A 113,090-nucleotide genomic window follows, 5' to 3' on the forward strand; every position below is an offset into this window, starting at 1 on the left:
ATATCAGTCCATGCCATTGGTCACACCATCTTCTCGCAAGGACGGCGTGAATCACAACATACTGGTATCGCTCAACAACTTTCGGATCGGGCTCTTAGACATCTGAGATCCCCTCGATCAGGCAGAAGCCCCAGCCTGATCGAGAGGATTTATATCGCAATTAAAGCTGGTAGAAAGTGTCAAATCCCACCAGATCGGCCTTTCTTACTTCCCCTGTACGCTCGTCACCTCAACCGGGAGGCCGAGCTTGTCGAGCTGCGGCTTTATCTTGGTCGCGTCGCCCACGACGACCCAAGTCAGCTTGGCGGGATCGAGCGCGCTGCGGGCGGCCTTGTCGAGTTCGGCGGCGGTCAGCGTGGGATAGCGCACGGCGAGGCGCGTGTAGTAGTCGTCCGGGCGCTGGAACTGGACGATCTTGACCAGGCCATCGAGCACGGCAGACGAAGTTTCGAATGCGCCCGGCAGTTCGCGCGCGGCGCCCTGCGTGGCCCAGCCCAGTTCATCGGGGGCAACGCCCTTGTCTTTGAGGAACGCAGTCATGTCGCCATGCATCGCCGCGATCGCGGGGCCGGTCTGGTCGGTCTGGACCGGCGCGACGAGGCGATAGATCACGCGATCCTGGCGGTCGCTCACCGCGCTGCCCACGCCATAGCTCCAGCCCTTGCTTTCGCGCACGTCCATGTTGAGGCGCGAGAGGAAGCTGCCGCCCAGCACTTCGTTGGCGGTGCGCAGCGGCACAAGATCGTCGCGGCCGGTGGCGGCAAGAACTTCGCCGGCCATGATCATCGACTGTGGCGAGGCCGGGCGATCGACCAGCAGGATGCGCGGGCTGGCTGCGGGAATCGTGGCCGACAGGTTCTTGACCGGGGCAGCGCTCGCCGGTTCGGCCCAGCTGCCAAAGCTGCGTTCCAGCAGCGGCTTGACCGCGGCCAGCGTGGTATCGCCGACCACGAAGATCGTCGCCTTGGACGGGCGCAGCCAGGCCTGGTGGAACGCAGCCAGATCTGCCGGAGTCAGGCGCTTGACCACGGCGGGATCGCCGGTGCCGGTGGGCGGCGTGCCATAGGGGTGCTGCGACCCATAGAGCGCGGGATAGAGCACGCGCGAGGCCATCGCCGAGGGATCGCGCAGTTCGGCATCGATCGCGGCGAGCTGCTGGGCGCGCACGCGGTCCAGGTCATCGCTCTTGAGCGCGGGATTGCGGATATAGTCAGCCAGCAGGGCCAGTGAGCCAGCGAGGTTGGGCGCCACGGCATCGAGCTGGAACGCCGTGCTGTCGGGCAGGGCGGCGTTGCTGATGTTGGCGCCCAGGTTTTCGCGGGCACGGGCAAAGGCGGCGGCATCCAGGGTCTTGGTGCCCTGGTCCATCATCTTGAGCAGCATGGCCTGCGTGCCCAGCGCCTGGCGCGGATCGGCGGCAAAGCCGGCGTCGAACGCCACCTGCACCGAAACGACAGGCACGGCGGCGCGGCGGGCAAAGACCACCTTCACCCCGTTGGACAGCGTTGCCCGCTCGATCTGCGGGAACTGCAGCGCGGCCAGGTTGCCGATAGGCGGCAGTTCGCTGCGATCGGGGCCGGCGGCAGCGGCCGGCACGGCCGGCTGCGGCGCCGGGTCTTGGCCGGGCTGGTGCCAATAGGCGGGATGGGCAGCGCTACCGTGGCCCCCACCGACCTTGGTATCGTTGTTGGCCCAGCCGCCGTGGGATTCGCCGCCCTCGGTGCGGGTGCCCGGCTCGACCGTCAGGGCAAAGACCGGGCGCGTCAGCCACTTTTGCAGCGCGTCACGCACCTGCGCCGGCGTGAGCGCGGCCATGGCCGCCAGTTCCTTGCGATAGTGGTTGGCATCGCCGTTGTAGAGCAGACCTTCGGCCAGCGTCGGTGCCTTGCCGCCAAAGCCGCCGACCGATTCCAGCTTGCGGATCTGGTCGCTGGCGGTGACGGTGGCGGCGCGGGCGAGTTCGTCGGCCGTCGGGCCTTCGGTCACCAGGCGCTTGATCTGCGCGTCGAGCGCGGCACCCACGGCGGCGGCATTCTGGCCCGGCTTCACATCAGCCTGAACCACGAACTGCCCGGCCTGGGCATAGATTTCAGCATTGGCGCCGGCCGCAACGGCCAGTTGCTGGCCACGCACCAGGTTGTCGTCGAGCCGCGAAGAAGCAAGCCCGCCCAGGATCACTGCACCGATCTGCAACGGCAGGTAATCGGGGTTGTCATAGCCCGGGATCGCCCACATGCGGTAGATGCGGGTGGTGGCCACTTCATCCTTGATCGTCTTGGCAACCGGCGCGGGCAGGGTCGGCACCGGGGCCGATACCGGCTGCACCTTGGGCCCGGCGGGAATGGCGCCGAACCACTTGGCGACCTTGGCCTTGGCCGTAGCGAGATCGACATCGCCTGCCAGCACCAGCACGGCGTTGTTGGGGCCATAGTGATCGGTGAACCACGCTTTCACATCGGCCAAGCTGGCGCTGTCGAGATCGGCCATCGAGCCGATCGTGCTGTGATGATAGGGGTGGCCAACGGGATAGAGGTTTTCGAGCTGCTCGTATTCCACCAGGCCATAGGGCTGGTTGTCGCCCTGGCGCTTTTCGTTCTGCACCACGCTGCGCTGGTTATCGAGCGTTTCCTGCGTCACCGCACCCAGCAGATAGCCCATGCGATCGGATTCCAGCATGAGGAAGCGATCGAGCGCGGCCGTGGGCACGGTTTCGAAATAGTTGGTGCGATCGAACCAGGTCGTGCCGTTGTAATCGGTGGCGCCGGCATTCTGCAGCGGGGTGAAGAAATCGCCCTTGTTGTGTTCCGACCCGTTGAACATCAGGTGTTCGAACAGGTGGGCAAAGCCGGTCTTGCCCTTGGGCTCGTTCTTGGAACCCACGCCATACCACACCGACACGGCCACGACTGGCGCCTTGCGATCGGTGTGGACCAGCACGCGCAGACCGTTGGGCAGGGTGAACTGCTCGTAGGGAATGTTCACTGCCGAAACCAGGTTGGCCAGCGGCGCCGGGGCGGGCACTGCCGGGGCCGATGCCGTTGCGGCAAGCACGGGCGAAGGCGCGGCCGAGGCGATCGCCAGGGCCAGGAGAGAGGCGTTGAGGAAGCGCTGCATGGAGGGGGGCTTGTCCTGTCTCGAAAAGTCTCTGTGGCGATGTGTAAGGGCATGTTCGGCGGAGTCAAAGCTGAACCATCGTGAGGACTTGCCACGCGACATTGGTTTTGATTGCAACCGGTGGCGCAAAATTTGATCCACGTCCTTGTGTTGCTCAAAAGCAACACTACCTTGTGGCGGTCAGGAGAGCGAGAGACCGTTATGAACCTCGAAAAATTCACCGATCGCGCCAAGGGTTTCCTTCAGGCGGCCCAGACCCTGGCGATCCGCCTGAGCCATCAGCGCATCACCCCCGAGCACGTGCTCAAGGTGTTGCTGGAAGACCCGGAAGGCATGGCCAGCGGGCTGATCCAGCGGGCCGGCGGCAACCCCGCCGTGGCCCAGGCCGAAGTGGACAAGGCGCTGGGCAAATTGCCGGCGGTCTCGGGTTCGGGCGCGCAGAATTCGCCCGGGCTCGACAATGATACCGTGCGCCTGCTCGACCAGGCCGAACAGGTTGCCGCCAAGAGCGGGGACAGCTTTGTCACCGTGGAACGCATGCTGCTGGCGCTGACGCTGGCCGGCACCACGGCGGCTGGCCAGGCCCTGAAGGCGGCGGGCCTTTCGCCCCAGGCGCTGGAAGCGGCGATCACTGCGCTGCGCGGCGGGCGCACGGCCGACAGCGCCGGCGCCGAAAACGCCTATGACGCGATGAAGAAATATGCCCGCGATCTGACCGCCGCCGCGCGCGAGGGTAAGCTTGATCCGGTGATCGGTCGCGACGAGGAAATCCGCCGCACCGTGCAGATCCTGGCGCGCCGCACCAAGAACAACCCGGCGCTGATCGGCGAACCCGGCGTGGGCAAGACGGCGATTGCCGAAGGCCTGGCGCTGCGCATCGCCAATGGCGACGTGCCCGACAGCCTCAAGCATCGCCGCCTGATGGCGCTCGACATGGGCAGCCTGATTGCCGGCGCGAAGTATCGCGGTGAGTTCGAGGAGCGGCTCAAGGCCGTGCTTGACGAGGTGAAGGGCGCCGAGGGCGAGATCATCCTGTTCATCGACGAGATGCATACCCTGATCGGCGCGGGCAAGACGGAAGGCGCGATGGACGCGTCCAACCTCTTGAAGCCGGCGCTGGCGCGGGGCGAGTTGCACTGCATCGGCGCCACCACGCTGGATGAATACCAGAAGTACGTGGAAAAGGACCCGGCCCTGCAACGCCGGTTCCAGCCCGTGTTCGTGGGCGAGCCGACGGTGGAGGACACCATCTCGATCCTGCGCGGGATCAAGGAAAAGTACGAGGTGCACCATGGCGTGCGCATCGCCGATGCCGCGATCGTGGCGGCCGCGACACTGTCCAACCGCTATATCGCCGACCGCTTCCTGCCCGACAAGGCAATCGACCTGATGGACGAGGCCGCCAGTCGCATCCGCATGGAGGTGGAAAGCAAGCCCGAGGAGATCGAGAACCTGGATCGTCGCATCATCCAGCTCAAGATCGAGGAAATGGCCCTGGCTAAGGAAACCGACCAGGCCAGCCGTGATCGGCTGGATACCCTGCGCGAAGACCTGGCCAACCTGGAACAGCAATCGGCCGAGCTGACCACGCGCTGGCAGAACGAGCGCGACAAGATCCATGCCGAAGGCAAGATCAAGGAGCAGCTCGACAGCGCGCGCGTGGAACTGGAGCAGGCGCAGCGCGTGGGCGATCTGGCGAAGGCCGGGGAGCTGGCCTATGGCCGCATCCCCGAGCTGGAGCGCCAGCTGGCCGATGCGCAAGGCGCCAGCAAGAATGCCCTGCTGCGCGAGGAAGTGACGGCCGAAGATATCGCTGGTGTCGTCAGCCGCTGGACCGGGGTGCCGGTCGACCGGATGATGGAAGGCGAGCGGGAAAAGCTGCTCAACATGGAAGACGTGCTCGGCAAGCGGGTAATCGGCCAGCGCGACGCGGTGGTGGCCGTGTCCAAGGCGGTGCGCCGCGCGCGGGCCGGGTTGCAAGACCCCAACCGTCCGCTCGGCAGCTTCCTGTTCCTGGGCCCCACGGGCGTGGGCAAGACCGAACTGACCAAGGCGCTGGCGGGTTTCCTGTTTGATGATGACAGTGCGATGGTGCGCATCGACATGTCGGAGTTCATGGAAAAGCATGCCGTCAGCCGTCTGATCGGCGCGCCTCCGGGCTATGTCGGCTATGACGAAGGCGGCGTGCTGACCGAGGCGGTGCGGCGCCGGCCCTATCAGGTCGTCCTGTTCGACGAGGTGGAAAAGGCTCATCAGGACGTGTTCAACGTGCTGTTGCAGGTGCTCGATGATGGGCGCCTGACCGACGGCCAGGGCCGCGTGGTGGATTTCACCAACACGCTGATCATCCTGACCTCCAACCTGGGCAGCCAGTACCTGGCCAACCTGGGCGAGGGCGAAGATGCCGCCAGCGTGGAGCCGCAGGTGATGGATGTGGTGCGCGCGCACTTCCGGCCGGAATTCCTCAACCGGCTGGATGAAATCATCCTGTTCCACCGCCTGGGCCAGGAACACATGGCCCCGATCGTGGACATCCAGGTGGCACGCGTGGCCAAGCTGCTCAAGGATCGCAAGATCACGCTGGACCTCACCGAGGCGGCCAAGCGCTGGCTGGGCCGGGTGGGCTATGATCCGGTCTATGGCGCGCGGCCATTGAAGCGGGCCGTGCAGCGCTATCTGCAAGACCCGCTGGCGGAGCGGCTGCTGGCAGGCCAAGTGCCCGACGGCAGCACGGTGACGATCGATGAAGGCGACGGCGCGCTGGCGTTCCACGTCAGCTGAGCCGCGCAGGCCATTGCGGAAAGGGAAGGGGAGCGCATGTCGCTCCCTTTTCTGCATCGGCGGGCCGGCAGCCCGCGGGCGTCAGACCAGGCCGAGCTTGGCCAGTTCGCCGGCGATCGCGGCGGGCAGCACGTCACCGGCTTCCCCATGGCCAAGATCGGCCGGGGCATCGGCTGCTTCCAGATAGCGCCAGCCCTGGTGGGCGCGGCGCGGCATCGGCACCACGTCGATCAGGCGGGTGGAGACCAGGATATTGGTGCGTCCGCCCTCGGCCTCTTCAAAACCCAAGATTTCGCTGCGCGCGACCAGCTGGTGCTTGAGAATCCAATACAGCGAGCCGCCGATCATTTCGGCATGGCGGCGCGGGCAGTTGCGCGTGGTCAGGCGGGCGACGCCATCGGCACCGTGGCGCCGGCCGGTGGAAAACCATTCGTGGACTTCCGCCAGCGACTGCGCGCCATAGGCCACTTTGGTCATGTTGAGCGGCATTGCAGGTGTTCTTTCAATCCGAATCAGGCGGCAAGCCCGGTGACGACAGCCAGCCCCAGGAACGAGAAGAACCCCATGACATCGGTGGCCATCGTCACGAATACGGCCGAAGAGACAGCCGGATCCACCCGCAGGCGATCGAGGCTGACCGGAACGAGGATTCCAGCCAGGCCCGCCACCAGGTTGTTGATCACCATGGCCGCGCCGATCACCGCGCCCAGGTGCGGGTTGCCAAAGATCAGCGTGGTGCCCACCCCGATCAGCACGCCCAGCGAGAGCCCGTTGGCCAGCGCGATGCGCAATTCGCGCAGGATCATGCGCACGGTGTTGGAACTCGTCAGCTGGTTGGTGGCAATCGCGCGCACCACCACTGCCAGCGTCTGGGTGCCGGCATTGCCGCCCATGCCCGAAACGATCGGCATCAGCACGGCGAGCAGGGCAAAGCGCGCGATGGCGCCCTGGAACAGGCCGACCACCGAGGCGGCAATGATCGCCGTGCCCAGGTTCACCACCAGCCACGACAGGCGCGTGCGCACGGTCAGGCCGATCGGCTCGTTGATGTCGCCATCGCCCGCGCCCGACAGGCGCAGGATGTCCTCGCTCGCCTCTTCCTGGATAATGTGGACCACGTCGTCCACCGTGATCTGGCCGACCAGCCGGCCACTGTCATCCACCACGGCGGCAGAAATCAGCGCGTACTTCTGAAAGCGGAGCGCGACCTCTTCCTGGTCCATGGTGACGGGAATCAGCGTCTGGTCGCGCTTCATCACATCGGCCAGGGGCACGCTGCGCGGTGCGCGCAGCAGCCAGGAAAGCATGCAGGTGCCAACCGGGCGATGCTTTACGTCGACGATGAACACTTCCCAGAATTCGGTGGCAAGGTCATCGTCGTCGCGGCGCAGGTAATCGATCAGGTCGCCCACGGTCAGGTGTTCGGGCACCGCGATCACGTCGCGGCTCATCAGGCGGCCGGCGGATTCTTCGGGGTAGGACAGCGCGCTTTCGATCGCGGCGCGGTCTTCCGGCTCCATTTCTGCCAGGACGGCGGCCTGGTCTTCCTCGTCGAGGTCTTCGATCAGGGCGACGGCGTCGTCCGTCTCCATCTGCTCGGCGAGGTCGGCAACCTCTTCGGGTTCGAGCTGATCGACCAGGTCATCGCGCACCCAGTCGTTCAACTCGGCGAGCACGTCTGAGCCGAGCAGGTCGTTGATCGCGCGGGCCAGCGGCGCACGGTATTCCTGGCCGATCAGCTCGAACAGGTCGGCGATGTCGGCCGGGTGGAGCGGCTCGACCAGGTTATAGACCGCTTCCTGGTTTTCCGCGTCCAGCGCCTCGGTCACCCGGCGCAGGAACGAGGGGCGCAGCGTGTTGTCTTCCTCGTCCAGTTCCTGCGAATTGCGCGCAGGTTCGGGCGCCGCCACCGTCATGGTGTCAGTGTCCACGCCGTCGTCCATCCGCAGGTCGTGTTCATGGGGCGCGCCTTGTTCCATCAAGGCGGGGATAGGCGATCATCCGGCAAATGCAATGGTGCACTGCAGCGTGACTTTGTCCGAAGATTGCCTATATCGACGACATTCTTTGCCAAGGAAGAGTGGTCGATGTCTGAAGAAAAACTGGTCCTGTCGCTGGATTCGGGCGATGTGGTGATCAAGCTGCGTCCCGACCTGGCCCCCGGCCACGTGGAACGGATCAAGGAACTGGCTTCCGAAGGGTTCTATGACGGGGTGAAGTTCCACCGCGTGATCCCCGGTTTCATGGCGCAGGGCGGCTGCCCGCAGGGCACCGGCATGGGTGGTTCGAGCAAGCCCGACCTCAAGGCCGAATTCAACGATCAGCCGCACGTGCGCGGCGTGTGCTCGATGGCCCGCACCAGCTATCCGCACTCGGCCAACAGCCAGTTCTTCATCTGCTTTGATGATGCGCGTTTCCTCGATCGCCAGTACACCGTGTGGGGCGAAGTGGAGAGCGGCATGGAACTGATCGACGCGCTGCCCAAGGGCGAGCCGCCGGCAAACCCGGGCGTGATCCGCAAGGCGACCGTGCAGGCGGCCTGATTACGACTGGCTGATCGGGTCGCTGTCTCGCTATCGAGACAAAACCTGTATCATATCAGGGAAAAGGCGGGGCTGGTCCCCGCCTTTTTTGCTGTAGGACAAGGCGCATCGGCTTAGGGGCAGGGTAGATCGAACCCGAGAGGAGCCCCCCATGAACGCCCCCGTTTCGTCACCGTCCGTGTCTCCTGCGCGGATTGCCCATCCCGATTATCGCGCCAAGCTGATGAGCGCAGACGATGCCGCCAGCCTGATTGGCCCCGGCGCCGTGGTGGGGATGAGCGGGTTTACCGGGGCAGGCTATCCCAAGGCGGTGCCCCAGGCGCTGGCGCGGCGGATGGAGGTGGCCCACGCCGCCGGCAATCCCTATGCCATCAAGGTGTGGACCGGCGCATCGACCGGCCCCGAACTCGACGGCGCGCTGGCGCGGGCCAAGGGCATCGATTTCCGCCTGCCTTACAACTCCGATCCCCTGGTGCGCGAGCAGATCAATGCCGGCACGGTGCAGTATTTCGACATGCACCTCAGCCAGGTGGCGCCCATGGCGTGGCAGGGCTTTCTCGGCCCGCTCGACGTGGCGCTGGTCGAGGTTTCGGCGATCCTGCCCGATGGCAGCGTGGTGCCGTCCTCGTCTGTGGGCAACAACAAGACCTGGCTCGATCGCGCCGGCAAGATCATCCTGGAAGTCAATTCCTGGCAGCATGAAGCGCTGCACGGCATGCACGATATCTATTATGGCACCGCGCTGCCGCCGCATCGCCGGCCGATCCCGCTGGTCCATCCCAACGATCGCATCGGCCAGCCCACCTTCCGCATCGATCCGGCCAAGGTGGTTGCGGTGGTGGCCACCGACACGCCCGACCGCAACGCCCCGTTCAAGGCGCCCGACGATGCCGCCCGCGCCATTGCCGGGCACCTGCTGCAGTTCTTTGGCCATGAAGTGAAAATGGGCCGGTTGCCGGCTTCGCTGCTGCCGATCCAGTCGGGCGTGGGCAATATCGCCAATGCCGTGCTCAACGGCTTGATGGACAGCCCGTTCGAGCCGATGACGGCCTATACCGAAGTTCTGCAGGACGGCATGCTCGATCTGCTGGCGGCGGGCAAGCTGGCGATGGCCTCGGCCACGGCGTTTTCCCTCAGCCCCGACGCGGCAGAAGCGCTGAACGGCGAAATGCACCGCTATCGCGATCGTATCGTGCTGCGCCCGCAGGAAATTTCCAATCATCCCGAACTCGTGCGGCGTCTGGGCTGCCTGGCGATGAACGGCATGATCGAGGCCGATCTCTATGGCAACGTCAATTCCACCCACCTGATGGGCTCGCGCATCCAGAACGGCATCGGCGGCTCGGGCGATTTTGCCCGCAATGCCTATATCTCGATCTTCATGGCGCCCTCGCTGGCCAAGGGCGGGGCGATTTCCACGATCGTGCCCCAGGTCAGCCATGTCGACCATATCGATCAGGACGTGCAGGTGATCGTCACCGACCAGGGCCTGGCCGATCTGCGCGGCCTTTCGCCCAAGCAGCGGGCCGAACAGGTCATCGCTAACTGCGTGCACCCGATCTATCGCGACCAGTTGAGCGACTACTATGCCCGCGCCCTGCGCGATTCCTATGGCAAGCATTCGCCCTCGCTGCTCGACGAGGCGCTTTCCTGGCATCAGCGCTTTGTGCAGACGGGCACCATGCGGGCGGGGTAATCAAGGGCCCCTCCACCACCGCTCCGCGGCGGTTCCCCTCCCCATCGGTGATGAGGAGGACCTAGGATCCTCCCCATCACCGATGGGGAGGTGGCGGCCGGAGGCCGACGGAGGGGCTGCCTCTACAAGCCCGCCTTCAGCATCCAGTCGTGGAACAGGCGCACCGGCCGCGATTGCAGGGCGCGGGGGCGGCAGACGAACCAATAGGAATAGGGGCTGTCCACTTCGATGTCATAGACGCGCGCCAGCCGGGGATCGTGGCTGCGGCTGAAATGGTCATCGTGCATGATGGCAATGCCCAGACCCTGCGCGGCGGCTTCCAGAATCAGCTGGCCGGAATCGAAATGGTCGATCGCGGCTGGCTCCAGCGCTTCCAGGTGTAGCGTGCGCTTCCAGGCTTCAAAGCTGGCGGGCAGATCGTTGTGAACCAGGAACGTCTGCTTGGCGAGCTTGGCCATGTCGGGCCGGTTGCCCAGCTCTTCGGCCAACTGCTTGCTGGCAATGGCATAGACCCGGTTGTGATCGAGCCGCACGGCATGCAGCGCGGCGTCCGGCCCTTCCGACAGGATAATCGCCGCATCGATCGTGTCACCCAGCTTGGTTTCCGCAGCGGTCGAGCTGTCGATATCGATATGCAACTGCGGGTGCAGCTTGCGCAGTTCGCCCAGGCGCGGGAACAGGCGCTGGCTGCCGAACAGCGGCAGCACGCCCAGGCGCAGGCGCATGACCTTGCCGGTATCGATCATGCGGTCGATCCGGTCGGCCATCTCGTCGATCAACGGGGCCACCGCATCATACAGCGTCTGGCCGTCCTCGGTCAGCTTGAGGGCCTGGTGCTTGCGCTCGAACAGCGGCTTGCCGACGAACTCTTCCAGCGCCGCCAGCCGGCGCGACAGGGCCGAAGGGCTGAGTGCCAGTTCGGCCGCCGCCGTCTTGGCCGAGCCGGCGCGCACCACGCGAATGAAAGCTTCCAGCGAGCGCAGTGGTGGCAGGCGGCGGATCATCAGGCGTCTTCTTCTTCGGCAAGGGCGGTGGAGGGGGCATGCAGGCGCAGGCGCGTGAGGCGGCGTTCGTCGCCACCGGTCACTTCCAGGCGCCAGCCGGATTCGTGTTCCAGCACCCGGCCGACTGGTGGCACTTCGCCAGCCAGGACCACGGCCAGGCCGCCCAGGGTGTCGACGTCTTCCTCCACCTCGGCCAGGCGCGGATCGATGATGCGGGCGACGTGTTCCAGTTCGGCGCGGGCATCGGCATCCCAGGTATCGGGATCGAGGCGGTTGAGCAGCACTTCGGGGGCATCATCGTGCTCGTCTTCCACGTCCCCTACGATTTCCTCGACCAGATCCTCGAACGTGATGATCCCGTCGGTGCCGGAATATTCGTCCACCACCACGGCCAGGTGGGTGCGGCTGCCGCGCATGTCGGCCAGAACATCGATCGCGCCGCGCGCCTGGGGCACGAACAGTGGCTGGCGCAGCAGCACGGTCCAGTCATCAGGCGCGGGCGCACCTTTAAGCGCCATGTCCGCCAGGAACGGGAACACGTCCTTGATGTGCATCATGCCCTGCACTTCATCGAGCGATTCGCCATAGACCGGCAGGCGGCTGTGGCCATGCTCGGCAAAGGCGGCAACCACCTCGGCAAACGTGGAGGAGGCGGGGATGGCAATGATCTGGCCACGCGGGATGGCCACGTCATCGGCATCGCGCTCGCTGAAATGGAGCAGGTTCTTGAGCATCTGGCGTTCCACCGGCACCAGGTCGCCATCGGCGCCCAGATCATGGCCGGGTTCATGCTCGTGCTCTTCGATCGCTTCCTCGATCTGCGCCCGTAGAGACTGGTCATGGTCAGGCCCCTTGAAAAAGGCCTTTATCACGCGCCAAAGCGCCCCATTACTGTCGCCTTCGCCCGAGCGATTTTCACCGCCGGACCCATTGCCCTCGGGCACTGACCTTGCTCCTTAGCTGTTACTGTCGATATTCATGCATATGGGTCGGCCAGGCCCAGCAAGGCAAGCGCCTTCCGCTCCAGGTCTTCCATTTCCTCGGCCTGGGCTTCGCCCTCCTCGTGGTCATAGCCGGCCAGATGCAGCAGGCCGTGGATCACCAGGTGGGTGGCGTGGTTTTCTACCGAGATGCCCTTTTCCGCGGCTTCGCGGGCACAGACGCCCTGCGCCAGGATCAGGTCGCCCAGCATGCCCGGCGCGCCCTCGTCGGCTGCGGCGCGCAGCACGTCTTCGCGGGCAAGCATCGGGAAAGACAGCACATTGGTGGGCTTGTCCTTGGCCCGCCACTGCTTGTTGAGGGCGTGCACCTCGTCATCGTCGGCCAGGACCAGGCTGACCAGCAGATTGGGATGCGCAAGTTCAGTGGCAACCTGCGCGGCTGCCTCGGCGGCGCGGTTGGCCAGTGCCTCCCAATCGGTGGTATCTCCCCAGATGGGATCGATGTCGATTTCCAGAATCGGCGCGGTCATGCGGGGGCCTGTGCAATTGGGGGACGAATCGCTTTGGCATGGCGACGCGGGCCGCGCCACCCGCCATGTGCAAAAAATGCAAGGTCAGGGTCAGTGCAAGGTTTCCACTACCCCCCGACTCCCTCCTCTAAAGAGGATGGGGAGGATGAAACAAAACCCCCTCCTTTTCAGAGGAGGGGGTCGGGGGTGGTGGAGGCACCGTGCAAGGTCAGGCCTCGTTCCCTTCATAGGCTTCAACGATACGGCCCACGATGGGATGGCGCACCACGTCGGCGCGGCTGAAATGCACCACGCCGATGCCGTCCACGCCTTCCAGCCGGCCGACTGCGTCTGCCAGGCCACTGGCAGCCACGCCGCCGGGAAGGTCAACCTGCTTGGGATCGCCGCACACCACCATGCGGCTGTTCTGGCCAAAGCGGGTGAGGAACATCTTCATCTGCGCCGGCGTGGTGTTCTGCGCTTCGTCGAGGATGACAAAGGCATCGGCCAGGGTGCGCCCGCGCATGAAAGCGATCGGGGCGATCTCGATTTCGCCACTGGCGATGCGCCGCTCCACCTGTTCGGGCGGCATGCAGTCATAGAGCGCATCGTAAAGCGGGCGCAGATAGGGATCGACCTTTTCCTTCATGTCGCCAGGCAGGAAGCCCAGGCGCTCGCCAGCTTCCACCGCCGGGCGCGACAGGATCAGCCGCTGAACCGAACCGGTCATCAGCTGGGCCACGGCTTGGGCCACGGCAAGATAGGTCTTGCCGGTACCCGCCGGCCCCAGGGCAAAGATCACGTCGTTCTGCACCAGCGCCTGCATATAGGCGATCTGCGTGGCCGAACGCGGCACGATGGTCTTGCGGCGGGTGCGGATCATGATCGGCGGAGCATTGCCCGGCGTTCCGGTGATGATCCCTTCGAGCGTGGGTTCCGCGCTCATCGCGATAAGCGATTCCAGGGCGCCGCTGTCGATCTCGTGCCCGGTATTGAGGCGCTGGTACAGGCCCTTGAGCACGTCACGGGCGCGGGCCACGGCGTCTTCGGGTCCTTCGATCAAGACCTTGTTGCCGCGTGCGGAAATGAACACGCCGAGGCGGTTTTCGATCTGCACCAGGTTGGTGTCGAACTGTCCGAACAGCGCGCCCAGCATCGTCTGCTCTTCAAATTCCACTTCCACGCGGGCGCGACGGGGTTGGTCGGGCCGCGGCCCGGTCCTGACCCCGCCATCGCCCTGTATTCCGGCACGGTGTCCGGGGCGGTCGAAGGTCATGTCGCGATGTGCCTCGTCGTGGGCACGGGGGAATTTGCGAGCCATGGGATGGGGTTTTCGCGCTCCTTTCATCGAACCACTTTATCCAAGTGTAAGGCGTGATTGCCCTTGTGCAAGGGAGACTGGCGGCAAAATGCACAACGCAGGTAACAATTGCGCGACACTTTGCTGCCGGGGCACGACAAACCTGAGCGGTTTCTTGCAACGTGCTTCGGCAGGCATTCAGCCGGGCAGGGCCATAACCGTTTCATGGCCGAACGAGACCCCCGGGCAAAACGCTCAGGTCCGGCCGGAACAAGGAGTTACCCCCATGCGCAAGTTCGTCCTCGCCCTCGTTGCTGCCGCCCTGGTTGCCCCCGTCATGGCGCCGGCCATTGCCAATGCCCAGCCGGTCAACACCCCGGCCGTGGCCGCCGCCCGCCACGAAGTGCGCCGCGACCGTGCCGAAGTGCGCCATGATCGCCGCGAAGTGGCCGTGGCCCGCGCCCATGGCAACGAACGCGCGGTGCGCATCGCCAAGCACGAACTGCGCCACGACCGCCGTGACATGCGCCACGATCGCAAGGTGATGCATCACAAGATCCGCCACGCCTATCGCCATCACCACGGCTAAGGTCAGGCGCCCAAACGAAAAGGCCCCCGTCGCGTGGATCGCGGCGGGGGCTCTTTTTGTGATTGCGTGATTTAGGCGGCCGGATCAGGCGACCAACTGGCCAGCGAGCGAATTGGGCCCGGCCTGCACCAGGTCTACCGTCACCAGATCGCCGATCGCCACATCGCCGGTGAAGTGCACCGATTGCAGCCAGGGCGATTTGCCCAGCCATTGGCCGGCAAGGCGCCCGCGCCGTTCGACCAGCACCTCGCAACGCCGGCCCACGCTGGCCTGGTTGAACGCCGTGGCATCGCGCGCCAGCGCAGCCTGCAGCCGCTTGAGCCGCTCGTCCATCACCGCCGGCGCGATCTGATCGTCCATCGTGGCCGCTGGCGTACCGGGGCGGGGCGAATACTTGAAGCTGAACGCCTGGGCATGGCGCACCGCGCCCACCAGATCGAGCGTGTCCTGGAATTCGGCCTCGGTCTCTCCGGGAAAACCGACGATGAAATCGCCCGACAGCGCGATATCGGGCCGGGCGGCACGCACGCGATCGAGAATCTTGAGATAGCTTTCCACCGTGTGGCTGCGGTTCATCGCCTTGAGCACGCGGTCGTTGCCGGCCTGCACGGGCAGGTGCAGGAACGGCATCAGCTTGTCGATCTCGCCATGGGCGGCGATAAGCCCATCGCTCATGTCGTTGGGATGGCTGGTGGTATAACGGATGCGCGCCAGATCTGGCTCTGCCGCCAGCACGCGGATCAGGCCATCGAGGCCGATGGCGCGGCCCTTGGCGTCCTGGCCGGTCCAGGCATTCACGTTCTGCCCCAGCAGGGTGATTTCGCGCGCGCCGCCGGCAACCAGCAGCTTGGCCTCTTCCACCAGATCGGCAAACGGGCGAGAGATTTCCGCGCCACGCGTATAGGGCACCACGCAATAGGTGCAGAACTTGTCGCACCCTTCCTGCACCGTCAGGAACGCGCTGGGGCCCGACCGGCGGCGCTTGGGCAGCGCGGCAAACTTGGCTTCGGCCGGCATGTCAGTCTCGGTGCCGCGCTTTCCGGCGGCGGCGTCGGCCACCATTTCGGGCAGGCGGTGATAGGCTTGCGGCCCGACCACGACCTTGACCGACGGCGCGCGCGCCATGATTTCCTCGCCCTCGGCCTGGGCCACGCAACCGGCCACCGCGATCAGCGGCGTGGTGCCATCGGCACGGCGCAGGCGGCCAATATCGGAATAGACCTTTTCCGTGGCCTTTTCGCGGATATGGCAGGTGTTGAGCACGACCAGATCGGCGCCATCGCGCTCGTCGGTGGCGGTCATGCCTTGGGCGGCAAGCAGCTCGGCCATGCGCTCGCCGTCATAGACGTTCATCTGGCAGCCGAAGCTCTTGACGTGAAACGTCCGGGGGGGATTCTCTGCGGGCATAAGCCGCGCCCCATAAGGCAATCGGGCGCGGATGGAAACCGCCTTGCGCAGCGCCACCGCCCAGGAAAAGGCCCGCCGCGCAAGGCATGCGCGGCGGGCCTTGGCATGGCAGGCAGCGTTGGTTCAGGCCAGGATCTGGCTCAGGAACCACACGCGCTGCTGGGCCTGGTCGGTCCAGTCATCGGCCGCGCCTTCGGTGGCGTTGTCGCCGGCTTCGGTTGCCGCGGCCTTCACCTTGCGGATGGTTTCGACCAGCGCGGCATTGTCGTCGCGCAGGGCCTTGACCATGTCCATCGCATCAACCTTGGCGCGGTCATCATCCTTTACGCTGGCCTTGGCGCCGATCGCGCCGATCGAGGTGAGCGTGGCGCCGCCGTTCTTGCGCACGCGCTCGGCCACGATGTCGGTCAGTGCGAAAAGCTCGGTGGCCTGCTCGTCAAACAGCAGGTGCAGATCGCGGAACTGCGGGCCGGCCACGTGCCAGTGATAGTTCTTGGTCTTGATATAGAGCGCGAAATAATCCGCGAGCAGCCCGTTCAGGCTATCGATCAGCGCCTTGTTTGCGTTGTCGCCCGGCATGGTAAACCCCTTTCCTTTGCTTGGCTTTGCGCTTTCATACGCCACAACGGCGCCAAAGTTTCACGCAAATGGTGGTTTGAATAAATCGGTTTTGTCGATCAATCGGCAGGCTTTGGCGCCAGCCGCAAGACAAGCGCGCCGCCGAGGGCGGACAGCAGCGATCCGCCCAGGATGCCGATCTTGGCCTGCTCGACCAGATCGGGCTGCGCTGGAAACGCCAGCGCGGCAATGAACAGGCTCATGGTAAAGCCGATACCGCACAGCAGCGCCATGCCCCACAGATGCATCAGCCGCGCGCCGGCCGGCCGTGGCGCCAGGCCCAGCCGTTCGGCACCCAGAACCGCGCCCAGCACGCCGGCCTGCTTGCCTACGACGAGCCCGGCCGCGATTGCCAGGGGCAGCGGCGCCAGGATGCCGGCCAGGCCCGTGGCGCGCAGATCGACCCCGGCATTGGCCAGGCCGAACAGCGGGACGATCACGAAGCCATTGATCGGCACAAGCAGATGTTCCAGGCGCAGCAGCGGGCTGTTACCCCGGGCATCGAGCTTCATCGGCACGGTCAGCGCCGCCAGCACCCCTGCCACGGTGGCGTGGACGCCCGATTGCAGCACGCATGCCCAGAGGGCCACGGCAAAGACCGCATAGGTCGACGCCCGAGTCGCACCGGCGCGGTTGATGAGAATCATCGCGCCAAACACGGCGGCCGCCGCCGCCAGCCAGGCCCAGGCCACCCCGCTGGTGTAAAAAATGGCGATCACCACCACCGCGCCAAGGTCATCGACCACGGCCACGGTCAACAGGAACAACCTGATCGACCGGGGGGCACGGCGCCCGATCAGGGCCAGCACACCCATGGCAAAGGCGATGTCGGTGGCGGCGGGAATGGCCCACCCGCGATGCAGCATGGGAAAATCACGGCTGACGGCCAGGAACACCAGCGCGGGCAGCGCCATGCCTGCCAGCGCTGCCAGCACCGGCAGCCGCCGCCGCCGTGCATCGGCCAGTGAGCCGCTGATGATTTCGCGTTTGATCTCAAGCCCCACGACAAAGAAGAACACGGCCATCAGGCCGTCGTTGATCCAGGCATGCAGGCTGTCGAGTTGGGGCGCCACGATCACCGGAAGGACATGATGCAGTGCGGCATGATAGGCATGGTGCAAGGGCGAATTGGCCAGTGCGATGGCCAGCGCCGCGCAGACCAGCAGCAGCACGCCCGGCGCTGCTTCGTGGCGCATCAATCGGCGCAATGTCGATTGCGGCTGATGAGGGGACACGCGCATTTCCGCCATATTCGATTCATTCCTGAAGGTTGCAAGCGTTGCCACGCGCCACGGCCAGCCGTAATTTGCCTGTGGGGGTGTTTGCCGTCAAACGGGGGTGAGGGCAAATTGGGAATGATGTCGCTGTCCACAGTCTGGCTGTGGCTGGCCATGTTGCAGCGCGAACTTCTGCTTTTCGCTGCAACATGCCTGGCCGTGGGTGCCTGCCAAGAACGGCGGCTGGACGGACTGTGGGCCTGGCTCCGGATCACGGGCCGGGCTTGCACACTGCATCTGGCTTCGGGCTTTGCCGCGACTGCCGATTGGCCCGCGCGCGTCGACCGTGGTGCGGGTGGTCAGCCGGGTGCGGCAGCGGTGCTGGTGCCGGTCTGGTCGGAAGCGCCGGTTGTGGCCGCCGTGATCGAGCATTGCCTGGCGGCTTGGCCAAATGCGGACCTGCGGCTCTATGTCGGCTGCCATCGCAACGATCCCGCCACGCTGGCGGCGGTCATGCGCTGCGCCACCGATCCGCGCCTGCGCATCGTGGTGCATGATCGCGACGGTCCGACGACCAAGGCCGATTGCCTCAATCGGCTTTATCTTGCGTTGCAGGCCGATGAGGCGCGCAGCGGCAGGATCGTGCGAAGCGTAATCGTGCACGATGCCTCGAAACCGCGCGACGACGAATATGGTCAACCGCCGCTTCCGGCGTTGTGGGCATAGCTTTCGCATGTAGTGCCGATCGCCCTTTTGCTGCCGCGGCGCAGCCGTGCGGGGCAACCGTGGCATTGCGGAATTGGCCTGCGCCGCCTAGGACAAGTGGCGATGGATGTGTACCTTCCCATCGCCAATCTGGCGGTCAACGGCTTGGTGATCGTGGGGCTTGGCGCCTTGACCGGGCTCTTGTCTGGTATGTTCGGCGTGGGTGGTGGTTTTCTCACTACTCCGTTGCTGATCTTCTATGGCGTGCCGCCGACGGTGGCCGCCGCATCGGCCGCGAGCCAGGTGACCGGGGCCAGCGTTTCGGGCGCATTTGCCCACGCTCGGCGCGGCGGCATCGATTATCACATGGGCGCGGTGCTGGTCGCCGGCGGCGTGCTGGGCACCGGGGTGGGGGCACTGCTGTTCCGCCTGCTCCAGGCGCTGGGCCAGATCGATACGGTGATCAACATCCTCTATGTCGTGCTGCTGGGCGGCATCGGCGGGCTGATGGCGCATGAAAGTATCACGGCCCTGCGCGCACAGCGGCTTGGCCTCGCCCAGCCGGCGCGGCGCCGCCGCCACCATCCCTTGGTGGCCAGCCTGCCACTGCGCTGGCGGTTCTATCGCTCGGGCCTTTATATCTCGCCACTGGCGCCGCTCTTGCTGGGCATGGCCACCGGCATCCTGACCATGCTGATGGGCATCGGCGGCGGGTTCATCCTGGTGCCGGCAATGCTCTATATCCTGGGCATGAGCACCAACGTCGTGGTGGGCACCTCGCTGTTCCAGATCCTGTTCGTGACGATGGCGACAACCATGATGCACGCGCTGACCACGCATGCGGTGGATATCGTGCTGGCCGGGCTGTTGCTGGTGGGATCGGTCTCGGGCGCACAGATCGGCGCGCAGTTTGCACAAAAGGCCAAGCCTGAGCAGTTGCGCCTGATCCTGGCGGTGATCGTGCTGGGCGTGGCACTGCGCATGGCGCTTGGCCTGGGCTATCGACCCGACGAGATTTTCACCGTGGTGCCGCTATGACGCCGCGCTGGGTGCTGGCGCTGCTGGCGCCGGTGGCCATTCTGCTCGGCGGGGCGCGCGCGCCGATCCTGGTGCCCGAAATATCGCAGCATCGGGTGGAAGTGCGCCAGGGCTTTACCGGGGCGGACCTCTTGCTGTTTGGCGCAATCCTCGATCCGGGTGGCACCCGCGCCGCGCAGGATTACGATATCGTCGTCGTGCTCAAAGGCCCGGTGCAATCCATCGTGCTGCGGGAAAAGCGCAAGGTGGCGGGCATCTGGGTGAATGCCGCCAGCAGCGAGTTGCGCTCTGCGCCCAGTTTCTTTGCCATCGCCTCGTCCCGCCCGGTGCGCGAGATCGTGGATGAAAAGACCGCAGCGATCTATGAACTCGGTCTCGATCGCCTGCAGCTTTCCCCGATCGGGGCGATCGACCCGGCGCGGCAACGGCACTTTGCCGATGGCCTGGTGGATCTGATGCAGCGGCAGGGTCTTTATCGCGAAGACGGCCACGGCGTGACGATCAGTGGGCAGGTGCTGTATCAGGCGCGCATCACGCTGCCTTCGCAAGTGCGCACCGGCACCTATACCGCCGAAACCTTTGCCATCCGCCAGGGCCGCGTGATCACCTCGGCGGTCACGCGGGTTGACGTGTCGAAGCAGGGTTTCGAACGCTTCGTGGCCGACCAGGCCGATGGCAACGGCCTGCTCTATGGCCTGTTTGCCGTGCTGGTATCGGTGGGCATGGGCTGGATCGCCGGGCGCCTGTTTGCGCTGGTGTGATGTGGGGCACTGCTTAGCCCAAAATTAACCCTGCCAGTTCTAGCGTTTGGCGCGACAACGGGCTGGGGCAAGAACAGGCATGACGGACATGAGCAGGCAGGTATTCATTTCGGCAGACCCTGCCCGGCCTGGAGACCTTGCCCCGCACGGGCCGATGCCGGCTGCTGCCGCTTTGCCCGATATTGTCCTTGAACCGCGCGATCTGCCGCCGTCCGATTGCGCGCTCAGCCCAATCGGAGTGGTGGTGGATGTGGCAGGATCGGGCAGCGGCATCGCGCTCGATCTGCATCGCCTGGAAGACTGCATGGACGATGCCGACCCTACCGTGGCGCTATCGGGCCAGGTGGGCAGCCAGATCAAGGTGCGCGTGGGGCGCGGCTGGCTGCTCGGCTCGGTGCGCAACCAGCGCCGCGATGGCAAGGTGGATGGTGGCGCGCTGGCCCAGCTCGATTTCCTGGGGGAGGGCGAGGAAGACCCCGCCACCGGCCGCATCTTCGGCTTTCGCCGCGGCGTTACCCGGTTTCCCGTGCCCGGCGCGCTGGTCTATCCGGCGACCAGCGCCGATCTGCGCCAGATCTATGCAAGCGACGGCCGCGCGCATGTGACCGTGGGCACGGTGTTTCCCACCCAGGATATCCGCGCCGGCCTCTATATCGATCCGCTGCTGGGCAAGCATTTCGCGCTGCTGGGATCGACCGGCACCGGCAAATCGACCGCCGCTGCGCTGATCCTGCACCGCATCTGCGACATGGCGCCCGAAGGCCATATCGTGATGATCGACCCGCATGGCGAATATCTTTCGGCGTTTCGCAACACCGGGCAACTGTTCGACGTGTCGAACCTGCAGATGCCCTATTGGCTGATGAACTTTGAAGAACACTGCGAGGTGTTCCTCACCGCTACCGGGGCAGAACGCCAGATCGACGCCGATATCCTGGCCAAGTGCCTGCTGATGGCGCGGCAGAAGAACCGCCTGGCCGAACAGGTGGGCCGCATCACCCAGGATTCGCCGATCCCCTACCTGCTGTCTGACCTGTGCAACATCTTGCAGAACGAGATGGGCAAGCTCGACAAGGGGCACAGCTCGATCCCCTACATGCGGGTGAAGAGCAAGATCGAGGAAATCCGCAACGATCCGCGCTATCAGTTCATGTTCTCGGGCATGCTAGTCAGCGATACGATGGCCGAATTCGTCGGGCGGCTGTTCCGCCTTCCAGCCCATGGCAAGCCGATCTCGATCATCGACGTGTCGGGCGTGCCGTCCGAAATCACGTCCACCGTGGTCGCCGTGCTCAGCCGCCTGGTGTTCGACTATGCCATCTGGTCGCGCCAGGAAACCACGCGGCCGATCCTGCTAGTGTGCGAAGAAGCGCACCGGTATGTGCCCAACGAGCGCAATTCCAACGGATCGTCGGTCGGGCGCATCCTGTCGCGCATCGCCAAGGAAGGTCGCAAGTATGGTGTGTCGCTCGGCCTGATCACCCAGCGCCCGTCTGACCTTGCCGAAGGCGTGCTGTCGCAATGCGGCACGATCATTTCGATGCGCCTCAACAACGATCGCGACCAGCAGTTCGTTCGCGCGGCCATGCCCGAAGGCGCGCGCGGCTTCCTCGATTCGATCCCTGCGCTGCGCAACCGCGAATGCATCATCTGCGGCGAAGGCGTGGCGATTCCCATCCGCGTGGCGTTTGACGACCTGGACGAAGCGCGGCGCCCGGCATCGGCCGATCCCTCGTTCAGCCAGCTATGGGGCAAGAGCGGCGGTGAAACGGAAAGCGTCGCGCGCACCGTCCACCGCTGGCGCGCGCAAAGCCGGTTTTGAGGGGCAGCGCTTGCCTGCGGGGGGGCTTCGACAGGCTCAGCCCGAACGGAATTCCGAGGAATTGTTACCGTACCCCGTTCGCCCTGAGCTTGTCGAAGGGCGCTGGCGCAACCGCTCAATCCGCCTTCAGCGCGTCCTCAAGCCAGTGCGGAGGATGGGCGATGGCCTCCACCCGCAGATGATCCACCGCCAGGCCAAGGTCGGGATAGGCCACGCGTTGGCGGGCCGGGTCTGACTGGGCGAGGGGAACGACCGCGAGGCGGCGGTTGACCTTTTGCCGCCAGTTCATCCGCGCGGTGTTTTCCTGGCCAACATAACAGCCCTTGGTAAAGCTCACGCCCTTGAGTTCGGCCGCATTGGTTTCCAGCCACAGCGTCTGGTCGCTGCCCAGTTCGGCCTGTCCTTCGGGCACGCCCAGCTTGAGGCGGTGTTCGCGCCATTGCGCATCGACCGCCACGTCATCGTCGGACACAGCGGCGATCCAGCGCTGGCCCAGCGCGGCAAGGCGCGGATCGGCGGCGCCGCCATCGCCCATGTGGCCTTCCCAATAAACGCCAAGTTCGGGCGCAATGGCGATCGCGATCTTGCGGCGCAGGCGATAGAGCGAGAGGCGCTTGACCAAGGCCTCGGCCACGGCAGCCTCGCAATCGATCAGCAGCGCGTCCTTGCCATCGGGCCAGACCAGGAAATCGAACAGCGCCTTGCCTTGCGGGGTCAGCAGCCCGGCCCAGACCGGCAGCGGCCCTTGCACGTCGTTGGTGACAAGGCCCTGGAGGAACGCGGCGACATCCTCTCCCGGTGCAGTGGGGGATAGCCGGATCAGGGCGCGATCGAACAGGCGGGGATTGCTCATGGGTGACAGATAGGAGCGCTTGGGCTTAAGGGGAAGCCATGAGCACGCAAACGACTCTCACGATCCGCCGCCCGGATGACTGGCACGTTCACCTGCGCGACGGCGCCATGCTGGAAGGCGTGGCGCCCTATACCGCGCGCCAGTTTGCCCGCGCCATCGTGATGCCCAACCTGTCTCCGCCGATGACCGACGTGGCCGGCGTTGCCGCCTATCGCGACCGTATCCTGGCGGCCTTGCCGGCGGGCAGCGATTTCACCCCGCTGATGACGCTTTACCTGACCGACCACACCGATCCTGACGAGGTCGAGCGTGGCCACAGCGCCGGCGTGTTCACTGCGGCCAAGCTCTATCCTGCCCATGCCACCACGGGTTCGGCCCATGGCGTGACCAGCGTGGCGACAATCTATCCCGTGCTCGAACGCATGCAGAAGATTGGCATGCCGCTGTTGATCCATGGCGAGGTGACTGATTCCCACGTCGACATCTTCGATCGCGAGGCGGTGTTCATCGAGCGCACGCTGGGCCGCCTGGTGGCCGATTTCCCGGCGCTGAAAATCGTGTTCGAACACATCACCACGCAAGAAGCCGCGCAGTTCGTGGAAAGCGCCGGGCCGAACGTGGGCGCAACGATCACGCCGCAGCACCTTCACATCAACCGCAACGCCATGCTGGTGGGCGGGATGCGCCCGCATGCCTATTGCCTGCCGGTGGCCAAGCGCGAAAAGCACCGCCTGGCGCTGCGCAAGCTCGCCACCTCGGGCCATGATCGCGTGTTCCTGGGCACCGATACCGCGCCCCATGCCCGGCATCTCAAGGAAAGCGCCTGCGGCTGCGCCGGGCTGTTCAACGCGCCCTATGCGCTGGAAAGCTACATCGCCGTGTTCGATGAAGAGGGCGCGCTCGACAAGTTCGAGGCCTTTGCCAGCGAAAACGGCCCGCGCTTCTATGGCCTGCCGCTCAACGAGGGCACGGTGACCCTGGAAAAGACCGGCGTTACCGTGCCGGCCGAAATCGCGGCGGGTGGCACGGTGCTGGTGCCGTTCCACGCCGATGAAACCCTGGCCTGGCGCCTGGTCTGAGGTTTTTGGCGAGAGATCGCTTCCAGACGCGCGATTTGTTCGCACAATAGCGAGACCCCGGATCAAGCCCGGCGTGACGTCAGATAGTTAAATTATTTATGATTTCGTCACCCCGGACTTGATCCGGGGTCCCGCTTACTGTTGCAATTCCCGCTGATCATTTGGCGCCTTGCCGCCGGCGCAGCAGGTCATAGCTGAACAAGGCAATCGCCGCCCAGATCAGCATGAAACACGTCACCCGCGCCGGATCGAGCGGCTCGCCATAAAGCAATGCGCCGAGCACGAAGAGGATGGTCGGCGCGATGAACTGGGCGAAGCCCAGCGTCGAAAGATCGAGCTTGCGCGCGGCGACGGCAAACAGCAGCAGCGGCACGGCCGTGACCACGCCCGATCCGGCCAGCAGCCAAGGCACCACACCCCCCTGCGACAGGCCCGAGCCAGCCGGGCCAGACGCAGCATGGAGCACGGCGAGCAGCGCCGGCACGAACAGCACCGCGGTTTCCACCGTCAGGCCGATGACCGAAGGCACGACCACGAACTTGCGCACCAGGCCATAGAGGGCAAAGCTGCCGGCCATCGCCATGGCCACGCCCAGCATCGACAGTGCGCCGGCCATCAGCACGGCAATGCCACCGGCAGCCAGCGCCACGGCCGCCCATTGCAGGCGGTTCAAGCGCTCGTGCAGGAAAAGCACCCCAATCAGCACATTGAGCAGCGGGTTGATGTAATAGCCCAGGCTTGCCGCCAGCACCTGGTGCGTTTCGATCGCCACCAGATACATCAGCCAGTTGCAGCCGATCGCCGCCGCGCTCAGCACCAGCCGGCCAAGCACCGCGGGGGTGGTGAGTGCAGCGCGCAGGGCGGGGCCTTGGCCGCTGAACCAGACCACGGCAAGGCATACCGGCAAGGTGAACACCACGCGCCAACTCACCAGCTCGATCGCCGGAACGCCGAGCAGCGGATGGAAATAGATCGGGAAGAATCCCCAGATCACATAGGCCAGCACGGCCGCGCCCAGGCCGCCCGCGGCCTTGGACGTGCCGGGGTTGTTCAGGTTGCTCGCTGTTGCGCTGTCTATCCTCTCGCTCATGGCCGGGCCTGTGGCAGGCACATCGCCTTGCGCCAAGGCCCTTTCCCGCGCGGCGTGCGGGCCGGTCCGAACTTTTTTCGTTTCTGACCAATTCTGACAGTCGCGTTGCATGTCGTTCAGCTTGAAGGCTGTAAACATGAACCAACACGACGGATCAGGAGACCGAACATGATCGCACTTCGCAAGACTATGCTGGGCCTGGCCGCAACGGCCGCTCTGGCTTCCGGCATCGCCCCGGCTTCGGCGACGATTGAAGTTGCCCCCCAGCCCACGCTGGTTGCCCCGGTGGCCCACGATGGCTGGGACCAGGGTTGGAACCACAACCGTGGCGGCTGGCGTGATCGTGACGATTGGCGCGGTGGCTATGGCCGTGGCGGCAACGACTATCGCGGCTATGACCGCCAGGATTATCGCGGCAACGATCGTGGCTATTATGGCGACGCTGCCTATCGCGGCCAGAGCTGGCGCGGCAACGACGGCCGCTATTACTGCCGCCGCAACGACGGCACCACCGGCCTGCTGGTGGGTGGCGTGGCCGGCGCGCTGATCGGCCGGGGCATTGCCGGCAACGGTGATCGCACGCTTGGCGCCCTGCTGGGTGCAGCCGGTGGCGCGCTGCTGGGCAAGTCGATCGACCAGAGCAACGCCCGCTGCCGCTAAAGCGAACAGCCTAGATCCTGCCCGACCGGAGGGACCAGTCGGGGATCGGGCGGGACCGGGGCCTGCATGCGTGGTGGCGTGCAGGCCCCCTTTTGCGTCTGGTTTTGCCGGGCCGTTAACGCACCGCTAACCACGGCCGGTTCAGGAATGGCCATGGCCAAGCCTTTTGCCTCATGCCTTTTTGCGCTGCTTGCCAGTCTGGCCGTGACGGCCTGCGCGCAGGATGATGCGCCCAAGCGCAAGGCTGATCACGATCCCGCAATGAGCGCCGCGCTTGAGGGGCAATTGCTGGTTGATCCCGATCTGTCGCAGCAGAATATGCGCAATGCGGCCGTGGTGCCGGGTGGCCCGGTCGATCCCGCCACGCCGCCACCCGATTCGCCCTAGCCAGACAGCCCGATACCGATCGAGGCGCGCGGCTGTTCCATTTCGGCCGAGGCGACGGGATAGGCGCAAAAATCCGCCGCATAGAACGCGCCGGGCCGCTGGTTGCCGGAAAGGCCCACTCCGCCCAGGGGCGCTGCGGGTGAGACGCCGTTGGTCGGCCGGTTCCAGTTGACCGCGCCGGCCCGCACATTGGCCCAGAACCGGTTGTAATCCTGCGGGGTGCCGCCGATCAGTGCGGCGCACAGACCAAAGCGCGTGGCGTTCGCCTCGGCCAGGGCCTGGTCGAAATCATCCACCTTGATCACCTGCAGGATCGGGCCGAACAGCTCCACATCGGGGCGCTGGGCCATGGCAGTCACATCGATCATCGCCGGGGCCAGGAACGGCAGGTCGCCGCGCGGCCGGGTGAGATGGCGGATCGGGCGCCCGCCGTGCGACAGCAGATAGACAAAGCTTTCGGTCAGGCCATCGGCGGCGGCATTGTCGATCACCGGGCCCATGAAAGGCGCGGGATCGTCCAGCGGCGCGCCCACGATCAGGCGATCGGCCAGGGCCTTTACCTCGCCAACCACGGCATCATAGAGATCGGCCTTGACGATCAGCCGGCGCGCGGCGGTGGCACGCTGCCCGGCGGTGGTAAACGCCGATTGCACCACCAGCGCTGCCGCATCGGCGATCTTGGGTGTGTCCCACACCACGATCGGGTTATTGCCGCCCAGGTCCAGCGCCACGATCTTGCCCGGCTGCGCCGCCAGGCGGCGGTTGAGCGTAAGGCCAGTGTGGCTCGATCCGGTGAACAGCACGCCATCGACGCCTTCGTGGGTGGCCAGCGCCTTGCCTTCCTCGGCCGCGCCCACCAGCATCTGCGCGAGGGCGGCCGGCACCCCGGCGCGGTGCAGGCACTGGATCAGGGCCTGGCCCGTGGCCGGTGCCTTTTCCGATGGCTTGAACACCACGGCATTGCCGGCGATCAGCGCGGGAATGATATGCCCCACCGGTGCCTGGGCCGGCAGGTTGAACGGGCCGATCACGGCCATCACGCCGTGTGGCTTGTGGCGCAGCGCCGCCGTGCCCTGCAGCGCGCTGTCGAGCCGGCGTTGCGCTGTGCGTTCGGCATAGCTGCGCACCGCGATTTCCACCTTGGTCAGCACGGTATCGACCTCGCCCTTGGCTTCCCACAGGGGCTTGCCGGTTTCGCGGGCGATCAGCGTGGCAAGGCTTTCGGCATCCTTGCGCACTTCGTTGGCAAAGCGGCGCATCAGTTCGATGCGGGTGGACAGCGGCTGCGCTGCCCAGGCCGGCCACGCGCGCCGCGCACGCGCCACCGCCGCATCGACATCGCCCACGGCGCCGCGCCAGAGTTCAGCGCCGGTGGCCGGCTCTGTGGAAATGATCTCTCCGGCTGCCACGGGGTGGGCGTCGATCCTTTGGGTGAGGCTTGCTGTCACAGGGCGGGATAAACCAAAAGCGTTACGAATGGGTCAGCGATCGGCCCAGCAGCCTGTCGCATTGCTTAATGACCGTGGCCGGCCGGGACCGGCGGCTGGCCGAGTGCCTCGCCCAGGCGACGGATGGCCGCGATCTTGGCATCGAGCGCGCTCCAGTCATCGTGTTCGGCGATCGGCGCCCAGATGCTTTCCACTTCGTCGATCAGCAGGCTGGGCGGGGCCTCTTCCTGCCACAGCGGATGGTCGCTGCCGATCGGGGCATAGCCCGCCAGTTCGGGCAAAGCATCGGCGCCGCGCCCGCCGCGATGGGTGTGGAAAAATGCGTCCGGTCCGGTCCCGCTGGCGCGCATCGCCGCCTCGCAGGCCGCGATCAGGGCGCTATCGCGTTCCAGCCCTTGCGATACCACGCCCAGGCGCCAGCACCAGCGGCGCGCCATGGCGGCCTGGTAGAGCGGGCCAAAGCGTTCGAGCGCGGCGATCAGCGGCGGCGCTTCTTCCACCAGGCGCAGCGCCACGGCCAACTGGCCGCAGTTCCAGCCGATCACCTCGGGCTGGCGGCCAAAGGCATAGCGGCCGGCCTCGTCGAAATAGGCCGCGACAAACCCTGCGTCCCAGCGCGGTAACCAGCGCCATGGGCCATAGTCAAAGCTTTCACCCGTCACGTTCATGTTGTCGGTGTTGAGCACGCCGTGGACAAAGCCCGCGACCATATAGCTGGCGGCCATATCGGCCATGCGCGCCACCACCTGGTGCAGCAGCGTCGCCGCCGGGCTGGACCCGGCCGGCGCCGCATCGGGCGCACCGGGAAACTGCGCCAGGCAATAGGCGATCAATTCGTGCATCTCGGCCGGCTTGTCGAGCGCGAGCAGGCGCTGGAACGTGCCGATGCGGATGTGTCCATGGCTGAGCCGCACCAGCACCGCCGAGCGGGTGGGCGAGGGCTCATCGCCGCGCCACAGATTTTCGCCGGTTTCGATCACCGAAAAGGTGCGGCTGGTGTTGACGCCCAGCGCTTCGAGCAGCTCGGTCGCGAGGATTTCGCGCACCGCGCCTTTGAGTGTCAGGCGCCCGTCGCCCCGCCGGCTCCACGGCGTCTGCCCCGAACCCTTGGTGCCCAGGTCGAGCAGGCGGCCCGCGCCATCGCGCAACTGGGCAAAGGTAAAGCCGCGCCCATCGCCCAGGTCGGGATTGTACACCCCGAACTGGTGCCCGTGATAGCGCAGCGCGAGTGGCCCGGGCAGATTGCCGGGTAGAGGCACGAAGCGGCCGAAGTGGGCGAGCCACTCGTCATCGCTAAGGCCATCAAGCCCCACCTGCGCGGCGGCGCGATCATTGCGCCAGCGCAGCACGGTCTGCGGAAAATCGGCCGCCGCCACGCTATCGCCCAGCCAGGGCGCCAGCGCCGCCAATTGCGGATCGGGGCGATAGGGAATGGCTTGACCCGGCAGCGGGCGATCCGACACGGCTTGCGGGACAGGCTCCATTCTTCCATTAGTGGGGTGCTTGCACGCCACAGGCAAGGCGCCTTGTGGCTTAACAGTGATACAAGACACGGGAAAACGCGTTTGCCCATCGCCACATTCGAGATTCGCAGTTGGGCCAGCACCGATGGTTTGCGCCTGGCCTATCGCGCCTATCCCGGCGATGCGACGCGTCTTCCGGTGATCTGCTTGCCCGGCCTGACGCGCAATGGCCGTGATTTCGAGGATTTGGCCCCGCATATCGCCGCCAGTGGCCGCTGCGTGCTGTGCCCCGATCTGCGCGGGCGGGGGGAAAGCGACTATGCCCGCGATCCGATGACCTATCAGCCGCCGGTCTATGCCCAGGATCTGGCGGGCCTGCTCGCCGCCGAAAAGATCACCCGCTTCATCGCGATCGGCACGTCGCTCGGCGGCATTCTTACCATGGCGCTGGCGGCCGGCCAGCCCGGCCTGGTGGCGGGCGCGGTGCTCAACGATATCGGCCCGGTGATCGATCCGGCCGGCCTGGCGCGGATCACCGACTATGTCGGCCAGGGGCGCAGCTATCTCACCTGGATGCACGCCGCACGCGGCCTGCGCGAGACGATGGGCGATATCTATCCCGATTTCAGCATCGAAGACTGGTTGCGCCTGGCCAAGCGGCTAATGGCACTGGGTACGGGCGGGCGCATCGCCTTTGACTATGACATGAAGATCGCCGCCCCGATCGAGGCGGCAGAGCAGGCGCGCGACGATGCCGCGGCCAAGGCCAAGGCAGAAGGCACCGCGCCGCCGCCCGAGGCCGATCTGTGGCCGCTGTTCGCCGCGTTGACGCCAGTGCCGCTGGTGGTGATCCATGGCGCCACCTCGGACATTCTCTCGGCCGATACCGCCGCCGCGATGGCGCAGCGCCATCCCGATTGCACGCTGGTGACCCTGCCGCGCGTGGGCCATGCCCCGACGCTAGACGAACCCGAGGCACGTGCGGCGATCGATGCGCTGCTGGCCCGGCTGGACTGACGGCATTTGGCGCAGGAACCCTGACCATGGATCGCCAAGCTGGCCCGGCCCGCCGCCTGCATGTGCTGCACCTGCATTCCACGTTCGATGCCGGGGGCAAGGAGCGCCGCAGCGTGGCGCTGATGAACCGCTTCGGCAATGCGCTCGATCATTCGGTCGTCTCGGCGCAGCCTGGCGCGCTGGGCGCGCGCAGCCTCTTGGCGCGCGGGCTTTCGGTGCATTTTCCGCTGGGTTTTCCCCCTCTGGTGGGCAAGCTTGGCGTGCGACGCCTGCAGACCCTGGCGCGCGGCATGCAGGGGTTTGACCTGATCTGCACCTACAACTGGGGGGCGATGGATGCGGTCATGGCGCACGCGCTGTTCGCCCCGCTCTATGGCCTGGCGCCGCTGGTCCACCATGAAGACGGCTTCAATGCCGACGAGGCAGAGCGGCTCAATCCCCGGCGCAACTGGTTCCGGCGCGTGGCCCTGGCCCGGGCCAGCGCACTGGTCGTGCCCTCCCGCCGGTTGGAGGCCGTGGCCCGCGATGCCTGGCACCAGCCGGCCAGCAAGGTCCACCGCATTGCCAATGGCATCGACACCGCCGCCTATGCCCGCAAGGCGCGCCCCGACGCGCTGCCGCGGGTGATCAAGCGGCCGGGGGAAAAGTGGGTGGGCACGCTCGCCGGCCTGCGCCCGGTCAAGAACCTGCCCCGCCTGGTGCGCGCCTTTCGCGCGCTGCCTGAAGAATGGCACCTGGTGATCCTGGGTGAAGGGCCAGAGCGCGAGGCGATCCTGACCCAGGCGATGGATCTCAACATCGGCCACCGCGTGCATCTGCCCGGCCATGTTCCCGATCCGGCGCTGGCGGTGGGGCTGTTCGATTTCTTTGCGCTGTCGAGCGATAGCGAGCAATTCCCGCTGTCGGTGGTGGAGGCGATGGCCGCAGGCCTCGCCGTGGCGAGCCCGGCCGTGGGCGACGTGGCCGAGATCGTTGCCGCTGACAATGCGCGGTTCATCGCGCCGGTCGGTGATGAAGCCGCGCTGGCCCAGGCGATGCTGGACCTGGCGACGGACGAGCTGGCGCGCCGCCGCGCCGGGGCGGCCAACCGCGTTCTGGCCACGCGCGAGTATGATGAAAGCGTGATGGCCGGCCACTATGCCCGCGTCTATGCCGATGCGCTGGGACTGGCCCAATTCCCGTGAAGCATCGTTCGTTGTCGCGATGTTGCAGGCGGTTGCTCGCTTAACCATCGGTTCAGCGGGGGACAGCCAGCATCATAGGCGTTGAAAAGGTGGCTCCATCCGCTAAACACCGCGCCCATTCCGTGCAATTTTTGCCTATCCCTTGCTCTCAATCGCCGAAAGCTTAGCCTTGGCCCTTAGACCGAACCGTCCGCAAAACCCGTCCGATCCGCGTGCCGTTGCGCGCGCCGCCGAAGGCAATGTCTTCGCCCGCGAAGTGGACGATGCCCTGCGCCAGGATGAAGCGCTTTACGCGCTGCGCAAGTGGGGCAAGCCGGTTGGCGCGGCCGTGGTGCTGGGCCTGGCCGGGCTGGGCGGCTGGCTGTGGTACAGCAACCACCAGGATACGCTGCGCGGCCAGCAGGGTGAGCAACTGACCCAGGCGCTCGACAATTTCGAAGCCAAGAACGACAAGGCCGCGCAAGCCCTGCTCGATCCGCTGGCCAAGGATGGCACCCCGGGCAACCGCGCCGCCGCGCAGTTGCTGCTGGCCGGCAAGGCGCAGGATGATGGCAAGGCCGATCAGGCCGCCAAGGGCTTTGCCGCCGTTGCCGCCGACAGCAATGCGCCGCAGGCCTATCGCGATGCCGCCACGGTGCGCGAAGTGGCCATCACGTTTGACAAGCTGCCTCCGCAGCAGGTGATCGACCGCCTCAAGCCACTGGCCGTGCCGGGCAATCCCTGGTTTGGCAGCGCCGGCGAACTCGTTGGCCTGGCCTATCTCAAGCAGGGGCACAACGATCTGGCCGGGCCGCTGTTTGCCGCCATCGCCAAGGACAAGGACGTGCCCGACACGATCAAGCGCCGGGCGCGCCAGGTTGCCGGCAGCCTGGGTGTCGACGCGGTTGACGATGTTTCGGCAGTTATCGGGCAGGCCCAGTAAGGCTGCCACGGTTTCCCGATCGATCGGGTTTGCATGCATTGCGCGCCGCCGCCCCGCATCGGGCCGCCGGGGCATGACAGGACAAGGAAGACAGGCATGATCCGCATTCCCAGCCAGGGCCACATGGCCCGCCAGCCAGGCGCCGGCACCGATCGCCGCCGGATTGCGGCGCTGGCCCCCGCGGCGGTGCTCGGCCTGGCGCTGGTTCTGGGCGGTTGCGCCGGGCACAAGGGCAAGGTCAAGGCCACGCCCACCGTGGGCGAACGCATTCCCGTGCTGTCGCGGATCGAGGCCGGCACCAAGGTCGACCCCACGCTCGCCAGCATGGACGTGGTCGTGCCCGCGCCCGTGGTCAACACCGAATGGGCCCAGGGTGGCGGCACCGCCAGCAAGTCTTCGGGCCATCTCGCGCTTGCCGATGCCCCGCAAAAGCTGTGGTCCACGCGCATTTCCGGGTCTTCGCCCAAGCAGCGCCTGGCGGCATCGCCGGTGGTGGGCAATGGCACTGTCTTCGTGATGGACACCGAAGGCGTGGTGCGCGCGCTCGATGAAAACAACGGCCACGAAAAGTGGAAGCAGGGCTTCCGTCTGCCCGAAAAGAACGATTCGATCTTTGGCGGCGGCGTCAGCTTTGATTCGGGCAACGTCTACATCACCACCGGCCTTGGCGAAGTGGCCGCGCTCGATGCGACCGATGGCAAGATCAAGTGGCGCGTAAAGCCGGCCGGCCCGCTGCGCGGCGCGCCCACCGTGGCGTTCGGCGCGGTCTATGTGATGACGCAGGACAACCAGATCTTTGCGCTCAACACTGCCGATGGCACCAATCTGTGGAATCAGTCCGCCTCGGTCACGCAAAGCGGCGTGTTCGGCGTGGCGGCTCCCGCCGCTGGCCAAGGCACGGTGATCGCCGGCTACAGCTCGGGCGAACTCGTGGCCTATCGCTATGAAAACGGGCGGCAGCTGTGGTCCGATGCGCTGGCGCGTACCTCGATCGCCACGAGCGTTTCGACGCTGACCGATATCGATGCTGATCCGATCATCGAACGTGGCCGGGTCTATGCCCTGGGCCAGGGCGGCCGCATGGCCGCCTATGAACTGGTCACCGGCCAGCGTATCTGGGAACTCAACCTCGCGGGCATTTCCACCCCGGCAGTGGCTGGGGAGTGGATCTTTACCCTGACCGACGAAGACAAGCTGCTGTGCATCGCCAAGTCCACCGGCAAGGTCCGCTGGATGAGCCAGCTGCCCCGCTATCTCAAGCCCAAGAAGAAGGAGAGCCCGATCTTCTGGACCGGGCCGGTCTTGGCGGGCAACAAGCTGTGGGTGGCCAATTCGCGTGGCGAGATTTCCACCATTACCGTGGGTGATGGTACGCTGGCCCGCGTGACCAAGGTGGCTGCGCCCGTTACCCTGCCGCCGATCGTGGCTGACAAGACCCTGATCGTGCTGGATGACAGCGGCGAAATCACCGCCTGGCGTTAACCTTCTTCACCGAATTTCCACTTCTGCGCGTATAAGCGGGCGGGTATGACCAAGTCGCCCGCCCACGCCGTTTCGCCCCGCCCTGCCAGCGATGTGTCCGTCTGGGTAGGCTTGGTGGGCCTCGCTGGCCTGCTGGCATGGGTGGCGGTGTGCCGCGCCTGGCCGCAGATCGTCGATGCGCTGGGCTTGCCAGGGCCGCACGCGCGGCTGGCCGGATCAAGCGCGGCGGTGCTTGCCCTCTTGTTTTCCGGCACGCCGATGGTGGCCTGGTCGCTGCTGGTCGACAAGGTTCATCGCCGGCCCTCCACCGGCATCGACTGGATGGCGCCGCGCCCGTTGCGCAGCGTGCTCGATATCTCGATCACCAAGCTGGCCGGGCTCTGGGCCACCTGGGCGCTGATCGCCTTCGTCTATTGCCTGGGGCGCTGGTATTGGCGCGGGCAGTATCTGTTCGCCATGGACCTGTTGGAACAGGCCGCGCCGTTCCTGTTCCTGGGCGCCATTCCCTATGTGCTGTGGCTCGATCGCGTGCTGGTCAGCCCGCGCGACGGGGCCTGGCATTTCGGTGCCATGCTGATCGGGCGCGAAGCCTATGACGTGGACCAGGTGTGGCACCACTTGCGCGCCTGGACGGTGAAAGGCTTTTTCTGCGCCTTCATGATCTCGATCCTGCCCGGTGGTTTTGCCGCCGTGGTCGAGGCGGACTGGACCGGGCTGTGGGCCGATCCGGTACGCTGGTCGAACACCGCGATCGAGGCGATGTTCATGATCGACGTGCAGATCGCCATGGTCGGCTACCTGCTGACGATGAAGCCGCTCGATGCCCACATCCGCACGGCCAATCCCTATCTGGCGGGGTGGGTGGCAGCGCTGATGTGCTATCCGCCCTTTGTGCTGATGGGCGGCGGCGGCGTGCTGGACTATCACCAGAACACTGCCGAATGGGCCTATTGGTTCGATGGCCATCCGGCGCTGCTGTGGGCCTGGGGCCTGGCGCAGGTGGTGCTGACAGCAATCTATGCCTGGGCGACGATCGCCTTTGGCCTGCGCTTTTCCAACCTTACGTATCGCGGCGTGCTGACCAACGGCCCCTATGCCTTTACCAGGCATCCCGCCTATCTGTCGAAGAACCTGTTCTGGTGGCTGGTGACGATGCCGTTCCTGGCCACCACGCATTCCAAGGTCGATGCCGTGCGCAACACGGTCACGCTCGCGCTGGTCAGCGCGGTCTATTTCTGGCGCGCCAAGACCGAGGAAAAGCATCTGTTGGGCGAAGACGCCAAGTATCGCGGATACCATGCCTGGATGGCCCAGCATGGGCTGATCACGCGGCGTCTGGGGCGGTTGTTGCGGATGGTTTTTGGTCGGTCGGGCGCGGGTATCCACCGCCCCCCGACCCCCTCCTCTAAAAAGGATGGGGAGGATAAAGCATTAATTTAAAAGCCCCCTCCTCTTTATAGAAGGGGGTTGGGGCTGGTGTGAACCCTAGCGCTGAGCGCTCAAACCGCCACGCCTTCATCGCTTTCGAACACGCGGATGTTGCGCTCGGTCAGGCCCAAGCCTGCGCGCTGCTGTGCCCAGGTGGCCATGTGCGCGGTTTGGAAATGGGCGTCCAGCGCGGCGCGGTCGCGCCACTTTTCGCTGACGTGGATCACTTCGGGATCAAGCGCATCGTGCGAATAGGCATAGGCCAGGCAACCGTCTTCGGCGCGGGTGGCCTCGATCACCGCGCGCATCATCGGCACGGCGGTGGCGAAGGCGGCGGTCGGCAGGCGAAACGTGCCCATTACCAGGATCATGGGGTACTATCCTCTCAAAAGCTCTTGGCGGCATAGACCTTGGACAGGTCACCACCCCACGCGCCGTGGTACAGATCGAGCAGGCGTTCGGCCGGGGTCTTGCCCGAGGCGACGATCTCGTCCAGTGGCAGGAGATAGCCGGTCTCGTTGTCTCCGGCTGCGTTGAGGCGCCCGCGCGCGGCCAGGCCCGAGCGCGCAATGTCGAGCACGCGGCCGGCTATGTCGCGCAGGGTGCCGCCACCGGGCAGCGGCGCATCGAGGCCCAGCTTGGGTACGCTGGCGCGCAGGATCTCGCGCCCTTCCATGTCCCAGTCCTTGACCAGATCCCACGCCGCATCGAGCGCGCCCTGGTCATAGAGCAGGCCCACCCAGAATGCGGGCAGGGCGCAGATCCGGTTCCACGGGCCGCCATCGGCGCCGCGCATTTCCAGGAACGATTTCAGCCGCACTTCGGGGAAGGCGGTGGAAAGATGGTCGATCCAGTCGCTCTTGCGCGGCTTTTCGCCGGGCAGGGCGGGCAGCTTGCCATCAAGGAAATCGCGGAACGACTGGCCGGCGGCATCGATGTATTTGCCATCGCGGAACACGAAATACATCGGCACGTCGAGCATGTAGTCGACATAGCGTTCATAGCCAAAGCCGTCTTCGAACACGAAGGGCAGCATGCCCGTGCGCGCGGGATCGGTGTCTGACCAGATGTGGCTGCGATAGGACAGGAAGCCGTTGGGTTTGCCTTCCAGGAACGGCGAATTGGCAAACAGAGCGGTGGCCAGCGGCTGCAACGCCAGGCTGACGCGGAACTTCTGCGCCATGTCGGCTTCACTGGCATAGTCCAGGTTGGTCTGGATGGTGCAGGTGCGCAGCATCATGTCCAGGCCCATCGTGCCCACGCGGGGCATATGGCGCAGCATGATCTCATAGCGGCCCTTGGGCATGATCGGCAGATCGCCGCGCGCCTTGTCGGGCCAAAGGCCAAGGCCGAGGTAAGCGAGGCCAAAGCGATCGCCGATGGTCTTGACCTGGGCAAGATGGCGCCCGGTTTCCGCGCAGGTTTCGTGCAGGCTTTCCAGCGGCGCGCCCGACAGTTCGAGCTGGCCGGCCGGCTCCAGGCTGACCGCGCCATCCGGGCCGGACATGGCAATGACCTTGCCGCCTTCCATCACCGGCTCCCAGCCGAATTCGGTCAGCGCCATCAGCAGATCGCGGATGCCACCTGGCTCGTCATAGGACGGGGCGGCATGATCGGCCGTGCGATAGACGAATTTCTCGTGCTCGGTGCCGATTCGCCAGGCATCGCGCGGCTTTTCGCCCTTCTGCATGGGGGCGACAAGCTGGTCCCGGCTCTCGATGAGAGGATCGTTGCTATCTGAAACCTGTCTCGTGCTCATGCCCGCATCCGTTAGTGGCCAAACGGACTTTGCGCCAGCGATAAACGTGGGATGAACGATTGCAGGGCGGCAATAATCCAAGGGGCGTGCGCGCAGCGCAAAGCCTCACGCGGCAGCCCAGTCCCCTGCAACCCCCATCCACAATCCCAGGCCCGCCACGGCTGCCGTTTCGCCCCGCAGGATGCGCGGACCCAGGGTAATGGCGTGGGCGGCAGGATGTGCGCGGATCGCGGCGCGTTCCGCTTCGTCAAAGCCGCCCTCCGGCCCGATCAGCAGTGCCGCTGGGCCCTTGTGCGCGGCAAAGGCAGCGGCAGCGGGCGCGCCGCCCTGTTCATCGGCAAAGAATAGCGCGCGCCCGGTTGGCCAGTCGCGCAGCATGGCGTCGAGCTTCACCGGATCGAACAGCGCGGGCAGGGCAGTGCGTGCGCATTGCTCGGCCGCCTCGGTCACGATCGTGGCGGCGCGCTCGGCATTGAGCTTGTCGGCCACGCAGCGCCGCGTAATCACCGGGCGGATCTGGCCGGCGCCCAGTTCTGTCGCCTTTTCCAGCACCCAGTCGAACGCCTGCTTCTTGAGCAAGGCCGCGCACAGCCATAGATCGGGCACCGCCTCCAGTGGCCGCAACTGCCGCTCGAGCGTCAGCATCATGTCGCGCTTGCCGGCGTGCGCCACGCGGGCCAGCCATTCGCCGGTCTGGTTGTCGCACAGGATCACCGCGTCGCCCGGCCCAGCGCGCATCACCTTGCCCAGATAGTGTGCTTGCGCGCCCTCGATCGCCAGGCTGGCGCCCTCTTCCAGCCGTTGTTCCACGAACAGGCGCGGGGCAGAGCGGGGCGGCCAGGCGGGGGTGGCGGGCAGATGATCGGTCATGGGCAGCGTTCATAGGCAGCGCCGCGCGCGGCGGCAACACGCGGGCGATCTGTCCCCTTGCGGGCCCGACCAAACCGGCGCAGGAGCATGGCAGCATGACCACGGCAACCGATCAGATCGTCCCTGACAGCGAACATCGCGGGCTGGTGGCCCGCCTGCCGCAGCCCTTGCGCGATTATGCGCTGCTGGCCCGGCTGGACCGGCCGATCGGCTGGTGGCTGCTGTTCTGGCCCTGCGCCTGGGGCGTGTTCCTGGCCGGCGGCGCGCGGCAGTGGCACTTGGTGGCGTGGATGCTGCTCGGCTCCATCGCCATGCGCGGGGCGGGGTGCGTCTATAACGATATCGTCGACGCTGATCTCGATGCGCGGGTCGCCCGCACGGCGCAGCGCCCGGTGGCCAGTGGTCGCGTGCGCAAGAAGGCGGCCTGGGCCTGGCTCGTGGTGCTCGCTGCGGTGGGGCTGGTCGTGCTGCTCCAGTTGCGCTGGCAGGCGCAGATCGTCGCGCTGGGCAGTCTGGCGCTGGTCGCCGCCTACCCGTTCATGAAGCGCATCACCTGGTGGCCACAAGCCTGGCTCGGCCTCGTCTTCACTTGGGGCGCGCCGACCGGCTGGGTGGCGGTGCACGATGGCGACCTCGGCGCACTCGCCGCGCTCTATGCCGGGGCGATGTGCTGGTGCATCGGCTATGACACGATCTATGCCCTGCAAGACCGCGAGGATGACGCCATGGTCGGCATCCGTTCCAGCGCCCGCGCGCTGGGCAGCAAGGTGCGGCCCGGCGTGACTGCATTCTACGCCGCTGCCGTGGCGCTATGGGCGCTGGCGTTCTGGCTGATCCATCCCGATCCCCTCGCGCTGCTCGCGCTGCTGCCGGTGGCGCTGCACCTGGCGTGGCAGGCGCTGAGCCTTGACGTGGACGATGGCGACAATGCCCTGGCACGGTTCCGTTCAAACCGCACGGCGGGTTTCCTGATGGCGCTGGCGTGCCTGGTGGTGGGGAGCGCGGGGTAGGCGGACTGAGAGGCTTGGCGAACATGCCCTCCCCCAGCCCCTCCCGCAGGCGGGAGGGGAGCTTGGCGCCAAAAAGCCCCTCCCGCGTGCGGGAGGGGTTGGGGAGGGCGTGTTACAGCGCGCGCCCAATCAGTTCGGCCGTGGTTCCACCGGATAGACGATGAAGTCCGGCCGCACGGCCTTCACCGGCGTGTTGCCCATGGCATCCACGGTCTGAACCAGGTCGGCAATCGCGGCGGGCGGCAGCGCCAGACCGTGTTCGGCCGGGTGCGTGGGCGCTTCCATCGGATAGTCCTCGCCGGGCGTGGTGGTCATCTCGATATGGGCGCCAAGCAGGGCGCGGATGGGGTGGGTTTGCGCGAAGGCGGCCAGGCGATGGGCGCTGGCGCGGAATTCGGCGAAGTGGTTGCTCGGCACGTAGAGACGGCCGGGATAGAGCATGTCGCCCGACAAGAGTAGGCGGGTTTGCGGGTCATAGATCATGACATGCGCGCTTTGATGCCCTGGCGTGGGGATGGCGCGCAGCACGCGTCCGCCCAGGTCCAGCGCGCCCAGGCCGTTGGGCCAGTCGGCCACATGAAACGCGCTGGCGACATCGGCTGGGGCAAGGCCTACCACGGTGGTATCCGGCCGATCGGCAAATTCGCTGTCGCCTGCATGGTGGTCGCCATGGCTGTGCGAATGGGCGACGGTCAGGTGCAGCGGGTGGTTGCCGTGGGCCTGGCGCCATTGCGCGATCACGCGCTCCACCGTGGGCCGCACCATCAGGCCGCCAGCCCCGGTATCGACCAGCAACGCGCCGCTTTGCCCGAACAGCAGATAGAGAAACGGCGCCTCGAAATTGGTTTTCACCGATTGGCGGATCACGAAGGTGTCGGCATCAACCTGTTGCACCTGCATCTCTGGTTCGCTGGCCGTGGTGCCATCGATCCAGTGTGCGAAGGGCGGCGGATCGAACGCCGGGGCCGCGCCGATCAGCAGCGGCGATCCCGCCATGAGGGCAAGGGGAAGGGCGAGGCGAAAGCGGTGTCGACCAGTCATCCTGCACTAATCGCACGCGCGGGCGCGCGCGACCATTACGGTGCGCGCCCGCGCTTTTGATCCTGCGCGCCTAAACTGCCGACGCCAGCAGTTCTTCGGCGCCGCCCAGGTCCACGCTGACCAGGCGCGAGACGCCGCGCTCCACCATGGTCACGCCGAACAGGCGGTGCATGCGGCTCATCGTCACGGCGTTGTGCGTGACGATGAGATAGCGGGTCTGCGTTTCGGCCACCATGGCGTCGAGCAGGTCGCAGAAGCGTTCGATATTGGCATCGTCGAGCGGGGCATCCACTTCGTCGAGCACGCAGATCGGCGCGGGATTGGTGAGGAACAGGCCAAAGATCAGCGCCACTGCCGTCAAGGCCTGTTCGCCACCCGACAGCAGCGTCAGCGATTGCAGCCGCTTGCCTGGCGGCTGGGCCATGATTTCCAGGCCTGCTTCCAGAGGGTCGTCGCTGTCGACCAGCGCGAGATGGGCTTCGCCGCCGCCGAACAGGCGGGTGAACAGGCGGCGGAAATGCCCGTCCACCGCCTCGAACGCGGCGCGCAGGCGCTCGCGCCCCTCACGGTTGAGGTTGCCGATCGAGCCGCGCAGGCGGTTGACCGCTTCGGCCAGTTCGGCCTGTTCGGCCAGGCTTTCGGCCTGGCGCGCCTCGGCTTGGGCGAGTTCGTCTGCCGCCACCAGGTTGACCGGGCCGATCCGCTCCCGCTCGGCCAGCAGCCGCTCGTGCGTGGTGCTTTCGCTGGCGGCATCGCCCACCTCGGCCCCGGCAAAGGCAAAGCGTTCGGGCAGCAGGGGCGGCGGGCATTGAAAGCGCTCGCCGGAAATGCTGGCCATTTCCTGGCGGCGCTGGTCTTCGTGGCTGGCCTGGGCGCTGGCCGTGGCGCGCGCCTCACGCGCGGTGGCCAGGGCTTCGGTGGCCTGGGCGAGGGCCGTATCGGCGGCCTTGCCGGCGGTCTCGGCCTGGGCCAGCGCGGCTTCGGCCTGGGCGAGATCGGTGGAGAGGCGGTTGCGGATCGCTTCGCCCTGTTCGATTTCGGCGATGAGGCCGGCCGGCTTGGCGGCACTGATCGCGCGTTCGGCGGCCAGGTCCTGGGCGCGTGTCGCCATTTGCGCCAGGCGCTTGGCCGCGTCGCCGGCGCGGGCCTGCCAGTTGCGCATGTCGGCCTTCATGCCGCCCAACCGCTCGCGGCCGACGGCCAAGGCCTGCTCCAGGGCGGCATGGGCTGCCATGGCCTGTTGCAGGGCGGTGCGTGCTGTCTGGTGCTGGGCCTGCGCCGTGGCGACTGCGGCGCGGCCTTCTGCCGGATCGGGCAGCGCGGCGTGGCGGGTGCCTGCCGCCTCTGCCTCGGCCTGGGCTGCCGTGATCTGTTCGGCGAGGGTCGCCTCTTGCTGTGCGAGGTCAGCGGCGCGGGCATCCTGCTGGGCGCGTGCCGCTTCGGCCTGATCCACCGCGCGCAGGGCGCTGCGTTCGGCCTCGGCCGCCTGGCCGATCAAGCGTTCCACCCCGCTCCATTCCGCCTGGGCCTGGGCCAGGCCATCGCGCGCCGCATCATGGGCGGCCTGCGCGGCCGTTACCGCTGCGTCGAGCATGGGACGGCGCGCTTCCAGGTCGGCCAGGCGGTTGTCGGCTTCCAGGGCGGCGGCCTCGGCCGCGCCTTCGCCGCGCGCAACAAAGCCGTCCCAGCGGCGCAAGTGGCCGGCGCGGGTGACCAGCCATTCCCCTGGGTTGAGCGCCTCGCCGCTGTCGATTTCGACGGCACGGACCAAGGCAAGCCGCGCCGCCAGTTCCGCAGGGCAGGCGGGCAGGTGGTGCAGCAAGGCATCGGCCAGAGGCGGCGGCGGCGGCCCCCCGGTCCAGAACCGCCCCTCGCCAGCCTCTGGCGCCGGGCCGAGCGGTGCGGTGGCATCGCGGCCCAGCACGGCAGCGAGCGCGCGTTCCCAGCCGGGCGCCACGCGGCAGCCCGACAGCGCCGATGGCCCGCGCCCGCGCGCCGCGGCGGCCTTGGCCCGCGCCGCCTTGTCGCGCGCCAGGGCTTCTGCCTCGCGCGCGACACCGGCGAGTTCGGCGCGCGCGGTGGCGAGGGCATTGGCAGCGCCGTCGCGGTCCTGAGTCAAAGCCTCGCGCGTGGTGGCCAATTCCTCGCGCCGGGCACGCTGCGCCGCCAGGGTTGCCGCAGCCTCTCCCCGTCGGCGTTCCGCCTCGGCCAGGGCGAGTGCGGGATCGGGTTCGGCAGCCAGGGCCGCGCGGCGCCCGGCGAGGCGCTGGGCCTCGCTGTCCAGCCGCGCCAGCGCGGTTTGCGTGGCCGCCAGCGCGGCCTGGGCCACGCGCCACTCGGCCTCGACGCCGGCTTGCTGCGCCTGGGCCTGGGCCTGGGCCAGTTCGGCGGCGCGCGCGGCGCGTTCCGCCTCGTCCAGCGCGCCGGCCAACAGCGGGCGGCGTGCCTCGTCGGCCAGCAGGGCGGCTTCGGCGCTGGCCAGGTCGCTTTCCAGCTGGGCCAGCGCTTGTGCGGCCTGGGCGGTCAACTGGTCGGCCTGGGCGCGGTCTTCCTCGATCGCGCGCAATTGCCGATCGATATCCGCCACGCGCTGCTCAGCTGCCTCGAGCTGCGCGGAAAGGGCGGCCATGCGCTGCCCATGGGCAGAGGCATCCTGGCGGCGATCGAACAGCTCTTCGCGCGCTTGGGCGAGGGCCGTGGCGGCGCTGTGCTGCGCGCCTTGCGCGGTGACGGTGGCGGCCTGGGCGCCGGCGACGGCCGCCTCGGCGCGGGCGGCAGCCTCACGCGCGGCCTGGGCAGCGGCGGCGGCATCGCGCCAGCGGGCAAAGACCAGCCGCGCCTCGGCCACGCGGATCTTGTCGGACACCGCGCGATAGCGCTCGGCCGCGCGGGCCTGGCGGCGCAGCGCGGCGATCTGGCCATCCAGCCCGGCCATGAGGTCTTCCAGTCGTGCCAGATTGGCCTCGGTTGCGCGCAGCTTCTGTTCGGCATCGCGCCGGCGCACGTGCAGGCCGGCAATGCCCGCTGCTTCTTCCAGCATCATGCGCCGCTCGGCCGGCTTGGCGGCGATGACTGCGGCAATGCGCCCCTGGCTGACCAGTGCCGGGCTATGCGCGCCAGTGGCGGCATCGGCAAAGATCAGCCCCACATCCTTGGCGCGCACATCGCGGCCGTTGACGCGATAGGCGGAACCGGCACCGCGTTCGATCCGCCGCACCACTTCCAGTTCGCCGCCCCACTGGTCGTCAGGGTCAGTCTGGGCGGTCAGGGCCACTTCGGCAAAGGCGCGGGCCGGGCGGCTGGTGCTGCCGGCAAAGATCACGTCGTCCATGCCCGCGCCGCGCATGGCCTTGGCCGAAGCCTCCCCCATGACCCAGCGCAGCGCTTCAAGCAGGTTGGACTTGCCGCAGCCGTTGGGGCCGACCACGCCGGTCAGCCCCGGTTCGATGCGCAGCTCGGCCGGTTCGACAAAGCTCTTGAAGCCCGAAAGCTTCAACCGCTGGAAATGCATCGCCCCGGCCCCCCTGGCCCCATCCCCGGAACGGGGATCAGCGCGCGCCGGCGCGCTGCAGGATCGGCTCGAGCTGTTCCCAGGTGGCCACGTCCACGTTCTTGCCGTTGACGATGAAAGTCGGCGTGCCGCTGATGGTGTACTTGTCACCGGCGGTCTGGGTGTCGCTGGCCAGGGCTTCGGCGGTCTTGGAATTGGCGAGGCAGGCCATCGCCTGATCGCGCGCAATACCACGCGCGCCGAAGAAATCGATCAGGCCGCCCTTGTCGGCCATCACGCCGAACATCTGCGCTGGCGGCAGGTTCATCGCCTGGATTTCCTTGGCGGCGGGCTGCAGCTTGGCAAAGATGTCCTTCTGGTTGGCATAGACCTGCTGGGTCAGCGCAAAGAAGCTGTCCGGCGAGCCGCAGTGAGTCAGCATGGCCATCGTCGTGTCGAACGGATCGCGCACGAAATTGCGGAATTCCAGGCTGACGCGGCCGCTGTTGACATAAGTGTCACGCAGCTTGGGGAAGCCCTTTTCCTCGAACTCGGCGCAGTGCGGGCAGGTGAGCGAGCCGAACTCGATGAGCTTGATCGGCGCGTCGGGATTGCCCATCACATAGCCGCCATCGGCATTCTTGCTGACCACGTCGCTCCAGGCCTTGCCGGCGGGCGGGGCCACCGTGGGCAGGGCTGCGGCAGACTGGGCGGCAGGGCCGCCGGCATCGTCCTTCTTGCCGCAGGCAGCAAGACCCAGGGTGAGCGGCAGGGCCAGAAGCGCAAGGCGTGTGGTGGCAAATTTCATCACAGGTTTTCCCGTTGCATGGGGCGGTAAAGGGGTGGCGTGCCGATCAGTTGATGCGGGCTTCAAGCTGCGGCTTGAGCGCGGCCCAGCTGGCCGTGCCGGCCAGCGGCAAGCCATTGATCATGAAAGCCGGCGTGCCTTCGACATAGTCCTTTTCGGCGGCGTCCTTGGTGCCGGCGGCCAGGCGGTTGGCCAGGCCTTCGTCAGCGAGGCAGCGATCGGCCGCGGTGCGGCTGACCCCGCGCGAGGCCATCATGTCGTAGAACTTGAAATCGCTGGCGATGGCGCGGGTGCGGCTGGCCAGCGGGCCGGTGATCCAGCGCTGGCGCTGGGCCTGGCTGGCGGTCATTTCCAGGCCGATCCAGTCTTCCTGGCGCGTCAGGAACATCAGGTGCGTCTGCCAGAACTGCGCGGGCGGCACGCAGTGGGTGAGCAGGGCCACGGTCAGGTCGATCGGGTCGCGCACGAAATTGCGCACCTCGATCGAACCCTTGCCGGGCGCGATGAAGCCCAGGCGCAACTGGGCATCGGCTTCCTGGGTGAAATGGGCGCAGTGCGGGCAGGTATAGCTGATGTATTCCACCAGCTTGACCGGGGCATTGGGATTGCCGAGCAGGAAACTGTCGCGCGCAGTGCGCACCACGGTCTGGTTCCAGTTGCGGCCGGCGGGCGCGGCGGGCGCCTTTTTCGGCGGCGCGGCCTGGGCCGGATTGGCCACCAGCGTGGCAAGCGCGGCGGCAAGCGAAAGGGCCATGGCCCTGGCAGTGGAACGAAGTGTCGTGGTCACGTTCGGAATGGTCACTTGCGGATATCCCTGTTGTCCCGGTTTGGCTTTGATTCTGGTTTGGCGCTGGCTTCGCCCAGCGAGCGGGCGAGCGATTCCAGCACGGCCCGCAGTTCCGGGTCACCCACGGCGCGCAGGCTGTCGCCCAGGTCCATCGGCACCGGTTTCAAGGCCGGCGGCGCCAATGGCGCAGGGCCTGTCGGGCGTGGGGCCTGAACCACGCCTTGACGCAGCTTGACCTTGGCCACGGCGCGATAGCCGAAGAAGCGGTTCACCCGCTCGATGATCTCGGGCACCACGTGCTGGATCAGCGGGGCATGGGCGGGGGTTACCACCAGTTGCAGGATGCCGTCGGCCTTTTCGCCCGGGGCAAAGCGGATCGATTCGGGCATGCAATGGCGGGCATGGGCCGTGCCGACGATTTCGGGCCAGCGGGTCACGACCGAGCTTTGCACAAAGCCGAAGCGGCGAAACGCGGTGCGGCCGATCGCCGGCATCAGATCGGCAATCTGCCGTGCCTCTCCGCCGCGCTTGCGCTCAAAGCCCTTGGGCGCGGCCTTGCTCGCTGCCGCGCTGGCTGGCTTGGCGGCCGGCTTGGCGGCACCCTTTCGGGCAGGGCGGGGTTTGGCCTGATCGCTTTCCATGATGGCGCCTGCCATGCCATAGCGGCGCCATGCAAGCCAGTGGCCATCCTGACGATTTCCCCGCCCAACGTGATGAAACCGCAAGCGTGCCGGCCGGCCATGGCGTGGCCGCAGCGCTGCTGGCCTGGTACGATGCCCATGCGCGGGTGCTGCCCTGGCGCAGCCGGCCGGGAACGCCAGCCCCCGATCCCTACCGCGTGTGGTTGTCGGAAGTGATGCTGCAGCAGACCACCGTGGCAGCGGTCGGCCCCTATTTCGAGAAATTCACCCGCACCTGGCCCACCGTGCATGATCTGGCCGCCGCCGACGACGCGGCGGTCATGGCGGCCTGGGCTGGGCTGGGCTATTATGCCCGCGCGCGCAATCTGCTGGCCTGCGCGCGCGCGGTTTCCGCGCTGGGCGCTTTTCCCGATACCGAGGAGGGCCTGCGCGCGCTGCCGGGCCTTGGCGCCTATACCGCAGCGGCAGTGGCGGCGATCGCGTTTGGCCGGCATGCCGTAGTGGTCGATGCCAATGTCGAACGGGTGGTGGCGCGGCTGTTTGCCATCGATGTGCCGTTGCCTGCGGCGCGGCCTGCCATTCGCGCGGCCACCGCCACAATCACGCCCACGGCGCGCGCGGGTGATTTCGCCCAGGCGATGATGGACCTGGGCGCCACCATCTGCACGGTCAAGGCGCCGCGCTGCCTGCTTTGCCCACTGCGCGGCGCCTGCCGGGCAGAGGCGGAAGGCCGGGCCGAGGCGCTGCCGGTCAAGGCGCCCAAGAAAGCCAAGCCGCAGCGCCAGGGGCATGCCTATTGGATCGAACGGGTCGATGCCGATGGCCAGGCGCAGGTGCTGGTGGTGACGCGGCCGGGCAAGGGCATGCTGGGCGGCATGCGGGCGCTACCCGACGATGGCTGGAGCGCGCGGGCCGATGGTGATAGCCAGCCGCCGGTGGCCGGAACCTGGCGATTCGCCGGGGTGGTGCGCCATGCCTTTACCCATTTCGATCTCGATCTGCATTTGCTGGTAGGCGCAGGATTTTCTCCCGCTAATATCCCCGGCGCCCACATTCCCGGTGCGCTGTGGTGGCCCCGCAGCGATATGGAAAATGCCGGGTTGCCAACGGTTTTTGCCAAGGCGGCACGCCTGGCATTGGCCGGTGCGCACGAAGGGTGAAAGCGCCGTCGGCGCAACGATGAACAGGCGTCTTGGAAAGGTTTGGCTGCAATGCACGATCGCATGACACTTCCGCAAACCCCGGCGCTCAGCCGTCGTGGCCTGCTGGGCGGGGCAGGGCTGCTCGGCGGGGGCCTGCTGTTGCAGCGCTGGGCCCATGCCGCGCCGACAGACCCGCGCCTGCCGGCCATTACCGGCCTGCTCGATGACTATGTCCGCAGCGGCAAGCTGGCCGGCGCGGTTGCCACGCTGGGCTGGGGCGATGCCCCGCCCGAGGTGGTGGCGCGCGGCACTGGCACGCGCGGCGATGCCCGGCCGCTGGATGAAAACGCCTTGTTCCGCATCTATTCGATGACCAAGCCGATCACCGGCATGGCCGCGATGATCCTGATCGACGAAGGCAAGCTCGGCCTTGATCAGCCGATCGCCGATTTCCTGCCGGCCTATGCCCGCATGAACGTGCTGGTCGATCCGGCCGGCCCGGTGGACAAGGTCGTGCCGGCAACCGCGCCGATCACCGTGCGCCAGCTGCTCACGCACACGGCCGGGCTTGGCTATACCATTATCCAGACCGGCCCGATCCGCGATGCCTATGCCGCGGCCGGCATCATGCCCTATCGCGCCACCCGCGTGCCGCTGCCGGGCTTTGGCGAAGTGCATACCGCGCCCAGCCTGGCTGCCTTTGCCGACAATCTCGCCCGCCTTCCCCTGGTCTATCAGCCGGGCACGCGCTGGTCCTATTCGGTGGCGCTCGATCTGATGGGCCGGATCATCGAACTGGCTTCCGGGCAAGAGTTCAGCGCCTTCCTGAAAGCGCGTTTCTTCGATCCGCTGGGCATGGACAGCACCACGTTCCAGCTGGCCCCGGCCGATGTGCCGCGCTTCACCACCAACTATGTCGTGGCCGATGGCCGCCTGCTGCCGATCGATGGCGCGACCAATTCGGTCTATCTCGATCCGCCGGCCTTTCCGTTTGGCGGCGCAGGCCTGATCAGTTCGCCGCGCGATTATGACCGGTTCCTGGCCATGCTGCTGGGCGGCGGGGTGTTTGCCGGCAAGCGGGTAATGAGCCAGCGGGCGGTCGACATGGGCACCAGCAACCTGTTGCCGCCCGGCGCCAGTACTGCAGGTACGTGGATTGCCGGCCATGGCTTTGGCGCGGGCGGCCGCGTTGGCCTTGGCGATTCGGCGGGCACCTATGGCTGGTCGGGCGCGGCTGGCACGATCGGCTTCATCAGCAAGGTGGGCGGCGTGCGCGGCGGGTTCTTTGCCCAGTTCATGCCCAGCACAGCCTATCCGTTCGATACTGCATTCCCCCAGGCCGTGCGCAGCGATGTGCGCGCGCGGCTGCTGGCCCAGCACAAGGTTGCCGCATGACCACTACCGACACGCTGGCCCGCACCTTGGCCCGCGCGCTGCCGCCGATTGCCTATGCCGGCAATCCGCTGGACCGGGCCGATGCGGTGCGCACCGATCCGGTGCGGCTGGCGGCGGTGCAGGCCGCGCCCGACGCGCAGTTGCTGGTGCTCGATGGTCTGGCGCCGGAATTTGGGGCCGATGGCGGGCTGACCTGGGCGCCGCTGCAATCCGCGCCGGATGGAGCGGACCTGGTGTTCCTGGGACTGGATGAAGCGGGGCGGGGCTGCTTTGCCGCCGCCGCGCCTGGCCTTGGCGGCAGCACGGCGCCGGCCGCGCCCAATCTGCGCGCCCTGCTCGATGCCATGCCGGCGCGCGATCTGGCAATCTATGGCGGCGCGCGCAGCCTGGTCGATTGGCACGCGCGCCACCGCTTTTGCGCGCGCTGTGGCCATGCCACGCAGGCGGCCAAGGGCGGCTGGCAGCGCTCATGCAGCAATGCGGACTGCGGCGCCGATCACTTTCCGCGCGTCGATCCGGTCACGATCATGCTGGTCGAACATGACGGGCGCCTCTTGCTGGGGCGCCAGCCGCGCTTTCCCGCCGGGCGCTATTCCGCGCTGGCCGGCTTTGTCGAGCCGGGCGAAACGGTGGAAGAAGCCGTGGCACGCGAAGTGCTGGAGGAAGCCGGCGTGCGCGTGCGCGACGTGCGCTATGTCGCCAGCCAGCCCTGGCCCTATCCCTCGTCGCTGATGATCGCCTGCCATGCCCTGGCCGATGATCCCACCATCACAATCGATCAGAACGAGTTGGAAGACGCGCGCTGGTTCACCCGCGAAGAAGTCAGCGCCGCGCTGGAGGGCCGGCCCGATGCGCCGTTCGGGGCGCCGACCCATACGGCGGTGGCGCGGCACCTGCTGGAATGGTGGATGGCGCACAGGGGCTGAACCGGCGTTGGCTGTACCGGCGTTGCGCATGCCCGCGCCGCTCGGGTTTCCAACGCCCCACAAATTCGCTATCGGCCCGTGCCATGACGACCGATAGCCCCGTTGCCGCCCAGACGCTGTTCGCTGCCTATGCCGGCGTGATCGATGCCGCGCTCGATGCCCTTGTCGCCAAGGGCGCGCTGCCCGCCGGCCTGCCGCGCGGCGCCGTCACGTGCGAGCCGCCGCGCGATGCCGCGCATGGCGATCTGGCCACCAATGCGGCGATGGTCCTGGCCAAGCCCGCCGGCACCAACCCGCGCGCGCTGGCCGCGCTCCTGGTAGACGAACTGGCCGCCCATCCGCGTGTCGTCAGCGCCGAGATCGCCGGTCCGGGCTTCATCAACCTGCGCCTGTCCGATGCCGCGTGGACCGACGAGCTGGCCCTGATCGGCCAGGCCGCAAACAGCTATGGCCGCTCTACGCTGGGCGGTGGCAGCACGGTGAACGTCGAATATGTCTCGGCCAATCCCACCGGGCCGATGCACATGGGCCATTGCCGCGGCGCGGTGGTGGGCGATGCCCTCGCGGCCCTGCTCGAATTTGCCGGGCATAAGGTGATCAAGGAATATTACGTCAACGATGCCGGCGCACAGGTCGATGTGCTCGCCCGCTCGGCGCACGTGCGCTATCGCGAGGCGCTGGGCGAAGATGTTGGCGGCATTCCCGAAGGCCTCTATCCGGGTGAATACCTGATCCCGCTGGGCCAGGCGCTCGCGGCCGAATTCGGCGATCGCTATGTCGCCGCGCCCGAAAGCGAATGGCTGGTGCTGTTCCGCCAAAAGGCGGTGGCCGCGATGCTGGTGATGATCAAGGAAGACCTCGCCAAGCTGGGCATCGTCCACGATCTCTTCTCGTCCGAGGCGGAACTGCAGGCCGCTGGCAAGCCCGAGGCGGCCGAAGCCTGGCTGCGCGCGCACGATCTGGTCTATGACGGCCATCTCGAAGCGCCCAAGGGCAAGACACCCGAAGACTGGGAACCGGTCGAACTGCCGCTGTTCCGCTCCACGCGGTTTGGCGATGACCAGGATCGGCCGATCAAGAAGTCTGACGGCAGTTGGACCTATTTCGGCGCAGACCTCGCCTATCACTTCCAGAAGGCGGAAACCGCCGACGCGCTGGTGGATATCTGGGGCGCCGACCATGCCGGCACGGTCAAGCGGATCAAGGCCGCCGTCGCCGCGCTGACCGGGGCAGAAGGCGCGAGCCCCAAGCCGTTCGAAGTCAAGCTGGTGCAGATGGTGCAGCTGCTGCGCGATGGCCAGCCGGTCAAGATGTCGAAGCGCGCGGGCAATTTCGTGACGCTGGCCGACGTGGTCGAGGAAGTGGGCAAGGACGTGGTGCGTTTCACCATGCTGACCCGCAAGCCCGACGCGCAGATGGACTTTGACTTTGCCAAGGTGGTGGAAGCCTCCAAGGACAACCCGGTGTTCTATGTGCAATATGCCCATGCCCGGATTTCCTCCACCCTTCGCAAGGGCGCCGAACTGGGCTGGGCGCCCAGCGCTGCCCATCTCGCGCTGCTGGGCCAGGAAGAACTCGCCGTGATCAAGCAGGCCGCGCAGTTCCCGCGCATGGTGGAAGGCGCCGCAGTTGCGCGCGAGCCGCATCGCATCGCGTTTTTCCTCTATGATCTGGCTGCCGCGTTCCACGCCTATTGGAACGTAGGCAACGACAAGCCTGAAAAGCGCTTCATTGTGGCACAGGATCAAGCCCTGACCGAGGCGCGGCTTTTCCTGGCCGCGCAAATCGGGCAGGTATTGAAGAACGGGCTGGCCATCTTGGGGGTTGAGGCCGCGCAGGAGCTTTGAAGGCAATGGTGAACGGGGATCAGCACGACAACGCCGCGATCGGCGAAAATGGCCAGGGCGTCGGCGCGCAGGCGCTGGACCTGGGCAGCGAAGAACGCCTGCCCTGGCTGGAAAGCGCCGACGATGTCGATCTGGAAGAAGAAGGCCCGGACAATGGGCGCCTGATCGGCTTTGGCGTGCTGGCGCTGATCCTGCTCGCCGCGATCGTCGGGGCGATCTTTTGGGCCACGCACCGCAACGCCGCCCCGGCCGCCGCCGATGGCAGCCTGATCGAGGCGAGCAAGGAACCCTACAAGGTTGCGCCCAAGGATCCGGGCGGCAAGACGTTCCAGGGCACTGGCGATTCCAGCTTCAAGGTCAGCGAAGGCGAACGCCCGACTGCGGCCCTTGCTGCCAAGGACGCGCCGGCGCCCGCGGTCAGCCCATCCGCCACGGCCAAGCCGGCAGACAAGCCCGCTGAAAAGGCCGCGCCTGCCCCGGCACCGGTCAGCGGCGTTGGCGTGCAGGTTGGGGCGTTTTCGAGTCAGGCCCTGGCCGAAGCCGGGTGGAACAAGCTGGTTGTCGCGCACGAAAGCCTCAAGGGCGTCAACCATCGCATCATCGCCGGCAAGGCCGATATCGGCACGGTCTATCGCCTCCAGGCGGTGCCCGGCGACGCGAGCGCTGCCAATTCGTTGTGCAACACGCTGCAGGGCGAAGGAGTGAAGTGCCAGGTCAAGCACTGATCGGCCTGCCAGCCTGACCCCGGATGGCTTCATTCGGGGGTGCGAAAAAGCGGATGGGGCGGCAAGGCCTGCGTGGCTTGTCAAAGGCGCCGAATTGCGGGAAAGCTTCCCCGATGCTTCCAGCCATTTTCGGCCTTTCCGGCCCCGTTCTCACCGCCGACGAGCGCGCCTTTTTCCAGGACGCCGATCCTGCCGGCTACATCCTGTTCGGCCGCAACGTGGAATCACGCGAACAGCTGCGCGCCTTGACCGATTCGCTGCGTGACCTGCACGGGCGCGACCGGCTGCTGATCTCGATCGACCAGGAAGGCGGCCGCGTCGCGCGGATGAAGCCGCCGGTCTGGGCTCCCTATCCCGCTGGCGAGGCGTTCGACCGGCTCTATGACGTGGCGCCCGCGAGCGCGATCGAGGCGGCGCGCGCCAATGCGCAAGCCTTGGGCATCGATCTGGCCGAAGCTGGCATCAGCGTGGATTGCCTGCCGCTGCTCGATGTGCGCCAGCCCGGCGCGCATGACGTGATCGGCGATCGCGCCCTGGGCAAGGAACCGCAGCGCGTGGCCGCGCTGGGCCGTGCCACGCTCGATGGCCTGGCGCGCGCCGGGGTGATGGGCGTGATCAAGCATATGCCCGGCCACGGCCGCGCCATGGCCGACAGTCACAAGGAACTGCCCACAGTCACGGCCGGGGAAGACGAACTGGCCGCGGATCTCGCCCCGTTCCAGGCCCTGTCTGGCGCCGCCATCGGCATGACCGGGCACATCCGCTTCACCGCGTGGGACGCCGATCTGCCGGCCACGCTTTCTCCCTTCGTGATCGAAGAGGTGATCCGCCGCCGCATCGGCTTTGACGGGCTGCTGCTGACCGACGATCTCGACATGGCGGCGCTTGAAGGCACTGTGCCGGAACGCGCGGCGCGCGCGCAGGCCGCCGGGTGTGACATTGCGCTCAATTGCTGGGCCAGGATGCCCGACATGATCGGCATCGCGCAATCCCTGGCGCCGATGAGCGCCCAGACTGCCGCGCGGCTGGACCGCGCCCTGGCGCCTACCGCTGCCGCCGCCGTCCCGCGCGACGCGGCCTTGCAGGCAGAGCTTTTCGCTCGGCGCGACACGCTGCTGGCCCTGGCCTGATCCGGCATGGCCGAGGGGGCAGAGCCGCAGGACGACGCGCTGTGGGACGGGCTGCCCCCGGCTGTGGCGACCGGCGATGCGCTCTATCTCGATCTCGATGGCTGGGAAGGGCCGCTCGACCTGCTGCTCGATCTGGCGCGGCGGCAAAAAGTTGATCTGCGGCGGATTTCGATCCTCGAACTGGTCGATCAATACCTTGGCTATATTGACCGGGCCGAGGCGCTGAAGCTGGAACTGGCGGCCGATTACCTGGTGATGGCCGCTTGGCTCGCCTATCTCAAATCGCTGCTGCTGTTGCCGCGCGATCCCGATATGCAGCCCAGCCCGGAAGAAATGGCGCTGCGCCTGCAACTGCGCCTGCAGCGGCTGGGCGCCATGCGCGAGGCGGGCGCCCGGCTGATGGCGCGCGATCGGCTGGGGCGCGACGTGTTCACGCGCGGCGCGCCGGAAGGGATTACCCTGGCCCGCCGGTCGCTGTGGCAGGCCGATCTGTTTGGCCTGATCCAGGCCTATGGCCAGATCCAGCACCGCAACCGGCCGGTGGTGCACATGGTGCGCGAGCGTCCGGTCATGACGCTGGACGCCGCGCTCGCCCGCATCTCCGCGCTGCTCGGCACCAGCCTGGAATGGCGCGATCTGCGCGCCTTCCTGCCGCCAATGGCGATCAACGGCGCGGCCGATCGGCAATTGGCGCGATCGGCCCTGGCGTCGAGTTTTCTGGCGGCGCTGGAACTGGCCAAGCAAGGGCGGGTGGAACTGGTCCAGGACGAATGCTTTGGCCCGCTGTTGATCCGGCCGCTGCAGGGCGCCAGGCCATGAGCGCGCCCGACGATCTGGTACGCGCGGTGGAAGGCACGCTGTTTGCCGCGCAGGAACCCCTGCGTGCTGATGAGATTTCGCGCCATCTGGGCGGGGCAGACGTGCGCGCGGCGCTGGCCCTGCTGGCAGAGCACTATGCCCCGCGCGGGGTGCATCTGGTGGAGCGCGGCGGGCGCTGGCATTTCCAGACCGCGCCCGATCTGGCGCATCTGCTGCGGCGGGAAAAGGAAGAAGTGCGCCGCCTGTCGCGCGCGGCGACCGAGGCCCTGGCGATCATCGCCTATCACGAGCCGGTCAGCCGGGCCGAGATCGAGGCGATCCGCGGCGTGCAGACCGCCAAGGGCACGCTCGATGTGTTGATGGAAGCGGGCTGGGTGCGCATGGCCGGTCGGCGCGAGGTGCCGGGCCGCCCCACCATCTATGCCACCACGCCGCAGTTCCTCAGCCATTTCGGTCTTGCCAGCCGGGCAGATCTGCCTGGCATTGGCGAGTTGCGCGCTGCCGGCTTGCTCGATCCGGTGGACGAAGCCTATGCCGTGCTCACCGGCAACCGGGAGGAGGCCGGGCCAGAGGATGCCGACGCGCCAGACGAACCCGGCGAGGCGGACTAAACGACAAGAATCGGCTTTGCCCGCTGGCGAAGTGCGGGAACATCCCCTATCTGGGCAGGCAAAGGAGAATTTGAAATGGGTGGCCTTTCTCTACCGCACCTGATCATTCTGGCGCTGGTCGTGCTGATTTTGTTCGGGCGTGGCCGCATTTCCGAAATGATGGGTGATTTCGGCAAGGGTATCAAAAGCTTCAAGCAGGGCATGAACGAGGAAGCCAATCCTCCGGTCACGCCGCCGCCGGCCCAGATCCAGCAGACCCCGCCGGTTCCTCCCGTTGCGCCGCAAGCGCCGGTTCACCCCGCGCCGGTCCAGCAGCCGGGCGATCACCCGCAGGGGCCGCAGGCCTGATCGGCCCGATAACGCAGGGCTGACCATCGATGTTCGATATTGCGCCGTCCGAATTGCTGCTGGTCGTCATCGTGGCGATCGTGGTGATCGGGCCCAAGGATCTGCCGCTCGCACTGCGCACCGCCGGCCGTTGGATCGGCAAGATGCGCCGTGTTTCCAACCACTTTCGCGCCGGCATCGAAACCATGATCCGCGAGGCGGAACTGGCTGACATGGAAAAGAAGTGGCAGGAGCAGAACGCGCAGATCATGGCGCAAAGCGCGGCGGCGAGCGCGGCGGAAACGCCCCATGCCGCCACCGCCGAAGCGCCGGCTCATCCGGTCGATCCGGTGCTGGCGCCCCACGCGCCGACCGATCCCGCGCCGCTTCCGCCGCCGCCTGAAAAGTTGCTGCCGGTGGAAAGCAGGGGCGAGCGTCCGCGCGGTCCGCAGCCGGCCGATGAAGGCCATGCGGCAGTGGCGCCTGCCGTTCACCCCCATACCGAGCCGGGCCAACCGTGATCCAGATACGCGATATCGATGACACCCAGGCCCCGCTGCTCGATCACCTGATCGAGCTGCGCACCCGCCTGTTGCGCTGTGTCTATGCCTTGGCGCTGACCTCGGCGATCAGCTATTATTTTGTCGACGCCATCCTGGCGATCCTGGTCCATCCGCTCAGCCTGGCATTTCCGGCCGGGCATGGCCGGCTGATCTATACCAAGCTCTATTCGGCGTTCTTCGTGAACCTGAAAGTGGCGCTGTTTTCCGGTTTCCTGCTCAGCTTCCCGGTGGTGGCGAACCAGCTGTGGGCGTTTGTCGCGCCTGGGCTCTATGCCCGGGAAAAGCGCGCGTTCCTGCCGTTCCTGATCGCCACGCCGATCCTGTTCGGCATGGGTGCCAGTTTGGCCTATTTCGTGGTCATGCCCACGGCGTTCAAATGGTTCGTCGGGTTCCAGGGCAACAAAGGCGGTCTGCAACTCGAAGCATTGCCGGGGATCGAGGAGTATCTCGCGCTGGTGATGCAGTTCATCCTGGCGTTCGGCGTGTCGTTCCTGCTGCCGGTGCTGCTCATGCTGCTCAACCGCGCGGGCATCGTCAGCCGTGATGCGCTGGTCAAGGCGCGGCGCTATGTGATCGTCGGCATCGTGGCGCTAGCTGCGCTGATCACCCCGCCTGATGTGGTGTCGCAGCTGATGCTGGCGATCCCCTTGCTGATCCTGTTCGAAGGCACGCTGATCGTCATGCGTTTCGTTGAAAAGGCCGATGCCGAGGAAAAGGCCCGCCTGGCCGCCGAAGAAGCTGCGGCAGAAGCGGCCCAGGCGGCGGCTGATGCGGCCGCTGCGGCCCGGCAGGCCAGCGGCAACCCCACGCAGTTGCTGCCCTGATCGGCTATGCGGTGGGGGCCATCACTGGCCCCCACCGCCTGCGCAGTCTTGAGGGAAATTGCATGCGCGGCGGGATTTTTCCGCTGCCCGCATGGCCGTGCCTGGGTGCGAGGGGAGAACACCGTCAGGGCTTGGCAACGCAGCGCCGGGATGAGGGGGGAACCCGGCGCCTTCCGCGTCGGGCCATCTAACGGCTCTCAGCCTTTTTGGTTTCCATCCTTTTTGGCGGCGCCGTTTTCGGTATCGTCCGGCCACACCTTGCCGCCACCCACCCAGGTTTCGCGCACGCGGGTGTGGCGGATGGCATCGGGCGTGGCGGTCAGCGGATCGGTATCGACCAGGACGAAATCGGCGCGCAGGCCCGGTGCCAGGCGGCCAAAGCGGCCTTCGGCAAAGCCGGCATAGGCGCCGCCGGTGGTATACGCGGCCAGCGCCTGGGCCGGGGTCACCTTTTCCTGCGGCTGCCAGCCACCCGCCGGTTGCCCATCGGGGCCTTCGCGGCTGATCGCGGCGGCCATTCCGGCAAAGGGATCGGGCGCTTCCACCGGCGCATCCGAACCGAACGCGAGCCGCGCGCCTGCCTTGGCGATCGATTGCCAGGCATAGGCCCCGGCCAGCCGCTGCGGGCCAAGGCGTGCTTCGGCCATCACACGATCGGATGTTTCATGCACCGGCTGCATCGACGCGATCACGCCATTGCGGCCAAAGCGGGCGATATCGGCCGGATCGACGATCTGGGCATGTTCCACTCGCCAGCGGCGATCACCCTTGTAGGTGGCGGAAAGATCCTCGATGCTGGACAGCACGGCGGCATTGGCCGCGTCGCCGATGGCATGGACGGCCACCTGGAACCCGTCCATCGCCGCGCGGCTCATCAGGTTGCCAAGCTGGGTATCGGTCATGCGCGGCAATCCGCGCGTGTTGGGCGCATCGGCATAGGGCGCCTTCAGCCAGGCCCCGCGCGAGCCCAGCGCGCCATCCATGAACAGCTTGACCCCACCCAGGCGCAGCCGGTCGGCGTAGAGCCACGGCGTCGGCTCACCCCCGGCGATCAGGGCCATCTGATCGGTGCCCATGGCATAGGCCATGATCCGCACATAGAGCTGGTTCTTGTCACCGGCGCGGCGGAAAGCCTGCCAGTCTTCGATGCTGGTGCCCATGTCGGCCACGGCCGTCACGCCGCGCTGGAACAGGATCGCTTGCGCCTTGGCCAGCGCGGCATCGCGATCGGCCGCGCGCGGGGCAGGCAGGCGCGGCGTCAACAGGCCCATCGCCGCATCGACCAGCACGCCGGCGGGCGTGCCATCGGGGCGGCGATCGATCGCGCCGCCATCGGGCGCCTTGGCGGCGGCGGTGATTCCGGCGGCCTTGAGCGCGGCACTGTTGGCCCAGCCGGCGTGGCCATCGACCCGCTCCAGCCAGACCGGTCGATCACCCACCACCGAATCGAGCTCGGCCGCCGTGGGATAGCGGCTGTGCCCGCTGCCATCCTTCAGGCCCCATTGCTCTTGGTTCCAGCCCCGCCCGGTGATCCAGGTGCGATCGGGATGCTGCGCGGCATAGGCGCGGATCGCGTCGAGCGCCTCGGCCAGCGTGCGGGTTGACGACAGGTCGAGCGTAAGGGCAGCCAGGCCCAGTTCCATCACGTGGACGTGCGCGTCGATCAGGCCGGGCAGAATCACCTGGCCCTTGCCATCGATGTGATAGCCAAAGCCCTTCTTGGGCAGCTTGTCGCCAGGGTGAAAGACCTGGCGGATCACGCCGGAGCGATCGAACAGCAGGCCGATGACCTGTTCGGGCTGGCCATCGGCGCCGATCGTTTCGCCATGGACATTGTCCACCAGCGTATCGGTGGATGGAGCCTGCGCGGCATGCCCGGCAACCGGCAGGGCTGCGCCGGCAAGCAGGGCAGCGATGAGGGCGGGGCGGGCCGCCGGACGCAGGCTGATCATGCCGGCTTCTGGCCACGCAGCGGCAGGCGGCGAATCAGCGCGCTGGTATCCTGGCGGCCGGCGCCCAGGGCCTGCACTTCGGCATAGAACTGGTCGATCAGGGCGGTGGTGGGCACGCTGGCGCCCAGGCCGCGCGCTTCCTCGATCGCCAGGCCCAGGTCCTTGCGCATCCAGTCGACGGCAAAGCCGAAATCAAAGGAATCGGCGGCCATGGTGTCCCAGCGGTTGTCCATCTGCCACGATTGCGCGGCGCCGCCGGAAATCGCCTCGAACACCTTGGCAAGATCGAGATGCGCGGCCTGGGCAAAGCGCATGGCTTCGGAAAGGCCGGCGATCGTGGCGGCCAGGCACATCTGGTTGACCATCTTGGTGGTTTGCCCCGCGCCCGATTTGCCCACGTGGACCACGCGCTTGGCATAGGCCGACAGGATCGGCCGCGCTGCTGCGATCGCCTTGTCGCTGCCGCCGCACATGATCGACAGGGTGCCGCTTTCCGCGCCGGATTGGCCGCCGGTAACCGGCGCATCCACACACAGGATTTCCTTGTCGCGGCCTTCCACGGCAATCTGCCGGGCGATGCGCGCCGAAACCGTGGTGTGGTCGATCAGCACGGCGCCGGGGCGCAGCGTGGCAAAGGCGCCCTGCGGGCTGAGCACCACATCGGCGAGGTCATCATCGTTGCCCACGCAGGTGATCACCGCATCGGCGCCGTCGGCCGCTTCGGCCGGGCTGGCGGCAACGCGCGTGGCCAGGCCCGGATTGGCGGCCATCCAGACCTCGCGCCGGGCATCGCTGCGGTTGAAGATGGTCAGGCGGTGGCCGGCCTGGCCCAGATGGCGGGCGATCGGCCCGCCCATGGTGCCAAGGCCGATGCATGCGATGGTGAGTGGTTCGGTCATGCCCGCTGTTTAGCCGCTTTGCGCCGGTGTGCCAGCCCTCCCTTGGGGCGCATCGCGGGATGCGGAAACGGTTTCTTTGCTGCCCCCTTTGCATTAGGGGGTGGCTCACTATGGAAAACCTTGTCCACAAGCTCGCCCAACAGCCGGCGCATGCCCTGCTGTCCCTTGCCGACGTTCACGCGGCGGCCGGGCGAATTATGGGCAAGGTGGTGCGCACCCCCACGCTGCATAGCCAGACGCTGAGCCGGATCACCGGCGCAGAAATCTATCTCAAGTTCGAAAACCTGCAATTCACCGCCGCCTACAAGGAGCGCGGCGCGCTCAATGCCCTTCTCCTGCTGACCGAAGAACAGCGTTCGCGCGGGGTGATCGCGGCCTCTGCCGGCAACCATGCCCAGGGCCTGTCGTATCACGGCACGCGGCTTGGCGTGCCGGTCACGATCGTGATGCCGCGCACCACGCCGGCGGTTAAGATCATGCAGACCGAAAGCGTCGGCGGCAACGTCGTGCTCGAAGGCGAAACCTTCGACGAAGCCTATGCCCATGCTCGCCTGCTGGAGGCGGAGCGCGGGCTGACGTTCGTGCATCCGTTCGATGATCCCGCCGTCGCGGCCGGGCAGGGCACCGTGGCGCTCGAAATGCTCACCGACGTTCCCGAGATCGACATGCTGGCCGTGCCGATCGGTGGGGGCGGGCTGCTTACCGGCATGGGCACCGCCGCGCGCGCGATGAAGCCGGGCATCGGCTTGGTCGGTGTGCAGGCAAAGCTGTTTCCCTCGATGTACGACAAGCTCAAGCATCAGAGCCTGCCGTGTGGCGGGGATACCCTGGCCGAAGGCATCGCCGTCAAGGAGCCAGGGGCGTTCACCTCGGCCGTGCTGGCGACGCTGGTGGACGATATCGTGCTGGTCGATGAAGCCGCGCTCGAATCCGCCGTCGCGCTGCTGCTGCAGATCGAAAAGACCGTGGTCGAAGGGGCGGGCGCTGCTGGCCTTGCCGCCGTGATCGCCAACCGCGCCATGTTCGAAGGGCGCAAGGTGGGCATCGTGCTGACCGGGGGCAACATCGACACCCGCCTGCTCGCCAACGTGCTGCTGCGCGATCTGGCGCGTTCGGGCCGGCTCGGGCGGCTGCGCATCGTGTTGCAGGATCGTCCTGGCGCACTCTACAGCGTGGTGGAAGAGTTCAACCGCCACCAGGTCAACATCCTGGAGGTGTGGCACCAGCGCATCTTCACCTCGCTGCCGGCCAAGGGCCTGACCGCCGAGATCGAGTGCGAAGCGCGCAACCGCGAGCAGATCGATCTCCTGGTGCGCGCGCTGCGCAACCGTGGCTATGACGTGACCCAGGTGGAACTGGCGTGACGAGCTGATCCGTTAACCCGTGCCGGGCAGGGTGTCCTGCCATGGCACGGGATCGCGCGGCGGCATGGAAATACACTCCGAAATGACCGGGCAGGCTTGTCGGCGGAGCGGATTTCGTGGTTAACATGCTTTAACCCAGGGCCATGCCGGGGCACGGTGATGGGCACGACGCGCGCCGGATGGGCCGGCCAGCGACAAGGAACTGCTCTGGCTGTGACTGCGCCTGTCCGTTTTCCCCGCTTTTTCGTCACCAGCCCGGCGCCTTGCCCCTATCTGCCCGATCGGCAGGAGCGGAAGGTGTTTACCGAGCTGAAGGGGCCGGGCGCCGAAGAACTCAACGACGCGTTGAGCCGGATCGGTTTTCGTCGCAGCCAGACCGTGGCCTATCGTCCTTCATGCATTGAATGCACCGCGTGCGTTTCGGTGCGGGTGGTGGCGGGCGCGTTCCGCCCTTCGGCCACGCAACGCCGCGATCTGCGTCGCAACGGCGATCTGGTTGTCACCGCATGCAAACCGTGGTCCACTGCGGAACAATTCGACCTCTTGCGGCGTTACCTCGCTGCCCGTCATCCGGGTGGCGGCATGGCGACCATGGACGAAATCGATTTCGCGGACATGGTGGAACATACGTCGGTGAAAAGTTATGTGATTGAATACAGGGAGCCCACTGCCGATGGCAGCCCGGGCAAACTGGTGGGGGCCTGCCTGACCGATCAGCAGGGTGATGGGCTCTCGATGGTCTACAGTTTTTACGATCCACATCACGAAACGCGCGGCGGGCTTGGAAACTTCATCATTCTCGATCACATCCTCCACGCACAGAGGATCGGCCTGCCCTACGTCTACCTCGGCTATTGGGTCGAGGGATCGGCCCGGATGCAGTACAAGGTTCGCTATCGCCCGATGGAGCGATTGGGCCGGGATGGCTGGCACGCCTTTGAGCCCGATGCCCAGGCAGATGCGATTGACCGTCTTGGCCGCAGCGATGGGGGCAATGCCATGCCGGCCAAGCCTGAACTGGCGTCCCAGCCGGTGGGCCACGGCGCGGCAAGGGTGGTCGGCACTGGCCTGGCCGAAGGTTTCCCTCCGCTCTGACATCTTCTGCCTGTCAGGCCTGGCGCGGGCTCTGGCCACGCTTGGGCTGGGCCTGGGTGCAACGCTCGGTCCGCTGCCGGCGCTGGGCCAGTCGCGCAATGCCGATCCCGCGCTCGAGGCGCTGATCCCGGATTCGGCGATCGACAACCCGCAGGCATGGGCGCGCGATACCGATGCGGCGCACACCACCGTGCCGGATGTTTCCACGCTGATCAGCCCCGATCCGCTGCCGGCCCTGCCGCCCATGCCGGGCATCACCCTGGAATGGCCGGACAAGGCCGATCTCCCCGCGATCGAGCCGCTTAGCCCCGATCCCGACATTGCCGATGCCCAGGAACAGGCCAAGGCCGCCGGCGTGGCGCTGGAAACCGATGATTCGGCACAAGGGCTGCGCATCGCCAACGCAACGCTGGTGCATGTGGCCAACCAGGTAGAGCTGGCGTTCCCGCCTGATGTCACGCTGCCCGATCGCGATGCCATCGTTGCCCGCTTCAAGGGGCTGTCCGCGCTCGCCACGCTCAAGGACGATGAAGACAACCTGGCGCAGTTGACCCGGCGCGCCAAGAGTGACGCTGATCTGCTGCAACAGATACTGCGCGTCTATGGCTATTACGATCCCGACGTGATCCAGACGATCGAGCGCCCGACGACCACGCCCGTAGCGGCTGGAACGGCCGGCGCTGCAACCGGTGCGGGTGCTGCCCCGGCCAAGGCGGAAACCGCTGAAGAGGCGCGGGCGCGGCGCCAGGCGAGCCTGGCCAAGGCCGTGGTACGGTTCGATATCCAGCCCGGCCCGCAATACCGTTTTGCCCATATCGCGCTGGGCGATATCCAGGCCGCCAGCGATGCCCAGGATCTGCGCGCCGCGTTCCACCTCAATGTTGGCGATCCGATCAATTCCGACAAGATCCTGACAGAAAAGGACAGCCTCAACAAGGAAATGGGCGAGCGCGGCTATGCCTTTGCCACCGTGGGCGAACCCGATCTGGTAATCGACCACGAACCGCGCACCGGCGATCTCAACCTGCCGGTCACCACTGGCGGCAAGTATCGCTTTGGCCACGTCAACAGCAACCTGCCGGCCTATCTCAGCTCCCGCCACCTGGAACGCATCGCCCGCTTCCGCCCCGGCGACATGTACCAGCGCAGCGACATGGACGACCTGCGCGAGGGCATCCTTGCCACCAGCCTGGTGTCCACCGCCACGGTCAAGGCCCGCGAAGTGACCCCGCCCACCAACGGCCAGCCGGGCGTGGTCGACGTGGATGTTGATCTGACCAAGGCGCCGCAGCGCACGCTGGCGGGCCTGATCGGTTATTCCAGCGGGGAAGGCGCGCGGCTGGAAGGCAGCTGGGAACACCGCAACTTCTTCCCGCCCGAAGGGATGATCCGTTTCCGCGGCGTGCTCGGCACGCAGGAGCAACTCGCCGGCTTCACGTTCCGCCGCAACAATTTCCACGAGCGCGACCAGGTCCTCACGGCCGATCTCTATGCCCAGACGATCCAGGTTCGCGCCTATGACGCCAATACGCTGTCGGCAACGGCCAGCCTGGAAAAGCAATCCACGCTGATCTTCCAGAAGCCGTGGACCTATTCGTTCGGCATCCAGCTGATCGGCACGCAGGAAACGACCAGCACCACGCCGCGCACCACCTATTTCATCGCCGCACTGCCGTTGCGCGGCGCCTATGATGCCAGCGACAACTTGCTCGATCCCACCAAGGGCTGGCGCCTGTCGCTGCGCGTTTCGCCGGAACTTTCCACCACCGATGGCACCAAGTCGAGCTATGTCAAAACTCAGATCGACGCGAGCGTGTACCAGCACATCAGCAGCCGGGTGATCCTGGCGGCGCGGACGCGGCTGGGGGCCATCGTCGGCACGCAGGTTGACAACATCGCGCCGTCGCGGCGGTTCTACGCCGGTGGCGGCGCGTCGGTGCGTGGGTATTCCTATCAGCGGGTGGGGCCGCTCGATGCCACCGGAGAGCCGACTGGCGGCCGCTCGCTGACTGAATTCTCGCTGGAAGCGCGGGTCAAGACCGGGCTGTTCGGTGGGGCCGTGGGCCTGGTGCCGTTCGTTGACGCGGGCACCGTGGGTACCAACGCCACGCCCACTCTCACCGGCCTGCGCCTGGGCGCCGGGTTGGGCCTGCGTTATCAGACCAACTTCGGCCCGATCCGTATCGACGTGGGCACGCCCATCAATCCGCGCCCGGGCGATAGCCGCCTGGGTGTCTATATCGCGCTGGGGCAAGCTTTCTGATGGTGCAGGAAACGGAAGATACCGGCCCGGCCGGCGCGCCCGCGCCTGCCCCTGTTCCGCCCCGCGCCACGCCGCGCCAGCCCGGCTTTGCCGCGCGCTGGGCCAGGCGCCTGGCCACTGGCCTGCTGCTCTTGGCAGCGGGTCTTGGCGTGCTGTTTCTGATCCTCGATTCGGCGATCGGGCATCGCTTCGTCATCGATCGCATTGCCCAGGTCACGCCGGGCTCGGGCCTGCGCGTCAAGATCGGGCGGATCGATGGCTCGCTGTTCGGCGCCTCCACCCTGCGCGATGTGGTGATCAGCGATCCGCACGGCCGCTTCATGACCGTGCCCGAGGTAGAGCTGGACTGGCGCCCGCTGTCGTGGCTGCACAGTGGCCTCGATATCCGCACGCTGGTGTTCCACCACGGCACTTTGTGGCGCACGCCCAAGATGAACCCGGGCGATCCCAACGCGCCGATCCTGCCCGATTTCAACATCCGCATCGATCGCTTTGCGCTGGATGACCTGACGATCGCCAAGGGCATCGTCGGCGATCGCCGCCATATCGACGTGCAGGCGCGTACCGATATCCGCAATGGCCGTGCGCTGGTCGATGTGACCGGCAAGCTCGGCGGGCGCGATCGCCTGGTGCTGCATCTCGATAGCCAGCCCGATCGCGACCGCTTCGAGCTGGGTGGCATCTACGATGCGCCGCGCGATGGCCTGCTGGCCGGGCTTTCCGGCCTGCGCCGCGATGTGCACCTGCGCGTGGCCGGGCGTGGCAGCTTTGCCGATTGGCATGGATTTGGCTGGGCGCAGCAGAATGGCAAGACCATGGCGGCCTTCCTGCTCGACAATCGCAGTGGCACCTATCGCCTGGCTGGCCAGCTGTTTCCGGCTGACCTGCTCAAGGGCAGCGCGGCGGCCGCAGCCGGTGGCAAGGTTTCGCTGCTTTATCAGGGCACCTTTGCGCAAAGCCACGCGCAGGGCACGGCTTTTGCCGTCACGCCCACGCTGCGTGCGATGGCCCAGGGCGGCCTTGATCTGGCCAATAATCGGGCCGAGGCGATCGCCGTCAAGGCGCAGGTGCTGCGTCCGGAAAAGCTGCTGGTCAATCCTCAAGCCGATGGCGTGGCGCTGACCGGCACGCTCGATGGCGCATTCACCGATCTGTCGTTCCAGCACGTCCTGACGATCCGCAATCTGCGCTCGGGCCAGATCACTGCACAGGGCCTGCGCACCGCTGGCACCGCGCGCTGGGATGGCAAGGCACTGGTCCTGCCGCTCGATGTAACGGCGCAGGTTCTGCGCAGCGGCCAGGCGATGGTCGATCAGCATCTGTCGGGCGCGCGGCTGCAAGGCAGCCTGGTCTTGCGCGGCAATGCGCTCTCGGCCGATCCGCTGGCGCTGCATCTCAAGGGCCTCGATGCGCGGCTGACGCTGCGTGGCGATATCGCGCGCGGCGGCTATGCTCTGGCCGGGCCGATTGTGGCGCGCGGCTTTGCCGTGCCCGATGTCGGCATGCTCGATGGCACGGCCAAGGTCTTGATCAAGGTGGGTGACAACCTGCCATGGTCGATCCAGGCCAATGCTGCGGGGCGCCTCTCGCGCCTCAGCAACGCCACCCTGGCCAATCTCGCCGGCGGTGACGTGCGCTTTACCGGCAGCGCGCGCATGGGCGGCAATATCCCGCTCACGCTGCGCAAGGTGGCGGTCAACGCGCCCAAGCTGACGCTGACCATGGATGGCCAGGTCGGCCAGGACGGCACTGCCAGCGTGGTCGGCCAGGGCCGCTCCACCGATTACGGCCCATTCACCGTCGACGCGCGCATGGCCAAGGATGGCCCGCATGCGGAACTGGTCTTTGCCAGCCCGCTGCCGGCCGCTGGCCTCAAAGACGTACGCGTGGGCATCAGCCCGATCGCCGATGGGCTGGGCATTACCGCGCAAGGCCAGTCGCGCCTGGGGCCGTTCAACGGTTCGATGGGGTTGTTCTCGCCAAAGGACGGGCCAACCCGGTTGCAGATCCAGTTCCTGCGCGTGTGGCAAACCGACGTGAGCGGCGGTGTCACGCTGGGCAGCGGTGGGGTAACTGGCGATCTCGCGCTCAAGGGCGGGGGGCTTGACGGCACGATCCACCTCGCGCCGCAAGATGGCGGGCAAATGGTCAAAGCGCTGATCCTGGCGCGCAACGCCAAGTTTGGGGGCGACACGCCGCTGGCCATCGGCAATGCCAAGATCGACGTGGACGGCCTGTTCGCCAAGGGCAACAGCACGCTGACCGCCAACGTCACGGCGCAGGGGCTTGCGGCTGGCAAGGTGTTCATCGGCCGCATGGCGGCCAGCGCGGCGCTGGTCAACGGCTCGGGCAGCGTCACCGCGTCCATCGCCGGGCGCCGCGGCACGCAATTTGCGCTGCAGGGCACTGCCGCTTTCGAGCCGGACAAGATCGTCGCCTATGTCGCGGGCAACTATGCCGGCCGCACGGTCGACATGCCGCGCCGCATGGTGATGGAGCGCGAGGGCGAGGGCTGGAAGCTCAATCCCACCCAAGTTACTTTTGGTCGCGGTATCGTCATCGCCGAAGGCCATGTGCTGGGCGGACCCACCAAGATCGACCTCAAGGTCGCGCGGATGCCGCTGTCCGTGCTGGATATCGCCGTGGCCGACCTTGGCCTGGGCGGCCTGGCATCGGGCCTGATCGATTACAGCGACGATGGCACCGGCGCGCCGCAAGGGCACGTGGCGATCCAGGTGCGCAACTTCTCGCGCTCGGGCCTGGTGCTTACCTCGCAACCGGTCGATCTCTATCTGATTGGTCAACTCGATGCTGCGTCGTTGCAGACGCGCGCGGTGGTCAAGGATCAGGGCGCGGTGCGCGGACGCTTGCAGGCGGCGATCGCCGATCTGCCGCGTGGCGGCACCCTGGCCGAACGCCTGCGCGGCGGGAAGCTCAACGCCCAGGTGCGCTACAGCGGGCCGGCCGAATCGCTCTGGCGATTGGCGGGGGTGGAAGCGTTCGACTTTACCGGCCCCCTGGGCGCAGTGGCCAATATTACAGGCACGATCGATGCCCCGCTGCTGTCCGGCGCCTTGGCGGCCAAAGGCCTGCGCGTGCGCTCTTCGCTGATCGGAGCCGATATCCAGAATGTCGAGGCTGCGGGCAGCTTCGATGCCTCGCACCTGGCGTTGCAGCACTTTGCCGGCACCACCAGCAATGGCGGCAAGGTGGAAGGCAGCGGCACGATCGACCTCTCGGCCATCGCCACCAAGGGCGTGGGCATCGACCTGCGCCTGGCGGCCAACAACGCCCAGTTGATCCGGCGCGACGATATGTCGGCAACGGTCACTGGGCCGTTGCGGGTGATCAGCACCGGCAATGGCGGTACCATTGCCGGGCGCGTGCGGATCGACCAGGCCAGCTGGGCGCTGGGCAAGGCCAGTGCCGCGGCCGATCTGCCGACGATCAAGACGCGTGAAATCAACGCCCCGGCCGATGCCGCCCCGGCCAAGGTGCCTTCGGCGCCATGGCAGTTCATGATCGATGCCGTCGCCGCCAATCGCGTGGCCGTGCGCGGCATGGGCCTCGACAGCGAATGGGGCGCCGACATTCACTTGCGCGGCACCACTGCCGCGCCCGAGATCACCGGCACCGCCGAAGTGATCCGGGGGGCCTATGAATTTGCCGGCAAGCGCTTTGACCTGACGCGCGGCAAGATCCGCTTTACCGGCTCCACGCCGATCGATCCGCAGCTCGATATCGTCGCCACGGGCGATGCCAACGGGGTGACGGCCACGATCAGCATCACCGGCACGGCGGCGCATACCTCCATCGCGTTCAGCTCAACCCCGGCGCTGCCCGAGGAAGAATTGCTCAGCCGCTTGCTGTTCGGCACGTCGATCACCCAGATTTCCGCGCCAGAAGCGGTGCAGCTGGCCTCGGCGCTGGCCAGCCTGCGCGGCGGCGGGGGCGGCGATCCGATCAACAAGGTGCGCAGCGCCATCGGGCTCGATCGCCTGCGCATCGTTGGCGCTGATGCCACCACCGGTCGCGGCACGTCGATCGCAGTGGGCAAGTACCTGGGCCGCCGGTTCTACCTGGAACTGGTGACCGACGGGCGCGGCTACAACGCCACCTCGATCGAATTCCGCATTACCCGCTGGCTGGCCCTGCTCGCCACGATCTCCACGATCGGGGACGAACAGATCAGCGTCAAAGCGAGCAAGGACTATTGAGGCGAAGGTCCGGCGCCCGCGCATGTGGGCGCCGGACCACCGGCTTCACGGTAAAGGAGATGGTGCCGAGTGCTCAGCGCGTGATGGCGGCGGGGCGCAGGCGGCGGGTGGCGATGCCCTGGACCCAGGCCAGCAAGGCCACGCGCTTGCGCACCAGCACATAGGCCGCCCCAGCCACGGCGGCGCCCACCACCATGTCGACCAGGTAATGCGATCCCTCGATCGGGGTGGCGGCCAACAGCACGAGGTTGAGCGGCACGATCAGCGGGCGCAGGTGCGCGATCCGCCAGGAAAAGGTGATGAACAGCAGGCCGCACACGGTGTGGAAGCTGGGCGCGGAAACCAGGCCAGTGACCGAAGACAGCTCGATTCCGGCCAGGCGATGGGCGCGCAGAGCGGCGATCACCGTGCCCTGGTCCAGCCCGTTGCTGGGCGCATAGGGCACCGCGCCGTGCCACAGGTGCGATAGCGCGCCGCGTGCCGGGAACAGCGGAAACAGCACCAGCGTGATGACCGCAGCCAGCCAGAAGGTGAGCAGGAACTCGCGCGCCTTGTCGCGCTCTCTCTTCCAGCTGTGCCAGATCAGAATGGCCCAGGGGTACAGGAACACGGCGTTATAGGCCGCCGATCCGGTATATTGCAGCACCGGATGGCGCACCACCAGGGCATAGAGGCCGAGCCAGTCGAAATGCAGTGCCTCGTCCCACCGTTGCAGGGCATCGTCACAGAACCCGCGCGAAATCGCTGCCACCTGATAGCTGGCCACCGCGCCAAGCACGCCGATCGCGATCAGGATCAGGCCATATTCGCTGAGGTTGCGCAGCCGGGCCTGCAACGGCGTGGTGGCGCGGGCACAGTGGCGCCAGGTGGCCAAGAACAGGGCGACAATCAGGGCCAGCACCGCGAAGGACGGGCTCGCCACCACGACTGGAAGGCGATTGCCCACCATCATGGCCATGACGACCAGCGCCGAACCGCCGACCAGTGCCCACAGGCAGCGATCGACCGGCGGCGCGGCGCGTACGGGCGCCAACGATGTTTCAGGCGTCATCGGCTGGAAAGGGTGGGCCGTGCCGCTGGGTGGTGGAACGGGCATCGGGCGCGGCCGCGAAGGACCAGGGTGTGGCGGCGGCGCAAGAGACCGGGGCTGGACAGCATCATCACAAGGTTCTCGTTCGATCTGCGGGCGCATCAGGCCTGGTCCCTTGTGGTCTGTCGCGCCGCAGGTGAGAGAAACGCGATGGGCGCTGTCGCCAAGCTGAACCGGGCGGGCGTTTGCCCCAGAATGTCGCCATCGGCCTGGATCGGCACGGCGCCTTGCCCCGTCACCGTGACGGTCTGCGCCGAAAATCGCTGCCAGGCCGGATCGGCAAAGCGCGGGCTGACCATGGCCGCCAGGGCCAGCCGGGCAATGTCGCGCCGGCGGGCGCGCGGCAGCAGCAGCACGCGAAATTCGCGGCAACGCAAGTCTGCCTGGGGATCGAGAGTCCACGGCCCGGCATAGAAGCGGCCCTTGAGCACGAAAACGGCTTCGGCGCAGTGGGCTGCGCCGTCGATCGTCACCGCCAGGGCCTGGCGAGGCCAGCGCCAGAGCTGGGCAATCAGCGCCAGGCCATAGGCGGCGCGGCCCCACCGCCGCTTGGCCTCAGGCGTCACCCGCGCCACCACGGCGCTGTCTGGCCCGACCGAGGCGCAGCAAAGGAAGGCCGCGCCATCGAGCAGCCCATGATATTGCAGGGCAGGGGCATCATGCTGCGCCAGTGCCGCCACCAGCCCTGCCGGATCGGTGCCGCAGCCGGTTTCACGGGCGATAAGGTTTACCGTCCCGGCCGGTAGCAAGGCGTGGCGCACGGCTGGCGCGGGCGTGATGCGTGGCGCGTGCAGTTCGGCTTCCACCACCAGCCGCGCGGTGCCATCGCCGCCGACGATGCACACGACATCGGCGCGGTGGCGCTGCGGCGCGCCGGCATAGTCAAGGCTGTCGACCAGGCGCGTGGAGTGGCCGGCGGCGGTCAACGCGGCGCGCCAACGTTCCAGCGTGCGCGCGCAAAAATTCCCGGCATGGGGATTGTAGACCAGCGCGACAGACGGCACTGGAGCAGGAGAGGGGGCAACAGGCAGGGCGGAAAGCAAAGGCGCCAGGGCTTGTCTTGCCAGGGCGCGATCAGCCATCGGCCGTCCCGCCGTCCCGGCCAAGCCATCGATATACGCGCAACAACCCCAACCTCCAATCGTCCCCGGCGCGGGGCAATAGCTGTTTGACGCTGGTATAACAACGCCGATTGCGCCCGCATTGGGCCAGGTAGGTCCCGCTTCCGCACGAAACTGGGTGCTCGCGTGCTCATGGGCAGGCTGCTGGAGACAAACAGCGCGCTGTGCGCAAAAGCAAGTTCTGGCGGATATGGAGGGTGCTCTGCCCGCGCCGGTTGGCTTCATGGACAGCAAATCTGGCTGGGGCGGCAGGATTCGAACCTGCGAATGCCGGTACCAAAAACCGGTGCCTTACCACTTGGCGACGCCCCAGCAGAGCGCGCGCTTATAGCGGGCCAATCGTGAATGGGAAGGGGGTAGCTGGGGATAACTTGGCGATGCCTGCGCCCCTCCCAAAGGGGAGGGGGCAGGTGCCGCGGACCAGTGTCAGGGCGGTCAGAAACCCTTGACGATGCCCATGAGCTTTTCGGGCGGCAGGCTGTCGAAATCGGCAGGGCTGTGGCGCTCGGCGATCCCCTTGGCGCTGTTCACCAGGCGCCCGCGCAGCACGGCGGGGCGCTGGTCGATCTCGCCCACCCAGCGGCCGACGTGCTCGTATTCGTGCATCGAAAGGAACGTGGCCGCATCGCCATAGGCTTCGCCGCGATAGAGATTGCCCATCCAGGTATAGGCGGCAATGTCGGCAATCGTGTAGTCCGCGCCGCCCAGGTAGCGGCTTTCCGCCAGGCGGCGGTTGGCCACGTCGAACAGGCGCTTGGTTTCCATGGCATAGCGATCGATCGCATATTCGATCTTGATCGGGGCATAGTTGTAGAAGTGGCCAAAGCCGCCGCCCATGAACGGGGCAGAGCCGATCTGCCAGAACAGCCACGACAGGCATTCCGCCCGCGCCGGGTTTTGCGTGGGCAGGAACTTGCCGAACTTTTCGGCCAGATGCATCAGGATCGCGCCGGATTCGAACACGCGGAACGGGGTGGCGCCGCTGTGATCGACCAGCGCGGGAATCTTGGAATTGGGGTTGATATCGACAAAGCCCGATGAAAACTGGTCACCTTCAAAGATCTTGATCAGCCAGGCATCGTATTCGGCTTCGGCGATGCCGGCTTCCAGCAGCTCTTCCAGCATGATCGTGGCCTTCTGGCCATTGGGCGTGCCCAGCGAATAGAGTTGGAACGGGTGCTCGCCCACCGGCAAATCCTTGTCGTGGGTGGGGCCGGCCGTGGGGCGGTTGACGCTGGCAAAAGCACCACCGTTGGCCTTGTCCCAGGTCCAGACCTTGGGCGGCGTATATTCTTCGGACATGGTCGTTCCTCTGCAACGGAAGTTTGTTAGGTTGCCTATCATTCTGACGAGGCGCCGGGGGAACTGCAAGACATGTTGTGGCGTTGGCCTGTCGGAGAGGCAAGCGTTGAACAGGAAAGCCGTTTTGCAGGAATCGGGCAAGAGCCGACTGGTCTATGTGGACGATAGTGCACCGGGCATCACGCGGCGGCGCGCGGGGCGCGGATGGTGCTATCGCGATCATGCCGGGCAGCGTATCGCCGACCGGACAGAGATCGACCGCCTCAATGCGGTGGCGCTGCCACCGGCCTATCGCGACGCGTGGTTTTGCCCGATGCCGCATGGCCATATCCTGGCGACCGGCGTCGATGCGCGCGGCCGCAAGCAATACCGCTATCACCCCGATTTCCGCGCCGCGCGCGAGGCGGAAAAGTTTGATGGCTGCGCGGCATTCGGCGCGCTGCTGCCCAAGATCCGCGCCCGCGTCGAAGCAGCGCTATCGGGCCGGGGGCTCAGCCAGGAACGCTGCATCGCCTCGGTGGTCCGCCTGCTCGACACCGGTGCGATTCGCATCGGTAACGAGGCCTATGCCCGCGCCAATGCCAGCTTTGGCGCCACGACACTGCGGATGAAGCATGTCGAGCTGCGCGGGCAAAGCCTGCGGCTGCGCTTTCGTGCCAAGTCAGGCGTGGAGCGGGACATGCGCCTGACCGATCGCGCCCTCGTGCGTTTCGTGCGGCGGATGCAGGACCTGCCCGGCCAGCACTTGTTCCAGTACCTGGGCGAGGATGGCGCGCCATGTCCGGTCGGCTCGGCCGATATCAACGCCTGGCTGCGCAGCGTGACCGGGGCGGAATTCACCGCCAAGCATTTCCGCACCTGGCATGCCAGCGTTCTGGCATTTGGCGCGCTGGCCCATGCAGAACAGAACGTGCCGCTCAAGGAACTGCTGGCGCAGGTGTCCGATCGACTGGGCAATACACCCACGATTGCCCGCAAGAGCTACATCCATCCCGCCGTGCTGGCCCTCGTGCCCGATCAGGCGGAGTGGCGCGCCGGGCTGCGATTGCCCCGCGCCACGCAATGGCTCTCGCGCGACGAGCGTGGGCTGCTGGCGCTGCTCGATGTTCAGCCCAACGCTGTCAGCGTTGGCACCAGCGCATCGAAGTGATCGATCACCGCGTCGGCGCCCAGGAGCGGCGGCGGCAGGTCATGGAACCCAAAGCTGACTGCCACGACCGGCAGGCCGGCCGCGCGCGCCGCGCCAATGTCGAACGTGGTATCGCCCACGAACGCGGCACGCCCGCCACCGCAGCGCGCGATCATTTCCTCAAGCATGTCGGGCGCCGGCTTGGCCTTGCCCGGGCCCAGCGTATCGCCGCCGATTATCGTGGCAAAGCGGGGTGAAAGGCCCAGTTCGTCCAGCAACTGTCGCGCGAATTCCTCGCGCTTGTTGGTCGCCACCGCGACGGTCACGCCGCGCGCGGCCAGTGCGTCGAGCATTTCTGCCCCGCCAGGATAGAGCCGGGAATGCACCGCGATCGCCTCGCCGTAATAGGCGAACAGGCGATCCTGCAGCGGCTTGAACTCTGCCTCGTCATAGCCGCCGCTTTCGGCCAGGGCATTGCGCAGCATCTGCCCCGATCCCCCGCCGATGAAGCGGCGCACCACATCGAGCGGGAAGGTCTGCCGCCCGGCATATTCCAGCGTGCGGTTGAGCGCGTTGCCCAGGTCAGCGGCGGTATCGCACAGGGTACCGTCCAGATCGAACCCAACGATGGAAAATGGAAAATCGGTCATGTTGCAAGCCAGTGCCCACCCGTTCTGGAAACTGCAAGCATAAGCTGGCAAGGATGCAGCCATGACCACGCAAACCCAGTCGCCCTCGGCCACCGCTCCTCTCGCTCTTGTCATCCTTGCTGCCGGCAAGGGCACCCGCATGAGAAGCGATCTGCACAAGGTGCTGCATCCGGTCGCCGGGCGGCCGATGCTGCTGCATCTCATGGCCAGCGCGGCGCAGCTTGCGCCAGCGCGGCAGGTGGTGGTGGCCGGCCATGGTCGCGACCAGTTGGAAAAGGCGCTGGGCGGCAGTGCCACGATTGCGGTGCAGGAACCGCAGCTTGGCACCGGCCACGCCGTGCAGCAGGCGCAAGGCGCGCTCGATGGTTTCGCTGGTGATGTGCTGATCCTCTATGGTGACGTGCCGTTCGTGCGCGCACAGACGATGCAGGCCATGCTCGATCGGCTGCATGCGGCCGATGCCCCGGCGGTGGTCGTGCTCGGCTTCCGCCCGGACGATGCCCTGCAATATGGCCGGGTCATCGCCGAGGGTGACCGCGTGGTGAAGATGGTCGAACACAAGGACGCGAGCGAGGCCGAGCGCGCCTGCACGCTGTGCAATTCCGGGCTGATGGCGGTGAAGGGCAGCGACCTCTTCGCGCTGCTGGCGCAAGTGGGCAACGACAATGCCCAGGGCGAATATTACCTCACCGATATCGTCAACGTGGCCAATGCGGCGGGCAAGACCTGCGCCGTGGTGGTGACCGACGATCCCGACGAAGTGGCCGGAATCAACAGCCGGGCAGAACTGGCCCAGGCCGAAGGCCGCTGGCAGCAGCGCCGCCGCCTGGCGGCAATGGCCGATGGCGCCAGCCTGGTCGCGCCCGAAACCGTGTGGTTCTCGCATGATACCGTGCTCGGCCGCGATGTGACGGTGGAACAGAACGTGGTGTTTGGCCCGGGCGTGACCGTGGCGGACAACGTGGTGATCCACGCGTTCTGCCATCTCGAAGGCTGCACCGTGGCCAGCGGCGTGTCGTTGGGGCCATTCGCCCGCCTGCGGCCCGGCGCCGCGCTGGAGCAGAACAGCCGCGTGGGCAATTTCGTCGAAGTGAAGAACGCGCGCCTGGGTGCCGGTGCCAAGGCCAACCACCTGACCTATCTGGGCGATGCCGATGTGGGCGCCGGCGCCAACATCGGCGCGGGTACGATCACCTGCAACTATGATGGGTACTTCAAGTATCGCACGGTGATTGGCGAGCGCGCTTTCATCGGCTCCAACTCGGCCCTGATCGCCCCCGTGCGCATTGGCGCCGATGCCATCGTGGCGGCGGGCAGCGCGGTGTCGCGCGATGTCTCTGATGGAGAGCTGCGCCTGGTGCGGGCCGAGCAACTGGTCAAGCCGGGCTGGGCCGATCGCTTTCACGATGCGATGAAGAAGAAGAAGGCTGAAAGCAAGAAGTAGGCCGCTGTCCGGGCCTTGCTTCAATCATGTCCGCGAATTCATCTGCCGGTTCACCCGGTCGAAAGCAGGCGGGTAGCAAGAGGCCGGACAGACACGAAATACCAAGAATTATCCGGCCATGATGCCGGCCATTCGCGTTATCTCCCAATCCTGAAGAAAGTGTGGGCCCCAATCCATGTGCGGAATTATCGGAATCGTCGGCAAGGAAGAAGTCGCGGACCGGCTGGTCGATGGCCTGCGCCGCATGGAATATCGCGGCTATGACAGCGCCGGGGTCTGCACCGTGTTCGACGGGCAACTCGTGCGCCGCCGCGCCGAGGGCAAGCTCAACAACCTGGTCAAGGAACTGGCGGTCAATCCGGCGCCGGGCCTGATCGGCATTGCCCACACCCGCTGGGCCACGCACGGCGCCCCCACCACCAGCAACGCGCACCCGCATGCGACCGGCGAAGTGGCGCTGGTCCACAACGGCATCATCGAGAATTTCCGCCCCTTGCGCGAGGCGCTGATCGCGCGCGGCCGCACGTTTGAAAGCGAGACCGACACCGAAGTGGTGGCGCACATGGTTTCGGAGCTGGTGGAGGCCGGCAAGAGCCCGGCCGAGGCGGTCAAGGCCGTGCTGCCGCAACTGCGCGGCGCCTTTGCCCTGGCCATTGCGTTCCGCCAGCATCCCGATCTGCTGATCGGCGCGCGCCTGGGTTCGCCGCTGGTGGTTGGCTATGGCGATGGTGAAACCTTCCTGGGCTCCGATGCCCTGGCGCTCGCGCCGCTGACGCAGCGGGTGTCGTACCTCGAAGAAGGCGATTGGGTGATCGTGCGCCGCGACGGCGTGGAGGTGTTCGATGTGAACAACCAGCCCGTCACCCGGCCGATCGTCGCTTCGGGCGCAACCGCTGCGGCCATTGAGAAGGGCAACTATCGCCACTTCATGCAGAAGGAGATCTTCGAGCAGCCGATCGTGGTGGCGCAGACCCTGCGCTCCTATCTGCGCCGCGTGGAGCAGACCGTGTCGCTGCCCCAGATCGATTTCGACCTGGCCAGCATCAACCGCGTGACGATCGTCGCTTGCGGCACCAGCTATTACGCCGGGATGGTGGCGAAGTACTGGTTCGAACAGTTCGCCCGCCTGCCGGTCGACATCGATGTGGCGAGCGAGTTCCGCTATCGCGATCCCGTGCTGGAGCCCGGTGGCCTGGCGCTGTTCATCTCGCAATCGGGCGAAACCGCCGATACCCTGGCGGCGCTGCGCCATTGCAAGGCGGCCGGGCAAACCATCGCCGTGGTCGTCAACGTGCCGACCAGCTCGATGGCGCGCGAGGCAGACCTGCTGCTGCCCACCCATGCCGGGCCGGAAATCGGCGTCGCCTCGACCAAGGCGTTCTCGTGCCAGCTTGCTGTGCTTGCCGCGCTTGCCGCGCACCTGGCGGTCAAGCGCGGGCGCCTGTCGCGCGACGAGGAAGCGCTGATCGTCAACCAGCTGGCCGAAACGCCCGCCGCGCTCAACGCGGCGCTCTCGCATGACGAGGAAATCGCGGCGATGGCCCCGCTGATCGCGCCGGCGCGCGACGTGCTCTATCTCGGCCGTGGCCCGGACTATCCGCTGGCCCTGGAAGGCGCGCTCAAGCTCAAGGAAATCAGCTATATCCACGCCGAGGGCTATGCCTCGGGCGAAATGAAGCACGGGCCGATCGCGCTGATCGACGAATCCGTGCCGGTGATCGTGCTCGCCCCGTCGGGGCCGCTGTTCGAAAAGACCGTGTCGAACATGCAGGAAGTGCGCGCGCGTGGTGGCAAGATCGTGCTGATCTCTGACGCGGAAGGCCTGGCGGAAGCGGGCGAGGGCTGCCTTGCCACGATCGAGATGCCCAAGGTGCACCCGCTGATCGCCCCGTTGGTCTATGCTGTGCCGGTGCAGCTGCTGGCCTATCACGTCGCCGTGGCCAAGGGCACCGACGTGGACCAGCCGCGCAACCTGGCCAAGAGCGTGACGGTGGAGTGAGCCACTAACACGCCCTCCCCCAGCCCCTCCCGCAAGCGGGAGGGGAGTTTAGAGGGAAACCCCTCCCGCACGCGGGAAGGGGGCAACAAAAAAGGCCCCGCAATCGGGGGCCTTCTTAAATCCCCCTCCCGCTTGCGGGAGGGGTTAGGGGAGGGGATGTTACCCCCCGATCAAGCCGAAACGTTCAACCCAGCCAGCACGCCTTCGAACAGCTTGCGCCCGTCGGTGCCGCCCTGGGCGGCTTCGATCATGCGCTCGGGGTGGGGCATCATGCCCAGCACGTTGCCCGCGGCATTGAGCACGCCGGCAATATCGCGCTGCGAGCCGTTGACCGGCTCGGCATAGCGGAACGCGACGCGGCCTTCGCCTTCCAGCCGATCGAGCGTTTCGGCGTCGGCGAAATAGTTGCCGTCATGGTGGGCCACCGGAATGGTGATGACCTGGTCCTTGAAATAGCGCTGGGTGAACAGCGACTGGCTGTTCTCCACCTTGAGCGGCACTTCGCGGCAGACGAAGCGGATGCCGGCATTGCGCATCAGCGCGCCGGGCAGCAGGCCCGCTTCGGTCAGGATCTGGAAACCGTTGCACACGCCCAGCACCGGCACGCCACGCCCAGCGGCCTCGACCACGGCCTGCATGATCGGCGAACGGGCAGCCATGGCGCCCGAGCGCAGATAGTCGCCATACGAAAACCCGCCGGGAACGGCGATGAAATCAAGGCCTTCGGGCAGGGTGGCATCACCGTGCCACACACGGTGTACCGTGCCGCCGCAGACCTCTTCCACCGCCACCGCCATGTCGCGGTCGCAGTTCGATCCGGGGAAGGTGATGACGGCAGAGGTGAACGGCATCAGGCGGCAACCTTCTCGATGCGATAATTTTCGATGACCATGTTGGCCAAGAGCTTGCGGCACATATCGTCCAGCGCATCGTCGCTGGTGTCATCGGCCACGTCCAGTTCGAACAGGCGCCCGGCGCGCACGTCCTTGACGCCGGCAAAGCCCAGCCCTTCCAGCGCATGGTGGATGGCGCGACCCTGGGGATCGAGCACACCGTTCTTGAGGCTGACGTGGACACGGACCTTCATCGGCGTTTGGCCTTTCACTTAAACAGGCGGATCGTGGGATATGGGACTCGGCGCCGCCTATGCCCCCGTCTGGCGCCAAGGGCAAGTCTTGCGCGCATGGCGCTCCTTGATCGCCGGGTCATGATTGCGGTGCGGGCACGCCATCGGGCAGGACCAGCACGGTCACGGCCTTGGCCGGGGCAAGCCAGGCCTTGGCGGCGGCCTGCACATCGGCGGCGGTGAGGGCCGTGAGCCGGGCACGCGCCGCCTGGAACCGGGCGATGCGATCGGGCCGCGATTGCGCGCGCGCGGCCAGCGCCACCCATCCGCCATTGCCTTTGAGCGCGTTGTCGAGCCGCTCCAGCATCGGCGCCCGCGCGCGCTCCAGCACATCGGCATCCACCGGATGGGCAGCCAGATCGCTAATCGTCTGGACCAGCGCGGCCCGTGTCGCCGCCACATCGGCCACGTTGACCGAGGCCTGCACCGTAAACGTGCCCCAGCCGGTCCACACATCGGACATGTCGCTCGAAACCCCGGGGGAATAGGCCTTGCCCAGCTTTTCGCGCACCGTGTCGAGCACCTCGATCCCGGTTACCTGCTCCAGCAGTTCCATCGTCATGGTCTGCACCGGATCGTGATCGTCGGTTGTGGGCCAGATCATGCGCACGATCGCCTGGTTGGCCGGCCCATGGTGGCGCACCACCTGCACCCCAGGAACGGCGGCAAAGCGGCGCTCGCGCGCCTGGGTCCAGGCGCCGAACGCTGGTTCGCGCGGGGGCAGGGCGCCAAACGTGCGCGCCACATCGGCAATCGCGGCCGCTTCGTCCACATCGCCCACCAGCGCGATTTCCAGCGCGCCGTGCGCCAGCCGATCGCCCAGCACCGGCTTCAACTGGGCAAAGCCCAGCTTCTGGTAGGCCTGCGGCGATTGCAGGGTAAAGCGCGGATCGTTGCCCGACAGGATACCGCCCAGCGCGGCCGTCAGGGCAGAGCCCGGCGTGGCGTTGAGTTGCGCAAAATAGTTGGCCATGCCCTGGTGAAACAGCTGCTCGGCCTCGGGGCGATAGCCGGGATCGGTGAGGTAGGCGGCCATGACCTGCAATTGCAGCAGCAGGTCGCGCGGCGTCGTGGTGCTGCCCGTGCCAAAGGTATCGCCACTGGCGGCAAAGCTGGTGCCCACGGCGTGGCCGGCCAGCATGGTCTGCAACTGGTCCAGGCTATAGCGGCCCAGGCCGCCGGCCGGCACGCTCGATGCCATGTCCACCGCCAGGGGATTGTCGCGGGTTTCCAGCATTTCGCCTCCGTCCAGCGCCAGGCGCACGTGGATGCGATCGGTTTCCAGCGGGGTGCGCTTGATGTTGAGCATCACGCCATTGGCAAAGCGGATGCGGCGAATGCCCAGCGTGGCATCGGTGCTGTCGGCCACCACCGTGCCGGGCGTGCCGAAATCGGTGTAGCCGAATGGCGCTGCGGTCGCCGCTTTGGCCGCGTCCAGCGGCGCGGCCATTGCGGCCTGCCAGGCGCGGCGCAGTGCCTGGGCGCCGCCGGCCGGGGCCTTGCGCCCCTGGAACCGGATCAGCGGCTTGTCCAGCGGCACGGCTTCGCGCCGCAGCGCCGCCATCACGCTGGCGGGCGTGATCGTGGGGGCAAAGGCGTTGAAGCGTTCGAGGCCGCTTGATGGCGTGGTCGGCACCATATCGTCATGCAGCAGCGACAGCGCCAGGTTGACCAGCGTGGCGTTGTTGCGCGTCTGCTCGCCGGCGGCAGCGTTCTCGATCGCAATGCGCAGGTTCGCCACCTGCTCGTCGATCTCGGCCTGGGTAAAGCCCTGGGCCATCGCCTCGCGCCAGACCCTGGCTGCTGCCGTCAGGCCCTTGGCCCAGCCGCCATCGACGGTATCGATGATGAGGTTGGTGGTGCGGCCGATCTTGAACACGTCGCCCGTGCCAAAGCCGGCGCCGCGAAACGGCGCATCGACCTGGCGCGACAGGGTCTGGAAGCGGCGGTTGATGATGCCATAGCCGATCTGGCGCAGCAGGTTCTCGCGCCGGCTGGCGATGGTGTCGGGCTCGTCCAGCCACGGCCCATGGCGCGCCACGGTCACGCGTTCGGCCAGGGCCGGGTTGGTCCACAGGTCGGTCTTGCCATGCTGGCCGGGCAAGACCTTGCCCTGGCCTGGCCGGGGTGGTGCCGGGGCAGCCTGCCAATCGGCAAAGCGCGCGGTAATCGCCTGTTCCACCTTGGCCGGATCGACATCGCCGATCACCACCAGCGTGGTCTTGGCCGGCACATAGTGGCGGTGCCAGAAATCCTTGAGCGCCTGCGCCGTCGCGGCATCGATGGTGGGGACAGTGCCGATCGGCAGCCGCTGGGGATAGGTGGCCTTGGGATAGAAGAACGCCAGCTGGTCGTGGAAATTGTCCAGCGCATAGCCTTGCCCGTCGCGCAATTCAGACAGCACCACGCCGCGTTCGCGGCTCACCGCGCCGGGCGAAAAGGTCAATTCGCTGGCGGTCTCGCGCATCAGCATCAGCGCGGTATCGATCAGGTCGGGATCGTTGCGCGGCAGGTCGAGCATGTAGGTGGTCTGCTCGAAGCTGGTCTGGGCATTGGTATCGGCGCCAAATGCCAGCCCCTTGCGTTCGAGCAGGCGGACCATCTCCCCCTCGGGCACATGGGTGCTGCCGTTGAACGCCATGTGTTCCACAAAATGGGCAAACCCTCGTTCCGCCGCGGTTTCATCGAGCGATCCGGTCGCCACGTCCAGGCGCACCTGCACCGTGCCCTTGGGCATGCCATTGGGCACGATGATCGTGCGCATGCAATTGGCCAGCTGGCCAAAGCGAAAGCGCGGATCGGGCGGCAGGTCAGACTTCTGGAAAACCCAGGTGGGCGCTGGTGCGGCCTGGGGCAGGCCGGCAACCGGCCCATGGCCCAGGTCAGTACAAGCACCCAGCAACAGCGCGACGGCAAGCGGCAGGGCACGATACGGGCGAAACGAGACAGGCAGCATCATTGCCGCCGGTGTGCCGCTCCTGCCGTGCCGCCGCAAGGACTTATCTGGTAACGAATAGCGCCCACGCGAAAGGGCCGGGAAACCAGGTTCCCGGCCCTTGCTATCGTCTGTGCTCAGGCGGACGCCGGCGCAGCGCTTACTTCTTGGAGCGCAGTTTGCGGTGCGCGCCCAGGTCGAGCACTTCGCTCGGCCCGTCGTTGTCCAGCAGGCCAAGGCGGCGCGCTACTTCCTGATAGGCTTCTTCCTCGCCACCCAGGTCGCGGCGGAAACGGTCCTTGTCCAGCTTTTCGCCGGTGACCATGTCCCACAGGCGGCAGCCATCGGGGCTGATTTCGTCGGCCAGGATCACGCGGCTATAGTCGCCATCCCAGATGCGGCCGAATTCCAGCTTGAAGTCCACCAGGCGGATGTTGATCGCCGCGAACATGCCGACCAGGAAGTCGTTCACGCGGATCGCCATCGAGGAAATGTCCTGCATTTCCTCGTTGCTGGCCCAGCCGAAGCAGGCGATGTGCTCTTCGGCGATCATCGGATCGCCCAGCGCATCGTCCTTGTAATAGTATTCGATCAGGGTGTGGGGCAGCGGCTCGCCTTCGGGAATGCCCAGGCGCTTGGAAATGGAACCGGCCGCCACATTGCGCACCACCACTTCGATCGGCACGATTTCCACCTGGCGCACCAGCTGCTCGCGCATGTTGAGGCGGCGGATGAAATGCGTGGGAATGCCGATGTGGGCCAGGCGCGTGAACACATACTCGCTGATGCGGTTGTTGATCACGCCCTTGCCGTTGATCGTCCCGCGCTTCTGCGCGTTGAACGCGGTGGCATCATCCTTGAAATACTGGATGAGAGTGCCCGGCTCGGGGCCTTCATAAAGGATCTTGGCCTTGCCTTCGTAGATCTGGCGGCGACGCGACATGCGGCTTCTTCCTGCGCGGCGGGGGCGATTCGGCCCGCCCCCATGGAAAAACAAGAAACCCCGGCAAACGAGGGAGCCGCGTGGCGACTGCATCGTGTGGGCCGGGGCATTCCCATTCGCCCATATGCGAAAAAGCACGGAAACGCAAACGCTGCCCGGGCGTTCGGCATTTCAGAACATTTGATCCGATCTTATCGCCCTATCTTGAATGTCGCTGGTGCGGCACAAGACTGGGCAAGACGGCGCGGCGCGGTGGCTTGATCCCTCGATGATCCACCCGCCGCGTCACCCAAGTTTACCCTCTCTGCCCAAGGATGATGTGTGATGAGCAAGGTTCTGGTTCTCTATTACTCCAGCTATGGCCACATCGAAACCATGGCCAACGCCATTGCCGAAGGTGCCCGCGAAACCGGCGCCACGGTCGACGTGAAGCGCGTGCCCGAAACCGCCCCGCTCGAAGTGGCGCAGGCTGCCCACTTCAAGCTTGATCAGGCGGCCCCTGTCGCCACCGTGGCCGAACTGGCCGAATACGATGCCATCATCGTCGGCACCGGCACCCGCTTTGGCCGCATCAGCTCGCAGATGGCCGCGTTCCTCGACCAGGCCGGTGGCCTGTGGGCCAAGGGCGCGCTCAATGGCAAGGTTGGCGCGGCGTTTACCTCCACCGCCAGCCAGCACGGCGGCCAGGAAGTCACGCTGTTCTCGATCCTGACCAACTTGCTGCACTTCGGCATGACGATCGTTGGCCTCGACTATGGCTTCCAGGGCCAGCTGACGCTTGATGCCGTGCACGGCGGCACCCCCTATGGCGCCAGCACGATCGCCGGTGGCGACGGCAGCCGCCAGCCCAGCGAGATCGAACTGGACGGCGCGCGCTATCTCGGCCGCCGCGTGGCCAACACGGCCAACAAGCTGTTCGACTGATCGCCCTCTCGGCCTGCCCCCCCCTCAGGCTGATTGATGCAAGCGGCGCGGGCCTGTTCCCGCGCCGCTTCATTGCATATGGGCAATACAGCATGCCAAAACGGGTTGTGGCAGCCGGCGGATTGATCGGCTAGCGCTGTGGCGACACTGCCTTTTCCACGGAGACCCGCCCATGTCGCGCGCCGCCACGCTGGCCCTGCTTGAAACCTATTACGCCGCCTTCAACTCCGGGGATTGGAACGGCATGCTGGCGTGCCTGGCCGATGACGTGGCACACGATATCAACCAGGGCAGCCGCCAGTTGGGCAAGGACACCTTTGCCACGTTCCTTGGCCATATGGAGCGCTGCTACAAGGAACGCCTCGAAGACATCGTGCTGATGGCCAGCGAAGACGGCAGCCGCGCCGCGGCCGAATTCGTTGTCCACGGCAGCTATCTCGCCACCGACGAAGGTCTGCCCGAGGCCGCCGGGCAAACCTATGTGCTGCCGGCCGGCGCCTTTCTCGCGATCGAAGGCGGCAAGATCACCCGCTTGACGATGTATTACAACCTGGCTGACTGGACCGCGCAGGTCGTCGGCGCATGAGCGTCAGCGTCCGCCCGCTGAGCGGTGCGGAAGTGGGCGCCGCGCTGGATGACCTGGCGGCCTTGCGCATCGCCGTGTTTGCCGCCTGGCCCTATCTCTATGACGGGGATCGTGCTTACGAGGCGCGCTATCTCGCCGAATATGCCGCCGCGCCCGGCGCCGTGCTGGTCGCTGCGTTCGATGGCGTGCGCATTGTCGGGGCGGCCACCGCCGCGCCGATGCGGCATCAGAAGGCGGCCTTTCGCGCCCCGTTCGAACAGCGCGGCATCGCCACGCAAGACCTGTTCTATTTCGGCGAAAGCGTGCTGCTGCCCGAGTATCGCGGGCAGGGCATTGGCCACGCGTTCTTCGACCATCGCGAGGATGCGGCCCGCGCCGCCGGGGCACAGGCTGCCTGCTTTGCCGCGGTGATTCGCCCGGCCGATCATCCCGCTTGCCCGGCCGGCTATCGCCCGCTCGATGCCTTCTGGCAGGCGCGCGGCTATGCCCTGGTGCCGGGCCTCGTGACCGAGCTGCCGTGGAAAGACCATGGCGAGGCGCAAGAGACTGCCAAGCCGATGCAATACTGGCTCAAATCCCTGTCGTAAAAAGGCACGCCATGCCCCGTTTCACCGTTGCCGCTGCGCAATATCCGATCGACCGCCTGGCCGATTGGGCCGCCTATGAAACCAAGCTGACCGCCTGGGTGGAGCAGGCCGTGGCCGGCGGCGCGGCGCTTTTGGTGTTTCCCGAATATGGCGCGATGGAACTGGCCAGCCTGAACCCGGCAACGATGGGCGACCTCGCCGGTTCGATCGACACGATTTCGGCCCTGCTGCCCCAGGTCGATGCGCTGCACGCGCGGCTGGCGCAGGCCCATGGCGTGCACATCCTCGCCGCCAGCGCCCCGCGTCGCACCGCCGATGGCCAGGTGCGCAACACGGCGCGGCTGTTTGCGCCCAGCGGCGCCATGGCCAGCCAGGACAAGCTGATCATGACCCGCTTCGAGCGCGAGGAATGGTTCATCACCGGTGGCAATGGCCTGCGCCTGTTCGATACCGCGCTGGGCCGGCTGGCGGTGGTGATCTGCTATGACAGCGAATTTCCGCTGCTGGCGCGCGCAGCGGTAGAAGCAGGCGCACAGGTTCTGCTCGTGCCCAGCTGCACCGATACGCTCCACGGCTATTGGCGGGTGCGCCTGGGCAGCCAGGCCCGTGCGCTGGAGGGGCAATGCTATGCCATCCAGTCACCCACTGTGGGCGATGCCGCCTGGTCTCCGGCAGTCGACGTGAACCGCGGTGCGGCCGGCGTCTATGGCCCGCCCGATGCCGCGCCAGCCGGTGGCGGCATGCCGGCCGATGGCGTGCTGGCGCTGGGCGAGGAAGGCGTGGGCCAGTGGGTCTTTGCCACGATCGACACGGCCCATGTCGATGCCCTGCGCGCCTACGGTGGCGTATTGCTGGTGCGCCACTGGGCCGAACAGCCCGGCGCCGCGCCCTTGCCGCAGGTAGAAGTGGTTTCGCTGCGCTGAGTGGTGTGGAGAAGCTCCGCGGCTGATATGCCTACTTGCAGGCATTGCGGAGTCGCTGCATCGTGTGTGCGTGCCGAACTATGCCGACCTTGATCCCACCATTGCTAAATGGGTTAAAGCTACGGCCTCTACCCTCTTTACCGAGTGGGCAGGTAAGCCGAGCAGGTATTTTCATATTTCGGGCGAGCAACCGTTTGAGTGCTTTCAAATAGTGGTCTTCCCCCCTGCTAAGAACGACATCACCGTCCAAGCTGCCTCCATCGACACCAATGACGGTGCCGAGATGATGGAAATTTGGAATGGATCAGTTGCTTCTCTGGACGACTTGCTGGCTGTCGCCGTAAGCACAGTGGAGAAGTGGAAGGTGAGGCATTGTGAGCAGAGCGATGGTTCGTGATGCTACGACCGATTTCCGCCAATATCGGACCTTTCAGTCGGCTTCGCTAGGCGTCACGCCATTGGAACTTGATGCGCTCCATCGCCGGGGCCGCGCTTTTTCTAAAATCCCACACGAAGCCACGAAGGCACGAAGACGGCGCTTTTCTTCGTGCCTTCGTGGCTTCGTGTGAAATCATTATGAAAATCGCGCGCGGTCCGCTCTGGCATGGCACTGAGGGATAACGCGGGCCCCCGGATCAAGTCCGGGGTCCACCAACCTCTGCCCCATCAGCGGCCTCTGGACCTGTCCGCGCGGCTTCGTCATGATCCTGTCGCAAAGCCTGTCCAGGGCGCCCATGGCATTGGCAAAAGGATGAACCCCATGACTGTTTCGCGCCGTTCGATCCTGGCCATGGGGGCCGGCGCGGCCATGCTACCCGGCGCCCGCGCTCTGGCCAGCACCTTGGCCCAGCGCCATGGCCGCCACCCCCGTCCGGCCCATCCCCTGGTGCTGGGGCATCGCGGCGCCTGCGCGCACCGGCCCGAACATACGCTGGCCTCGTATCAGCGCGCGGTGGCCGATGGCGCCGATTTCATCGAGCCCGATCTGGTCCCCACCCGCGATGGCGCGCTGGTGTCGCGCCATGAACCCAATATCGTGGACACCACCGACGTGGCCGCCCACCCGGAATTTGCCGAGCGCAAGACCACCAAGGTCATCGATGGCGAGCGGCAGGAAGGCTGGTTCGTCGAGGATTTCACCCTGGCCGAACTCAAGACTCTGCGCGCCAAGGAGCGGCTGGGCACGCTGCGTCCTGAGAGCATGGCGTTCGACGGGCAGTTCCCGGTGCTGACGTTTGATGAGATCGTGGCCTTTGCCGCCAAGGCCGCGCGCGGGCGCAAGCGGCCGCTGGGGATCATTCCCGAAATCAAGCATTCCAGCTACTTCCACAGCCTGGGCCACGATATGGAGGCCAAGCTGCTGGCGGCCATTCGCGCCCATGCCTGGCTGCAGCAGGCGCCGGTGATCGTGCAGTCGTTCGAAGTGGCCAATCTCAAGCGGCTGCGCGGCATGCTGGCGCCTTGGCGCAATATCGCGCTGATGCAACTGGCTGATGAGCCCGACAAGCGCACGGGTGACGCCATCGCCAGCGGCGGCACGCTCAACTACGGCGCTATGCTGTCGGCCAGTGGCCTGGCTGACGTGGCCGGCTATGCCGATTGGATCGCGCCCTGGAGCCGCACCCTGATGCCTGAAACGGCAGACGGGCATCTGGCGTCGCCGCAGCCGATCATCGCCGATGCGCACCGCGCCGGTCTGCTGGTGGGTGCCTATACCTTCCGGCCAGAGCCGCAGTTCCTGCCCGCCAGCCTGCGCCAATGCGGCGCCGCGCTGCGCTGCGAAAGCGGCAGTGTGGCGGAAATCCGGGCCTATCTTGCTGCCGGGCTGGACGGGTTCTTCACCGACGATCCCGCGCTGGGCCGTCGCGCGGTCGACGGGGCCTGATCATCCAGGGCAAATCCGCCCGTCTGCAATTTCCTGCGGCTTGGTGCTGGACTTTTTGCATTGCAGCGTATTTTATTGCGCTGCGACGGGCATCGCCAGGCCGTGCGCCGGATGCGGTGCGTGCGCCCGGTTCACCACATGCCTGCGCAGGGTTCATGTGGAAGGGAATGCGGTGAGCCAGCCAGCCGTGCTGTTTGTTTGCCTGGGCAATATCTGCCGCTCGCCGTTGGCCGAGGCTGCGTTCCGGGCCGAAGCCGTCAAGGCAGGCCTTGCCGTGACCATCGATTCGGCCGGCACCGGCGGCTGGCATGCCGGCAATCCGCCCGATCCGCGCGCGCAGGCGGTGGCCTTGCAGCATGGCATCGACATTTCCCGCTATCGCGCCCGCCAGGTGACCGAGGCCGATTTCACCCGCTTTGGCCAGATCTATGCGCTCGATTCGCAGAATCTGCAGGATCTGCGGCGCATGGCCCCGCGCCGCACCCTGGCGCGGATGGGCCTGTTGATGGATCTCGTTCCGGGCCGGGAAGGGCAGGCGGTGATCGATCCCTATTACGGCGACGAGCAGGATTTTCTCGAAGCCTGGGATGACGTGAGCGAAGCGGCCCGCCGCCTGGTGGCGCGCATGTTGCGCTAGGTTCTGGTAGTTCCCTTATCCCTCTTGATTTGCGCCGCGAAACGCACGAAAGCACCGCCCATGCCTGCACGCATCTATCAGCGCCCGAAAAATGCCATGCAGTCCGGCAAGGCCCGGACTGCCGACTGGCTCCTGGAATTCGCCCCGGCCGAGGCCAAGCGCCCCGATCCCCTGATGGGTTGGGCCGGTTCCGGTGATACCCAGCAGCAAGTCATCCTCACGTTCGAGACCGAGGCGGACGCCCGCGCCTATGCCGACAAGTATGGCATTGCCGTGCATGTCACGCCCACGCCGCCGCGCCGGCTCAAGCTGCAAAGCTACGCTGACAATTTCCGCTGATTGATCAAGCCGGCGCTTGCAATCGGCGCGCGCCGGCGCCATAGGGCGGGCCGGGAGTCGGGCGGACGTTTGCGTTCGCCAACCTGGTCAGGTCCGGAAGGAAGCAGCCACAACGGATTGCGGCGGGTCGCCCGGCTCCTTCTTAGCCCCACATTGTAACGCGCCGTCGCCTGGTCGATCGGATCAGGCCTGCTGCCCGGATGCCTTCATCCGCTCGCGCGCCGCCTCGCGCCCTTCCGTCGCCGGCACCAGGCCCATCGCCTTGCCCAGCCCGAAGGCGGGCATATCCACATAGATGGTTTCGCTGCCGCCGGCCGGCACGGCATAGGTTTCGTGAAAAATGCCCACGCCACCGCGTTGCTGGCGCGCTGCCTTGTTGAATGCGACCCAGGCTGGCCAATGCGTGCGGTCGCGGCTGCGGGCATAGGCTTCCAGGCTGTCGAAATCGCGCCAGTATTGCACTAGCATGATCGTGCGCAGCCCGCGCAGCATGGGTTCGTACCCCAGGAAGCCGCTGTCGGGCGCGGCGGAAAGCTCGGCCAGCATCGGGCCCATCGCGCGCGACACGGGCAGCCATTCGCGCACGGCGCGGAAGCGGTTGATGCGCATGCCGATCAGGAACACGACCAGCGGCGTGGTGGTCTGGGCGGTGCGGCGGCCGGGCAGGATCGTGGGCATCACAAATTGGTATCAAATCAGAATCGCGGCGCAAGCTTGCGGGAAACCGCCTTGCCCCCGTTCGACATTTGCAGCCTTTGCGCCTACCTAGGGGCGCGATGGCCGATTCAACCGACATGTTTGGGCACGAACCCGAAACCCCCGATGCCCCGCCGCAAGAGGCTGCGCCCAGCGCGGCCGAACTCGAAGCGGCTGGACAGGGCGCGATGTTCGGCGATCCCGCGCTCGTGGCCAAGCCTGCGCCCGTTGCGCCCCAGCCTGTGCAAGCGCCTGCCGCTAAGCCGGCACCGGCCGCTGCGCCAGCACAGCCCTATCGCGTGCTGGCGCGCAAGTATCGCCCGCAAACCTTTTCCGCGCTGATCGGCCAGGAAGCCATGGTGCAAACCCTGGCCAACGCGATCCGGCGTGACCGGCTGGCCCATGCCTTCTTGATGACCGGCGTGCGCGGGGTGGGCAAGACCAGCACCGCGCGCCTTATCGCCAAGGCGCTCAACTGCATCGGCCCGGACGGGCAGGGCGGCCCGACGATCGACCCGTGCGGCCAGTGCGAACCGTGCCAGGCCATTGCCGAAGGCCGCCATATCGACGTGATCGAGATGGACGCGGCCAGCCACACCGGCGTGGATGACGTGCGTGAGATCATCGAGGCGGTGCGCTATGCCGCTGTCTCGGCCCGCTACAAGATCTACATCATCGACGAAGTGCACATGCTCTCGCGCAACGCGTTCAACGCGCTGCTCAAGACGCTGGAAGAACCGCCGGCGCATGTGAAGTTCCTGTTCGCCACGACAGAGGTGGACAAGCTGCCGGTCACGGTGCTCTCGCGCTGCCAGCGGTTCGATCTGCGGCGCATCCCGACCGCGCTGCTGGCCGATCATTTCGGCCACGTCTGCAAGGCCGAAGGGGTCGAGGCCGAGGCCGAGGCTCTGGCCATGGTGGCCGCCGCCGCCGAAGGCTCGGCACGTGACGGGCTTTCGATTCTCGATCAGGCGATCAGCCATGCCGATCTGGCGGGCACTGGCGATGGCTCGGTGATCACGGTTTCGGCCGCGCAAGTGCAGGACATGCTCGGCCTGGCCGACAAGACGCTGCAACGCCGGCTGTTTGCCGCCATGCTCAAGGGCGATGGCGCCGCGCTGCTCGCTGAAGTGGCGCATCAATATGCCCTGGGGATCGAGCCGGTCGCCATGCTGCGCGCGCAGCTCGATCTGGTGCACAAGGTCACTGTCACCCAAATCAGCGGGCCAGAGGGCGAGGCCCGCTCGGCCGAAGAGGCCGCGGCGCTGCAGGGCTGGGCCGGCGATCTGGCGCCCGGGCAGTTGCACCGCCTGTGGCAACTGCTGCTCAAGGGCCATGACGAGGTGAAGACCGCGCCCGACCCGCTGGTGGCGGCGCAGATGGCCCTGCTGCGCGTGCTCCACACGGCTGACATGCCCGATCCCGGCGGCCTGGTGCGCAAGCTGGAAGAAATGCTGGCGCAAGGGCCCGCCTTGGCCGCGAGCATGGTTGCGCAGCCCACGTCCGATGGCGCCCCGGCTGCAGCGATGCCGTCGGCGCCCGCCACGGGCATCGCCATGGATTGGCAAGCCCTGGTGGAGCAGGTGGAAGAGGTCTCGCCGCTCACCGGCGCCACCATGCGCCTGTCGGTCCGCCTGATCGAGCTGCGCATGGGCACGCTGCGCTATCAGCTGGCGCCGGGCCTGCCGGGCGATCCCACGCCCGATATCAAGAAAGCGCTACAGAATATCACCGGCCAGGCTTGGCTGGTGGAACGGCTCGATGGCGAAGCGGCCCAGGGCGCGCAGCCCAGCCTGGTGGAAGCCAAGGCCGCCTTGGAGGCCGAGGCCGAGGCCGCGATGCGCGCCGACCCCCTGGTGCGCGCTGCGCTTGAAGCCTTTCCCGGCGCTGAAATTCTCGACGAATCCAACCCCGCCACGGCTGAACGCCGGCCGTGGTCGCCTGCGCGGAGCAGACAAGCATGAAGTCCATGGAAGAAATGATCCAGGCGGCACAGAAGGCCGCCGAAACCATCCAGAAGCAGATGGAGGATGCTCAAGGCCGCCTCGACGCGATCGAGGTGGAGGGCGCTGCCGGCGGTGGCCTGGTCACCATCAAGGCTTCGGCCAAGGGCCGCGTGATCGGCGTGGCGATCGACGACAGCCTGCTGGTTCCGGCCGACAAGGGCATTCTCGAAGACCTGGTGGCCGCCGCGTTCAACGATGCGCGGGCCAAGGCCGATGCCGCCGCTGCCGAAGAAATGCAGAAGGTGCAGATGGCGGCGGGCATCCCGCCGGGCTTCAAGCTGCCGTTCTGAGCGGCGGCGCAACCTTTCAAGATTACCGTTGTTTTCCCATGGCTGCGCGCCTGATCGGTCTTTCGTTCAGCGCCCAGTCATGGTGAGACCGACTACGGGGACATGATGATCGTATTGCTTGCCGCTGCGTTGGCCGGGACCACGCCGATAGATGATGGCGCGCCGCCGCAGCCGGTTGCGGGCAGCCCTGCCGCATCTGCCCCTGCCGTGACCGCGCCTGCCGCTCCTGCCACCGCGCCGGCCGTACCTTCTGCCCCCGAACAAGCGCCCGCCCGCGCACCCGATGGCCAGATTCTCCCCGTCATCGTGCTGCCCACGGTCACGCCGGTTGCCGCCAACGATACCGCTGCCGAGACGCAGCCCGCCGACGAAGGCGCCATTGTCGTCAACGCGCGGCGCGGCCCGCCGCCTGGCGACCCGGTCATTGCCCTCAACAAGGTGACTTTTGCCGCCACCCAGGCGGTTGACCGTGCGGTGATCGGGCCGGCTGCCAAGGCCTATGGCTCGATCGTGCCGGCGCCCATTCGCACGGGTTTCCGGCATTTCTTCACCAACCTGACCGAGCCGGTCATCGCGCTTAACTTCCTGCTGCAGTTGAAGCCGGGCAAGGCCGCCGAAACGCTGGGCCGGTTCGCCATCAATTCCACCATTGGGGTGGGCGGCCTGCTCGATGTGGCCGTGGCCAAGCCGTTCAAGCTGCCTTATCGCCGCAACGGCTTTGGCTATACCCTCGCCTATTATGGCGTGGGGCCAGGGCCGTTCCTGTTCGTTCCGCTGGTTGGGCCCACCACCCTGCGCGACGTGATCGGCCTGGGCCTCGATCGTGCGTTCCTGCCGGCGATTGTGGGCGGCCCGCTGCGCAGCCCTGCCTATGTCACCGGCAGCTTCGTGGTGCGTTCGCTCAACGATCGTCTTGACGATGACCGCCGCATCCAGGCGATGCGCAAGGCTGGCGATCCCTATCTCGCCGCCAAGGAAGGCTATCTCGCCGCCCGCCAGGAGCAGATCGACGAGCTCAAGGGGCACAAGCACAAGGAAAAGGCCGCCCCGCCCCCCGATGCGCAGACGCCACCCGCTGCGGTGAATCCCGCAGCACCGGCGCCAGCGCCCACCGGGCCAGCGACCACCGGGCCGGCGCACGCCCCGGATGGCCAGGTGCTGCCCCCGATCGTGCTGCCCGCGCCCGCGCCAGCCGCTACCCCGGCAGCGGCACCAGCCACCACCACCCCCTGATCGGCGCACCGCCGCCCCATAGGCCAAGTCCCGCGCAAAAAGGCTGAAAACCGGCAATCCCCAACCGTCTTGGCGCTTGGGCATTGCGGGGCGGCGCCTTGCACCCCATATCTGCCTCAAGCCCTGCCGGTTTGGGTTCATGTGCGGCAGGTGGGACGGACATTTGCACTTATGACTTTGTATCCCCTGCTGCCCTTGCGCGATATCGTGGTGTTCCCCGGTATGGTCGTGCCGCTGTTTGTCGGCCGCGAAAAGTCGGTTGCCGCCCTGGAAACGGCCATGGCCGGGTCCAAGGACATCTTCCTGCTGGCCCAGCTCGACCCCGGCTGCGACGATCCCGATCGCGATGATCTCTATGAAACCGGCGTGATCGCCACGGTGCTCCAGCTGCTCAAGCTGCCCGATGGCACCGTGCGCGTGCTGGTGGAAGGCAACCAGCGTGCCGAGCTCAAGACGCTCAACGCGGAAAGCTCCAGCCACGGCGACATGCTGATGGCCGAGGTCGAGCCGATCGAGCCGGGCAGTGTCTCGGGCACCGAAGTGTCGGCGATGATGCGCTCGGTGGTCGATCAGTTCGCCGAATATGCCAAGCTTTCCAAGAAGCTGCCGCAGGATGCCGGGCAGCAGCTGGGCGATATCGAAGACGCTGGCAAGCTGGCCGATGCCGTGGCTGCCAACCTGGCGGCAAAGGTGGCCGACAAGCAGGCCGTGCTTTCGGAAAGCGACGCTCTCAAGCGTCTGGAAATGGTGCTTTCCTTCATGGAAGGCGAGCTGGGCGTGCTCCAGGTGGAGCGCAAGATCCGTGGCCGCGTCAAGCGCCAGATGGAAAAGACCCAGCGCGAATACTACCTCAACGAGCAGCTCAAGGCGATCCAGTCGGAACTGGGCGGCGGCGACGGTGAGGAAGCCAACGAGATCCAGGAACTGCAGGACAAGATCGACAGTCTCAAGCTGTCGAAGGAAGCCCGCGCCAAGGCCAATGCCGAGCTGAAAAAGCTCAAGACCATGCAGCCGATGAGCGCGGAAGCCACCGTGATCCGCAACTATCTCGATGTGCTGCTGGGCCTGCCGTGGGGCAAGCGGTCCAAGCTCAAGAAGGATATCCCGGGCGCCCAGGCGGTGCTCGATGCCGATCACTACGCGCTGGACAAGGTCAAGGATCGCATCGTCGAATACCTGGCCGTGCAGGCGCGCACCAACAAGCTCAAGGGTCCGATCCTGTGCCTCGTTGGCCCGCCGGGCGTGGGCAAGACCTCGCTGGGCAAGTCGATCGCCAAGGCCACCGGCCGGCAGTTCATCCGCCAGTCGCTGGGCGGCGTGCGCGACGAGGCCGAAATCCGTGGCCACCGCCGCACCTACATCGGCTCGCTGCCGGGCAAGATCGTCACCAACCTGCGCAAGGCTGGGGCATCCAACCCGCTGTTCTTGCTCGACGAGATCGACAAGCTGGGCCAGGATTTCCGTGGCGATCCCGCCTCGGCCCTGCTCGAAGTGCTCGATCCCGAACAGAACGCCAAGTTCCAGGATCACTACCTGGAACTGGACATCGACCTGTCCGACGTGATGTTCGTGTGCACGGCCAACAGCCTCAACCTGCCGCAGCCGCTGCTCGATCGCATGGAGATCATCCGCCTCGAAGGTTATACCGAGGATGAGAAGGTCGAAATCGCCGAGCGCCATCTGGTGAGCAAGCAGGTGGAAGCACACGGCCTGCGCAAGGGCGAGTTCACGCTGACGCAGGACGCGCTGCGCGATCTGATCCGCTATTACACCCGTGAAGCTGGCGTGCGCACGCTGGAGCGCGAAGTGGCCCGGCTCGCGCGCAAATCGTTGCGCAAGATTCTGGAAGGCAAGGAAAAGAGCGTGACCATCACGCCCGAAAACCTGGCCGAGTTCGCCGGCGTGCGCAAATTCCGCCATGGCGTGTCGGACGAGGAAAACCAGGTTGGCGCGGTAACGGGCCTCGCCTGGACCGAAGTGGGCGGCGAATTGCTGACGATCGAAAGCGTGACGGTGCCGGGCAAGGGCGCGGTGCGCACCACGGGCAAGCTGGGCGAAGTGATGAGCGAAAGCGTCCAGATGGCGTTCAGCTTCGTCAAGGCGCGCAGCCCGGCCTATGGCATCAAGCCGTCGATCTTCCAGCGCAAGGATCTGCACATCCACCTGCCCGAAGGCGCCGTGCCCAAGGACGGGCCGAGCGCGGGCATCGGCATGGTCACCGCGATGGTCTCGACGCTGACCGGTGTTCCGGTGCGTGCCGATGTGGCGATGACTGGGGAAGTGACGCTACGCGGCCGTGTGCTGGCGATCGGCGGATTGAAGGAAAAGCTGCTCGCCGCGCTGCGCGGTGGCATCAAGACCGTGCTGATCCCCGAGGAAAACCGCAAGGATCTGGCGGAAATCCCCGCCAATATCCGCGAAGGGCTGGAGATCGTGCCGGTGTCGCATGTCGACGAGGTTCTGGCGCGGGCGCTGGTTGCCCCGGTGGAAGCGATCGAATGGACCGAAGCCGACGACCTTGCCACGCAGCCGGCGGCGGCCCCCCTGGGCGGCAGCCCGGCAGCGGCACGCACCGCGCACTGAGCGCAGTTTCTACCGTAGTTTGACGGGAGCCGCGCGCAACATCGTTGCGCGCGGCTTTTGCTTGCCCGCAAGGTCGGCCGCTATCGGGGATAAATTGCGGGTTTTGCGTGCTTTTGCCTTTGACAGCGCTTTTTTTCTCGGCTCTTTTCCGCCGCACCCGAAATCACGATTTTCCAACATTTGCTGTCCAGTAGATTGGTAGGGGGTTTCCGCACATGAACAAGAACGATCTGATCAGCGCCGTCGCCGATGTCAGCGGCCTGTCCAAGGGCGATGCCATCAAGGCTGTCGAAGCCGTGTTCGAATCGATTTCCGGCGCGCTGGCCAAGGGCGAGGAAGTGCGCCTGGTCGGCTTCGGCACGTTCTCGGTTGCCAAGCGCAAGGCGTCGACCGGCCGCAACCCCCGCACCGGCGAACCGATGGCAATCAAGGCTTCGGCCCAGCCCAAGTTCAAGGCCGGCAAGGGCCTTAAGGACGCGGTGAACTGACCCCATCGCGCCGCAAGGCAAAAAAAGAGGCCGCGTCGCATGCCGACGCGGCCTCTTTTTCATGTGGAAAAAGAAATTCCCGTGTTCCGCACAACGGCGGTTCAGTCCTCCACGCTCGGGCGTGTGGCGGCGGCATAGAGGGCAATGGCGGCCGCATTGGAGACATTGAGGCTTTCGATCGCACCGCTGATCGGCAGGCGGGCAATGGCATCGCAATGCTGCATCACGTTGTGCCGCATGCCTTCGCCCTCCGCGCCCAGCACCAGGGCCACCGGGCCGGCGGGCAGGGCATGGGGGAATTCCGCTTCGCCTTCGCCGTCCAGGCCGATTCGCCAATAGCCGGCCTCGGAAATCGATTCGAGCGCGCGCGCCAGGTTGACCACCCGCACCCACGGCACCGATTCCAGCGCGCCCGATGCCGATTTGGCCAGCGTGCCCGATTCGGGCGGGGCATGGCGATCCTGGGTGATCAGCGCGGCCACGTCGAACGCGGCACAGCTGCGCAGGATGGCGCCCACGTTGTGCGGGTCGGTCACCTGGTCGAGCAGGACCAGCGTGCGGCCCTCGGCCTCGTCCAGCACATCGTCCAGCGCCACGTCGTCCAGCGGCAGGCATTCCAGCACCAGGCCCTGGTGCGGCGCGTCGCGCGCCACCAGGCGGCCCAGATCCACCGCCTGGGCATATTCTACCGGCAGATCGCGCGGCAGTTCGGCGTCATGATCGTCCAGCATTTCCTGGATCGCCTCGCGCGTGCCCCACAGCTTCTTGGCGGTGCGGTTGGGGTTGGTCAGCGCCGCTTCCACGGCATGGCGGCCCCACAGCCGCACCGTGCCGGTGCTGCCACGGCCCGATCCGCGCCCACCCTGGTTGCGCCCGGCCCGGCCGCGCAATGAGCGGCTCTTCTTGCCACTGTCGTGGCGCTTGTCTTGGTCATCATCGTGGCGGGGCATTGCGAACACCTGTGCATAAAAATCGAAAACTGCATCGCCCTTAGCCAGCCCCCCCATTGACAGGCAAGCGATGGTTCGCCAAAGGGCCTCTCACTCGGCCGGACGGACCGGATCGCTTGCAGCGAAACGGCCCATTCAAATGCAGGAAAGCCTTGAAAAGGGCGCTCCTCGCACCGGCAAATCTGGTGTGGACAGGTGGCCGAGTGGTTAAAGGCAGCAGACTGTAAATCTGCCCGCGCAAGCGTACGCTAGTTCGAATCTAGCCCTGTCCACCACCAGTACTCGATTTCCTTAGTCTTCACGGGATATACCTCGTTTTTGAGGCGGGCCTCACGGCCGCCCCGGTCGTTGCGGCAGCGTCACCTGCGGGTTTGGCGTGGCGCTAGGCACCAGGCCATAGTCGTAGGTCTCGCTGGCTTTCCAGGTGTGGCCGCAAACCACATTGGTGCACTGGTAATAGATCTCGCGGTGGGTGTCGGTAACCGGCCGGCTCGATCGCCGTTGACCCGGTTGGTGGCAATGGGGGCAATGCAGGCGCCCGGTGCGCGGCTGCCCCGTGGTGGGGGATGGCATGGTGGATCTCCGTCTGTATCGATAAATCTATAATGCACCAATCTATCGTCTAAGCAATAGATAAATGAATTGCGGATTTATAGCTTAATCTATAAATCTCTATCCATGACACTGGGTGATCGCATTGCCGCGCGAATCAGCGCGTTGGGCCTGTCGCAGGCGGAACTGGCGCGCCGCGTCGGCATTTCACAGCCGAGCGTGAACCACCTCATCCGCAAGGGGGCGCAAGGGTCGCGTCATATCCACGCCATAGCCCGCGCTCTCGAAACGAGCGTCGAATATCTCACCGGTGAAACCGATGACCCCGCCAACGATGGTCGCCGTGCGCCGTCGGTTTCGGTAGTTGCTGGAGCCATGGGCCTGGTTGCCGTGCGCGAGGTCGATCTGGCGATCGGCCTGGGCGCCGCCTATATCGACCAGCCTATCGCCGATGTGCAGCGCATGTTTCCGCGCGAATGGCTCGATCTCTATACCCGTGCCCCGGCGGAAAGTCTGATCATTGCGCGCGGTTCCGGGGACAGCATGATCCCCACCATCCTCGATAACGATCTGCTGCTGATCGATACCAGCCAGGCCGTGCCGCGCCTGGCCGATCAGGTCTGGGCGGTCAGCTATTGCGGGCTGGGTTGCGTCAAGCGGCTGCGGCCCAGCAAGGATGGCGGCTGGCTGCTGATGGCCGACAATCCTGCCATTTCCCCGATCACTGCTTATGACGGGGAACTGCACGTGCTGGGCCGCGTCGTGGCCTATTTCCGCAAGATGTAGCGCGCCATGGCCCGTGCCAGTCGGGGATAGCCGGGCAGGGCAAGCGCCATCGCCAGCAGCGCTGCTGCGGCTGGTGGCCATTGGTGCAGGCCGGCATAGCAGGCTGCCACCGTGGGAAATACCGGCAGGGCGAGGCATTCGCGCCATACCAGCCCATGCCGGCCGGCGGGCGAAAGGCGCAGCCCCAGCCGGGCAATCGTGATGGTGCAGGTCGCTGCCAAGCTGATCAGCCAGCAGGGCCAGAACGGGGTGTGAAGGGGGATCATGGCGTGGTTCCTTTTGCCGTTGCCCCACCACAAAAGCCCAATTTGCCGCCCCGGACGATGCCACCCTGTTGTGCAGATTCCTTATACAACAAGGCTTTGCATGTAGTCGGTACGGCGCTGGTCGATCCCTGACAGCGGTTGGTGGCACTGGTGTGCGCCATACGCTTGCCGCGCGGCGCGCCAGCGCCTAGACCGGCGGCATGCCTGGTGACATTTTTGACAATCGCGGACGCGGCAATGCCGGTTGGTCCTGGCCCTCCATCCATCCCGAAGGACGCAAGTTCGGCGCCATTGCCGGTGGCATCGCGCTGATCGCGGCCATTTTCGGCGGCAGCATCGTGGCCTGGCCGTTCGTGTTCCTGACCCTTGGCGTGCTCGCGTTCTTCCGCGATCCGGTGCGCGTGACCCCGCGTGACGATCGCTTTGTCGTGGCGCCGGCCGACGGCCTGATCACGCTGATCCAGAAGGTGGCCCCGCCGCGCGAGCTTTCGGCCGACGATGGCAGCGGCCTTGCCGCCATGGACCCGACGCCGGTTACCCGCGTGTCGATCTTCATGTCGGTGTTCGACGTGCACGTGAATCGCACCCCGATCGGCGGCACGATCCGCCGCGTGGTCTATATTCCGGGCAAGTTCCTCAATGCCGATCTCGACAAGGCGAGCGAGGAAAACGAGCGCCAGCATTTTCTGGTGGAACGCAGCGACGGCGTGAAGATCGGCTTTACGCAGATCGCTGGCTTGGTTGCGCGGCGCATCGTGCCGTTCGTCAAGAGCGGGGACATCGTCGCCGTTGGCCAGCGGGTTGGCCTCATTCGCTTTGGCAGCCGCGTTGATGTCTATCTGCCCGTCGGCACGGAGCCCAAGGTGCTGATCGGCCAGCGCGTGGTGGCCGGCGAAACCATCCTGGCCGAAATCGGCGATGCACCGCTGATCGAGGGCATCAGCCAGTGACCTTGCCGGCAGAGGACGAAGAGGCATTTTCGGGTGAAGACTTTGGCCGCCACCGGCTGCCGCGCGGGCTTACCCTGCGCGCGCTGGTGCCCAATGCCATTACCTCTGCTGCGTTATGCTGCGGGCTGACCGGTATTCGCTTTGCCATTGGTGGTGATTTCCGCGGCGCGGTGCTGGCGGTCATTCTCGCCGGCATGCTCGATGGCATCGATGGCCGTGTGGCGCGTCTGATGAAGGCGCAGTCGCGCTTTGGCGCAGAGCTGGACAGCCTGTCCGATGCCATCTCGTTTGGTGTGGCCCCGGCGCTGATCCTCTACCTCTGGTCGTTGCAGCAGATGCCGCGCTTTGGCTGGTTTGCGGCGCTGGCGCTGGCGGTATGCTGCGCCTTGCGCCTCGCCCGCTTCAACGCCCGCATCGACATGGAAGAGCAGCCGCACAAGTCCGCCGGCTTTCTTACTGGCGTTCCCGCCCCGGCCGGCGCCGGCCTGTCGTTTCTGCCGCTTTACCTGTGGGTGGCGAGCGGCCGCGACGAGTTTCGTCAGCCGATCTTCGTGGCGATCTGGGCGGCGCTTATGGCGTTCATGATGATTTCCAACATGGCGACGCCGGGCTGGTCATCGTTCCGTCCGCGCAAGACCATCCGGTTGGAACTGATCGCGCTGACCGGGCTGGTCTTTGCGGCGCTGCTAACAGAACCTTGGCTGACCCTGGTGGGAATTTGTGCGCTCTATCTTGCGCTGATTCCAGTGGGTGTGGTGCGCTATGCCCGGCTCAAGCGGCAGCGCGCCGCGCCGCTTTCGTAACCACGCCAGCAGCCGGGCGCGGCGAGGGGCGGCGCACCGTGCTGCGCACCAGCGGCGGCAGCGCCGGGGTCGCCGGCGCGGCGGTGGCCAGCGGGCTGTCGATCAGCCGCGCCAGGAAAGCGCGATCGAGGTCCAGCGCATCGGCCTGCTCCAGCGCGCGGGCATCGGCCAGCAACTGGCGAATGGCGCCAAGCTGGCCGCGCCAGGTGGCCGCAACGGCAACCAGGGCTGCAACGCCGGCGCCGGCAATGACGAGCGAAGCGAGAATGGCGAGCATGGCGATGCCTTTCCGAAGACAAGAGGGCAGGTGCCAAGCAGGGCGTCCTGTGCCCAAGGCTTGACAGCAAGCGCTTGTGTTGTGGATAACTCGATCGTTCCTGAACGGTTCCTGTTTGGCCCGTCGACGCCCCAAATGTTCCACTTTTGTTCCGGTGCGTCAACTGGAATTTCAAACACATCTGCGCTCGTGCTAAGTGTTTGTGCTTATGTCGAAAATCGATGAAACAGTGTTCGCGGCGCGGTGATTCGGGCGTGGAACAGCTGCGCCAGGGCGTGTTTTGCCTGCGCCGGGCAGGTTATCCCCGCGAATCACTGCTAAGGGCATTTCCGGTGGCATTGCCGCTTTGCGCGCGCTATGGGCGCCGCAGCCCAGCGGTGATTCGCGGCATTTCCGCCGCCATCATGACAGCAGGGCCAGTCCACATGGGGCGCGCACATACCGGTGCCAGCTGCGGGTTCTCCGCGCGGTTCCAGCGCTCCAGAGGTGAAACCGGAAGGAAATGATTATGGCGGCTCCCGTCGTCACCATGCAGCAACTGATCGAGGCCGGTGCCCACTTCGGCCACCAGACCCACCGCTGGAACCCGCGGATGAAGCCGTACATCTTCGGCGCCCGCAACGGCATCCACATCCTCGACCTGTCGCAGACCGTTCCGCTGATGTCGCGCGCGCTCGAGTTCATCTCGGCCACCGTGCAGGCCGGCGGCAAGGTGCTGTTCGTCGGCACCAAGCGCCAGGCGCAGGAACCGATCGCCCAGGCCGCCCGCGCTTCGGGTCAGCACTATGTCAACCACCGCTGGCTGGGCGGCATGCTCACCAACTGGAAGACCATCTCGGGCTCGATCAAGCGCTTCAAGGCGCTGGAAGAACAGCTTTCGGGTGACACCGCCGGTCTCACCAAGAAGGAAGTGCTCCAGCTCACCCGCGAGCGTGACAAGTTCGAACTGTCGCTCGGCGGTATCCGCGACATGGGCGGCATCCCCGACGTGATGTTCGTGATCGACGCCAACAAGGAAGAACTGGCGATCAAGGAAGCCAACGTGCTGGGTATCCCAGTCGTGGCGATCCTCGACTCCAACGTTTCGCCCGAAGGCATCGCGTTCCCGATCCCGGCGAACGACGACGCCAGCCGCGCCATCCGCCTCTATTGCGAAGCCGTGGCCGCCGCTGCCACCAAGGGCGGCCGTGACGCTGCCTATGCTTCGGGCGTGGACCTGGGCGCGCTGGACGAGCCGGTTGCCGAAGAAGCCGTCGAAGGCTGATTGCAGGCTGACATGACGGGGGCGGCGCCGCGATCGGCGCCGTCACCGAATTGTCCCGTTTCATGAAGTAGGGCCGCGGCGCGTGCAGCCGCGGCCGCACCGTTTCAGACAAAGGACAAACGCGATGGCTTACACCGCCGCTGACGTGAAGAACCTGCGCGAGCGCACTGGCGCCGGCATGATGGACTGCAAGAAGGCGCTCGACGAAGCCGCCGGCGATTTCGAAGCCGCGGTTGACGCGCTGCGCGCCAAGGGCCTTGCCGCCGCCGCCAAGAAGTCGAGCCGCACCGCCGCCGAAGGCCTCGTGGGCGTGGCGGTTTCGGGCACCAAGGGCGTCGCCGTCGAAGTGAACTCGGAAACCGACTTCGTCGCCAAGAACGAGCAGTTCCAGGACTTCGTGCGCAAGTCGACCGAAGTGGCGCTGGAAACCGGCGCGGCCGACGTGGAAGCTCTCAAGGCTGCTGCCTATCCGGACGGCGGCACCGTGGCCGACAAGCTGACCAACAACGTTGCCACCATCGGTGAAAACCAGCAGCTGCGCCGCATCAAGCACGTCGCTGTGTCGAACGGCATCGTCGTGCCCTACATGCACAACGCCGCTGCCACCAACCTCGGCAAGATCGGCGTGCTCGTCGCGCTCGAATCCGAAGCTGGCGCCGACGTGCTCGAGCCGCTCGGCAAGCAGATCGCGATGCACATCGCCGCTGCTTTCCCGCTGGCGCTCAATGCCGAAGACCTCGACGCCGAGCTGATCGCCCGCGAACGCAAGATCGCGGCTGAAAAGGCAGCTGAAAGCGGCAAGCCCGCCGAAGTGCAGGCCAAGATGGTCGATGGCGCCGTGGCCAAGTATGCCAAGGAAAACGCCCTGCTGTCGCAGCTGTTCGTGATGGACAACAAGACCCCGATCGCCCAGGTCGTCGAAGCGGCTGGCAAGGCTGCTGGCACCAAGATCGCCCTCGTTGACTACGTCCGCTTCCAGCTGGGCGAAGGCATCGAAAAGGAAGAGACCGACTTCGCCGCCGAAGTGGCGGCCGCTGCCGGCATCAAGTAAGCATTGCTTTTCGCGTCCCCGCGCAACCGGGGCCTGGCCTTGCCCGTGCGGCAATGCGCCGGGTTCCTGTTGCAGCGGGGACGTTTGCGTTTGCGAAAACCGCAGCGGCGCCCTTGGCAGGGCCTGTGCGCTGCGTATAAGGGCGCGACCAGGGGTGGAGGGGCCGCCGGTTGCGCGCCAACCCGCCTTCATCCCGACCCTTTTTTGCGAGACCCGGACGCCCCATGACCACCCCTGCAAAGTTCAAGCGCATCCTGCTCAAGCTTTCTGGCGAAGTGCTCATGGGCAACCAGCAGTTCGGCATCGATACCGATTTCGTCGCCGCGCTCGCCGCCGAAGTGAAGGCTGCCAAGGAAACCGGCCTCGAAATCTGCCTGGTTATTGGCGGCGGCAACATCTTTCGCGGGATGGCTGGCGCTGCCAAGGGCATGGACCGCGCCCAGGCCGATTACATGGGCATGCTGGCCACGGTGATGAACGCACTGGCGATGCAGTCCGCCCTCGAAAAGCTGGGCGTCGACACCCGCGTGCAATCGGCCGTGCAGATGGACCAGGTGTGCGAACCCGTCATCCGCCGCCGCGCCGAACGCCATCTGGCCAAGGGCCGCGTGGTGATCTTTGCCGCCGGCGTTGGGGCGCCCTATTTCACCACCGATTCCGGCGCAGCGCTGCGTGCGGCCGAAATGCAGTGTGATGCGCTGTTCAAGGGCACCAGCGTCGATGGCGTCTATAATGCCGATCCCAAGAAGGACGCGGCGGCCAAGCGCTTTGACACCATCGACTATGACACCGTGCTGGCGCACAACCTGCAGGTGATGGATGCCTCGGCCGTGGCGCTGTGCCGCGACAACAATATTCCCATCGTCGTGTTCTCGATCCGCGAGCAGGGCAACCTTGCCCGCGTGCTGGCCGGAGAGGGCACGCAGACCATCGTTCGGAAGGAAGCCTGATCCATGGCAAAGTATGACAAAGGCGATCTTGAGCGCCGCATGAAGGGCGCTGTCGAATCGCTCAAGGGCGATCTCGCCGGCCTGCGCACGGGCCGTGCCAACACCGCGCTGCTCGATCCGATCACGGTCGAAGTCTATGGCAGCCACATGCCCTTGAACCAGCTGGCCACCGTGTCTGCACCCGAACCGCGCCTGCTTTCGGTGCAGGTGTGGGACAAGTCGAACGTCGGCCCGGTGGAAAAGGCGATCCGTTCGGCCGGCCTTGGCCTCAACCCGATCAACGATGGCAACAACCTGCGCCTGCCGATCCCGGACCTGACCGAGGAACGCCGCAAGGAACTGGCCAAGCTGGCCAGCAAGTATGCCGAAGGCGCCCGCATTGCCGTGCGCAACGTGCGCCGCGATGGCATGGAAGCCTTGAAGGCGGACGAGGCCAAGAAGGAAATCTCGGAAGACGAGCGCAAGCGCCTGGAAACCGAAGTCCAGAAGCTGACCGACGAGACGATCAAGGCCGTGGACGACGCTGCCGCCCATAAGGAAAAGGAAATCCTGGGCAAGTGAGCGCCGCGCCGGTTCCCGTGCCGCAGGTTCGCGACGGGGGCGATGGCGCCCCCTTGGCCCGCCACGTTGCCATCATCATGGATGGCAACGGGCGCTGGGCCAAGAAGCGGTTCATGCCCCGTGCGTTTGGCCACAAGCGCGGCGTGGAAGCCGTGCGCGCGGCCGTGCGCGCCGCGGGCGACCTGGGGCTCGAGGCGCTGACGCTCTATGCCTTCAGCTCAGAGAACTGGAAGCGCCCGGCCGACGAGATTTCCGATCTCATGGGCCTGCTGCGCGCGTTCATCCGCAGCGATATCGACGAGATCGACCGCAATGGCGTGCGGCTCAAGATCATCGGCGAATACCGCGCGCTGGCACCCGATCTGGTGCAACTGATCGATGATGCCGTGGCGCGCACCGCCGGCAATACTCGGCTCACGCTGGCAATCGCGCTCAACTATGGCTCGCAGCAGGAAATTGCCCGCGCCGCTGCCCGCGCCGCTGCCAAGGGCGAGATCACGCCCGAAACCATCGCGGCCGAGCTTGATACGGCAGACCTGCCGCCGCTCGACCTGCTGATCCGCACTTCGGGCGAGGTGCGCCTGTCGAATTTCCTGCTGTGGCAGGCCGCCTATGCCGAAATGGTGTTTACCCCGGTGTTGTGGCCCGATTTCACCCCCGATCACTTGCGCGCCGCGCTTGATCAGTTTGCCGAGCGGGAGCGGCGCTTTGGCGGACGCTGATCCTGCCGTGGCCGCACAACCGCAACCGGCCAAGCGTTCCGACCTGCCCCTGCGCCTCGCGTCGGCTGTGGTCATGCTGGCCGTGGCTGGCCTGGCCGTGTGGCGCGGTGGGGTGGCGCTCGATGCCTTCATCGCGGCTGTCGGCCTGGTCGTATTTGGCGAATATGTTCGCCTGGTGGCACGCATCGCTCCCGATCCGGCGCGCATGGTCGCCGGGGTCATTACCGGCGCGGTCTATATCGGCTGGGGCGCCCTGGCGCTGATCGTGATGCCCACGCCCTTGCTGGTGGCGGTCATCGGCCTGGTAATCTGCACCGATACGGGCGCCTACTTCACCGGCCGCGCCCTGGGCGGCCCCAAGATCGCGCCGCGCATCAGCCCGTCGAAAACCTGGTCGGGCCTGGCCGGTGGCATGGCCGCCGCTGGGCTGTGGACTGGGCTGTTCACGCTGGGCGGCGCCTGGCTGATCAGCGGCCTTGGCCCCACCGGGCCGAGCCTGGCAGAGGCGTTGCATATCGCGAACCTGGGGGTGGCAGCCCTGGCCGGCGCCGTGTTGGCCGTGGCGGCGCAGGCGGGCGATTTCTACGAATCGTGGCTCAAGCGGCGGGCGGGGGTCAAGGATTCCTCGCGCCTCATCCCGGGGCACGGCGGCTTTTTCGATCGCGTTGACGGGCTGTTGCCGGTGGCCATCATCGTTGGCACGGCCTGGGCGCTGGGGGCACCGGCATGACCGCGCAACGTTCCATCACCATCCTGGGGGCCACCGGTTCGATCGGCACGTCGACGCTCGATCTGGTGCGCCGCAATCCCGCTGCCTTCCGCGTCGAGGCGCTTACCGCCCACGCCCAGGTGGCCGAACTGGCCGCGCTCGCCCGCGAATTTTCCGCGCGCCTGGCCGTGGTCGGTGATCCTGCCCGCCTGGCAGACCTGCGTGCGGCGCTTGCCGGCACCGATATCGCGGTGGCCGCTGGCCCTGACGCGTTGGTCGAGGCGGCCGCGCGCGGCGCCGATATCACCGTGGCCGCCATCGTCGGCTGTGCCGGCCTGGCGCCTACCATGGCGGCGATCGAATGTGGCCGCACCGTGGCCTTGGCCAACAAGGAAGCGCTGGTTTCCGCGGGCGAGGTGATGACCGCGGCCGTGGCGCGCAGCGGCGCCACGCTGCTGCCGGTCGATTCTGAACACAACGCGATCTTCCAGTGCCTTGCGGGCAATGCGCCCGAGCACGTGCGGATGATCACGCTGACTGCCAGTGGTGGCCCGTTCCGCGATTGGGCGGCCGATCGCCTGCCCCATGCGACACCCGCCCAGGCGGTGAAGCATCCCAATTGGTCGATGGGCGCCAAGATCAGCGTCGATTCGGCCACGATGATGAACAAGGGGCTCGAGTTCATCGAGGCGTTTCACCTGTTCCCCGTGGGGGTGGAGCGGCTGCGCATCCTGGTCCATCCGCAATCGATCGTGCATTCGATGGTCGAATATCGCGATGGCTCTACCCTGGCGCAGCTTGGTCCTTCAGATATGCGCGTGCCGATCGCCTCGTGCCTGGCTTGGCCGGCGCGGATGGACACGCCCTGTGCGCCGCTCGATCTTGCCGAGATCGGCGAACTCACGTTTCGCCAGCCCGACGAATCGCGCTTTCCTGCCACGCGCTTGGCGCGCGAGGCGGTGATCGCCGGGGGCGCAGCGCCGGCCGTGCTCAATGCCGCGAATGAAATCGCGGTGGCTGCGTTCCTGGCTGGTAAGATCGGGTTCACGCAAATCGTGGCATGTGTGCAGGCTGTGCTGGATCGTGGCCTGCCGCCGCCGCCTGCCTGCCTGGCAGATGTGATTGCGGTTGACCACGAAGCCCGCTTGCGCACACATGCGCATATGGAGCCCGTTCGTTGATGCAGACCCCCGGCCTATTGATCAGTTTTCTGGGCTTCGTGCTCGTGCTGGGGCCACTCGTCTTCCTTCACGAACTGGGTCACTATCTGGTTGGTCGCTGGTGCGGGGTAAAGGCCGATGTCTTTTCGATCGGGTTTGGCCGTGAACTGATCGGCTGGACCGACAAGCGCGGCACGCGCTGGAAGCTCTCGCTGCTGCCGCTGGGTGGTTATGTCCAGTTCGCTGGAGACATGAGCCCGACGAGCAAGCCGACGTCGGAATGGCTGGCATTGCCGGCGGCAGAGCGCAACCGCACGTTCCAGGCCAAGGCGCTGTGGCAGCGCGCGCTGATCGTGCTGGCGGGCCCGGTTACCAACCTGCTGGTTGCGCTGGTGATCCTGTCGGGCTTTACCATGGCCTATGGCAAGCTGGTCGTGCCGCCCGTGATCGGCGTGGTGCAGCCCGGCTCGGTGGCGGAAAAGGCTGGCGTGCGGGTGGGCGATCGCGTCGTGGCGATGCGCGGAAGCGCGATCGATACTTTCCTCGACGTCAAGATGACCGTGGCGCAGCACCCTGGCGAGCCGCTTGACTTGGTGGTGGAGCGCGGCGGCAAGCGCCAGACGCTGCCCGTGGTTGCCGGCACCCGCGCGGATTCCGATCGCTTTGGCAACGTTCAGAAAATCGGCTTCATCGGGGTGGGCCCGGCCAGTGTTGAACTGGTCCGTGTCGGCCCTCTGGCGGCAGTGGCCGATGGCGCACGACAGATGCGCGGCATTGTCGATACCATGGTCACCGGCATCGTGCAGATCGCAACCGGCCGGCGCGAGGTGAAGGAACTGGGCGGCCCGATCAAGATCGCCAAGTTCTCTGGCGAGCAGCTGGTCTCGGGCTGGCAGCCGTTCGTGTTCTTCGTCGCGCTGATTTCGATTAATCTGGGATTCATCAATCTCTTGCCAATTCCCGTGCTCGACGGGGGGCATCTGGCCTTCTACCTGGCAGAGGCGGTGCGCCGCCGGCCGGTCAGTGCGCGCGGCCAGGAATGGGCGTTTCGCACCGGCCTGGCGCTGGTGGTGGCCCTGATGCTGATCGTCACGGTCAACGATGTTGCCTCGCTCGACCTGTTCGGTGCGCATGGCCTGTTTGGAGCAAAGGTTTTCGGCGGCTGACCGGTTTGGTTGGCGCCGCATGGGCGCAGGATGATCGGCCAGCGGCCGGGCAGGGGGCTCGGCAGGCCGAAGGCGCATTATTTTCCACAATATGCGGGGTGAATGCGGTGCCTTGCACCATGCTTGCTTGATTGGCACAGCGGCATCGGGCACAGGGCTGCGGTGCCGAAAATCCGGCAACCGCCATCGTGGCGGAACATTACGAATTCAGACGGGATGGCGCTTGGTGATGAATGAACGGTACGCGAGCCTGACCGCCCCCGCCGCAGCGCGGGCATCGAACCCGGCAACGGCGCGGGTTTCGACTCTCGCGGTGGCGCTGCTTGCCTCGACCACGCTGGGCAATCCGGCCCTGGCGCAGAGCGCGCCCAAGGCAAAGGCCGCGTCTGCTCCGGCATCTGCCACTGCCCCGGCCAACGCTCCGGCCGCGCCCGCCGTGGCAGCGCCGGCCGAGCCGGTGCAACTGGTGCGTTCGATCACCATCGACGGTGCCCAGCGCCTCGAACCCGATACGATTCGCTCCTACATCCGCCTGCGCGAAGGCGATCGCTATACCCAGGCCGCGGCCGACCAGGTGCTCAAGGACCTGTTCGCCACTGAACTGTTTGCCGACGTGCAGGTGCGCAACAACGCGGGCGCGGTGACCATCCAGGTCAAGGAAAACCCGGTCGTCAACCGCATCATCCTGGAAGGCAACAAGCGCCTCAAGGAAGACAAGATCCTGCCCGAGATCAAGCTCTCGGCGCGCCAGATCTTCACGCGGTCCAAGGTGCGCGCCGACGTGTCGCGCATCATCGAGCTGTACAAGCGGCAGGGCCGATTCGCCGCCTCGGTCGAGCCCAAGATGGTCATGCTCGACCAGAACCGCGTCGATATCGTGTTCGAGATCACCGAAGGGCCCAAGTCCAAGGTTCGCCAGATCAACATCATCGGCAACCAGCAGTTTTCCGATACCGAACTGCGCACCGAGATGGTGACCAAGCAGGCCCGCGCGTTCCGCCTGTTCTCGTCGGGCACCAGCTACGATCCCGATCGCCTCGCGTTCGACCAGCAGAAGCTGCGCCAGTTCTACCTGACCAAGGGCTATGCCGATTTCCGCGTGGTTTCGGCCGTGGCCGAACTGACGCCAGACAAGAAGGACTTCATCATCACGTACGTGGTGGAGGAAGGGAAGCGCTACAAGTTCGGCGACGTGAAGGTGGACAGCCAGCTGCGCGAGATCGACGGCGACAGCCTGGTCAAGAAGCTGCCGATGAAGGCGGGTGACTGGTACAACGCCAAGCTGGTCGAAGACACCGTCGACAGTCTGAGCGAGACGGCGGGCAGCCTGGGCTATGCCTTTGCCAACGTGCAGCCCGATTTCGCGCGGAACAAGGATGACCTCACCATGGGCATCACGTTCCGCATCGCTGACGCGCCGCGCGTCTATGTCGAACGTGTCGATGTCAACGGCAACACGCTGACCCAGGACAAGGTGATCCGTCGCGAATTCCGCCTCGCGGAAGGTGACGCGTTCAATTCCTACCAGATCAAGCGCTCGTCCAACCGCATCAAGTCGCTCGGCTATTTCCAGGAAAAGTTCGAGGTTGAGCAGAAGCCGGGCACCACGCCCGATCGCATCGCGCTCGAAGCCAACGTGGAAGAAAAGCCCACCGGCGAACTGCAGCTCTCGGCCGGTTTCTCCAGCCTGGAAAGCTTCATCTTCCAGGCCTCGATCCGCCAGAACAACTTCCGTGGTCGCGGGCAAACGCTGGGCCTCTCGGTCGATTATTCCTACTATTCGCGCAGCGTCCAGCTGAGCTTTACCGAGCCCTATCTGTTCGATCGCAACATCTCGATGGGCGTTGACGTCTATCGCCGCGATTACAACAGCTTCAACTACCTCAATTCCAACCGCAACACGACGTACAAGCAGACCACGACCGGCTTCCAGATCCGCGCCGGCGTGCCGCTGACCGAGTACATGTCGCTGATCGGCCGCTACACGTTCAACATCGATGACGTGACGCTGGACGAGGCCACCTATTACCTCAACGGCACCTGCAGCCCGCTGCTGGCCGGTCGTTACCTGTGCGATGCCATTGGCCACCGCACCAGCTCGATCTTCGGCACCTCGGTGGTCTACGATACGCTCGATAACCGCCTGCGTCCGACCAAGGGCACCTCGTGGCTGCTGAGCGGCGACATCGCCGGGCTCGGCGGTTCAGTCAAGTATGCCCGCATCACCGCCAATGCCGCGCATTACTGGCCGGTGGGCAAGGGCTTCGTGTTCAGCCTGCGCGGCGAAGGTGGCGCGATCGAGCCGCTCGCCAGCCGTTCGTCGGATCCCACCGTGGACGATGTGCGCCTGACCGACCGCTTCTTCCTGGGCCAGCCGCAGATGCGCGGCTTCGACATTCGCGGCGTGGGCCCGCGCGTGCTGCGCAAGTACTACTCGCGCAATTCCGATGGCACGTTCGGCGCGATCACCACCGACCGCAATTCGTGGGCGGACGACGCCCTGGGCGGCCGTTACTATTACATCGGCCATGCCGAGCTTGAAATTCCGCTTGGTGCCGGTGCCCGCGAAATGGGCTTGCGTCCGTCGATCTTCATGGACGCCGGTGCGGTGTGGGGCGTGCGTCGCCCGGCCACCAGCACGGGCGTGGTGCTCTATACCGATGCGCTTACCGGCAAGATCACCACGGCCGCCAATGCCTCTGACGGCACGGCCAACAGCACATACCAGAAGTACGACGAAGTCTTCGTTGGCAACTCGCCGCAGCCGCGCATTTCGATCGGCATCGGCGTTAACTGGAACTCGCCCTTCGGCCCGTTCCGCATCGACTTCGCCAAGGTCTTGAAGAAGGTCGACGGCGACGACACCCAGCCCATCACTTTCAACGTGGGAACCCAGTTCTGATGAAACTCCGCATTGCCTCGGCCCTGATCGCGGGCCTGATGATCTCGGCTGCCCCCGCAGCCATGGCCGCAGCCCCCGCCGCCGCGTCGACCGCTCCGGTTGCCAACGGCATCGCCTATGCCAACCCGCAGGCGATCGTCGGTTCGTCGTCGGCCTATCAGACCGCGATGCAGCAGCGCCCGGTCACCTACAAGGCCCAAATCGACCAGGCCAAGACCCGCAGCGACCAGATCAACGCCCAGCTCAAGCCGCTGGCCGACAAGTTCCAGGCTGATCAGAAGAACCCCAAGGCCGATCGCGCTGCGCTCGAAGCCGAAGTGGGCCAGATTCAGCAGATCCAGGAAGACGGCAAGCGCGAGATCCAGCAGATCCTCGCTCCGCTGAACCTGGCTGAACAGTATGTGATCGAGCAGATCTCCGACAAGCTGGACGAAGCCACCCAGCGCGCGATGGCCAAGCGCCGCGCCACCATCGTGCTTGATGTGCAGGCCGTGGTGAAGGGCGATCCGGCCTCGAACATCAGCCAGGACATCCTGACCGAACTCAACGCCCTGATCCCCACCGCGCAGCTCGTGCCGCCGGCTGGCTGGATGCCGCGCGCCCAGCGTGAAGCGATGGCGCAGCAGCAGGCCCAGCAGGGCGCCGCGCCCGCCGCTTCGGGCGCCAAGGCGCCGGAAGGCCGCTAAGGCAAGGCATACGGGGATCCAATGACGCAGGAAGTCCAGGCCGAAACGGCCGCGCCGCTCTCGTTCGACGTGACCAAGGTGATGGCGGCGCTGCCGCATCGCTATCCCTTGCTGCTGGTCGATCGCGTGGCCTCGCTCGTGGTGGGTGAACGCATCCACGCGATCAAGGCCGTGACCATGAACGAGCAGTTCTTCCAGGGTCATTTCCCCGGCCGGCCGATCATGCCCGGCGTGCTCCAGATCGAGGCGCTGGCCCAGGCGGCCGGCGTCCTCGCGGTGGAAACGCTCGGCCTGGCCGGCTCTGGCAAACTTGTCTATTTCATGGCGATCGAAAACGCGAAGTTCCGCACGCCGGTAGAGCCGGGTTGCCTGCTCGACCTGCACGTGGAATTCACGCAGATGCGTTCGCGTGTGTGCAAGTTTGCCGGCAAGGCCATGCTGGGTGACAAGATCGCCACCGAGTGCAGCTTTACCGCAATGATCGCCGATAGCTGAGTTCAGTCAGCGCTTACGGTACATGACTCGACAAGCGGCGCCCTTTCGATTAGGGGCGCCGCTTTCGAGTTTACATCTCTCGTTTCCCAGCCGCCGGTCGGAACCGGCGGCACATCGGAGCAGTCCCATGAAGGCCAACATCCACCCCGACTACCACTTCATCAAGGTGCAGATGACCGACGGCACCGTGTTCGAAACCCGCTCCACCTGGGGCAAGGAAGGCGACACGCTGGCTCTCGACATCGACCCCACCTCGCACCCGGCCTGGACCGGTGGCAACCAGCGTCTGCTGGACCAGGGTGGCCGCGTGGCCCAGTTCAACAAGCGCTTCGGTGGTCTCACTCTCAAGAAGTGAGCGGCCGCGATCGGGCAGGGCCACGTGCCTTGCCCGCGCGAGCGCGGACCAGGGGCGGCTTCGGCCGCCCTTTTTCGTATCTGCCGCGCCCGCCGCGTCTGCGGCTGGTGAAATCCATGGCCAAGGGTGCTTGCCATGGCCGGGGGGAGCCATAAGGTAACACCATGCAACCAACGCCCTCTGCCTCCGGTTTGCCGGCCACGTCACTCGATCGCCTGCTCGGTTACCAGTTGCGCCGTGCCTCGGCTGTGATGATGGCTGATCTGGCACGCGAGCTGGCCGATCTTGAAATGCGCCCGGCCGAAGTGACCGCGCTGCTGGTGATCGGCGAAAACCCCGGCTGCTCGCAAACCGAAGTGGGGCAGGTGCTGGGGATCAAGCGCGCCAACATGGTGCCGATCATCTCGCGGCTGATGGATCGTGACCTGATCGATCGCGAACGCGCCGATGGGCGCAGCCATGCGCTGCGCGTCACGGACACCGGGGCGGCGGTAGTGGCCGATGCCCTGGCCCGGATCGAGCGGCACGAGACGCGCTTTTCCGAGCTGTTCGACACGGCCACACTCGATGCGCTCCATGCCGCGTTGCCGCTGATTCGCGGGCAGCGGGACGAGGCCGAGGGCTGACCTTGGCTGCCTGACGCTCCCGGCGTTCAGGCCGGGTTGCCTCGAAAGCGGATTGGCTTGGCTCCAAAGCGGCGCCGGCCTTGCTTGCTTGGGCCGCGCCCTGGGCGCAATTCCACCGCATGAACCGGGCGCTGCTGCCTGCGGCGGAGGCAGGCTTTTCTCTGGTGGAACTGATGGTGGCCCTGGCAATCGCCGGATTGGCCGCCACGGCCGTGATTCTCAATCTGCCGTCCACTACGGCCACGCCCGCGATCGCTGTACAGCGCCTGGCCGTGCGGCTGGCCGCCGCGCGCGACATGGCGGTGATCGCGGGCCGGCCGGTGGCGGTCACGCTAGATGCGACCGGCTATGCCTTTGCCCAGCGCCGTGATGGCGCCTGGGTCGATCCGGCTGATCGCCGCCTGCGCCGCCAGGCCTGGCCGGCCGGGGTCGCCCTGGCACCATCGGCGGGGCAGGGCAGCGCGCGGCATCTGGTGTTCGATGCGATGGGCATGGCCAATGCGCCGCTGGCCATCACGCTTTCGGCCGGCACTGGCACGGCCGTTGTGCGCGTAGCCCGCGATGGCGTCGTGGCGATTGGTGGGGCCAGGCCGTGATGACGGCGCCACATGGCCAGGCCGCGCCGCCCAGCGAGGCCGGCTTTTCGCTGCTCGAGGTCATGGTCGCGCTGGCGGTCTTCGCGATCGCGGCACTGGCACTGCTGCGGCTGGAGGCGGCAGGCCTCGCTGGCAGCGCCACGCTCGACCGGCGCTTCCTGCGCGAGGTGGAGGCAGGCAACCAGGCGACGCAATGGCGTGCAGACCCGGGCGGTGGCGCGCCTGGCATCGCGGGCGGCATCGTCGTCAACGGCGGTCGGCGCCTGGCCTGGCAGCGGGTGGTGCGCCGCGATGGTGCGGTGCTGGTGGCGCAAATCTCGGTGCGCGCGCTCGATGCTCCGCAAGAGGTTGCCGTGGCGCGCGCCGTGCGCGCTGCGCCATGACCGTTCTGCCGCCCGGCGAGCGGGGCTTCAGCCTGGTCGAGATGCTGGTTGCCCTGGCGGTCTTTGCCCTGATCGCCACGGCGGCGTTGGCCTTGTTGCGCGGCACTGCAAGCAGCGAACGCACGCTGCGCCATCACGATGCTGCGGCTGGGCAACTGCGCCGCATGGTTGCGCTGTGGCAGGCCGATCTGAGCCAGGCCGAGCCACGCCTTGGCCTGGCCACCGGGGGCGATGGCGTGCTGCTGGCCCTGGTGCGCGATGGCTGGGCCAACCCCGACGGATTGCCCCGGCCGCCGCTGGAGCGCCTGGAATACCGCTGGACCGGCCAGGCGCTGGTGCGGCGTAGCTATCCCCAACTGGGGGGCGCTGCTGCAGATATCGATCTGGCCGTGCTGCCGCTG

General features: G+C 66.4%; 104 protein-coding genes, 2 tRNA genes and 1 other RNA gene (1 of these 107 running past the window's edge). 69 read left to right on the top strand and 38 right to left on the bottom strand.

Annotated features, from left to right (window positions below; all coding sequences use genetic code 11):
• Positions 1-204 precede the first annotated feature (204 nt).
• A complete protein-coding gene (locus ABIC78_RS16360) occupies positions 205-3,114 on the bottom strand; it encodes a M16 family metallopeptidase (protein WP_354490829.1) in 2,910 nt (969 codons plus the stop codon).
• A gap of 201 nt (positions 3,115-3,315) precedes the next feature.
• Between ABIC78_RS16360 and clpB the strand changes: the two genes are divergently transcribed.
• On the top strand, positions 3,316-5,895 hold the full coding sequence (gene clpB / locus ABIC78_RS16365) for an ATP-dependent chaperone ClpB (RefSeq protein ID WP_171796456.1): 2,580 nt from the start codon (positions 3,316-3,318) through the stop codon (positions 5,893-5,895).
• An 81-nt stretch (positions 5,896-5,976) separates the two neighbouring features.
• Here the strand turns inward: clpB and ABIC78_RS16370 are convergent, their stop codons facing one another.
• On the bottom strand, positions 5,977-6,384 hold the full coding sequence (locus ABIC78_RS16370) for a DUF1489 domain-containing protein (protein WP_022674998.1): 408 nt from the start codon (positions 6,382-6,384) through the stop codon (positions 5,977-5,979).
• 23 nt (positions 6,385-6,407) lie between these two features.
• A complete protein-coding gene (gene mgtE / locus ABIC78_RS16375) occupies positions 6,408-7,811 on the bottom strand; it encodes a magnesium transporter (RefSeq protein WP_253941858.1) in 1,404 nt (467 codons plus the stop codon).
• A 171-nt stretch (positions 7,812-7,982) separates the two neighbouring features.
• Here mgtE and ABIC78_RS16380 point away from each other — a divergent pair, with 171 nt between their 5' ends.
• A complete protein-coding gene (locus tag ABIC78_RS16380; RefSeq protein WP_022675000.1) occupies positions 7,983-8,438 on the top strand; it encodes a peptidylprolyl isomerase in 456 nt (151 codons plus the stop codon).
• 151 nt (positions 8,439-8,589) lie between these two features.
• A complete protein-coding gene (gene scpC / locus ABIC78_RS16385; RefSeq protein WP_354490832.1) occupies positions 8,590-10,134 on the top strand; it encodes a succinyl-CoA:acetate CoA-transferase ScpC in 1,545 nt (514 codons plus the stop codon).
• 122 nt (positions 10,135-10,256) lie between these two features.
• On the opposite strand, the gene ABIC78_RS16390 is transcribed toward scpC, so the two are convergent.
• From ABIC78_RS16390 to ABIC78_RS16405, 4 genes are all read right to left on the bottom strand, one after another.
• Complete coding sequence (locus ABIC78_RS16390; protein ID WP_022675002.1) at positions 10,257-11,138, bottom strand: LysR substrate-binding domain-containing protein; 882 nt, start codon at positions 11,136-11,138, stop codon at positions 10,257-10,259.
• On the bottom strand, positions 11,138-12,082 hold the full coding sequence (locus ABIC78_RS16395) for a hemolysin family protein (protein WP_062785134.1): 945 nt from the start codon (positions 12,080-12,082) through the stop codon (positions 11,138-11,140). The genes ABIC78_RS16390 and ABIC78_RS16395 overlap by 1 nt, the downstream gene beginning before the upstream one ends.
• A gap of 32 nt (positions 12,083-12,114) precedes the next feature.
• Complete coding sequence (gene ybeY, locus ABIC78_RS16400) at positions 12,115-12,609, bottom strand: rRNA maturation RNase YbeY (RefSeq protein WP_022675004.1); 495 nt, start codon at positions 12,607-12,609, stop codon at positions 12,115-12,117.
• Between the two features lie 208 nt (positions 12,610-12,817).
• The gene (locus tag ABIC78_RS16405; RefSeq protein ID WP_084390904.1) at positions 12,818-13,909 is read right to left on the bottom strand and encodes a PhoH family protein; all 1,092 of its coding nucleotides are present in this window, start codon (positions 13,907-13,909) and stop codon (positions 12,818-12,820) included.
• 265 nt (positions 13,910-14,174) lie between these two features.
• On the opposite strand from ABIC78_RS16405, the gene ABIC78_RS16410 reads away from it, so the two are divergent.
• Entirely contained in the window at positions 14,175-14,477 is a 303-nt protein-coding gene (locus tag ABIC78_RS16410; protein WP_022675006.1) for a hypothetical protein, read from the top strand.
• An 84-nt stretch (positions 14,478-14,561) separates the two neighbouring features.
• Here ABIC78_RS16410 and miaB read toward each other — a convergent pair whose 3' ends face one another.
• The 3 genes from miaB to nhaA all read right to left on the bottom strand — a co-directional run bounded on the left by miaB (position 14,562) and on the right by nhaA (position 17,752).
• Positions 14,562-15,884, bottom strand: a complete 1,323-nt coding sequence (miaB, locus tag ABIC78_RS16415; protein ID WP_062785131.1) for a tRNA (N6-isopentenyl adenosine(37)-C2)-methylthiotransferase MiaB — start codon at positions 15,882-15,884, stop codon at positions 14,562-14,564.
• 123 nt (positions 15,885-16,007) lie between these two features.
• Positions 16,008-16,463, bottom strand: coding sequence for a Dps family protein (locus tag ABIC78_RS16420; protein WP_022675008.1), 456 nt, complete (start codon positions 16,461-16,463; stop codon positions 16,008-16,010).
• Between the two features lie 98 nt (positions 16,464-16,561).
• On the bottom strand, positions 16,562-17,752 hold the full coding sequence (nhaA, locus tag ABIC78_RS16425; protein ID WP_354490837.1) for a Na+/H+ antiporter NhaA: 1,191 nt from the start codon (positions 17,750-17,752) through the stop codon (positions 16,562-16,564).
• A gap of 105 nt (positions 17,753-17,857) precedes the next feature.
• Here nhaA and ABIC78_RS16430 point away from each other — a divergent pair, with 105 nt between their 5' ends.
• The 4 genes from ABIC78_RS16430 to ABIC78_RS16445 all read left to right on the top strand — a co-directional run bounded on the left by ABIC78_RS16430 (position 17,858) and on the right by ABIC78_RS16445 (position 22,045).
• Complete coding sequence (locus ABIC78_RS16430; protein ID WP_354490839.1) at positions 17,858-18,445, top strand: glycosyltransferase; 588 nt, start codon at positions 17,858-17,860, stop codon at positions 18,443-18,445.
• A 102-nt stretch (positions 18,446-18,547) separates the two neighbouring features.
• Entirely contained in the window at positions 18,548-19,462 is a 915-nt protein-coding gene (locus tag ABIC78_RS16435; RefSeq protein ID WP_022675011.1) for a sulfite exporter TauE/SafE family protein, read from the top strand.
• Positions 19,459-20,223: a TIGR02186 family protein gene (locus tag ABIC78_RS16440; RefSeq protein ID WP_022675012.1), complete on the top strand. Its 765-nt coding sequence runs from the start codon at positions 19,459-19,461 to the stop codon at positions 20,221-20,223. The genes ABIC78_RS16435 and ABIC78_RS16440 overlap by 4 nt, the downstream gene beginning before the upstream one ends.
• A gap of 88 nt (positions 20,224-20,311) precedes the next feature.
• On the top strand, positions 20,312-22,045 hold the full coding sequence (locus ABIC78_RS16445; RefSeq protein ID WP_369801294.1) for an ATP-binding protein: 1,734 nt from the start codon (positions 20,312-20,314) through the stop codon (positions 22,043-22,045).
• A 115-nt stretch (positions 22,046-22,160) separates the two neighbouring features.
• Here the strand turns inward: ABIC78_RS16445 and ygfZ are convergent, their stop codons facing one another.
• The gene (gene ygfZ / locus ABIC78_RS16450) at positions 22,161-22,898 is read right to left on the bottom strand and encodes a CAF17-like 4Fe-4S cluster assembly/insertion protein YgfZ (protein WP_354490841.1); all 738 of its coding nucleotides are present in this window, start codon (positions 22,896-22,898) and stop codon (positions 22,161-22,163) included.
• 38 nt (positions 22,899-22,936) lie between these two features.
• Between ygfZ and pyrC the strand changes: the two genes are divergently transcribed.
• Positions 22,937-23,977 carry a dihydroorotase gene (gene pyrC, locus ABIC78_RS16455; RefSeq protein ID WP_169049244.1) on the top strand — a complete coding sequence of 347 codons (1,041 nt, stop codon included), beginning with the start codon at positions 22,937-22,939 and terminating at the stop codon, positions 23,975-23,977.
• Positions 23,978-24,134: 157 nt separating this feature from the next.
• Here the strand turns inward: pyrC and rarD are convergent, their stop codons facing one another.
• The gene (gene rarD, locus ABIC78_RS16460; RefSeq protein WP_354490843.1) at positions 24,135-25,067 is read right to left on the bottom strand and encodes an EamA family transporter RarD; all 933 of its coding nucleotides are present in this window, start codon (positions 25,065-25,067) and stop codon (positions 24,135-24,137) included.
• A 168-nt stretch (positions 25,068-25,235) separates the two neighbouring features.
• On the opposite strand from rarD, the gene ABIC78_RS16465 reads away from it, so the two are divergent.
• The gene (locus ABIC78_RS16465; RefSeq protein WP_354490845.1) at positions 25,236-25,727 is read left to right on the top strand and encodes a glycine zipper 2TM domain-containing protein; all 492 of its coding nucleotides are present in this window, start codon (positions 25,236-25,238) and stop codon (positions 25,725-25,727) included.
• A gap of 153 nt (positions 25,728-25,880) precedes the next feature.
• Positions 25,881-26,114, top strand: a complete 234-nt coding sequence (locus ABIC78_RS16470) for a hypothetical protein (protein ID WP_022675018.1) — start codon at positions 25,881-25,883, stop codon at positions 26,112-26,114.
• Here ABIC78_RS16470 and ABIC78_RS16475 read toward each other — a convergent pair.
• Together ABIC78_RS16475 and ABIC78_RS16480 are read right to left on the bottom strand one after the other, a co-directional pair.
• Positions 26,111-27,523: a succinylglutamate-semialdehyde dehydrogenase gene (locus ABIC78_RS16475; protein WP_354490847.1), complete on the bottom strand. Its 1,413-nt coding sequence runs from the start codon at positions 27,521-27,523 to the stop codon at positions 26,111-26,113. The genes ABIC78_RS16470 and ABIC78_RS16475 overlap by 4 nt on opposite strands.
• A gap of 104 nt (positions 27,524-27,627) precedes the next feature.
• A complete protein-coding gene (locus ABIC78_RS16480; RefSeq protein WP_354490849.1) occupies positions 27,628-29,046 on the bottom strand; it encodes a protein adenylyltransferase SelO family protein in 1,419 nt (472 codons plus the stop codon).
• An 87-nt stretch (positions 29,047-29,133) separates the two neighbouring features.
• On the opposite strand from ABIC78_RS16480, the gene ABIC78_RS16485 reads away from it, so the two are divergent.
• From ABIC78_RS16485 to ABIC78_RS16505, 5 genes are all read left to right on the top strand, one after another.
• Positions 29,134-30,042: an alpha/beta fold hydrolase gene (locus ABIC78_RS16485; protein WP_354490987.1), complete on the top strand. Its 909-nt coding sequence runs from the start codon at positions 29,134-29,136 to the stop codon at positions 30,040-30,042.
• 26 nt (positions 30,043-30,068) lie between these two features.
• The gene (locus ABIC78_RS16490; protein ID WP_354490851.1) at positions 30,069-31,226 is read left to right on the top strand and encodes a glycosyltransferase family 4 protein; all 1,158 of its coding nucleotides are present in this window, start codon (positions 30,069-30,071) and stop codon (positions 31,224-31,226) included.
• A 169-nt stretch (positions 31,227-31,395) separates the two neighbouring features.
• Positions 31,396-32,148, top strand: coding sequence for a tetratricopeptide repeat protein (locus ABIC78_RS16495; RefSeq protein ID WP_022675023.1), 753 nt, complete (start codon positions 31,396-31,398; stop codon positions 32,146-32,148).
• A 96-nt stretch (positions 32,149-32,244) separates the two neighbouring features.
• Positions 32,245-33,630 carry an outer membrane protein assembly factor BamB family protein gene (locus ABIC78_RS16500; protein ID WP_171793609.1) on the top strand — a complete coding sequence of 462 codons (1,386 nt, stop codon included), beginning with the start codon at positions 32,245-32,247 and terminating at the stop codon, positions 33,628-33,630.
• A gap of 45 nt (positions 33,631-33,675) precedes the next feature.
• Complete coding sequence (locus ABIC78_RS16505; RefSeq protein WP_354490853.1) at positions 33,676-35,070, top strand: methyltransferase family protein; 1,395 nt, start codon at positions 33,676-33,678, stop codon at positions 35,068-35,070.
• A 59-nt stretch (positions 35,071-35,129) separates the two neighbouring features.
• Here ABIC78_RS16505 and ABIC78_RS16510 read toward each other — a convergent pair whose 3' ends face one another.
• The 3 genes from ABIC78_RS16510 to ABIC78_RS16520 form a co-directional block, all read right to left on the bottom strand.
• Positions 35,130-35,429, bottom strand: coding sequence for a putative quinol monooxygenase (locus ABIC78_RS16510; protein WP_354490854.1), 300 nt, complete (start codon positions 35,427-35,429; stop codon positions 35,130-35,132).
• Positions 35,430-35,443: 14 nt separating this feature from the next.
• Complete coding sequence (locus tag ABIC78_RS16515; protein ID WP_354490856.1) at positions 35,444-36,817, bottom strand: glutamate--cysteine ligase; 1,374 nt, start codon at positions 36,815-36,817, stop codon at positions 35,444-35,446.
• Positions 36,818-36,922: 105 nt separating this feature from the next.
• A complete protein-coding gene (locus ABIC78_RS16520) occupies positions 36,923-37,675 on the bottom strand; it encodes a 16S rRNA (uracil(1498)-N(3))-methyltransferase (protein WP_354490989.1) in 753 nt (250 codons plus the stop codon).
• A gap of 107 nt (positions 37,676-37,782) precedes the next feature.
• Here ABIC78_RS16520 and ubiA point away from each other — a divergent pair, with 107 nt between their 5' ends.
• Entirely contained in the window at positions 37,783-38,697 is a 915-nt protein-coding gene (ubiA, locus tag ABIC78_RS16525) for a 4-hydroxybenzoate octaprenyltransferase (protein WP_022675029.1), read from the top strand.
• Between the two features lie 129 nt (positions 38,698-38,826).
• Here ubiA and ABIC78_RS16530 read toward each other — a convergent pair whose 3' ends face one another.
• The 5 genes from ABIC78_RS16530 to ABIC78_RS16550 all read right to left on the bottom strand — a co-directional run bounded on the left by ABIC78_RS16530 (position 38,827) and on the right by ABIC78_RS16550 (position 45,479).
• A complete protein-coding gene (locus ABIC78_RS16530; protein WP_354490858.1) occupies positions 38,827-39,738 on the bottom strand; it encodes an MBL fold metallo-hydrolase in 912 nt (303 codons plus the stop codon).
• A 70-nt stretch (positions 39,739-39,808) separates the two neighbouring features.
• Positions 39,809-43,249, bottom strand: a complete 3,441-nt coding sequence (locus tag ABIC78_RS16535; protein ID WP_354490860.1) for a chromosome segregation SMC family protein — start codon at positions 43,247-43,249, stop codon at positions 39,809-39,811.
• Positions 43,250-43,286: 37 nt separating this feature from the next.
• Entirely contained in the window at positions 43,287-44,036 is a 750-nt protein-coding gene (locus tag ABIC78_RS16540) for a thioredoxin domain-containing protein (protein WP_022676844.1), read from the bottom strand.
• Between the two features lie 46 nt (positions 44,037-44,082).
• Positions 44,083-44,838 carry a thioredoxin domain-containing protein gene (locus ABIC78_RS16545; RefSeq protein ID WP_354490862.1) on the bottom strand — a complete coding sequence of 252 codons (756 nt, stop codon included), beginning with the start codon at positions 44,836-44,838 and terminating at the stop codon, positions 44,083-44,085.
• On the bottom strand, positions 44,835-45,479 hold the full coding sequence (locus ABIC78_RS16550; RefSeq protein ID WP_354490864.1) for a DUF721 domain-containing protein: 645 nt from the start codon (positions 45,477-45,479) through the stop codon (positions 44,835-44,837). The genes ABIC78_RS16545 and ABIC78_RS16550 overlap by 4 nt, the downstream gene beginning before the upstream one ends.
• Before the next feature lie 14 nt (positions 45,480-45,493).
• On the opposite strand from ABIC78_RS16550, the gene ABIC78_RS16555 reads away from it, so the two are divergent.
• The 11 genes from ABIC78_RS16555 (at position 45,494) to tatC (ending at position 55,773) form a co-directional block, all read left to right on the top strand.
• Positions 45,494-46,624, top strand: coding sequence for an A/G-specific adenine glycosylase (locus ABIC78_RS16555; protein WP_354490865.1), 1,131 nt, complete (start codon positions 45,494-45,496; stop codon positions 46,622-46,624).
• A gap of 63 nt (positions 46,625-46,687) precedes the next feature.
• A complete protein-coding gene (locus tag ABIC78_RS16560; protein ID WP_354490867.1) occupies positions 46,688-48,001 on the top strand; it encodes a serine hydrolase domain-containing protein in 1,314 nt (437 codons plus the stop codon).
• Complete coding sequence (gene nudC, locus ABIC78_RS16565) at positions 47,998-48,927, top strand: NAD(+) diphosphatase (RefSeq protein WP_354490869.1); 930 nt, start codon at positions 47,998-48,000, stop codon at positions 48,925-48,927. The genes ABIC78_RS16560 and nudC overlap by 4 nt, the downstream gene beginning before the upstream one ends.
• Before the next feature lie 83 nt (positions 48,928-49,010).
• Complete coding sequence (gene argS / locus ABIC78_RS16570; RefSeq protein WP_354490871.1) at positions 49,011-50,774, top strand: arginine--tRNA ligase; 1,764 nt, start codon at positions 49,011-49,013, stop codon at positions 50,772-50,774.
• Positions 50,775-50,779: 5 nt separating this feature from the next.
• Positions 50,780-51,499, top strand: a complete 720-nt coding sequence (locus tag ABIC78_RS16575) for an SPOR domain-containing protein (RefSeq protein WP_354490873.1) — start codon at positions 50,780-50,782, stop codon at positions 51,497-51,499.
• 113 nt (positions 51,500-51,612) lie between these two features.
• Positions 51,613-52,629 (top strand): beta-N-acetylhexosaminidase, encoded by a 1,017-nt coding sequence (gene nagZ, locus ABIC78_RS16580; RefSeq protein ID WP_354490875.1) that lies wholly within the window; start codon positions 51,613-51,615, stop codon positions 52,627-52,629.
• 6 nt (positions 52,630-52,635) lie between these two features.
• Positions 52,636-53,448: a segregation and condensation protein A gene (locus ABIC78_RS16585; RefSeq protein ID WP_107717118.1), complete on the top strand. Its 813-nt coding sequence runs from the start codon at positions 52,636-52,638 to the stop codon at positions 53,446-53,448.
• On the top strand, positions 53,445-54,059 hold the full coding sequence (gene scpB / locus ABIC78_RS16590) for an SMC-Scp complex subunit ScpB (RefSeq protein ID WP_354490877.1): 615 nt from the start codon (positions 53,445-53,447) through the stop codon (positions 54,057-54,059). The genes ABIC78_RS16585 and scpB overlap by 4 nt, the downstream gene beginning before the upstream one ends.
• Positions 54,060-54,134: 75 nt before the next feature.
• Positions 54,135-54,407: a Sec-independent protein translocase subunit TatA gene (locus ABIC78_RS16595; protein WP_022676853.1), complete on the top strand. Its 273-nt coding sequence runs from the start codon at positions 54,135-54,137 to the stop codon at positions 54,405-54,407.
• A gap of 29 nt (positions 54,408-54,436) precedes the next feature.
• Positions 54,437-54,907, top strand: coding sequence for a Sec-independent protein translocase protein TatB (gene tatB / locus ABIC78_RS16600; RefSeq protein WP_022676854.1), 471 nt, complete (start codon positions 54,437-54,439; stop codon positions 54,905-54,907).
• Entirely contained in the window at positions 54,904-55,773 is an 870-nt protein-coding gene (tatC, locus tag ABIC78_RS16605) for a twin-arginine translocase subunit TatC (RefSeq protein ID WP_354490880.1), read from the top strand. The genes tatB and tatC overlap by 4 nt, the downstream gene beginning before the upstream one ends.
• A gap of 197 nt (positions 55,774-55,970) precedes the next feature.
• Here tatC and ABIC78_RS16610 read toward each other — a convergent pair whose 3' ends face one another.
• Positions 55,971-57,725 (bottom strand): amidohydrolase, encoded by a 1,755-nt coding sequence (locus ABIC78_RS16610; protein WP_354490882.1) that lies wholly within the window; start codon positions 57,723-57,725, stop codon positions 55,971-55,973.
• Complete coding sequence (locus ABIC78_RS16615; protein WP_107717122.1) at positions 57,722-58,624, bottom strand: NAD(P)-dependent oxidoreductase; 903 nt, start codon at positions 58,622-58,624, stop codon at positions 57,722-57,724. Before ABIC78_RS16615 ends, ABIC78_RS16610 begins: the two co-directional genes overlap by 4 nt.
• A gap of 110 nt (positions 58,625-58,734) precedes the next feature.
• Between ABIC78_RS16615 and ABIC78_RS16620 the strand changes: the two genes are divergently transcribed.
• The 4 genes from ABIC78_RS16620 to ABIC78_RS16635 all read left to right on the top strand — a co-directional run bounded on the left by ABIC78_RS16620 (position 58,735) and on the right by ABIC78_RS16635 (position 67,563).
• Positions 58,735-59,988 (top strand): threonine ammonia-lyase, encoded by a 1,254-nt coding sequence (locus tag ABIC78_RS16620; protein WP_022677647.1) that lies wholly within the window; start codon positions 58,735-58,737, stop codon positions 59,986-59,988.
• Positions 59,989-60,201: 213 nt separating this feature from the next.
• The gene (locus ABIC78_RS16625; RefSeq protein WP_082350178.1) at positions 60,202-61,083 is read left to right on the top strand and encodes an arginyltransferase; all 882 of its coding nucleotides are present in this window, start codon (positions 60,202-60,204) and stop codon (positions 61,081-61,083) included.
• Positions 60,983-63,346, top strand: a complete 2,364-nt coding sequence (locus ABIC78_RS16630) for an autotransporter assembly complex protein TamA (protein WP_354490885.1) — start codon at positions 60,983-60,985, stop codon at positions 63,344-63,346. Before ABIC78_RS16625 ends, ABIC78_RS16630 begins: the two co-directional genes overlap by 101 nt.
• Positions 63,346-67,563 carry a translocation/assembly module TamB domain-containing protein gene (locus ABIC78_RS16635; RefSeq protein ID WP_354490887.1) on the top strand — a complete coding sequence of 1,406 codons (4,218 nt, stop codon included), beginning with the start codon at positions 63,346-63,348 and terminating at the stop codon, positions 67,561-67,563. The genes ABIC78_RS16630 and ABIC78_RS16635 overlap by 1 nt, the downstream gene beginning before the upstream one ends.
• Before the next feature lie 73 nt (positions 67,564-67,636).
• Here the strand turns inward: ABIC78_RS16635 and ABIC78_RS16640 are convergent, their stop codons facing one another.
• The 4 genes from ABIC78_RS16640 to yghU all read right to left on the bottom strand — a co-directional run bounded on the left by ABIC78_RS16640 (position 67,637) and on the right by yghU (position 71,076).
• Positions 67,637-68,596: a phosphatase PAP2 family protein gene (locus ABIC78_RS16640; protein ID WP_354490889.1), complete on the bottom strand. Its 960-nt coding sequence runs from the start codon at positions 68,594-68,596 to the stop codon at positions 67,637-67,639.
• Between the two features lie 158 nt (positions 68,597-68,754).
• Positions 68,755-69,735, bottom strand: a complete 981-nt coding sequence (locus ABIC78_RS16645; protein WP_309805546.1) for a diacylglycerol/lipid kinase family protein — start codon at positions 69,733-69,735, stop codon at positions 68,755-68,757.
• 276 nt (positions 69,736-70,011) lie between these two features.
• Positions 70,012-70,086 (bottom strand) — tRNA-Gln (locus ABIC78_RS16650).
• Between the two features lie 123 nt (positions 70,087-70,209).
• Positions 70,210-71,076, bottom strand: a complete 867-nt coding sequence (gene yghU / locus ABIC78_RS16655; RefSeq protein WP_169049268.1) for a glutathione-dependent disulfide-bond oxidoreductase — start codon at positions 71,074-71,076, stop codon at positions 70,210-70,212.
• Positions 71,077-71,182: 106 nt separating this feature from the next.
• Between yghU and ABIC78_RS16660 the strand changes: the two genes are divergently transcribed.
• Positions 71,183-72,226, top strand: a complete 1,044-nt coding sequence (locus ABIC78_RS16660; protein WP_354490892.1) for a DNA topoisomerase IB — start codon at positions 71,183-71,185, stop codon at positions 72,224-72,226.
• Here the strand turns inward: ABIC78_RS16660 and ABIC78_RS16665 are convergent.
• Entirely contained in the window at positions 72,184-72,855 is a 672-nt protein-coding gene (locus ABIC78_RS16665; protein WP_022677352.1) for an HAD-IA family hydrolase, read from the bottom strand. The two genes, ABIC78_RS16660 and ABIC78_RS16665, sit on opposite strands and share 43 nt — an antisense overlap.
• 61 nt (positions 72,856-72,916) lie before the next feature.
• Between ABIC78_RS16665 and glmU the strand changes: the two genes are divergently transcribed.
• Positions 72,917-74,299, top strand: coding sequence for a bifunctional UDP-N-acetylglucosamine diphosphorylase/glucosamine-1-phosphate N-acetyltransferase GlmU (gene glmU, locus ABIC78_RS16670; RefSeq protein ID WP_169049269.1), 1,383 nt, complete (start codon positions 72,917-72,919; stop codon positions 74,297-74,299).
• A gap of 175 nt (positions 74,300-74,474) precedes the next feature.
• Complete coding sequence (glmS, locus tag ABIC78_RS16675; protein WP_107718228.1) at positions 74,475-76,298, top strand: glutamine--fructose-6-phosphate transaminase (isomerizing); 1,824 nt, start codon at positions 74,475-74,477, stop codon at positions 76,296-76,298.
• Positions 76,299-76,468: 170 nt separating this feature from the next.
• Here glmS and purQ read toward each other — a convergent pair whose 3' ends face one another.
• From purQ to purC, 4 genes are all read right to left on the bottom strand, one after another.
• Positions 76,469-77,149: a phosphoribosylformylglycinamidine synthase subunit PurQ gene (gene purQ / locus ABIC78_RS16680; protein ID WP_022677349.1), complete on the bottom strand. Its 681-nt coding sequence runs from the start codon at positions 77,147-77,149 to the stop codon at positions 76,469-76,471.
• Positions 77,149-77,385: a phosphoribosylformylglycinamidine synthase subunit PurS gene (gene purS, locus ABIC78_RS16685; RefSeq protein ID WP_022677348.1), complete on the bottom strand. Its 237-nt coding sequence runs from the start codon at positions 77,383-77,385 to the stop codon at positions 77,149-77,151. The genes purQ and purS overlap by 1 nt, the downstream gene beginning before the upstream one ends.
• 118 nt (positions 77,386-77,503) lie before the next feature.
• Positions 77,504-80,383: a M16 family metallopeptidase gene (locus tag ABIC78_RS16690; protein ID WP_354490896.1), complete on the bottom strand. Its 2,880-nt coding sequence runs from the start codon at positions 80,381-80,383 to the stop codon at positions 77,504-77,506.
• Between the two features lie 136 nt (positions 80,384-80,519).
• Positions 80,520-81,302: a phosphoribosylaminoimidazolesuccinocarboxamide synthase gene (purC, locus tag ABIC78_RS16695; protein WP_022677345.1), complete on the bottom strand. Its 783-nt coding sequence runs from the start codon at positions 81,300-81,302 to the stop codon at positions 80,520-80,522.
• A gap of 324 nt (positions 81,303-81,626) precedes the next feature.
• On the opposite strand from purC, the gene wrbA reads away from it, so the two are divergent.
• From wrbA to ffs, 9 genes are all read left to right on the top strand, one after another.
• Entirely contained in the window at positions 81,627-82,226 is a 600-nt protein-coding gene (gene wrbA / locus ABIC78_RS16700) for an NAD(P)H:quinone oxidoreductase (protein ID WP_022677344.1), read from the top strand.
• A 172-nt stretch (positions 82,227-82,398) separates the two neighbouring features.
• Positions 82,399-82,812 carry a ketosteroid isomerase-related protein gene (locus ABIC78_RS16705; RefSeq protein WP_354490898.1) on the top strand — a complete coding sequence of 138 codons (414 nt, stop codon included), beginning with the start codon at positions 82,399-82,401 and terminating at the stop codon, positions 82,810-82,812.
• Positions 82,809-83,399: a GNAT family N-acetyltransferase gene (locus ABIC78_RS16710; protein ID WP_354490900.1), complete on the top strand. Its 591-nt coding sequence runs from the start codon at positions 82,809-82,811 to the stop codon at positions 83,397-83,399. Before ABIC78_RS16705 ends, ABIC78_RS16710 begins: the two co-directional genes overlap by 4 nt.
• 11 nt (positions 83,400-83,410) lie before the next feature.
• Positions 83,411-84,322, top strand: coding sequence for a carbon-nitrogen hydrolase family protein (locus ABIC78_RS16715; RefSeq protein WP_354490902.1), 912 nt, complete (start codon positions 83,411-83,413; stop codon positions 84,320-84,322).
• A 70-nt stretch (positions 84,323-84,392) separates the two neighbouring features.
• On the top strand, positions 84,393-84,719 hold the full coding sequence (locus tag ABIC78_RS16720; protein ID WP_133726875.1) for a hypothetical protein: 327 nt from the start codon (positions 84,393-84,395) through the stop codon (positions 84,717-84,719).
• A 363-nt stretch (positions 84,720-85,082) separates the two neighbouring features.
• A complete protein-coding gene (locus ABIC78_RS16725; protein WP_354490904.1) occupies positions 85,083-86,207 on the top strand; it encodes a glycerophosphodiester phosphodiesterase family protein in 1,125 nt (374 codons plus the stop codon).
• A gap of 172 nt (positions 86,208-86,379) precedes the next feature.
• Positions 86,380-86,844, top strand: a complete 465-nt coding sequence (locus ABIC78_RS16730; protein WP_028658140.1) for a low molecular weight protein-tyrosine-phosphatase — start codon at positions 86,380-86,382, stop codon at positions 86,842-86,844.
• Between the two features lie 60 nt (positions 86,845-86,904).
• Positions 86,905-87,183: an ETC complex I subunit gene (locus ABIC78_RS16735; RefSeq protein WP_022677337.1), complete on the top strand. Its 279-nt coding sequence runs from the start codon at positions 86,905-86,907 to the stop codon at positions 87,181-87,183.
• Positions 87,184-87,233: 50 nt separating this feature from the next.
• Positions 87,234-87,328: signal recognition particle sRNA small type (gene ffs, locus ABIC78_RS16740), an RNA gene on the top strand.
• 38 nt (positions 87,329-87,366) lie between these two features.
• On the opposite strand, the gene ABIC78_RS16745 is transcribed toward ffs, so the two are convergent.
• Positions 87,367-87,861 (bottom strand): DUF4188 domain-containing protein, encoded by a 495-nt coding sequence (locus ABIC78_RS16745; protein ID WP_354490907.1) that lies wholly within the window; start codon positions 87,859-87,861, stop codon positions 87,367-87,369.
• A 98-nt stretch (positions 87,862-87,959) separates the two neighbouring features.
• Between ABIC78_RS16745 and ABIC78_RS16750 the strand changes: the two genes are divergently transcribed.
• The 5 genes from ABIC78_RS16750 to ABIC78_RS16770 all read left to right on the top strand — a co-directional run bounded on the left by ABIC78_RS16750 (position 87,960) and on the right by ABIC78_RS16770 (position 94,479).
• Positions 87,960-89,843, top strand: coding sequence for a DNA polymerase III subunit gamma/tau (locus ABIC78_RS16750; protein ID WP_354490909.1), 1,884 nt, complete (start codon positions 87,960-87,962; stop codon positions 89,841-89,843).
• On the top strand, positions 89,840-90,175 hold the full coding sequence (locus tag ABIC78_RS16755) for a YbaB/EbfC family nucleoid-associated protein (RefSeq protein ID WP_062785048.1): 336 nt from the start codon (positions 89,840-89,842) through the stop codon (positions 90,173-90,175). The genes ABIC78_RS16750 and ABIC78_RS16755 overlap by 4 nt, the downstream gene beginning before the upstream one ends.
• A 102-nt stretch (positions 90,176-90,277) precedes the next feature.
• On the top strand, positions 90,278-91,408 hold the full coding sequence (locus ABIC78_RS16760) for an MlaA family lipoprotein (protein ID WP_354490911.1): 1,131 nt from the start codon (positions 90,278-90,280) through the stop codon (positions 91,406-91,408).
• A gap of 171 nt (positions 91,409-91,579) precedes the next feature.
• Positions 91,580-93,991 carry an endopeptidase La gene (gene lon, locus ABIC78_RS16765; RefSeq protein WP_028658138.1) on the top strand — a complete coding sequence of 804 codons (2,412 nt, stop codon included), beginning with the start codon at positions 91,580-91,582 and terminating at the stop codon, positions 93,989-93,991.
• A gap of 215 nt (positions 93,992-94,206) precedes the next feature.
• Positions 94,207-94,479, top strand: a complete 273-nt coding sequence (locus tag ABIC78_RS16770; RefSeq protein ID WP_022677331.1) for an HU family DNA-binding protein — start codon at positions 94,207-94,209, stop codon at positions 94,477-94,479.
• Positions 94,480-94,580: 101 nt separating this feature from the next.
• Here ABIC78_RS16770 and rlmB read toward each other — a convergent pair whose 3' ends face one another.
• Complete coding sequence (gene rlmB / locus ABIC78_RS16775) at positions 94,581-95,429, bottom strand: 23S rRNA (guanosine(2251)-2'-O)-methyltransferase RlmB (RefSeq protein WP_054132586.1); 849 nt, start codon at positions 95,427-95,429, stop codon at positions 94,581-94,583.
• Between the two features lie 189 nt (positions 95,430-95,618).
• Here rlmB and ABIC78_RS16780 point away from each other — a divergent pair.
• Positions 95,619-95,704 (top strand) — tRNA-Tyr (locus ABIC78_RS16780).
• Positions 95,705-95,759: 55 nt separating this feature from the next.
• On the opposite strand, the gene ABIC78_RS16785 is transcribed toward ABIC78_RS16780, so the two are convergent.
• Complete coding sequence (locus ABIC78_RS16785) at positions 95,760-96,002, bottom strand: Ogr/Delta-like zinc finger protein (RefSeq protein ID WP_082209206.1); 243 nt, start codon at positions 96,000-96,002, stop codon at positions 95,760-95,762.
• Between the two features lie 105 nt (positions 96,003-96,107).
• Between ABIC78_RS16785 and ABIC78_RS16790 the strand changes: the two genes are divergently transcribed.
• On the top strand, positions 96,108-96,767 hold the full coding sequence (locus ABIC78_RS16790) for a S24 family peptidase (RefSeq protein WP_022677329.1): 660 nt from the start codon (positions 96,108-96,110) through the stop codon (positions 96,765-96,767).
• On the opposite strand, the gene ABIC78_RS16795 is transcribed toward ABIC78_RS16790, so the two are convergent.
• Positions 96,749-97,033 (bottom strand): hypothetical protein, encoded by a 285-nt coding sequence (locus tag ABIC78_RS16795; RefSeq protein WP_054132579.1) that lies wholly within the window; start codon positions 97,031-97,033, stop codon positions 96,749-96,751. The two genes, ABIC78_RS16790 and ABIC78_RS16795, sit on opposite strands and share 19 nt — an antisense overlap.
• 200 nt (positions 97,034-97,233) lie before the next feature.
• On the opposite strand from ABIC78_RS16795, the gene ABIC78_RS16800 reads away from it, so the two are divergent.
• Both ABIC78_RS16800 and ABIC78_RS16805 read left to right on the top strand, forming a co-directional pair.
• Entirely contained in the window at positions 97,234-97,983 is a 750-nt protein-coding gene (locus ABIC78_RS16800; protein WP_022677327.1) for a phosphatidylserine decarboxylase, read from the top strand.
• 2 nt (positions 97,984-97,985) lie between these two features.
• Complete coding sequence (locus tag ABIC78_RS16805) at positions 97,986-98,786, top strand: CDP-alcohol phosphatidyltransferase family protein (protein WP_354490991.1); 801 nt, start codon at positions 97,986-97,988, stop codon at positions 98,784-98,786.
• Here ABIC78_RS16805 and ABIC78_RS16810 read toward each other — a convergent pair.
• Entirely contained in the window at positions 98,755-99,063 is a 309-nt protein-coding gene (locus ABIC78_RS16810; RefSeq protein WP_354490916.1) for a hypothetical protein, read from the bottom strand. The genes ABIC78_RS16805 and ABIC78_RS16810 overlap by 32 nt on opposite strands.
• Positions 99,064-99,571: 508 nt before the next feature.
• On the opposite strand from ABIC78_RS16810, the gene rpsB reads away from it, so the two are divergent.
• The 16 genes from rpsB to ABIC78_RS16890 all read left to right on the top strand — a co-directional run.
• Positions 99,572-100,327 (top strand): 30S ribosomal protein S2, encoded by a 756-nt coding sequence (rpsB, locus tag ABIC78_RS16815; protein ID WP_062784960.1) that lies wholly within the window; start codon positions 99,572-99,574, stop codon positions 100,325-100,327.
• Positions 100,328-100,451: 124 nt separating this feature from the next.
• The gene (gene tsf, locus ABIC78_RS16820; protein ID WP_062784959.1) at positions 100,452-101,378 is read left to right on the top strand and encodes a translation elongation factor Ts; all 927 of its coding nucleotides are present in this window, start codon (positions 100,452-100,454) and stop codon (positions 101,376-101,378) included.
• Between the two features lie 224 nt (positions 101,379-101,602).
• Entirely contained in the window at positions 101,603-102,328 is a 726-nt protein-coding gene (pyrH, locus tag ABIC78_RS16825; protein ID WP_022677323.1) for a UMP kinase, read from the top strand.
• Positions 102,329-102,331: 3 nt separating this feature from the next.
• Positions 102,332-102,889, top strand: coding sequence for a ribosome recycling factor (gene frr / locus ABIC78_RS16830; RefSeq protein ID WP_022677322.1), 558 nt, complete (start codon positions 102,332-102,334; stop codon positions 102,887-102,889).
• Positions 102,890-102,966: 77 nt separating this feature from the next.
• Complete coding sequence (gene uppS / locus ABIC78_RS16835) at positions 102,967-103,611, top strand: polyprenyl diphosphate synthase (protein ID WP_051146413.1); 645 nt, start codon at positions 102,967-102,969, stop codon at positions 103,609-103,611.
• Positions 103,598-104,341, top strand: coding sequence for a phosphatidate cytidylyltransferase (locus ABIC78_RS16840; protein WP_354490919.1), 744 nt, complete (start codon positions 103,598-103,600; stop codon positions 104,339-104,341). The genes uppS and ABIC78_RS16840 overlap by 14 nt, the downstream gene beginning before the upstream one ends.
• Entirely contained in the window at positions 104,338-105,501 is a 1,164-nt protein-coding gene (locus tag ABIC78_RS16845; protein ID WP_354490921.1) for a 1-deoxy-D-xylulose-5-phosphate reductoisomerase, read from the top strand. The genes ABIC78_RS16840 and ABIC78_RS16845 overlap by 4 nt, the downstream gene beginning before the upstream one ends.
• Positions 105,498-106,646, top strand: coding sequence for an RIP metalloprotease RseP (gene rseP, locus ABIC78_RS16850; protein WP_028658134.1), 1,149 nt, complete (start codon positions 105,498-105,500; stop codon positions 106,644-106,646). Before ABIC78_RS16845 ends, rseP begins: the two co-directional genes overlap by 4 nt.
• 229 nt (positions 106,647-106,875) lie before the next feature.
• The gene (bamA, locus tag ABIC78_RS16855) at positions 106,876-109,548 is read left to right on the top strand and encodes an outer membrane protein assembly factor BamA (RefSeq protein WP_354490923.1); all 2,673 of its coding nucleotides are present in this window, start codon (positions 106,876-106,878) and stop codon (positions 109,546-109,548) included.
• The gene (locus ABIC78_RS16860) at positions 109,548-110,234 is read left to right on the top strand and encodes an OmpH family outer membrane protein (RefSeq protein ID WP_022677316.1); all 687 of its coding nucleotides are present in this window, start codon (positions 109,548-109,550) and stop codon (positions 110,232-110,234) included. Before bamA ends, ABIC78_RS16860 begins: the two co-directional genes overlap by 1 nt.
• 21 nt (positions 110,235-110,255) lie before the next feature.
• Positions 110,256-110,729, top strand: coding sequence for a 3-hydroxyacyl-ACP dehydratase FabZ (gene fabZ, locus ABIC78_RS16865; RefSeq protein WP_022677315.1), 474 nt, complete (start codon positions 110,256-110,258; stop codon positions 110,727-110,729).
• A gap of 127 nt (positions 110,730-110,856) precedes the next feature.
• Positions 110,857-111,084, top strand: coding sequence for a 50S ribosomal protein L31 (gene rpmE / locus ABIC78_RS16870; RefSeq protein ID WP_022677314.1), 228 nt, complete (start codon positions 110,857-110,859; stop codon positions 111,082-111,084).
• Between the two features lie 164 nt (positions 111,085-111,248).
• Complete coding sequence (locus tag ABIC78_RS16875) at positions 111,249-111,710, top strand: MarR family winged helix-turn-helix transcriptional regulator (RefSeq protein WP_107718257.1); 462 nt, start codon at positions 111,249-111,251, stop codon at positions 111,708-111,710.
• 119 nt (positions 111,711-111,829) lie between these two features.
• On the top strand, positions 111,830-112,306 hold the full coding sequence (locus ABIC78_RS16880) for a GspH/FimT family pseudopilin (protein ID WP_354490926.1): 477 nt from the start codon (positions 111,830-111,832) through the stop codon (positions 112,304-112,306).
• Complete coding sequence (gspI, locus tag ABIC78_RS16885; protein ID WP_062784948.1) at positions 112,306-112,689, top strand: type II secretion system minor pseudopilin GspI; 384 nt, start codon at positions 112,306-112,308, stop codon at positions 112,687-112,689. Before ABIC78_RS16880 ends, gspI begins: the two co-directional genes overlap by 1 nt.
• Positions 112,686-113,090: the 5' portion of a type II secretion system protein GspJ gene (locus tag ABIC78_RS16890; RefSeq protein ID WP_168352911.1), read on the top strand. Its footprint extends 156 nt past the window's final position; 405 of the gene's 561 nt are visible here — the first part of the coding sequence; it begins with the start codon at positions 112,686-112,688; its stop codon lies off the right edge, out of view. Before gspI ends, ABIC78_RS16890 begins: the two co-directional genes overlap by 4 nt.

The sequence above is a fragment of the Novosphingobium sp. 1529 genome, from assembly GCF_040544855.1.
In the GTDB taxonomy this organism is placed as follows: domain Bacteria; phylum Pseudomonadota; class Alphaproteobacteria; order Sphingomonadales; family Sphingomonadaceae; genus Novosphingobium; species Novosphingobium capsulatum.

Coding starts and splice junctions, on each gene's coding strand:
- ABIC78_RS16360 (WP_354490829.1), bottom strand. CDS start 3,114: ATGCAGCGCTTCCTCAACGCCTCTCTCCTGGCCCTGGCGATCGCCTCG.
- clpB (WP_171796456.1), top strand. CDS start 3,316: ATGAACCTCGAAAAATTCACCGATCGCGCCAAGGGTTTCCTTCAGGCG.
- ABIC78_RS16370 (WP_022674998.1), bottom strand. CDS start 6,384: ATGCCGCTCAACATGACCAAAGTGGCCTATGGCGCGCAGTCGCTGGCG.
- mgtE (WP_253941858.1), bottom strand. CDS start 7,811: ATGACGGTGGCGGCGCCCGAACCTGCGCGCAATTCGCAGGAACTGGAC.
- ABIC78_RS16380 (WP_022675000.1), top strand. CDS start 7,983: ATGTCTGAAGAAAAACTGGTCCTGTCGCTGGATTCGGGCGATGTGGTG.
- scpC (WP_354490832.1), top strand. CDS start 8,590: ATGAACGCCCCCGTTTCGTCACCGTCCGTGTCTCCTGCGCGGATTGCC.
- ABIC78_RS16390 (WP_022675002.1), bottom strand. CDS start 11,138: ATGATCCGCCGCCTGCCACCACTGCGCTCGCTGGAAGCTTTCATTCGC.
- ybeY (WP_022675004.1), bottom strand. CDS start 12,609: ATGACCGCGCCGATTCTGGAAATCGACATCGATCCCATCTGGGGAGAT.
- ABIC78_RS16405 (WP_084390904.1), bottom strand. CDS start 13,909: ATGGCTCGCAAATTCCCCCGTGCCCACGACGAGGCACATCGCGACATG.
- ABIC78_RS16410 (WP_022675006.1), top strand. CDS start 14,175: ATGCGCAAGTTCGTCCTCGCCCTCGTTGCTGCCGCCCTGGTTGCCCCC.
- miaB (WP_062785131.1), bottom strand. CDS start 15,884: ATGCCCGCAGAGAATCCCCCCCGGACGTTTCACGTCAAGAGCTTCGGC.
- ABIC78_RS16420 (WP_022675008.1), bottom strand. CDS start 16,463: ATGCCGGGCGACAACGCAAACAAGGCGCTGATCGATAGCCTGAACGGG.
- nhaA (WP_354490837.1), bottom strand. CDS start 17,752: ATGGCGGAAATGCGCGTGTCCCCTCATCAGCCGCAATCGACATTGCGC.
- ABIC78_RS16430 (WP_354490839.1), top strand. CDS start 17,858: ATGATGTCGCTGTCCACAGTCTGGCTGTGGCTGGCCATGTTGCAGCGC.
- ABIC78_RS16435 (WP_022675011.1), top strand. CDS start 18,548: ATGGATGTGTACCTTCCCATCGCCAATCTGGCGGTCAACGGCTTGGTG.
- ABIC78_RS16440 (WP_022675012.1), top strand. CDS start 19,459: ATGACGCCGCGCTGGGTGCTGGCGCTGCTGGCGCCGGTGGCCATTCTG.
- ABIC78_RS16445 (WP_369801294.1), top strand. CDS start 20,312: ATGAGCAGGCAGGTATTCATTTCGGCAGACCCTGCCCGGCCTGGAGAC.
- ygfZ (WP_354490841.1), bottom strand. CDS start 22,898: ATGAGCAATCCCCGCCTGTTCGATCGCGCCCTGATCCGGCTATCCCCC.
- pyrC (WP_169049244.1), top strand. CDS start 22,937: ATGAGCACGCAAACGACTCTCACGATCCGCCGCCCGGATGACTGGCAC.
- rarD (WP_354490843.1), bottom strand. CDS start 25,067: ATGAGCGAGAGGATAGACAGCGCAACAGCGAGCAACCTGAACAACCCC.
- ABIC78_RS16465 (WP_354490845.1), top strand. CDS start 25,236: ATGATCGCACTTCGCAAGACTATGCTGGGCCTGGCCGCAACGGCCGCT.
- ABIC78_RS16470 (WP_022675018.1), top strand. CDS start 25,881: ATGGCCAAGCCTTTTGCCTCATGCCTTTTTGCGCTGCTTGCCAGTCTG.
- ABIC78_RS16480 (WP_354490849.1), bottom strand. CDS start 29,046: ATGGAGCCTGTCCCGCAAGCCGTGTCGGATCGCCCGCTGCCGGGTCAA.
- ABIC78_RS16490 (WP_354490851.1), top strand. CDS start 30,069: ATGGATCGCCAAGCTGGCCCGGCCCGCCGCCTGCATGTGCTGCACCTG.
- ABIC78_RS16500 (WP_171793609.1), top strand. CDS start 32,245: ATGATCCGCATTCCCAGCCAGGGCCACATGGCCCGCCAGCCAGGCGCC.
- ABIC78_RS16505 (WP_354490853.1), top strand. CDS start 33,676: ATGACCAAGTCGCCCGCCCACGCCGTTTCGCCCCGCCCTGCCAGCGAT.
- ABIC78_RS16510 (WP_354490854.1), bottom strand. CDS start 35,429: ATGATCCTGGTAATGGGCACGTTTCGCCTGCCGACCGCCGCCTTCGCC.
- ABIC78_RS16515 (WP_354490856.1), bottom strand. CDS start 36,817: ATGAGCACGAGACAGGTTTCAGATAGCAACGATCCTCTCATCGAGAGC.
- ubiA (WP_022675029.1), top strand. CDS start 37,783: ATGACCACGGCAACCGATCAGATCGTCCCTGACAGCGAACATCGCGGG.
- ABIC78_RS16530 (WP_354490858.1), bottom strand. CDS start 39,738: ATGACTGGTCGACACCGCTTTCGCCTCGCCCTTCCCCTTGCCCTCATG.
- ABIC78_RS16535 (WP_354490860.1), bottom strand. CDS start 43,249: ATGCATTTCCAGCGGTTGAAGCTTTCGGGCTTCAAGAGCTTTGTCGAA.
- ABIC78_RS16540 (WP_022676844.1), bottom strand. CDS start 44,036: ATGAAATTTGCCACCACACGCCTTGCGCTTCTGGCCCTGCCGCTCACC.
- ABIC78_RS16550 (WP_354490864.1), bottom strand. CDS start 45,479: ATGGCAGGCGCCATCATGGAAAGCGATCAGGCCAAACCCCGCCCTGCC.
- ABIC78_RS16555 (WP_354490865.1), top strand. CDS start 45,494: ATGCAAGCCAGTGGCCATCCTGACGATTTCCCCGCCCAACGTGATGAA.
- ABIC78_RS16560 (WP_354490867.1), top strand. CDS start 46,688: ATGACACTTCCGCAAACCCCGGCGCTCAGCCGTCGTGGCCTGCTGGGC.
- nudC (WP_354490869.1), top strand. CDS start 47,998: ATGACCACTACCGACACGCTGGCCCGCACCTTGGCCCGCGCGCTGCCG.
- argS (WP_354490871.1), top strand. CDS start 49,011: ATGACGACCGATAGCCCCGTTGCCGCCCAGACGCTGTTCGCTGCCTAT.
- ABIC78_RS16575 (WP_354490873.1), top strand. CDS start 50,780: ATGGTGAACGGGGATCAGCACGACAACGCCGCGATCGGCGAAAATGGC.
- nagZ (WP_354490875.1), top strand. CDS start 51,613: ATGCTTCCAGCCATTTTCGGCCTTTCCGGCCCCGTTCTCACCGCCGAC.
- ABIC78_RS16585 (WP_107717118.1), top strand. CDS start 52,636: ATGGCCGAGGGGGCAGAGCCGCAGGACGACGCGCTGTGGGACGGGCTG.
- scpB (WP_354490877.1), top strand. CDS start 53,445: ATGAGCGCGCCCGACGATCTGGTACGCGCGGTGGAAGGCACGCTGTTT.
- ABIC78_RS16595 (WP_022676853.1), top strand. CDS start 54,135: ATGGGTGGCCTTTCTCTACCGCACCTGATCATTCTGGCGCTGGTCGTG.
- tatB (WP_022676854.1), top strand. CDS start 54,437: ATGTTCGATATTGCGCCGTCCGAATTGCTGCTGGTCGTCATCGTGGCG.
- ABIC78_RS16610 (WP_354490882.1), bottom strand. CDS start 57,725: ATGATCAGCCTGCGTCCGGCGGCCCGCCCCGCCCTCATCGCTGCCCTG.
- ABIC78_RS16615 (WP_107717122.1), bottom strand. CDS start 58,624: ATGACCGAACCACTCACCATCGCATGCATCGGCCTTGGCACCATGGGC.
- ABIC78_RS16620 (WP_022677647.1), top strand. CDS start 58,735: ATGGAAAACCTTGTCCACAAGCTCGCCCAACAGCCGGCGCATGCCCTG.
- ABIC78_RS16630 (WP_354490885.1), top strand. CDS start 60,983: ATGCCATGCCGGCCAAGCCTGAACTGGCGTCCCAGCCGGTGGGCCACG.
- ABIC78_RS16635 (WP_354490887.1), top strand. CDS start 63,346: ATGGTGCAGGAAACGGAAGATACCGGCCCGGCCGGCGCGCCCGCGCCT.
- ABIC78_RS16645 (WP_309805546.1), bottom strand. CDS start 69,735: ATGGCTGATCGCGCCCTGGCAAGACAAGCCCTGGCGCCTTTGCTTTCC.
- yghU (WP_169049268.1), bottom strand. CDS start 71,076: ATGTCCGAAGAATATACGCCGCCCAAGGTCTGGACCTGGGACAAGGCC.
- ABIC78_RS16665 (WP_022677352.1), bottom strand. CDS start 72,855: ATGACCGATTTTCCATTTTCCATCGTTGGGTTCGATCTGGACGGTACC.
- glmU (WP_169049269.1), top strand. CDS start 72,917: ATGACCACGCAAACCCAGTCGCCCTCGGCCACCGCTCCTCTCGCTCTT.
- glmS (WP_107718228.1), top strand. CDS start 74,475: ATGTGCGGAATTATCGGAATCGTCGGCAAGGAAGAAGTCGCGGACCGG.
- purQ (WP_022677349.1), bottom strand. CDS start 77,149: ATGCCGTTCACCTCTGCCGTCATCACCTTCCCCGGATCGAACTGCGAC.
- purS (WP_022677348.1), bottom strand. CDS start 77,385: ATGAAGGTCCGTGTCCACGTCAGCCTCAAGAACGGTGTGCTCGATCCC.
- ABIC78_RS16690 (WP_354490896.1), bottom strand. CDS start 80,383: ATGATGCTGCCTGTCTCGTTTCGCCCGTATCGTGCCCTGCCGCTTGCC.
- purC (WP_022677345.1), bottom strand. CDS start 81,302: ATGTCGCGTCGCCGCCAGATCTACGAAGGCAAGGCCAAGATCCTTTAT.
- wrbA (WP_022677344.1), top strand. CDS start 81,627: ATGAGCAAGGTTCTGGTTCTCTATTACTCCAGCTATGGCCACATCGAA.
- ABIC78_RS16705 (WP_354490898.1), top strand. CDS start 82,399: ATGTCGCGCGCCGCCACGCTGGCCCTGCTTGAAACCTATTACGCCGCC.
- ABIC78_RS16710 (WP_354490900.1), top strand. CDS start 82,809: ATGAGCGTCAGCGTCCGCCCGCTGAGCGGTGCGGAAGTGGGCGCCGCG.
- ABIC78_RS16715 (WP_354490902.1), top strand. CDS start 83,411: ATGCCCCGTTTCACCGTTGCCGCTGCGCAATATCCGATCGACCGCCTG.
- ABIC78_RS16725 (WP_354490904.1), top strand. CDS start 85,083: ATGACTGTTTCGCGCCGTTCGATCCTGGCCATGGGGGCCGGCGCGGCC.
- ABIC78_RS16735 (WP_022677337.1), top strand. CDS start 86,905: ATGCCTGCACGCATCTATCAGCGCCCGAAAAATGCCATGCAGTCCGGC.
- ABIC78_RS16745 (WP_354490907.1), bottom strand. CDS start 87,861: ATGCCCACGATCCTGCCCGGCCGCCGCACCGCCCAGACCACCACGCCG.
- ABIC78_RS16750 (WP_354490909.1), top strand. CDS start 87,960: ATGGCCGATTCAACCGACATGTTTGGGCACGAACCCGAAACCCCCGAT.
- ABIC78_RS16755 (WP_062785048.1), top strand. CDS start 89,840: ATGAAGTCCATGGAAGAAATGATCCAGGCGGCACAGAAGGCCGCCGAA.
- ABIC78_RS16760 (WP_354490911.1), top strand. CDS start 90,278: ATGATGATCGTATTGCTTGCCGCTGCGTTGGCCGGGACCACGCCGATA.
- lon (WP_028658138.1), top strand. CDS start 91,580: ATGACTTTGTATCCCCTGCTGCCCTTGCGCGATATCGTGGTGTTCCCC.
- ABIC78_RS16770 (WP_022677331.1), top strand. CDS start 94,207: ATGAACAAGAACGATCTGATCAGCGCCGTCGCCGATGTCAGCGGCCTG.
- rlmB (WP_054132586.1), bottom strand. CDS start 95,429: ATGCCCCGCCACGATGATGACCAAGACAAGCGCCACGACAGTGGCAAG.
- ABIC78_RS16785 (WP_082209206.1), bottom strand. CDS start 96,002: ATGCCATCCCCCACCACGGGGCAGCCGCGCACCGGGCGCCTGCATTGC.
- ABIC78_RS16790 (WP_022677329.1), top strand. CDS start 96,108: ATGACACTGGGTGATCGCATTGCCGCGCGAATCAGCGCGTTGGGCCTG.
- ABIC78_RS16795 (WP_054132579.1), bottom strand. CDS start 97,033: ATGATCCCCCTTCACACCCCGTTCTGGCCCTGCTGGCTGATCAGCTTG.
- ABIC78_RS16800 (WP_022677327.1), top strand. CDS start 97,234: ATGCCTGGTGACATTTTTGACAATCGCGGACGCGGCAATGCCGGTTGG.
- ABIC78_RS16810 (WP_354490916.1), bottom strand. CDS start 99,063: ATGCTCGCCATTCTCGCTTCGCTCGTCATTGCCGGCGCCGGCGTTGCA.
- rpsB (WP_062784960.1), top strand. CDS start 99,572: ATGGCGGCTCCCGTCGTCACCATGCAGCAACTGATCGAGGCCGGTGCC.
- tsf (WP_062784959.1), top strand. CDS start 100,452: ATGGCTTACACCGCCGCTGACGTGAAGAACCTGCGCGAGCGCACTGGC.
- pyrH (WP_022677323.1), top strand. CDS start 101,603: ATGACCACCCCTGCAAAGTTCAAGCGCATCCTGCTCAAGCTTTCTGGC.
- frr (WP_022677322.1), top strand. CDS start 102,332: ATGGCAAAGTATGACAAAGGCGATCTTGAGCGCCGCATGAAGGGCGCT.
- uppS (WP_051146413.1), top strand. CDS start 102,967: ATGGATGGCAACGGGCGCTGGGCCAAGAAGCGGTTCATGCCCCGTGCG.
- ABIC78_RS16845 (WP_354490921.1), top strand. CDS start 104,338: ATGACCGCGCAACGTTCCATCACCATCCTGGGGGCCACCGGTTCGATC.
- bamA (WP_354490923.1), top strand. CDS start 106,876: ATGAATGAACGGTACGCGAGCCTGACCGCCCCCGCCGCAGCGCGGGCA.
- ABIC78_RS16860 (WP_022677316.1), top strand. CDS start 109,548: ATGAAACTCCGCATTGCCTCGGCCCTGATCGCGGGCCTGATGATCTCG.
- fabZ (WP_022677315.1), top strand. CDS start 110,256: ATGACGCAGGAAGTCCAGGCCGAAACGGCCGCGCCGCTCTCGTTCGAC.
- rpmE (WP_022677314.1), top strand. CDS start 110,857: ATGAAGGCCAACATCCACCCCGACTACCACTTCATCAAGGTGCAGATG.
- ABIC78_RS16875 (WP_107718257.1), top strand. CDS start 111,249: ATGCAACCAACGCCCTCTGCCTCCGGTTTGCCGGCCACGTCACTCGAT.
- ABIC78_RS16880 (WP_354490926.1), top strand. CDS start 111,830: ATGAACCGGGCGCTGCTGCCTGCGGCGGAGGCAGGCTTTTCTCTGGTG.
- gspI (WP_062784948.1), top strand. CDS start 112,306: ATGACGGCGCCACATGGCCAGGCCGCGCCGCCCAGCGAGGCCGGCTTT.